Genomic DNA, 115,343 nt, shown 5'->3' on the forward strand with positions numbered 1-115,343 from the left:
CAGGTGAAACTGTTCCAGAACAGTGGTACGGGATGGCAGAGCGCCCTCGATAACGCTCTTGCCAGCCTGATGCCCAGCACCTCCCAGAACAGCGATGGTTTTGGCATCGACGTCGCGCTGGACGGCAATACACTGCTGGTCGGACAGGCTTCGACTGACAACAGCATCACGCAGCGTGCATTTATATTCGAAAACACCTCCAATGACTGGTCCACTGCGGTAGAGACCATTCTGAACCGTGGTCTCGGTGCCAACAATGACCTCTCGTCTGGTCTGTTTGGTGGTTCCGTCGCGCTGGACGGCAATCTCGCAGTGGTAGGTTTTGGTACACAATTCGGCAATGTGCAGCAATCCAGTACAACGGGCGCCTATGTATTCGAAAAACAAGGCAGCTGGGCCGCGTCAAGCCAGCCGGCAGCGCGTCTGCAGGTAAATCATACTGGATTTGGTGCTGCAGTGGCCGTAGACAACGGTCTGATCGGGGTCAGCGCCTTTCCGGGCAACAATAGTGTCGGAGGCGCAGTTTACCTGTTCAAGAAACAGGGCGGCTGGCAGGACGGCAGCAATAATCTGATCGCGTCACTGGCTGCTGCCAGCAGCGGTGGCAGCGACAGATCCAGCATCGGGTACAGCCTGGCAATTTCTGGTGACAAGGTCGTATCTGGCGGCACGCCCGCAACCGCGCCTGGCTCGAATCCCTGGCGGGCCGGTTTCCTGTATCAGGGCCCATTTGACGTCGAAAGCCGATTTGCTTTCGGCAACCAGCCAGGTGACACACTCAGCCTGAAGGCCAGCTCGCTCGCTGGTGCGCTGTCCCTGGGCACCGATATCACCTTGCAGGCCAACAACGACATCAACGTCATTGATGCAATCACCGTGAACAACCCTGATGGCAACGGCGGCAAGCTGACCCTGGAGGCTGGGCGTTCGATTCTGGTGAATGCGTCGATCACCACGGACAGCGGGGACCTGCACCTGTTGGCTGGCTCTCCCAATGCCAATGCTACTTATCGTGACAGCGGCGAAGCGCGCGTGTTGGTCGGCACCGATTCAAATAACAATTCTGCCACGCTCAATCTGGGCTCCGGCAATTTGCTGATCAACGCGCCGGATCGCTTCGAGAACCGCGCACTGACCAACAACATCTTCCGATTTGATGCAACCAATCCCGGCGTCTTCCGCGTATTCTCAAAGACACCAGACAACACAGGCGCCATCTCGCCCAGTAATTTGCGAAAGAACCTGGATATTACCGGCCGCGACTTTGTGCACTACAACAAGACGTTCGATTATTCCAACCCGATTCCTGACGATCTCCCTACCGGTAGCGGATTCTTCTATACAATTCGTCCGTCGATACGGGTCTCCGTAGGAGACTCTACAGCAACATTCGGTGATGAAGCCGTTGCCACACTTCAACTGGACTCGGCAACGCTGGATGGCAACGACATTGATGCTGACGCTTTCGGTATCACGGCATCCGGGATACTGACTGTCGTCAAGACAGCCCCGGCCGATCATGTCAGCAAAACAGCGGGCGGCTTTGCCGAGGTTGGCAGCTATACGGACGGCCTGATCGCGACCTTACGCCAGAATGTTACGACCGGCAGCCTGTTCGGGGTTGACGTCACGGCAGGTGAAGCCGGCGATCTGACGGTCACCAAGAAATCGATTCGCGCTATCGTCGACAATGTGACGCGCGAGTACGGCACCGCAAATCCTCAGTTCACATTTACCTTCAAAAACCTGCAGGATGACGGCGCAGGCCTGGTGGCAGGCGATACCGTGTCAGTATTTGACACGCCGCTGACAGTGACAACTGACGCGGCTCTGGATACGGATGTGCGCCCCCAGCCCTTTGACCTGGTTGCAGGTGGCGGCGCAGACAACAACTACGATGTGACGCTGGTCGACGGCCTGCTGACCATTGTGCAACAACAATTACAGGTTACCGGCCTGAGCGCACAGGACCGGGTGTACGACGCGACTGCAAGTGCGACTCTCAGTGGCGCTGCCACGATTGCGCCGCTGGCCGGGGATGACATCTCGCTGGGTGGCACACTTACAGCGACTGCCAGTTTTGCCAGCAAGCACGTCGGCAACGACAAGCCCGTCACCATCAGCGGACTGCAACTGAACGGCGCTGATGCGCCCAACTATGCTCTGGTACTCCCGAACCTGACTGCCAGCATTACGGCGCTGGCCCTGAATCCTACGGGCCTCAGCGCCGCCGACCGTGTGTACGACAACACCACCCAGGTCAGTCTCAGCGGCACCCCCTCAATTGCGCCGATTCAGGGCGACGACGTCAGCCTGGCAGGAACCGTCAGCGGCAGTTTCTCTGACAGGAACGCGGGTATCAACAAACCGGTCCGGCTCACCGGCCTGACGCTTGACGGCGCCGACGCAGGCAACTACACATTAAACCTCTCTGATGCCCTGTTTGCCTCTATCAGTCCCCGCGAACTGCAGGTGACCGGGCTGACCGCGCAGGACAAGGTTTACGATGAGACACTCAGAGCCACAACGACGGGCACTGCCACCGTCACTGCACTGGGCGAGGACCAGGTGCAAGTGGGCGGCACAGCTCTTTTCCAGTTTTCGGATCGCCACGTCGGCACCAACAAAGTTGTTACCGCCAGCGGCTTTACGCTGCACGGCGCACATGCGGGCAATTACACCTTGCTGCAACCGACCGGGCTGACAGCCAGCATCACCCCAAGGGACGTGGTGGTCACTGGCCTCAGCGTTGTCGACCGAATTTATGATGGCACTGCCGCGGCCAGGCTAGTTGGCAATGCCGGTATCAGCACTTTTGGTCAGGACGATGTTACGCTGCAGGGTGACGGCACGGCCCTATTCGCGGACAAACACGTTGGTAGCAATAAAGCTGTTACTGTTAATGGCTTTAGCCTGACCGGTGCTCACGCAGGCAACTACAACCTGCTGCAACCCAGCGGGCTGAGTGCCAGCATTCTGGCAAGACCTCTGAGCGTAAGTGGCATCACAATAAGCAATCGCGCCTATGACGGAACCATCAACGTCAGTTTCACCGGTGATGCGGCAGTCAGCGGCGCGCTTGACGGTGATGATCTCAGCATCGACAGCAGTGGTTTCACGCTAAACTTTCTTGACAAGAATGTCGGTACAGATAAAAAAGTACGCATTGGCGGCGTAGCACTCAGTGGCGCAGATGCCGCAAATTATGATGCAACCGATGCCGGATTGGTCGCATCAATCACTCCGCGTCTGCTCGACCTGCTCGACGTTAATGTTGCCGACAAAATTTACGACAGGACAACCAGTGCTACCGTTACAGGTGGTCGCATTACTGGCATCCTGACTGGTGACAGCCTCAGCCTGCTGGTGTCTGAGAGATTTGGCATCTTTTCGGACAAGAATGTTGGCCAGAACAAGACCGTAACAATCGCTGGCTTCTCCCTGACCGGCAGCAGTGCAGGAAATTACGCGCTTAATCCACTGACTCTGAATGCCAGCATCACGCCTCATACTCTTAACATCACTGGTCTCAATGGCGATAAGACATACGATGGCCAGGCATCTACCACCTTACGTCACAACGGTCTGGACAGCGCTTTTGTTGGAGACGACGTCAGCCTGGATGGATCAGCAGTCAGCGCTGCCTTCGCTGATAAACACGCCGGAGCGAACAAAAACCTTAGCTTGACTGGCAGTTTCACCCTGCAGGGCAATGATGCCAGCAACTATTTACTGAATCAGCCAGGCGCCCTGACTGGCACCATCAGTAAACGCAACATTACAGTTGACGGTCTGACTATCGCGGACAAAGTGTATGACGGCACAACCACAGCAGAAATTTCCGGTACTGGGACGTTTGGCGGTGCGATAGCTGGGGACGACCTGGCAATCAATGTCGGTGAGGTCGATGTACAGTTCGCTGACAAGAATGCAGGAAACAACAAGCCAGTTGCCATGTCGGGTGTCACACTCAGCGGCGCCGACGCTGAAAACTATTCAGCCGCTACTCCGACCGGTCTTACTGCATCTATCACACCGAAGGCGCTGACAGTATCCGGGATTGGCGCCAGCGACAAAGTGTACGATCTGACCACATCAGCGACCTTGACTGGCACTGGCGTGATTGCCGGCCGTATCGATGGCGACCTGGTCACACTTGATGAAAGCGCCCGTTCGGGCAGTTTTGCCGACCGTCATGTCGGGGAGGACAAAGTCGTCACTGTCTCTGGCCTGGCACTCGCTGGCAATGATCGCAACAACTACGTAATTTCGCCGGTCAGCGACGTAACCGCTTCCATCACACCTGCTACTGTATCGCTTACAGGTCTCACGGCGATAAACCGTGTGTATGACGCAACCACGCTGGTGAATCTGGACGGTGTTAGCACGCTTGATTTTGGCACACTTGGCACCCTAAAAAGCATCAAAGACGATCTCTCCCTGCTCGGAACACCAGTCGCCAACATGAACGACAAACATGTAGGTGACAACAAAGCATTGACCGTCAGCGGTGTCACCCTGGGCGGACAGGACGCTGGCAACTACACACTGAACCTGCCGACTACGCTTAGCGCAAATATCACGCCTCTGGAGCTTACCGTTGTCGGCCTGACGGCGGTGGACCGGGAGTACAATGGCGACAATATTGCTGATCTGTCCGGCACCCCCAGTGCCGCCTTTAAAACAGGAGATGCTGTGAGCATCAGCGGATCGCCGCTCGCCACGTTTGATTCCAAAGACGTCGGCGCACGCACAGTGAACGTCACAGGCTTTGAGCTGGATGGAGATGACGCCAGCAACTACCGGCTGAAACAGCCTGAGCCATTGAACGCCTCGATTTCACCCTACCAACTCGTCCTGCAGGGCGTTGTCGCCGACGACAAAATCTACGATGGCACCACAGTGGCGCCTCTTAGCGGCAGCCTGTCTGTCAGTCCCTTGGGTGGGGATTCTGTTACTGTCAGTGGACAGCCTGTTGCGACGTTCGCCAGCAAGAATGTTGGTGACTCCATTGCTGTCACGCTAAGCGGCCTGGGTCTGTCCGGCGGCGGCAGCAATAATTACATCTTTACTATTCCAGAGTTGCAGGCGTCCATCACACCGCGGACACTGACAGTTAGTGGCATTACCGCCATGGATAAAGTCTATGACGGCACGACTGCTGCTTCCTTCAGTGGCACTGCAACACTACCCGATGTGGTTTCCGGCGACGCCGTGGATTTTGACGCGTCTATTCTTAGCGGCAGTTTCCGTGACAAGAATGTCGGTGACGGCAAACTGGTGACCGTGGAAGGCGGCGGACTCAGCGGAACAGATGCCGGCAACTACCTGCTGCAACTGCCAGGAAGCCTCACTGCATCAATTACACCAAAGCCTTTGAGTATCACAGGAATAAGCGCAGCAGACAGGGTCTATGATGGCACAACAACCGTATCGGTATCAGGTGGCAATCTTGAAGGCATGATTGACGGTGATGCAGTGCAACTTTCAGCTGCCGGTGCCACAGGCACGCTGTCCGACCCTGATGCGGGTGACAACAAACCGGTCACAGTGGCGGGCTTCTCAGTCACTGGCGCAGATTTTACAAACTACTCTTTAGCAGAACCCGAAGGGGTTACTGTCAATATTCTCCAGCGTCTGTTGGAGATAAGCGGCGTCCAGGTAGCTGACAAATTCTTTGACGGCAATACCTCAGCAACCGTCAGCGGCGGAAACCTGCAGGGCGTGATCAGCGGCGATGATGTTGGCCTGGTCGGTGCCAATATCAGTGGTGAGTTTGCCGACCCTGAGGTTGGCGACAACAAACCCGTTATTCTGTCAGGCTTTGATCTGACGGGCAGCGATGCAGGAAACTATTCACTGGGTGACGCACCAAGCACCACCGGCAACATTAAGCGTGAGCTACAGCTGATCACCGATGTCGTACCACCGGAAGTCTTGCGTGCCCAGGCCGACACGAATCTGGAAGCACAACGGGAAACGCTGACCGCAATGGTCAACGCACAGGCGGACGCGGTAACTGTGGTCGAATATGAAGCGGCGACCGCCAGCGTATTTCAGCGCGTGGCAGCTGCACCTGTCAACAATTCGATTCTGGCAACACCACCCGAGCAACAGGACACTTTCACTCAGACCTATGTGGCGGCAGCGCAGACATTGCAACAACGTCAGCAGGAGTACGCGGCCCTGGAAACCGGCTATCGCAGCGAAGCTCGATACCTGAAGTCACTGACACAGACATTCAATCAGGTGCAACGGGATCTTCAAGTGGCGTCTGCATTGATTCCCGCGATTGAATCCTCCATCGCCGGAGCCACCGCTGCGCTGGCTGATCTTGATACGAATCTGGCCGAAATTCAGGAAGCACGCGAGCGACTGGCGGAATACACACAACTGGAACAGGAAGCTCTGGCCACAGGTCGCGGCGCGGAGGCTGCGCAGTACCGCGAGATGCAAGCCGGTTTACAGGAACTGATCGATCAGGAAGACGAATTGCTGCAGCAACGCGCAGAAACAGAACAGCTGATTGCAGAGCAGCAGCAGGAAATCGAGAGCACGCGCCAGAGCATCGCTGAGCTGGAAGAGCAAAGCCAGGTGCTAAGCGCCGAAATGAGTGACACCGAAATCGAAGTGCAACTGGCCGCAGAGCGCGCCAGCGCGTTGCGAGAAGGAATCGCTGAGGCCAGCGAGGAAATGGAGACCGCACGCGCGGAAGGTGCGGCAGCTTACGAACAGCGGGCCAGCAACCTTGCCCAGGCCCGCCAGGAAGCCGAGGCCAAGGTAAATAATCTGCAAGCGGTCGTTTCATCAGACCTGGCGCAGCGCACTGCCGCCAGCCTGGTGGATACCGACCCAGCGGTTGTTGCAACGCTGGCGGGACGTGAGCAGGCCACCGCCGCGAAAAATGCGGTAGGCCAGACAATTTCGCAGACCCTGGGTGCCGGAGCACTCAATTACGCGGAACAACTGGCACAGCAGGCGACCTCTGGTCAGGGCCTGGGCGTCAACCCGCAGCAACTGCGAGACGGCCTGGTCAACAGCGTACCTGAACTCAACCAGCTGCAGACCCAGTACCAGTCAGCCATGACTGCCCAGCAGTCCGCAATGACAAGCATTGAGGACATATTCTTTGCTGGCCCCCGAAATGCGGCGCGCACTCTGTTGGGCGTCACTGGTGCCCAGGCTGACAATCTGCCAATGGTTGCTGCTGCGCGCGAGCGGATGAATAGTCGCATTGCACAACTTGCAGGTGTTGACCTCAGCACCATTCCAGCCGTGGACGCCAGTGGCAACCCATTGCCCATGGTGGAGCGTATTGCGCTGGGGATGCTGGCCCGCCAGGGTGCCACCGACCTGGCGGCAGCCGCCAACCCCGGCACGCTGGGTTCGGCGGCCAGTGGTTACCAGGCACGCATTGATGCGGCGGTCGGACGTGAATTTGGCATCACACCCACTCAGGCCTTGAATGACCCCAATGCTGCCTTGAATGCAGCAGCAGATCTGGTACCAACCGATCGGGACAGTGCCATTGATGTGGCCGAGCAAATGTTAGTGGCCCGCGTCCGGCTTGATGGCGCCCTTCAGGACGCCGCCATGCAGGAAGCAGCCGCCCAGGATCCAACGGGCACGCTGGCCGAAGTCAACAATATCGAAGCCGCCGCTGAGCAGGCGTTTGCCGATACCTATGGTCAGACACCCGAAGAAATGCTCATCAGTTATATCAATGGTCAGGCAGATGCCGCACGTGCTGCCGACACGCCCGAGGAAATGCTGGAGCTCTACCTGCAGAACAACATGCCTCAGGCAGCGCTGGCAAGAGACGTTATCGAAGGCATGCGCAATGGCGCGCCACCCGATCAGTTGCTGGCAATGGTGGCCAGTTCCTCAACGGGCGGCCGCAACAATCCACTTTCCATCAACAACACGGGCGATGCAGCGAATGCCGGTCGCACTGGGCTGGCCATGCAGGACGCGGCAATCACGCAGGCCGAGGTCGCTGATCGCACAGGTACGCTGAGAGCGGTTAACGATGTGCGCGGCGCGGTTGATGCCGAGTTCGCCGCCGTGTTTGGCGGTAGCCCGGAAGAGTTGGCTCTCAATGCGCTGGAAGATCCGGAAGCTGCGGCCGGCCAATTGCTTGAACTGGGTGAAGATCTGTTCTCTAACCCGGAAGGTGCCACACTGGAGGCTGTCAATATCGTCGGCAGCGGTGCTGTCAGTGCGGCCAGCAGCGCGCTGAACACAGCACGCAATCAGCTGGAAGTCCTGGCGGGTCCGCTCGGTGGCGTCGGCGAGGCCATGACCACCATTGCTGACTGGGGCGGAGACATTGTCGGCGGCGCCATCGACTTTGCCGGTGACCTGTTCGGCTTTGGCGGTGGTGGTCCGTCCGATGCAGAAATCGCCGCGGCCCAGGCTTTTGTAGCACAGCAGGCTCGTGTGGCTGAACTGGAGCAGCAACAGGCTGAAGATCAGGCGATTATGGCCTACCTCGAGCAGGCCCGTGCAGTCGCTGAATCCAAATACCGTCTGGCGGTCGGCGTTGAAAAAGCCAAAGACCAGGTGAGCCAGTATGTGCTGAACGCCAAGGTAGAGTCACGCCGCGAGCAGGAATACCAGGTCACCCGCCAGGCCAGCACCGAGGTGATCCGTGAGTATGTCCAGAACAACCTGGAACAGGAGGCCGGTGCTGCCCAGCGCCAGCTGCAGGCCGTATCCGGCACGCCGGAAGAACTCGCCGCACGCGCAAACGCCTGGAGGGCAGGATCATGAACAACACTAAACCATGGTCTATCTGCTTAAGCCTGGGCCTGCTGGCAGCTTTGCCGGCCACGGCCCAGCAGTCAGAGTCCGGCGTTCAGGTGATTGGTCCACAATCCACGGTGGAACGTTATGATGCGCCGGTACTCCCGATCGGGTCCGCAGAAGGCATGATCGACTTTCCATCGTTGATCAGTGCGCCTGGCGCCGATGATGGCATTGAAATCATGCCCAGCTTTGACGCCGTCACGATAGAGATACTGGGCACCGGGCAGAGTCGCCAGGAGGGCGAATTTGTCGACATTCTGGGTCAGAGTCGCGCTGACGACACTAACCGCGATGCCTTGTATGGGGCGCTTCGTGAAACCCTGTCCGTGCATCAGGGACTGCCACTGACGCTGGGCGATGTGCGCTTCATTCAGCAGGACATTACTGATGCCTATCGTAGCAACGGTTACCCATTGCTGTCTGTCATCGTTCCTCCGCAGGAGATCGCCAATAATCATCTGCGTGTGCAGGTCAACGAGTTCCGGCTGGCAGAGGTGCGGCTCAGCTATGGTCGTGGTGATGGCAACTATAGCGACGGCGACCCTCGCTGGAGTGATCCTGAAAAAATTCAGGCGCGCTTCGAGCCCGTTCTTGAGGCGCCTATCCTCAACCAGCAATCGCTGGACGATGCCGTCGAACAGCTTAACCGCAGCCCGTTCCGCAGTGCCCGAGTGGTGTTTGAGCCAGGCACGGAACTGGGTCAGAGTATTGCCAATGTGCAGATTGACGAACAGCGCCCCTGGAGTATTCAGGGCGGCTATAACAATCATGCCACGGAAAGCTCCGGCACTAACCGATACTCCCTCAGCGCCACCCTGGGCAACATCCTCGGGGAAAACAACCAACTCTCGCTAAACGCCACCTTCGGCGACAGTATTGAGGAGTTCAGTAATTATTCAGCAGTGTTCACCGTTCCGAACCGCTGGGGACATACATTTACATTAAATACCAACTATTCTGATACGGCATCCAGCACCATTCCCGGCATCGATTCAGCCAGCACATCCCTTCAAATGACTGCCGACTACCGTGTACCTTTGCGACGCGGTGACAGCTGGGAATTGTCTGGCAACGCGGCCTTTTCCTTAAAACAATTTGAACGCGCCAGCCTGTTTGGTGGCACTGAAGTGGGTGGCGCCGAGTATGACGGCGCACAACTGTCCGCTGGGCTGACGCTGAACCTGCAGCGAGAATTCAGCTCCAACCAGATCTCGGCGACTGTGTTTAACAGTCTCGCCGGTATAACCGACCTGAACAACGCGGAAAACTATCGCCGCTTCTACAACAGCGCCGATGGTGATCCTGAAAGCACGCATATCAGCCTGAGTATTGCCCACATGCAGCAACTCGGCGTGCTTGGTGATCGTTGGAGCAACTGGCGTACCGAGACTCAGATCTCCGCACAATATGCCATCACCCAGCTGGCAGGCAGTGATAATTTTGCACTGGGAGGGCCCGGCATCCTGCGCGCCTATCAATCCAGTGAAGGCGCCGGAGACCGTGGTGCGTTCATCAACCAGACGCTGCATTTCCCACCGTTGAGCCGCCCAGTCCTGTATGGTCTGATCCAGAACGTGCAGTGGTCCGCTTTCGTAGAATCAGGCACGGCGGAATTCGAGAACGGCGGCAGCATCACACTATGGGATGCAGGGCTGGGAATGTCCCTGCAGTTTCGTGGCAACACGCGCTGCAACTTCACGCTTGCGGTTGCCGGCGAGGATTCAGGGCAGACGCAATCGGGAGATAGTCGGTTTTTCGCGGGGTGTAATTTCTCTTATTGACGCACAAGAATTGAATTCTAAACTTATCCACAGGGTGCCGATAACCAGATAGTAACATCTACAAAATCTCTATCGTCGGTAAAAAAGGCTTACCCTCATGTCCGTTAAACAGAAACTCATCGGCATGGCTGCCCTCGCAGTTCTGCTACTTTTGATTGTTGGAGGCTTCGGTTTCACGGGCATTGCACAATTAAACCAATCGACCAGTCATTTACAGCTTCAGTCCAACATTCTTGGCAACCACCTGACCGCAGACATGATGCACGATGCGCTTAGTTCTGACGTGCTCGCCGCGGTGGTGGCGAGCAGCAGTGGTGATCGCGAGGCAATTGAGACAGCGCGCGCTGATCAGCGCGAGCACGCCCAGACCTTCCGCGACATGCTGGCGGCCAATGAGTCGCTTATCACGGACCCGGAAACAGCCACCGCTCTACAGACTGTGTTGCCTGTATTAACCGACTACATCAACTCGGCCGACCGTATCGTTTCGCTCGCTGAATCCAATCTGTCTCGGGCGCTAAGTTCGTCTCCAGCCTTGACTGCCAGTGTTCTGACGGTCGATGAACCTCAGGAACAAAACAATGCCGCAGCAACCGTTGTCGAGCCTGTGACAGAAGCCCGGCCAACGCAGGCCCTCGCCGAGCTGGACGACTTTCGGGCAGCATATGCCCGTCTGGCGGATGAGATGGAGAGCCTGACCAGACTCATCGAGCAAAATGCGGCATCCGTAGAGGCTGAAGCCGATGAGACAGCTATAGCATCGAACATGTTGATGAGCCTTGGTCTGGGTGTTGGTGTGCTATTGATGGTTGCACTCGCCTGGCTGATCAGTCGCAGCATTGTTGGACCATTAAACGAGTTGCTCGCCAACGCTGAAATAGCCGCCACCGGGAATCTGGGTACATCTCTTACGATTAATGGCAGTCAGGAAATCGCCAACTCAGCCAGAGCTCTGGAAACGATGCGCTTAAATCTGTCTACCATGGTAGCTGCCATTGGAGACTCGGCCAAACAACTGTCGTCTGCTTCAGATGACATGACGTCAACCACCTCCAAGAGCCGAGGCAGTGTTGATCAACAGCAGGCGGCGATCTCCCAGGTTGCCGCTGCCATGCACGAAATGACCGCCACATCGCAGGAAGTTGCCGACAATATCAAACGCATTGCGGATGCCGCCGTTGCTGCTAACCAGGAAAGCACCGCTGGTACTGAGGTGGTCCGCGGCACAATCAGTGACGTGCGCGATCTGGCGGCACAAATAGAACAGTCTGCCGCTGTCATCAATCAACTCAATGAGGACAGCGAAGACATCTCCGGAGTACTCAGCACCATTACCGGTATTGCCGAACAAACCAACCTGCTGGCACTAAACGCCGCCATTGAAGCGGCTCGTGCAGGAGAACAAGGCCGTGGCTTCGCTGTGGTCGCCGACGAAGTTCGCACGCTTGCCAGCCGCACACAGCAGTCCATCGGACAGATTCAGGCGACCATCGAGAAGCTGCAGGGCGGCTCCCAGTCAGCGGTCAAGGCAATGGAGAGCAGCCGCAATAAATCCGGCAAAGTGATGGAGCAGGCGCGCCGTGCGGGGGCCTCGCTGGAGGCGATCGTGCGCGGGGTATCTGAAATAAAAGACATGAGCGTGCAGATCGCCGACGCGGCTGCGCAGCAGAGCACGGTGTCTGAAGATATCAGCAGATCTCTGGAGCAGATAGACGGGCAGTCACACATCACCACCGAAGGCCTGGGGCGCACCAGCCAGAGCGCGGTTGCCGTGGCGGATATTGCCTCTGAACTGACAAAGGCGGTCTCAAAATTCCGGTTGTAGGCCTGTGGCTTGTCGACGTCGGCGGGAGAGCGCAGAGAGTCAACTACATCAGCGACAGCTCCAAGCGAAGACCAAATACCAGAGCATCGTCTGAGTCGCGTTCGGCACCCGGATTGACCACGTATTGCAAATTGGTCTGAATTGAAACTACGTCCCCCAATGGTGCACGATAACTTAGTTCGAAATTGGTTTCGTGGGCAGCCGTATCAACTCCTTCAAGACGATTCAGCGATTTAAAGTCTGCGCCCGTCACACCCGTGGCCACCGCCAAACCCACGGCATCATCAGGCCGGGCCGCCAAAAATTCGCTTAACACCAAGCCTGCGCCGGTGTACCCGCTCAGCTGATTTATCTGACTGTCGGCAATACCGACTCGAACAAAACCATTTAACTGCCCGGGTAGCCAGTCAACCGGAGCAAACGCATGATCGATAAATCCGTACAGCCCTTTATTGTGGCGCGTTGACGGATCTCGCTGCACCGGATCGGCCAGTGTCTCAGTTTCCGTCGTGTAGAACCAGGCGCCCAGTCCCAGGCGGCTTTGCGAAAACTGTCGGTCAGCTTCCGCCGCCAGCAGTAACCCCTCATCACTGCTCCAGTAAATGCCACTGTGGTTGTCGTTTTCCGGATTTCCCGGCACGGCGTCCAGAATGGCAATACGGTATGACATGCTTTCCGACACGCTGCCCTGCCAGCGCAGAGCCAGCGATGTCAGGGGAAATAAAGACGGACCGCGCTCACCACTTTGAGCATAGTCCGTACCGATCCCATGAGCGGGATTGAGGAAAAAACCCGCTGTGTCGATCGCATCGAACTCAGAGTTCAGATCATACAGACCAAAACGGAGAGAGTGCGCAGATGGCCAGGTTTTGTCGATCCACAGTTCCAAAATACCAAGCATGGAGGTCGTATCGATATTGCTGATGCCATGCACGGAGCTGACTAGCCTGTCAGACAGCGTGTCATTGTTATTGTACAAACCATAGGCAAACACCGTTACACCGTCCCAGCCCCAGGCCCTTTCCGCGTCCAGTGTCAACGTCAAGTCGAGATTATCCAGATAAACCTCGTCCTGAGAGATTCCGCCGCTCTGATTGGACCACAGCTCGCCAGTGTAGATCAGCTCTGTACTGAGTGGTTCTGCGTGCAGCTGGGAACAAAACAATAGCGGCGCTGACGCTGCCAGGACAAGATTTTCAAATGCACGTGAAGAAGGGCTGGTATTGTCTCGCATGAATCAGATCGCTATAACATCGTGACTGGGTATACGAGTAATAGCGGCAGATAGCCGGCAAAGTTGATCACTCCTTTCCTGATTGATCACACGGACAGGCGTGTCCGTCGGGTCACATCGCGATCACTGGAGCCCTGGAGTGTCAGTCAGCGGCACGCTTCGCCTTTTTGTTCGCATACATCGCCGCATCCGCCTCGTGCAGCATATCCTCAATTGACGCATGTTTGAGTGGTTCATAAGCAACCAAACCATAGGAAAACCCAAACTCGTAAGGTAGCGCCAGCTTTTCACACTGCGCCTGCAGTCGCTCACGAAACTGTTCTATCAGATTCCTAATGGTACCTGGATCAACATTGGTCATCAGGACGACAAACTCATCGCCGCCAAGTCGGGCGAACACATCCGAGGTTCTGAATGAGGAGCGCATCTGGTCCGCAAAAAGCTGAAGTACCCGATCACCCTCCGCATGCCCATGGACATCATTCACTTGCTTGAATTTATCCAGATCAAAATAGACCAGCGTCGCCGGAAACATCTGCCGTCTGCACAATTCCAGACTGTATTTGCTGAGCGTCAGAAAGCCCCGTCGGTTCGAAATTCGTGTCAGTTCATCCGACACCGCCAACTGCACAGCCATTAGCTCGCGCTCTACCATCCCTGCGAGGTCAGCCAGCATCTCTATATCGTCCTTCTCCAACGTTCGTGGTTCACGGTCGATGATGCACAGCGTTCCCATGGGCTGTCCACTGACGGTTCGCAACGGATATCCGGCGTAGAATCGAATATGTGGTTCCCCGGTGACCAGTGGGTTATCCGCAAAGCGCTCGTCAGCCAAGGCGTTTTCGATAACAAACGCGCCTGAGTTCAGGATGGCGTGTCCACAGAAGGAGATCTGCCGATCGGTCTCGCTGGCTTCCAGTCCAAGGCAGGATTTAAACCACTGGCGATTTTCATCGATCAGACTGACCAGGGCAATGGGCACTCCAAACACCCGCCGCGCCATGCGCGTGACACGATCGAAGCGCTCCTCAGGGGGCGTATCCAGAATATTTAGCGACTTTAGCTGTGAAAGACGCTCAATTTCGTCGGCGGGCAGTGGGGCAGCAATCATGGTTAACTCCTTGGCAGGATTTCGAAATTTTTCAGGAGGCAACCCGTACCAGCATTAACAATCGCAAGGTAGGTGTTATCGCGCCGTTAATGCAAATGTTGCTTTAGATACAAAAACAACGCAAGTCAAATTGGCGTGAATCCGGATCAGATCAGACCAAACCACTTAAAGGTTCGAGTCGTAGGCCACTATGGAGCTTATTGTTGCGCGTGATGCGTGACATCGACTTTCATCGAAGTTTACAGGAGAAAGACTATGTCCAGCCCCGAGCACAAACAGAAGATCTGGAACCTTATCAAAGACATCAAGAACGCCATGCTGACAACACGTCATGGTGAGGAGCTGCGCTCGCGGCCAATGGTGCTGGTACAGGATGAATACGACGGAACATTGTGGTTCTTCACCGACCTGGATTCAGAGAAAGTATTTGAACTTGAGGATGACAACGATGTCTGCGTGTCTTTCTCTGATCCTCACAACCATGTCTACGTCTCGCTGACCGGCACTGGCCGTGCCACGCGCGATAAAACACTCATCGATCGATACTGGAATTCAGTCATTGGCGCCTGGTTTCCGGAAGGGAAGGAGTCGCCCAATGTTGGCATGCTGGAAATCAAGGTTCACAAAGGCGAGCACTGGAACAGTGACAGCAGCAAAATGGTAAAAAGCATCAAAACCACGGCTGCAAAGGCCAAAGGTGAGCAGCCTGATCTGGGAGAGCACGAAAAATTCGGCACTAAATAAGGCCTGCGCTATCATGCAGACGACCATATTGGCACAGAGAGAGTTCACATTAAGACGGCGTGATTATCGTTCTGAAAGTCAGATTGACCCTTGGTCCGCGAGGGCGCGTTTCTTTCGGGATACCATGCTTCCAGTTTTTCTGTGTCTCTCCCGCCATCAATAAAAGGCTGCTGGAAGGGAGCAGCAATACCACATTTTCGATGTCTTTGCGGTGCCTGTGTTTCAACACAAAGCGCCGCTCCTCACCAAATGAGACAGATGCGATGACCGGTTGCGCCCCCAGCTCCGGTTCATCGTCGGCATGGAACCCCATACTATCCCGATGGTCGCGATAATAGTTGACAAGTACACTGTTGAACGAGGCGCCGCTCAGTGCTTCAACTTTCGATTTGATATCCAGCAAAAGATCAGACCATTGCTCGGGCGCAAGTGTTATGCCGGAGTACGAGTATTCCGCTCCCGCATCCCCGTGCCAGGCAAGCAAGCGGGGCTGAAGGTATGACTTCCCCCAGAGGGTGATGCGATCCTGCCGCCAGTTGGTCTCCCGTATCAGCCGCTCCAGCAATTGTTTGTCTTCGCCGAAATCAACATGGCGCCAAAGCAAAATCTCCGCGTCATCAATCGCCAGTGATTCACTGTGTCCTTCATCAAAAAGATCCATCAACACACAACCTGGATAACTGACTATCCGGCTTAGACATGTTGATCAATCAGAATGGGATTACCGTCCGGATCAAATACCGTAAAGCTCGCCGGTCCTTTATCACCCGAAATGGACGGCTCAACTATTTCAATTCCTTTGGACTCCAGTTGACGGCAAAGCTCACGTGCGTCTTCAAAGCTTTCCAGATTCTCAGCATTCTGATTCCATCCAGGATTGAATGTCAGTATGTTTTTGTCGAACATCCCCTGAAACAATCCGATGTTGGTCTCGCCATTTTTCATGATCAGAAAATTGTGTGACTCTGCGCCAGCGTAGACTTCAAAACCCAGTTTTTCATAAAAAGCTTTGGACTTTTGCAGATCTTTGACTGTCAGACTGATGGAAAAGCAACCCAGTTTCATAGTTCTCTCCGCCTCTTCAACGTGGTTCAGCTGTTGCCAGTATGCAGCTTGCCAACTGCGATTTCCAGGCGCTTGATTTCACGTATCACGGAGTTTCGATTCATCTCCATCCAGCTCCACAGCTTTAACATCCCCTGAGCATTGACTGTCATGACGAACCACACCCCCCAGAAGACCCGCTGGTCGACACTCTCTGCCATAAAAAAGCGATACCCGCACCAGATCAGGACCACGGTCAGCACGGCTATCGCCACGTAGGCAACCACCATCCAATGCCGCAGCCCACCTTTAAACGGACTGGCAGCAAACTGAATCAGCCCCTCCTTTTCTGCCATCGCCTTATCAATCTCTGCCGCATCACTTTCAAGTTCATTTTTAATACGATTGTCCAGATTCATTCTCTGCTCTCCTGAATCAATGGCTTATACGTCAAACCGCTCTTTCAGCAATCTTCGGGCCCGATTCAACCGCGACTTGACTGTGCCCTCTGATATCCTGAGCACCTGCGCCACCTGCCTGACGGACATTTCCTCCAGGTAGAACAAGTGGATCATCTGCTTCTCCAGCGAAGGCAGTCGATTGATCGCGGCATTGAGCGATTCTTGTTGTTCACTGTTATCATCACTGAGCTCGGGCTCAACATCCGACACGTCAAGTTGCTGATCCGAGCCTCTGGTTTTTTTGAGCAGATCGATACAACTCCAGTGCACCAGCTGATACATCCAACTCTTGAACGCTTTGGGGTCATCTAATTGACGAATGTTTCTGGCCAGTCTGAACCAGGCTTCCTGGGCTGCATCCTGTGCTATCTGACGATCACCGCTTACTTTGTAACCATAACGCAGTAGAGCGTTCTGGTAGCGCTGAAAAAGCTGTTGGAAAGCCCTGTTGTCGCCATCCTGAGCTTCCAGCACCAAAAGCTCTTCTTCAGCCTGTTGCATTCGTCACTCCGATTCACTCATCTCTTAAGACGATGCGAATGGCTGGCGGGTTCATTTAAATTTTCTTGTTTCAGTCAGGCAACGATTTCCGCATCCGTGCATTCGGAACAACAACACCGCGAACTTCCGGCAAGCGTTGCTCGACGATGCAAAAACCGTATTTTGCAAAAAAAGGTTGTGCCGTGCGGCTCACGTCCGCTGTCATTTCTTTGAGCCCCAGTGCCGCCGCTTCGCCAAGCAGCGCTGACATTAGAAGTTTGCCGATGCCTTTGGATTGATGATGCCCTGAGACAAAAAAATGGTCCACATATCCATCGGGCTGTATATCTGCGTAACCCACCAGCTGTCCGTTTAACTCAGCCACGAAGGGTTTTATCCCTCGAATCTTCTGCACCCATAGCTCAGGATCCAGATCATCGGGCGCCCAGGCCTGTATTTGCTGTGGAGTGTAATCTCGACTGGCAATCAGGTGGACGGCTGAGTGAAAGACATCAAAGAGCCTGTGTTCTTCGCCTGGCCGGTAGCGACGGATATTCATGCCTTTCTTCCCTGACTCTGCTGCCATGGGCTCGGTTTCTTGTCCGTCCGGTGGACACAGCCCGGCCAACAGCACGGCCGCCGCTTTCCTTCGAGCAGCTCATCCACAGCGCGATCAATTCGCCTTAGTCGTGTTTTTTCCTGCTTGGCATCCTCAATCCAGCATATGAACTCATTGCGGGCAATCGGCGTCAAGCTTTCCCAGAGTTCAACGGTTTTGTCACTTCTCTTCAGCGCAGCGAGGAAGTCTGTCGGCATGTCATGCACAAGTCCGCCAGATAGACTGGACATACGATCACCTTTTGGTCAAATTCGACAAGCAAAGTCAGTCTACTTTTCTGATAGTGTCTCCCGACTTTACGACGCCTGCAACCGTAACCCGCGCATTGATCCCTCGAAGGTTGAGCGCTTTTCCCTCATCAGAGTTTACAAATAAAACCGCGTCTTTGCCGAAACGTTCCTTGAACTTCTTGCATCCCAGGTGCGGCTCGCTGGTGACTTCCAACCTGGCAGTCCCTATCTCGAGGACCGTGCCGGCGGGCAAATTTTCAGCACTCAGATCCAGATCCACATAAAACTGATCGCCCGCAAGCGGCCAACGGTCCCTGGTTTGTGCAATCACTGAGATACTGCGTGAGTTCATCAGGTTAATCTGCATATCCGGATTGGCAGTTGCTCTTCTGCCCTTGCCATCACTTCTGGTCAGCCAGTTGTCACCTACCAGCCCGTGAGTTGAATCCAGCTCGGCGTGCGCCAGAACTTCACGCTCACCGGTTTCCGGCCTACGGACGATCAACTCCACCGTACCAACTTCTTTGGGTGAGCTCTTGATGTCACTCAAGCCCTTTTCCAGCTCGTCCATACTTGTAAACATGTCAGTTCCCTTTAATCTTTGTTCCAGTTTCTCTGCATCTCGAGGAATGTGTATGACGCTGACCATGTGATCAGCACGAATCCCACTAGTGATTGTGTGCCATAAAGAAAGCGTATTGGCCCCATGGGAATCATGTCACCATATCCCAACGTGGTGTAGGTCACCGCTGACATGAAGATATAGTCCAGAAATGACATCACCTCATAACCACTGACAACACCCACGTCATTTTTTTCTACCAGCCACCAGGCACTGATGCCGAATATCCAGATAGCGGCGACGTGAATAATAAGTATGCCAAACAATAGCAGCAGGATACGTTGTCGATGCGAAAGTGAGGACCTGGCAATAAAACGACTAAACACAATGAAGGCTTCGTAGTGAAGCATCACAGCCGCTACAGAAGTAACGACTGTCGTAAAAAACGCGAACACATGATACTGATCCAACACTCAGTCCCTTTCTACGTCAGCAGACCCTCACCTAAAGTTCATATTTCAGTGACACAGTCAACGCTGAACTCTTGTTGTTGAGATTAGGCCAATCTGAAAATTCCAGGTCAAATGCATTGTATTCCAGGTCAATCTCCAGGGTCTGCGAGAGCTCGTAGCTGAGGCCCAGGCCGTAAACGATATCGGATTCATCAATCTCCAATATAGTTAACTGATTCTCCCCGCCATTCCGACTGAAAAAGAAGAAGGAGGAATCAGCGCTCCACCAGAAATTGCCCACCTTGCCATAGACTGCAAGTCGTTCGGACAAGGGAAACTGGGCAATGATAGAAGCTGTTGCACCGGTGACATCAAAATCGCTGTATAACGAGTTCGGCGCAGGATATTCACCCAAATCCTTGTACCCAAGCTCCAGGGCAAGATAAGGATTGAATTGCCAGCCGGCTGCGACTTTTAAAACAGTGGTGTTCTCTTCAGGAAGGCCGGATTGTATCCAGTTCTGCCCAACACCAGCGCTCACATACAAGCCCGTGTCAGTAAGCTGATCGGCCTGCACCACACTCATTGGACATACCAGGCAAATAACCAATCCAGCCTTTTGTAGTCTATTCATCATGTATATACCCGTCCCTGTTGATTTACTTATATAGGCTTATGCCGACGTCATTCGCGCCCCACTGTCGCCAGTGCGGCGCCCGCACCAAGATACGAACCGCCACTAAAGAGGCCTGTGGCACGACTGTCCGGCAGAGACTTAAGTTTGCTCGCGATTTTGCTGCTCAGCAACGCGTAAAGTGAGTCCAGTGTGACTGCCATCACCCAGAATAACGATGACAGGACAGCAACCTGAGCCAGGTAGGATTGGCCGGGGGAGACAAACTGGGGAAGGAACGCGCCGAAGAAAAGGATGGTCTTGGGGTTCGTCAGGGACACCCAGAACCCTCTGTTAAATGAGCCCAGGGCAGTGGGTGGCGTGGCCGCCACGCGTTGCAAAGACGCCTTAAGATGCCTGAATCCAAGATACAACAGGTAAGCCACGCCCAGCCATTTCAGCCACCTCAGCCCTTCGCTTATCGCCGTGACGAACCAGGCTGTTCCCAGCGCGGCGACCATTAACTGGATAATCATCGCTGCGCTGGTTCCCGCGACTGTCTGCATGCCTCTTGACCTGCCATGCACCACGCTGGTGGTGATGATCACGATCACATTGGGACCCGGAACTATGATCAGGCCCAATGAGACGAGGACAAATAGCGCCAGCTCCATGATTACAACGCTCTGTTTTGAGTTTCCTGTCCAGGCGTAATGAAGAGCACGCGTGAGAACTCCGGTGTTTTTGCAGTATGCCAGATGCCTTTTGGCACTATCACATACTGCCCGGGCTCCGACAGCTCAATCGTCTTATCACCGTCCTCAGCTTGCAGATGAAACGTTGTCGAGCCAGCCAGCAGTACGACAATTTCGTCTCCATGCGGATGCATCTCCCAGCTTGGCCAGTCAACATCAAACTCATGACAGGAGATCAGGTCGTGCCCCTCGAAGCTGCCGTAAGTTTTATCGAGCCGTTCGTAAAGCCCCGGATCAAAGCGCTCTACCGTAGCAGCCTTGTTTGGGCTCATGACAACAAAGTCTTTCAACAGATTCAGCGGCAGCTTCATTTATATATCCTTGTTATAGAAGTCTGATTATTGCCTGATCAAACCAGTATTGGCTACCGTCATGCCTGATCATATGCTCTCTCAAGCGCGGCAACATCAATCTTGACCATTTGCATCATGGCGCCCATCACAGCCTGAACCTTGTTGGCGTTCCCGTCGTTGATCAGTTCCATGAAACGCCTTGGAACAATCTGCCATGTCAGTCCGAACTGGTCTGTAATCCAGCCGCACTGCATCGGTGTTGCACCCGCATCGATGAACTTGTTCCAGTAACCATCGAGTTCCACCTGATCTTCACAGTCCACATAAAGTGAGAAACCCTGGGAGAAGCTGAAGTAAGAACCTCCGGCCTGATAACCCATGAAGGACTGACCACCGATGTCGAACTCTGCAGACGTAATCGGGCCGTCTTCCCCATTGCGTGCCATTTTCCGGACTCGGGAATCCGGAAAGGTTTCAGTATAGAACCTGATCGCCTCTTCCAGGCGATCATTAAACATTAAAAACGGCGTCACTTTTGACATTGATACAGCTCCTTTGTGTTGATCCTTCTGTAGTCGTCCATGACAGGCTTATTTCGACACGCGCCTGGCTGTTATTTATCCGGATAAATCGATTCTGCGCCTGAGTAGCGCACACCCGACAGCAACGCCATATCCCGGTTCCAGGTCGCCAGATCATCCGGATTGAACTTACCCAGCGAATCATGCCCACAGGCGCGCGCCATCACCTGCATCAGTTCTACCGAGGCTCGCAGAAAGTTGTTGAGCCGCTCTGCCGACGCGTCGACGTCCAGGCGTTTGCGCAGGTCCTCTCGCTGCGTCGCGATTCCTGCCGGGCAATTGTTGGTGTTGCACATTCTTGCGCCGACACAGCCGATCGCCTGAATGGCACTGTTTGCCAGTGCAACACCATCGGCACCCAGGGCCATCGCCTTCACAAAATCAATCGGCACACGCAAGCCACCTGTGATAATCAGCGTCACGCGGCCGCTGGCTTTTTGAGCATCCAGATAGCGGCGCGCACGCGCCAGGGCCGGAATGGTTGGTACACTGATGTGGTCGCGGAACATTTCCGGCGCAGCCCCCGTGGCACCGCCACGACCATCCAGAATAATGTAGTCGGCGCCCGCGTCCAGCGCAAACTGAATATCACGTTCGATATGATTGGCGCTCAGTTTGAAGCCAACCGGTATGCCACCGGTAATCTCACGCACGCGGCCAGCAAAGCGCGCAAAATCCTTGACCGTGGACAGATCCTTGAACGTGGGTGGCGACACAGCCGCTTCGCCTTCCGGAATCCCGCGTACCTCAGAGATCTTTCCCTTGTTTTTGATACCTGGCAAGTGCCCACCAGTCCCGGTCTTCGCCCCCTGGCCACCTTTAAAATGGAAGCTTTGAACCTTCTCTAACAGTTCTTCCTTATAGCCAAACTGGGCACTGGCAAGCTCATAGAAATAACGGGAGTTCGCCGCCTGTTCCTCGGGCAACATGCCGCCCTCACCTGAGCAGATGCCGGTTCCTGCGAGCTCCGCACCCTTGGCCAGTGCAATCTTGGCTTCTTCTGACAGAGCGCCGAAACTCATGTCGGAGACAAACAGGGGGATTTTTAATACCAGTGGCTTTCTGGCTTCCGGGCCGATGACCAGTTCGGTCGTGACCGCGGCATCTTCCATCAGTGGTTTAGTAGCCATCTGCGCGACCATTAACTGCAGGTCATCCCAATGGGGTAAAGTGTGCCGCGGCACACCCATCGCGGTCATCGGGCCATGGTGGCCCATTTTGGACAAACCCTCGCGCGCCAACTGATGAATAAATTCGACTGTGGGTTCTTCTTTGGTTGCTTTGGGAGCCGGGGCCTCGGAATCGGAATCCGACGCGCCGGGCCCCTCCTTGCCGACCTGTTCTGACGTGAACTGTTTATGCGTGCCATCGCAGTAAGGCGCATTGGCGGTATGCTTGCATCGGCACAAATAGGCGTCGCCGCTTTCTTCTGCTTTAAAGGCTTTGGGTTTGAAATCCGTTCCTTTGTGCGACCCATCACAGAAAGGCTGATCCTTGGAACGCCCGCACATGCAAAAGTAATATTCGGAACCCTCTTTGAGTTCGACTTTGATCGGCTTGTTGTCAGCGATGATCGGGTTGCTCATTCGGAAGCTCCCTGTGTTGCAAATGGGTTGCTCAAACAGGCGACTCAGAATACCGCCCTGTCAGCCGGTTTGAGGTCTTGTCTCTTAATTTCTTACGCACGCCGGCAAGAAAAAGATGTCAGCTGCCAGTATCCTCGCGGCTTAACACCCAGAGTTCATCAACTTCGCGGAAGCCCAGGTGTTGAGCCAGCTTTACGGAGGCCGGGTTGCTTTGTAGCGCCCCCCACACTGCCGTTTTACCGCGCTTCTCCATAATGCCCATGAGCGCGGTCACCGCAGAAGCAGCAAAGCCTCGGCGTCGATGGCTTGCCAGAGTATCAATAGAGATGTCCCACAGGGCTTCAGTTTCGGACGCAACGTAAGCGAATGCAACGGGCAAAGCACCATCAAATGCAGCCACCACCTGAACTTTATCACCCAATACATCACAGATTTCTTCCTTTAGGCCCTCAGGAAGGTGCTCCAGCAGGGCCGCATCTGCGTGCCCCATCAAGCGGCAATTGTGCTGGATGGTCCGGGGTAGCTCACCTGGCGAGATGAATATGGTGGCGATCTCAGCTCGAAAGTCCTTCAGCACCTGGTTTGCCTGTGCAACGTTGTCAGAAAAAGCCAGTAACTCAGACACATCCTCAGCCGCACGTAACAGCTGCGCGGGATCTACCCGACCAACCACAGAGCCTATATCGTCTTCGGTGCTCCAGACGATGAACCCATCCTGGGTCGGATTCTCCAGGGCCAGTGACCGATCTGAAGCCAAAAGATCGCGCGTTTCCACCCACCGAGGCTCGTCTGTCAGACGCTCAAGGTATTTTTGCTTCACGTCATGCATGCCATGACACTCCCTGATTCAGGCCCGGTCCAGCGACAGAAAACGCTCCAGACTGATCTGCTCATCCTGCAGCGCTGATTTAAAGCCCGCTTCTTTGGGGGCGCGCCCACTGACATACCCAGGCTCCAACACCAAAGCCCCGTCATGGATCGTGGCATTGGCCCAGCCGATCACCTGGCCACGCCACAGCATCGGCATTGCGTAATAGCCACGCACTCGTTGTCTCGCCGGTGTGTAGGCCTCGAAGCGGTAGGCCCAACCCCAGAACCGCTCAAAGCGATCTCGATCCCAGACTATCGGATCAAAAGGCGCCAGGAGGCGCAATTTTTCATCCAGACTTTCATCATGGGCGAAACGGCGAGCACCCGGATTATCGCCAACTGGCCAGAACCAGCTGCTACCGTCCACTGTTGCCTGCGGCAGACGAGCCCTGGCCCGCGCGAGAGCCTCACCCCGTCGCTCACGCCACTGAGGGACTGCCGAAGAACACACGCTGCTTATCAGACGGCCCAGCGTAGCCGCAGGCAGTGGGGCATATTTGGCCACTACGACGTCAATTAATACATCAAGCACAGTATCTGCCGCAACGGGCTCTTGAGCCTCAGACAAAGACGGCGCATACAGGCGCACGCCAGCCTCACGACGCGCCACACGCAGCAGGCCACGATAGTGCATACCATCAAGCAGTTGCGTACTGGCGCGGCTGTTACCACCAAACCAGTTTTTTGTGGTGCCATGCTGAAAAGCCGCGTCCACTTCGCGCGGATGCACAACACCGCCGCTCTTTACGAATTCCAGCACTGCCTGAGCCTGCTCCCAACGTGCAGATGACCACTCCTTGCGCGCCGTGCGCGGATGCATCAGCTGCTGCGTGTTGCGCGGCAGGATGCCGTAGTTAACAAAGAAGTCTTCTTCAACAGCCAAGCGCGGATACCGGGCCTCCAGATCGCCGGCATGGTAGTCGTCAACGCGATGGCGCAGTGTCAGATCCTGGGCTCGCGCAGGCGCGCGTATCGGGTCAAGCTGGACAAAACCCAGCCTGGCAATCGCACGAGAGAGGGTGGTCGGTTTAAAGAGGCTGCGCGAGATGGCGTAGCGGCGCAGGTGATCTATGGTGAGGGGAGTTGCCATGCCGGTTAAATCTGTTGCAATAGTGCTGATGGCAGCCAACCATGTCTGCCTTCGTCGTTCAGGCACCACGCCCAGCCATCAAGCTGTTTGATTAATTCTAAGCTCTCACCGGCTTCCGCGCTAAGCTCTTGGGCCGAATATTGCGATCTTGCAATGGCATCATTCGGCCCTGAGCTGACGAGATACTTCAAAGGCGCCCAACCAGTATTGCCATTTGCTGTCGTTACCCTTATCCAGCCCGGATACTCGTCATCCATCTCACCTAGACTGACGGCCTCACCGACCTCAAATGAGATCGGGTCGGGGTAGGCTGATTTGTATGATTTTATGACTCTGACTTTCATAGAGGCCATGAGTGGCGCTTCAACCTTCAGTCATGCGTTAAAGAGTATTGTTGACAGCTATGCAACGCCAAGGTCACTAATCATGACGTAGTACCCATCAGGATCTCGCAACGCGAATTCCTGCGTGCCAGTGGCAGGATTTGTGTTGGGCTCCTCCTCAAGACTGGGAACCAGCGTCCGGGCCCGCGCTAGCGCTTCGTCAAAGTCGTCAACTCTGAAAAACAACAAAAGTCCATTGCCAGGCGTGGCGCTGGCCGGGCTGGTGAGCGTGGGATGATCATGATCGCCCCATCTATGCAGACAAAGGAGCACGGTTCCATCGTCATCCAGAATCTGCCCGAAGTAGTCGTGGGCAGGCTCTCCCAGAGACTGCCCAAACAACTGTTGATACCAGCGATAACTTCTGGCGACGTCAGCAACGCCAACAATTGTCCAGGTTCTTTTCATCAAATGTCCTGAGTTACCTTACGTCAGATTCATGACTCGCTGCATTACCTGCCGACGCTCGCGGATCGGGTCTTCGACGACCCGGCTCTCGTTGTTCAACACCATGACCTGACGCGATTCGCCAGTGTATACAGGCCAGTCAGGCAGCTTGCCAGTATCGGGGTTGCCGCTACGCGCAAAGGCAATCCAGCTGTCGCTGATCTTGTCCGCCATCGCGCGCTCTTCGGCGGTGCCGGTTGTGAATCCATACACCGTACGCTCAGCATGAGTGTTGTCAAAGACAAATGGAATGTCCAGTGCATGGGGTGTCATCAGCCGACCATCAAGCGTCTGGGTTTCCCAGGTCAGATAGTAGGAACGGACTGGCGCAGCATTCAATGCAGCACGACGTTCAGCAATAACCGTGCAAGGCACTACGTAAGCGCGATCGCTGACAATCAGGAAGAACAGTTCGCTGGGCGAGGCATCCGGCTCGGCGCTGCGATAGACATCAACGACTTCACGTGTCATGTCTCCCAGTATTGACTCTAGCCGCTGCATCATCGTGGCTTCATCAAGGTTAAATGCTTCAGTGTCGCCTCGCATTTGCAGGGTCAGCTCAGTGCGATTGGCGCCCACGATCAGGGGCACATCCGGATTCACAGCGGAGGCGGTCGGGTGAAACGGTGAGGCAGGCAGGGCATCGCCATCCACAACCGGCGCAAAACTGCTGGTTCGTGAAATGGCCTGATAGGCGGCGATAATACGTTCGACCGGGGCGTTCTGCAGGCCCTGCATATCACCGGTTTGCAGACCCAGCTCCTCAAATAGCGAGGTAGCCTGACGTGTGCCGGCCTCTGCCGAGGCCAGACGAATGGTGGGTCCGCTTTGAATCACTGCACGGTGAAACAGCCCTTTGGCGGCAGGCATGGCCAGCAATGTACCGACCTTGCGACCACCGCCGGACTCACCGAATATCATCACGTTGTCCGGGTCGCCACCAAACTGTTCAATATTGCGTTGCACCCACTGCAGTGCCGCGACCAGATCCAGCATACCCGCTGTCCCGGCATGCGCAAATGACTCGCCACCCAGCTCTGCCAGATGGGTGAAGCCCATGATATTGAGGCGATGATTGACCGTGACGACAACCACGTCACCACGATTGCAAAGATTGGTGCCATCGTAGCTGGGGCTGGAACCGCTGAGGCTGGTAAAACCACCGCCATGACACCAGAACATCACTGGTCGCTTCCGGTTGCTATTGGCTTCCGGCGTCCAGACATTGATCGCCAGACAGTCTTCACTCTGACCCGCTGCCAGCTGACCGTTGCTCCCCAATGTTTGGGGCGCTGTGGGTCCGTACTCGACCGACTCCCGGATACCCGTCCACGCAGTCGCTGGCTGTGGTGGACGAAAGCGGTTCTCTCCCGCGGTGGACGCGCCATAGGGTATGCCTTTGAACACGCTCACCCTTCATTGACATAACCACGCACTCTGCCAGTGTCGATCTCCACGACCGATGAGGGTGAGCTTTGCGCGGCAACACGGCCGGGCAGCCACAGACCACTGGCACCGATAGCACCAACGGCACCCAGCTGTATGGATTGACGCAAGAACCGGCGACGGCTTTGCAGTCTTGGGGATTGTCCGCGTGATGATCCTGTCATGATTAGAGTTCCAGTCAAAAATTACTTGTCTAGCATTCCGAATCCGAGATTACAATAGAAATCCGGCAGCTTACTGGAAGGACGAGATGAGGCCTTTAGGCGGCATTGACTAGGCCTGTAGTTTATCTTCTTGATAATCCGCAGCCTCAATCAGCAGGGCTGCCAGCTCCCGCGCTTCGCCTGCCGGAAACGAAACGGTATACCCTCTCATACTTCCCAATGAGGTCGTTGAAATTTCCAATCCAACAAGTCGCACTGGCCCACCATCAACAGCGTGTACTTTAACCTCGTGGGAAACTATTTTTCTTTTGGAGGAAACGCTATCAAACGTCTTGATTATTTTACCACCCAAGAGGACACCTTTGCCGCGTTTCGTGAACGCTGCAATAAAAACCCAGGCGAATGCTATAATGAAAAATGCTAATGATATTCCTTCGGCCATAGCGCCTCCTCACTCCGAGCATATCGCGTATTCATTTTGGCACCATCGATATCTGTGGCCGGCAGCTCAATGTAATTGATTTTTACTTTTGTCATCTCGGCCTCGTAAGCCTGACCGTCTGTAATCAACGTAAAGTGCTCGACGGTTTGCTACATTGCGTCAACTTACTTCGGCAGACCCTCAAACTCTGGCGCGTCACCAATCGAATCACTCCACGGCGCTCTGCTTGATGTAAAGATACGCGCGGTTGGCAACATAGCTACTTCCGTATCCAGACACCCGGCCGGAACGACTACCAGATCTGTTGTGTCCTCGCTTGGCAGCGCGGAACCACAAAACTTACAGAAACTTTTGTTGTGACGAGTACCCGGAAGCGTAAAGGAGCTCACAGCCGACTCACCGGCAAGCCACTTCAACTCTGCCGACTGTGAGAATAGATTCGCCGCATGGGCAGAACCCGTATCCTTTTGACAGTGCCTGCAATGACAAAGGTAAAAGCTGTCGAAGTCTCCAAGGACTTCAAATTTCACAGTGCCGCAAAGGCAAGACCCTTCATGCCTGGTCATAGAATTCCTTTCTGTTTTTTTCAGATGACACACATATGGCGCCCTTCATGTTAGCTGATGAGCCCTGCCATCTCACGGCTGTGTGCTCTATCCCCGGCCTCGAGTCCTGCTTTAACACCAGCACGATTTCTTTCTGGCTGATTCTGACTCGCTTTTAGTTTGCCAGTCAAAGTCTCAATGGTGATTTCAACACCAACGATTGCCGTTATCAGCCGATCTGTATATTCCGATGGCGCGTCATCGACAGACCAGGGATCACTCATACCAGACTCATGCTGATCTGTCAGCTGATGAAGATGCTGTTGCAGCCAGGTACTGTCCTCGATAATTCGGGCGCTGCCCTCCGCGTGGACAGCAAGATAGTTCCAGGTTGGGACCACCCGGCCTGTTTCTGCCTTCGTCTCATACCACGACGGTGAAATGTAGGCATGTGGCCCCTGGAAGACCACAAGTACGCGTCCCCCTTCTTGTAGTCGCTTCCAGGCGGGGTTGTTGCGAGCCAGATGACAGTGAAGCTTGCCAGGAGAACCTTCTGGATCAGCAACTAACTGGAAGGGAACATGATTCGCCTCAATGCCAGCATCATCCGCAATCACCAACAGACCAAACCCATAGTCACGAATATACTGCTGAAGCTTTCCGATGTCGTCTTCCCTGAAATGAGCTGGCACATACATGCTTTATTACTCCCTGCAATCTCTTGTTAGAAACCTTTTTTCAAAATTTTTCGGATCCGTGCCTTTACGGACAGTGCCTCATCACGCATACCCATCTCAAAGTATTGCCTGGTCTCGTTTAGATATTCTGAATGCTGCTTACTTAATTTATAGAAGCCGTTATAAGACCAGGCGCGCTGTTCCATGATCTTTCGAGTGGTGACGTTCAGCCATATAGATCATTTCAATAAACGAACGATCGAAGAAATGCCTGCGCAAATTCCGAGCGCTGAACTTCGGCCCGGTCAAGTGGATTGTCCCACCAGACACCCTCACTGTTGGCCAAGAGAATGAAACTAAGACCCTGGGCAGGCACCTTAAGATACAGCGCTGAATAGGCATCCTCCCACCATCCCGAATGCCAGACGAGTTTGTGCCCCTGATACCCCTGCACATACCAGCCAATGCCATACGGGAAGAGCTCACCGTTGCGCGACGTGGTGGCCGCCATCATTTCTGCCTTCGACTCTGCTGAGATTAACACCCCCTGATCAAGCGCGATGTCGAACCTGGCAAGATCGAGAACGGTGGTGATGACTCCTCCGGCAGCGCCGTCACCCTGAGGTGGAGGTGCAGGCGCGCGCTGCGGCGCTCCAGAACTGTCAATTCGATAAGGAGGGGCTAACTGCTGAGCCAGATCGTCACGTAGCGGCAGGTTCCTGTGCCTGCGCGCCGACTGCTCCATTTCAGCCACATCGAAAATATGCTGCTGGATAAGAGTCGAGAAAGACTCGTCAGCGGCTGCCATGATGGGACGCGATGCCCATGAATAGAGAATGGGGTTGTACGAGAAACGGGTATTGGGGACTCCCGTCGCCGTGTGAGACAACAGGTGTCGAAGCGTGTGGTCGGAAGGCTGGCAGTGAAGCTCCTGTGCAAAGATGGACGGTTGTTGGCTGAACTCTGCGCAAAAGTTTGACCAATCACTGTAGGTACTGATTGGCGTATCAAGATCAAGTAGACCCTTCTCCACGAGCCGGAGAGCCAGGACGGCAGAGAGTGGTTTCGAGACAGATGCGACGTCATAAACGGTAGCGGCAGTAGCTGGAATGCCATTTTCGACATCAGCATAACCAAGCCCTGACGCAAGGACGACTGCGTGATTTTTCACGACAGCCACAGACATTCCGGGAATATTGGCCGCTTCTCGCAGTTTGTCGAGCTGTTGGGCAAAAGCTTCGAGGTCTAATGACTCCCCGCCTGCTGAGGTTTGACTCTGCGCGGATGACAGACTTGGGAGCGATGCCAGCAGGAGCGCGAGAATGATGATTTTTGAGATTACTGCACTAGAACCAAGCACATCTCCGCCCTCGCTCAACTCATCTTAGCTCTTTCCAGCTTCTCTTTTGCTTCACTGATACTTGTCAAACACTCTGCCCGTAACGACGGAAACTCTTTGTCGATCACAGACATTTCGGAATCGTTTAAAAGCTGTTCGAGTTGAGATTCTTCAGCAAGTCTTTGGTCAATAATTTCGACTGTCTGATCGGCAGAAAATGCCGCCTCCAGTCGCTGCAATAAATGCTGGCCCGTTTGTCGGTCCGGATCGGGGACCGAGGGCAGGTCGTCACTGGCCCGGATGGCCACTGCTACTGATTTCTCCAGAACCTGTCGGCTTTCTGCAAGCTGCATAAACAGTTCCTTGACCGCACTGTCACTCACAAACTCAGCAGCGTCACGATAGTCTTCGTCACTGCTTATAAGCGCAACATGTAAGTTGTTCAGTGCAACCTGTAGGTCATTGCGCAATAAGCTCATACTCATTTCCCTTAATGTGGTTTTTCCCGCCGACGATAAATCAGCAACCTCTATTCAACCAAAGATATCGGTTTGGGTGCTAGAATTTCGAGTGCATCTGGTAATACTTTAAAATGTGCCGGTGTGCTAGTCACCGGTTCGCCATCGGCGTGAATAGCCATCACTTTCCGCCCTGTTGTCAGGGTGATGCTTTCGGCCTGCAGATTGAACACCCGTGCGTTGTATCTTTGCCGACCATCACGCAGTAAAGGCGCCAACGTTAACAGCTCCCAAACCCCCTGCGGGCGTAGACTGTACAATGATAACTTTCCATCATCGATGCGTTTGTTTTCATCAATCACATTGCCACCACCATAGTAGCGTCCATTGCCAACCGCAATCTGTATAGAGCGCTGGCGGTGAGGAACGTCATCGGCAGTAATGGTGACCTTAAATTGCTTTATTCGCAGCAGCGCCGAAAAGAATGCCTTCAGGTAGCTAAAAACGCCCCAGTGCTTTTTCACTTCATCGCTTAACTCTTCGGTAACCTGCACTCCCAACCCGAGATGCGCGACATTAAAAAAGTAGTGGTCGTTTACCATACCCAGGTCAATCGACTGACGCACACCCGACACAATGACATCAAACGCTTCGTCCAGTTCGCCGGTAAGCCCTAGCGAACGAGCCAGATCGTTGGCCGTACCCAGGGGCAATATGGCCAGCACCAGGCCACTCTCATGCATTGTGCCAGCCATGGAACTGATTGTGCCATCGCCCCCGCCGACGATCACCAGATCCAGTCTTTCTTTACGATCCAGCACCGCGCGGCGGCTTTCCTCAGGGTTCTTGGACACCAATCGCTCAACGGCCATGCCAGCCCGCTCCAGCTTTGCAATGCCTTCGTCCAATTGTGCGCCGGCGCACTGTCGGGCTTTGGGATTAGTGATAAGCAACGCCTGGCGTATATCTGTTCGATTCATTCGATTTCGCTTTCCCTGTTTGCTCACTGTCTCAGGGTCACAGTAAACGAGTTTACATTCAAGACCCTTTAGCTGCCTGGCTCAACAGCGATATCTCAAAATTAATCGTTCATCCCTACATCCAAATGCCGGAATCAGAGCATTGTCAGGGTAAGAGTGGCTGAAAAGCCTGATTTTAACCCATGCACTGAGGATACATACGATGGGCGGAGATACACTTATTGCCATGACCTTGTTTATCAGTTTGTTCGGCAGCCCGATTGCGATGCTTTATATTTACCTGAAGTACCGTAGCAAAAAGCTGAAAATCATCGAAAAGATGCTGGACGCTAATCGGGAGGTCACACCCGAAATGCTGGCTGTGCTCAATCAACCCAATTCCAGCACGCCAGGCAGCGACATCCGCATGGCTGTGTTCTACCTGACGATTGGTGGCGCTATCTTTTTAATGCTGATGTTTGAAGTGTTTGGCAACCCAGCCCGACTGAGCCTGTTAAGTTTACTGCCCCTGAGCATTGGCATAAGCTATCTCATCGCATCGCGCCTTAAAGAAAACTGATCTGTTTACCAACCCAGGCGGCAACGGTTTGCCAGACAACAAAGCTCGTCACATGTCCAAGCTGAACGATTTATCTGATATGAATCTGGTAAACCGCGTTCAGCTTCTGGGCGATCAGGCTGCCTTTAAAGCCCTGGTGCTGCGACATAACGCCAGGGTGCGTGGCTTTCTGAGACGGCTATGCCAGGACAAAGATCAGGCCGACGACCTGGCACAGGAGTGTTTTCTGCTGGCGTTCCGCCATATCGGCAAGTACCAGCCGAGCGGGCAGTTTTCAGGCTGGCTGTTGAAAATTGCCCAGCGTTGCTACTTTCAAGAGAAACGATTGCACTCCAGGCGCGCTGAAAAGTGGCAGCAATTCCAGGCTCTGGAAACTGATAGCAGTCACATTGACGACCCGGTTGATATGCGCCTGGACCTGGAGAAGGCCTTCGAAACGCTTTCGGAGAATGAGACCATCTGCCTGACACTGTGCTACACGATGGGATATTCGCACTCAGAAGTTGCCGACATCAGTGGATTTCCTTTGGGTTCTGTGAAAACCTACATCAAAACAGGAAAAGATAAACTGCGGGATCTACTGGAGCCTCAATTGACGGAGAACCACAATGTCTGACCATGAATCAATTGATGCCCGGCTTGAGCAAGCGCTTTCAGCTGAGTTTTCAAACATCGATTCAGATCTCTTTTCTGAAAAAGTGGCCACTCGGATCTCACGCAAGGTTTTTTTGCGATACCTGGTGCTTTCCATTGGCTGGCTGACAGGTCTGACAGTATTTTTTTCGATCCTTCCTGTTCTCAACTCCTCACTCATGTCCATCAATAGTTTCTTGCCTGCATGGACCCACCAGGAACTCTTGTTCCGCCTGTCTCAGTGGTTAATCCCAGCCAGCATCATGCTTGCGATAGCGATCATGCCCGCTCTGCTGTCCAGGCTCCATTCAAGGGTCAATTAATGGCGATGTGTGGTTTGGCAGTAAGACTACGAGATCAATACTCATCTACGGCGTATTATTTAGAATGAGCGCTGGATTATCTCAACAATTTCCCGGGTGTTTTCTATGACTCTGAATATCTCACCCTCTACATTAATTGTAACGTGACCATCCTCTCTTAGAATGATTCGTCCTCGGTCATAGATATGTTGATCGACAATCTCGCCTACCACAAGTTTCCTTTGCCAGCCCGGAGGCAGTTCCCTACCCCTCTCTACCTGTTTTTGCAAACCTGGGGGTAACTCCTTCTTTTTCTCTTGACTGGAAAGTGCGCCATCACTTAAACCGAAAGTCAAGATTACGGCTGCAACAATTACATGAAAATGTTTCATAGTATTCCTCAAACTTTAGCGAATTAGGCGCCCAAGCTATTTTGCCATGCGTGTACCTTATCAAACGATCTCACGACGTTAAATATTCCATTCTTGCTGACTATTAGATGCGATTCACACCTCGAAGCCTCTTAACCCCGCACTGATTAAACGCGTATACATCGACCGTGGCAGTTGGCTTTTAGTCTGGCTATATGCACTAGTTATCTGCTTTCATTGAACTCAATATTCATCAAATCCGGATATTTAAACGTGTAGCCCAGAACACGCTTCACTTTCTGATTACTGATTATCTTGAAAGACCTGGTATCTTGACTCTCAAACTCAGGTGCAGGGCGACCAATAGACTCAGCGGCAAGCGTATAGAACTCTCTTTTTGTCGGGTGGGTGTCAGCACAACAATTAAAAACGTCGCCCCAAACTTCCTGTTCGATAATTCCATTAATGATGCCGATGCAGTCGTCATGATGTATCAGATTTACATTTGAATCTGCGTTACGAACAGACTTACCTTTGCGAAAAAACATGCCGGGCTTGCGACTGTAGCCAATCAGCCCACCAAACCTGACAATTGTCGTTTTAAACTTGCCGCTACTTCTGAACAGGTTTTCGATGTTCAGCAAGGGACTTTGGACGGATTCGACACCATCTGACTCTGTTATGGTCGTATTTGTCTCTTGATAGACTGAAGTAGAGCTAACAAATAATACGTTCTCAATGTCGGATTTTTCTATCTCATGTAGCAATTGACTAAAACCATCAATGTTCTTTGATGGTATGTTGATTATCAGGATATTCGCCTTGAGGAAATTTTCTATGCTTTGGGCGAACGAATCTATGTCGACTATAAATGGATTGGCACCGATAGATTCTATGTCAGCGACTCGGCTGTCTGATGTCGTAGACGCATTGACTGTGTAACCCGCTTGTAAGAAATGCTGTGCCAGAGGTAAGCCAAGCCAACCACTACCTAGAATGCTGATGGTATTCAATATGTTTCCTTATCGGCTACCGATATGGGTGGCAGCCGCTAGTTATGCGGATTGCTGTCTATGGTTGCTTTTCATCCAGAGTACAGCGCAACGCTCATGCTTCTTAACAAATGCATCCTTGCCGTTTACATATGCCTGCATGTCGTTCGGATTCTCTTTTGCAAGACGTGCTTTCAGCTCACCATACTCGACAGCGATATCTGGGTGAGCTCTCATGTAGTCCCGAAATGCAATGTGGCGAATCACTTGTTGAGTTTCGGCTTCAAAGGCATGGACCTGGTGCGTTCTTCGCCCCGTTTCATCGTCCAGGCGAAAATAGCGACGGCCGGGAATCCCGAACTCCCCTTTGACCTCATAGCCAAGTGCCGCCATTGAATAGCTTCGTTCATCCAAGGATTGCAACGAGGCCACCTCCAGCAGCATATCAATAACCGGCTTCGCCTTAGTGCTAGAGACCGACGTGCTTCCGATGTGATGGATACGTAACACTAGATCGCCCAATGCCAGACCTATCCTGTCGCTTTCTTGCTCAAAATTTCTAGCCCAATCAGGGCTGTGATCTACTACCAGTATCACCGTGTCGTACCGCCACTATTTCTGTAACGTTCGTGCTAAACGGGTCCGTGCCTTTGCGAAGATTCAGGCTCCACTTCCCGACACCTCATACTCGAAGAGTTGGTTAAATCTGCCTTCGTCGTCTTCCCTCAGCAGGCCTCGTCGCATACCCGCCTTCAGCCAATGCTGCGAATACGGTCCCAGCGATGCCGGGCATCTGACGACCGCTCGGAGCATAGTTATTTTGATAGGTATGAGTATCATAGCTCGACTCCTGCGACATCAATAAACTCTACCCATTTCCTGGCGACCCGTTTCCCGTTCTCACCGGATAGAGATGACCAGCCGTGGATTCGGTTCTCCGCTTTCACAATGTGAGCTATTGCGTCACTGGTTTTGTGCATATGTAGAAGCGCATATATTTCAGCAGACGCAGCCAAATGCCTGGTGATAACAGGCCGCTCATTTGATTCATTTGTGCGCTCCAGAGCATCTCTTAAGGCAAGCGTGTAGCCTGTTAGCTTATTTAAAATATCGTCCATACCTGGTTACACATTACTCTCAACTTATCGGCGCGAACGAAGTAGGCGTCCGGCTTGCGTTATTGGCGGCCCAACTCCCGCCGCGTGTTATGGCCTGAACTCACGGATCTGTATGTGATTACCCTCTGGGTCGGAGATATTGCAGACCTTGAAAATCGGGTTGCCCCATTCTCCTTCCATCACTGAACCACCATAGTCAGCGACAGTAGCACGGGCCAGGTTCATGCCGAAGAAATCGACATAAAACTAGATAAGCTCTAAATATCTCGGTCGTACATGATAACACCGTATCGGGCAGGTCCGTTCATATTGAGTCGCTCATCCAGGCCCAATAGCCATAACGCCGCCCCAAAGGGCCAGTTGGAGCGCAGCGAAAGGTGGTCCTGGCTGAAGGGCAGCTGTTGACGGCTTTGTTATGCACTTCTCTCTACCCTCCATGGTGGATTTAGACGATTGTCACCAGCCCAATATAGTTTGATTTTATTACCTGATGGGTCGTGTAATATTGCCTCTCTCCACAGATACGGCATATCCATCGGTTCTTGATCAAGTTTAAACCCTTGTTCTTTTAGATCAGTTACCAGTTTATCTAATTCTTTATTCTCAAAATAAATGACACCACCATTTAGAAATTTTCCATCTTCGAGGGAAAGAGAAAATGTGGACGTCCCCTCAGGGCATTCAAATCTAGCATAATGAGGGGTATCTACTATTTGCAGGAATCCCATTCGTCTATAAAAATCTGTTGCTTCGTCCATGTTTGAAACGGGCAACGTCACCTGATTCATATTCATTATTCGATCCTTCCAATTGCTTAACTCCCGTAGTAATAGGCACAGTTTGTGGAGCGCGGCTTGTGACAGTATGGCGAAGCCATTCACAAGACGTGCGGAGCAGGCTGTGTCCTTTATTGACTTGTTTGTTAGCTGCCGGCAATCTGTTTATAGTGGTGTTCAACAAATCGATTCCAACCTTTTTTGGTTTTTGACTCCACTACCCAATTAAATCCTTCATCGGGATCTGGCCAATAGACCTGTCTCGCAACTCCGCCTGGCATTTGGGCTTCAAAAGCCAGAGAATCCCCATGTACATCTTTGGCGTCGGTAAGCACTCCTTCCGAATGCTTTCCATCAGAAGTGAATGACCAGAATCTGAAGGATTTATCCCGGTCAATTCCGAATAGTGCTAGTTCCTCATAGGACGACTTCACAAATTTCCATTCGACTCGTAGTTCGATGTATTTCCCACCAAGTAATTTTGAGAAACTTCGATGGACAACTACAGGACCCATATCTGAACTAGATTCGGCAAGCCAGGAACCAATTAGCGGATCAAAGATGCCTAATTTTCCGCGACCTTTTTTCCAATTCATTCATTTAACTCCCAGTCATCGTGTGCAGCTAACGCCCGCAGCACGCGCGGCATTGTAGTGTAGGCGAAGCCGCAACGGATATGCCGTCGCTGTGACTGCGATTGTTAGGTGCGATGGACATAGACTTTAATCGCCATATTCTGAACGACGTCATACTTGGTAAAAGCAATTCTTGACTTTGTGACTTTGACTTCATGTTTATATGAACGCAGATGCGTCGCAAAATCGCTTATTTTTAGCTCGGATCTCGGCCCCAAAATAATCTCTTTCAGTTCCATGTTGCCGTCAAAATCGGTAAGGAATAAGCCTGTTGTGTCTTTCTGTTTTAGAGGAACAATAACCCTGACTTCATCTTCATATTTCCATCCAACATACTTTGCGCATAATAGACTTTCTATAAGCTCTTCCGTAATGCCGCCAAATTCTTTCTCCATATCTATTTCAGCGATCATTCTTTTCGGAAAATATTTAACTTCCTTGATGTGAGCATCATCTATGTCGAAGCCTAAGCAAATACCTCGATGCTTGTCTCCGTAGTGTGCCCACAACAATGGGTTCTTCCAGCCTCTTGAAAAGCTGATAATCCCAAAGTCTTTTGCTGCTGCATCTCTACCTGCTTCGAATGCCTTTCTGAACTTCTTGTCTGAAAGATTTACCCCTAGGAACTCGAATGGATCGTTGAGTTCATCTAGCATAGATATTTTTATGCGCTCATTGATTATATTTGAGAGCGCATATTTCTCGGCGGTGTAGTAGTAAACTCGCATGCCTTTCGCCTAACGCTCGTCATAATAAAGCAGTTTTATGGAACGAAAGCTTGTGAAAAACTGGCCGTAGTCCATTCATAAGCTGGAGTGTAGCAAACTGTTTCCTTTTTGATTTTATTGTTAGGTGTCATCTCTCTTACAGGTTTCTGTATTTCTCAGGCAGGATGCTTAGACGTATCTCATCCAGATCTCTAAATGTAATGATATTTTTAGAAAGACCTGGGTTGAGCCGTGCATAGCACTCCGCGACTTCTGCAATCAATGATACGTTAGCCTTCAATGCCGACAAACAATCATCCACTGAATCTACACCAAAATAATGCTCAACGGTTGGGATTGTGAAGGAATATTCCACCGCTCCTTCGTTTACGATGGCGCTGAATGTAATGCGTTCGTCCTGAACTCTGAAATTATCGTTGATCTCAAAATTCATCACTGATACACCTAACGCCTATGTTCTGGCGCCAAAGCAAGTTGGCGTGGCCTTTGCGCTTTTTGCAAAAGGCATGACGACTTGCTTTTGTCGCTCAGGAACTGTTTGTTATGTGTCATTTGCACTTAGCTACCGGATCTTTTAGCGAAGAGTGAACTTGCATATCCGATTAATAATCCGAATACTAATAAACCCAATAGTGCCTCGCCAGCCGCGATTAGCTGAAAGTCGTCTGCTGGAGTTAAATCACCGTAACCTAAAGTACTGAAAGTGACTATTGAGAAGTACAGTGCTTCTTTTCCTGTTATAGCTTCCGAATCAATTACTGGACATAGCATAAACAGTGCTGCAAACGCAGTAACTGTTCCTAGAATCAACGTCATTGCGTCAAACAGATAAATCGCTGCCCCGGCGATAACCATTCCCTCGTGGTCCAAAGTGACCGCCTCCGCGCGTCTAGTTCTAACAATCAACCAAGCGATCTCCCCTAAGAGAATCAATGTAATTACAAAATATCCGATTACAGCCTGAGTCAATGTGCCAGTCGGAGTGCGTGCCTCGGTTCCCAAGAATGCAAAAATTACAAAGAAGCCGAAGAGCTGCGCTCCAACGACAAATCTTGCAATCCATAAAGCTCTCTTAAAGTAGTGCACGATAGTTAATCACTGTACATATAACGCTCATTCATAAGCGGCGCCTGCACAGCAGGTGTCAGGCGACCGAAGGGAGCGTACTTGATGTGATTGTTATGTGACGCTGTCGATTTATTCACTGTGAAATTCCAACACAATAGTCCAATGGTTGCTGGAGCCTACTTAGATCAGCCTCATCTGTGACGATCTCTGAAATAGGCAAGCAAGTTTCTCCACTCGATAGAAATTCAATGACTCTCCCCTGCAGATCAGTAATAGAGCTATACCGATATACATCATCTGAGTATACCATCTGCCCGTTCAATCGAATCAGAGGCTCATCGGAAATGCCGGAAATCGCCTCACCAATACCAGAGCCAGTTCGGTAAAGTGATCTATCTCCAAGATTGAACACCACAGTCGCTGTCGACGCTGGGGTAGTCAGCGCAAGCAACAAATGTGAATCATTTATAAATTGAATGATTTCCATGGAATCATACGGCTCCGGGGTATGAACCCACCATGCCTCATCAGCGCCCTCGATTCTTAAATAGATCTCCGATGGTTCAAACAGATTATCATCTTCATACTCCGGGCCAGCCATAATTGAAGCAGTTACGGGGCCTGCCAATGTCTCTCTTACTGTAAGCACTGTATCAGGCTCGGAGTCATCATATGAGAGAAAATCACCGGGTGATGCTTCTAGTGGAATGACCAACAGTATCGGAAAAGGCCAAAGTTTCATTGTTGAGTTATCCGTTGGCTCTAGTCACATAACGCCCGTGGATAACCGGCACGAGCGCAGTTCGTGCCCGGCGCCGAAGGTGCGTAGTTGATCTAATTGTTATGTCCAGACAACGTTCCATCTTGAATAAACTCTATACGGTTTCCAAAAGGGTCATGGGAAAAAGCTCTAACCACGCCGGGAATGCCAGTGTCTTCTAGAACCTCATACCCATTCGCAGCAAGGGTTGTCTTTAGTTCGCCTAAGTCTGTCACTACTATTGCTGGATGTGCCTTTCTTGCAGCTCTAAATTCATCTTCTACTCCCAAATGAATTTTCACCACACCTCGCTCGAACCAAACACCACCTCGTCCAGCTAATGAAGCTGGCTTTGGCACCTCCGGCATTCCAAGAATATCGCTATAGAATGCTCTCGCCTGAGATTCTTTTCCCCTCGGCATTGCAAGCTGAACATGATCAAGCCCAACTATCTGCATTTACTATCTCCAGGTGGAGCCACAATTCTTGAAGAGGGACATAACGCCCTTCATCAGTGGCGCAACCGGAGGTTGCGTCCAGCGCTGAAGGCGCGCACTGTATGTAATGGTTAGAGCGTATCATTGTTATGAATTATCGCCGTCCTGTCTCTATGCTATCGAGTACACCTTAAAGTCTTTAGGCTCTCCTCCTACTTAACGAAAAGAGCTTCGGATGCCTTCAGGCACGAAACCACATTTTTGGAGCACAATCTCTGAAGCAATATTGGACGGCAGTATACAAGCCTGAATCCGGGTGAATTTCCGATACTTAAAACCCCACTCAACAACCAAGTGGCAAGCTTGTGTTGCTATTCCTCGCCCCCAAAATTCAGGATGAACGTCATACGCTATCTCTGCTGAACGGCTTGCTTCACAAACCGAATGAAATCCAATAGTCCCTATTAAATCGCCGCTTGATTTATATATGATCGCAAATCGAATCTGTGACTCTGGATCCTCCAGATTGTAGAGCTTTGCCTCACTTACCAAGTCTTGCTTCGACCTTAGATTCCAACTCGTGTGCTCTACAACCTCGGGGACTGACAGGTATGAATACCAACTATCCACGTCTGACAGCTGTAATTCCCGTAAATATATCTCAGGCGTTTCCATACTTGGTTTGCAGCTCATCTGATGCGCTCTAACGCTTAGCTCACCTGCACATACTGCGTAGAGCGTTTTTGTGTAAAATGTAGCGTAGCGACTGACACAAAAATGAACGTAGCAGTATGTGTCAGCGTGCAGCTACTTGTTAAATGCCCAGGATTGGACAAACTCCATAAGCTTTTCCGGGTCGACTTCTCCGTTAGTATTAGTGGCCAATTCACATAAAGCTGCGAACGACATACATGCAATCATTGTTGAAAACTCGATTGCTTCATTTATGTGGTCTTTTTCATAACAATGCTGTATTGAGCTGCCGCTAAAATTCCTTTGAAGCTGGATAGCACCCGAGTGTGTAATACTATTTAAACCGCTCCATGTATGGTTTTTAATTTCAGAAAAATATACAGGAAGTTCGTGAGCAGCTTCTACCTCAAGCACCATATCACCAAAGTTAAGATTGCCATTAGCTTTTGAAACCAACTTGTCTTCATTAATATATTTTTCTAGCTGCTCACTATTAGCGCACTTTTCTAACCACATTGCACGAATATAGGTTTCAAACAGCACCCGCAACAAGGCAAAAGCGGAAGGATAAGCACTGTTGCTTAGGCAAAACTTCACTCCCTGTGCATGATCAATAGCTACCGCAAACAAAGTAGCCGCCGACTTTACTGAGACCTCATTTGTCTCAATCTTCATTCTGACAATATGGCCTTCAATAATGTCGAGCGTTTCTATATATTTTGGTAAAAGGTTCATATGCATTTAACGCCCTTGTTCAAGCGCCAGCGTAGCTGGGCGCTTGGAATTCATTGTTATGTGAACAAACTTCGTCACACCCAAAATTTAGTGTGGTCGCCAACATCTATGTCATGTACACCGAGCTCATTAGCATGACAGGCACCCACGCAGAACAGGCTAGCAATACTGAGCAAGCGAGAACCATTACGATGCTACTAACCGTAGCGTGCCCAAAGAAAATAGTTGGTTTGAACATATACAGTTCGGAAACTAGACGAGCGGTGTGGGTAATGTTTTTGGAAAGCTCTTCGATACGCAGTTTCAATGAGTTAAATATCGATTTTCCATAAGCAAAGAGAAATACGATCAATGCCTCAAGTCCCACTAAGTCAGCTACTATGATGAACTCCAGCGTAAAGGGAACTAGAAAAGGCGCCACCGCGATAAGTACTAGAATTAACCCTAACTTGATTAGGGTGCTCTTTCTAAACTCAAATTTCATGTTTGATCTCCCTGTTCACATAACGCCCTTTGTTAATTGGCAAGTGGCATAGCCACTTGTCCTGAGCCCGCTTTAGCGGGTGATTGAACTAATTGTTATGTGTCGATAGCTCAAGCATGGACCTTTACGCACTTAGCTCCGGCACCAGATACGACCTCACGAAGAACACGAACTTCAACCTCGCTAAGCCCACCCTCGATCATTTCCATTGGGTAAATATCCAGCATGGGCTTACTCAGTTTAAAGAAGCCTAGAACTCCGACTTCCCGTAGCCCTCGCTTCAAACAGTCCACTGCTGGAAAGAAATTGCCAATTAGCAATCTATTCGTGCTGAAGCTGGATTTAGGGGAAAAGCTCTTCGCACTCCCGTTGTGCGATATCACCATCCTGTCCCTGAAAATCTCTACTTTTACGTTCACTCTTCCACTCACTTCAAATTAGACACATAACGCTTCAATAACCGGCGCAGCTTTGCTGCGCCCGGCGCCGTAGGCGGGAAGTTAATAGCCTTGTTAGGCGCATATACTCTAAACACCTTTATGCACTTCATAGCGTAGCTCAGCCATACCTACGCCCAACTGGCGAACTGAAACGAGCTGGAGTGTTGGGCTTAAAACACAACGCGGAAAAAGGGGTTTGCCTTTACCGAGAGTGGCAGAGCCAATTTGAACAATAATTTCATCCAGTAACCCTGCATCATAGAACTGACCAGCTAAATCGCCACCCCCCACAATCCAAATATTTTTGTCTTTGGCCGCACTCCGCATTTCTCTATGAATGTGGTGTACATCTCCATTTGCGAAATGGATATCTGCTCCATCAATCGTGGGCAGCTTACGACTTGAAAATACCCATGCTGGCTGGCTATAGGGCCATGGTGAGCCCGTCTCTTTAGCTACCTGCTCAGCATGGCGCACGATCCATTCGTAGGTTGCTGACCCCATAGCTAAGGCGCCTACTTCAGATATGAATTCTGGATAACTAGAATTGTTAAGTTCCCCAAGAGGGAAAAGCCAGTCAAGAGAATCATCTTCAGTCGCGAGAAACCCATCAAGACTTGTGGCAGTGTAAAATTGCGTTTTCATTGTTTATATACCTGCTAATTTTATTCGCCTAACGACCGCAAGTGCAGCACGGCTTGCCGCGTCCGGCGCCGGGAGGCGCGAACTCATTGCGCTTGTTAGGCCGCACTCTTGGGCACCTCGTACTCGAAGAGTTGCGTAAAGCCCCCGTCGTCGTCTGCTCGTAGTTCGCCTCGGCCCATACCAGCCTTTATCAGCACCGCGTGAGAGGCAGCGTTCTCTTGCGCAGTGGTTGCGATCATTCGCGATAAACCATGTGTGCCTACACCATAACCGATGAGACCTCGCAAAACCTCCGTGGCTATGCCTTGCCCCCAGTAGCGCCGCAAGTAGGCGTACTTGACCTCTGCATCTTCTTGCCCGCCAGGATGAACAATGCCACAGAAGCCAATTACCCCAGGCGTAAACCTGAGCTCGACCGCAAACATGCCATAACCACGCTTTTCGTAGTTGCTGCGCGTAACCATAAGCCATTCACGGCACTCTTCTTCAGTGAGGGGCTGGCCATCGCCAACCCATTTCATGGCGTCGGCGTCGCCATAGACAGCCATGAGGTCCAGCAAATCCGAATCGCGCAAGCGCCGAACCACTAATCGCTCCGTTTCAAATATTATATCGATCACTCGCTGCACTCCCCCTGTGCGGTCTAACGCACTTGTTAATAGGCTTGGCGGCAGCCAAGTCCTTTATTGAATTTTTCGTTAGTTGTCGACTACGTCCACGAGTCCGATTTCTCTCAATAACATTCTCCCTAAATGAGTTATATCAGTGGAAGATTTCTTAGGTTTACCTGTGCGAGAGTCAAACTCCGGAATTTTCGTAGTGCGATCAACTCTAATATTCGGTCGTACCAAGCCAAGTCTTTCTAAATGGTCCTTATAGCTCTCTTGTAACGCGTACTTGTCCAGCTCTTTCTCTGAAGCGTCCATCGAAGCACTTGCTGGCGCGAGAATTACTTTATGTTTTTCACGAAATTCGTGATCTCCACTTATCTCTGGATGTAGATACATCCTTAGCCATATGATCTCTTCGTCATTGATTTCAGAGAGTAGATTAAGCAAGTACTTCTGCCGATGTGCCTCAATCTCAGCATCAGAAAGACCGTTCGCGACTATGGATGCAATGTAGGATGTTCGTTCTTTAGATATTGCTCTGGAAGCATGTATAAATCCATCTTCTGCAAGAGAAATATTTTCTTCGGATTTTAGAGTCTCCCTAACTATTTCCTCAGAAATGTGTGAAAGCTTCGACTCCAGTTCAGAAATGTACCTGGCAAGTCGATCAATTCTCTGGTCAGGGATAAGGTAGTCAATCAGCTCAGATAGTAGAGGGCCGGCAACTGGAATTGCACCTGCGATGGACTTTCCTGCAGCTGCAATCAAATCGGTTCTATTCTTATCGATTATTTTTTTTGACCCTTGCACATACTCACCTTTGGCAACTAACGCCCAGTTCAGCCACGACGGGTACGGAGCGGCTGTTGTGTTAATGTTTGAGCGGCAGTGAATAACACAAAAGTTGTGTAGTGCCCGTTGTCGGTCTGCAACTGATTGTTATGCGTCTCCACTTGGTCTCCCCTAAAGATGCTTCTGTAGCCAATCAAGCATCGCCGCATGAGTTTCGCTCATCAACTGATCGGAAAACACTTCATGACCAGCGTCTAGAGCCAGGAGCTTGGACTCGACACCTGCTTCCTTCAACATTGCAGCTAACTTAACGCTGTTGGCTTCAAAGTTGACTGCCTGATCCCTGGTGCCGTGTACGATTAGAATTGGCGGGTCATCTGGTGTTACATGATTCACCGGGGAAAGTACCGGGATCACCTCAGGATCAAAATCCAAGAGGCGAGCCCCAAATAACTCTGCCTCGGGTGGGATAGTGCCGAGGTCGGTAATGGGCATAATGGCAATCGCAGCTTTGAAATCACTATCCGTCCGCTTTACTGGCTCAATCTCCATGCTGAGTTGAAGCGCTAGATGTCCACCAGAGCTGATCCCCAAAATTCCCAGTCGCTCGGGATCAACTCCGAACGACTCGCTATTGTCTTTAATATGCTGAATGCCTATTCTCAGTGCCTCAACAGCATCAGGAATGCGGAAGGTTGGCATACCAGGATGATATATCTGGAACAATGTATAGCCATGCTCTAACAACACCTCCCAGAACGGTCTGGCGATGTTGAGATTGTCCGCGCCGGATAGAAAACCACCACTTACAACAAAGACAACCCCAAGCCCATTAGGTGACGACGGAACTTCTACATCGTAATACATAGCCATGCCGTCTTTATGACCATAGACATTATGTCTATCGATCTCGCTAGCTTGAGCGCTTACCTGACCTACACAAGACAATACTAAAAAAATGGTGAGGCAATATATTTTTCGCACATTTTCCAAATTTTGCACTCCTTGTTGATAATTAATAAACGTCGCCCAAACTAAGTACGATGCCCGGCCTGACACATAACGCCTTGCTAAGGGGCAAAATGCGCAGCAGTTTGTCCCGTGGAGGCCACTTGTGGCCGGAACGTACTTGAGCAACTCGTTAGGTGTTGAGTGCAATAAATACCCACCTAGCAAACACCCAAAGTAGGAAAAGCCATATAGTAATGATAATGACAGCAGCAGAATAACTGACAGGCTTTTCGGCTGCCTCTTGTGCTTGAAGCCGAGCGGACTCCATTACTGAAGGTGGCGTTAAACGCATGATAAGAGCCAAGCCAGCAGGAATGATTATGATGTCATCTAGGAGGCCGATGATCGGAATGAAATCAGGGATTAAATCTATTGGGCTTAATGCATAAGCGGCTACGAGGATCGCTAAAACCCGAACCAAGAAAGGCATGCGTGGATCTCTAGCTGCATAGTAGATTGCTAGAGTTTGTGTCCTGATATTTCTAGCTTGCTCTTTTATGACCTGGAGCTTCATAGACACCTAACGCCCGTATTCACGCTCCAGCGCAGCTGGCTGCGTGTAATTTTTGGTTAGGAGGCTTTTAGCCATCCTTGCTCCACCGCATACTCAACTTTTGAAACAACCCATTCATGGATCTCGGGCTGCTCGTGCTCAATAAATTGATGCATCTTCAGCACTTGATTTTTATGGATCCCGTTGTCCCGCCATGCTCGTCCCCCACTCGTCATGTTATGAAGAAATGGCAGTAGCCTGTCTATAACCTTGAGCAACTTAGCTTCTTTGCTCGCACCTGCTTCTTGCTCATCCCAAAGCTGCGTTAGATCTGGGATTGAGTTTCCTGGATGCGACGCTATTCTTTCCACGCATTTTCGTTCGTCTACATGGGCATTTGATCTGTCAGAGCTATAAAGATAAGTATCTCCCGCATCGATCTCGCCAAGATCATGTACTAGCGCCAACTTGATGAGTTTTAAAACATCGAAGTCGTCGTAAAGTAATTCTGAAAATGCCCAACACGCCATCGCCAAATGCCAAGAATGTTCTGCGGAGTTCTCGACCCGCTCGCCGCCATTAATATACGTCCGACGGTTTACCAACTTCAGTCCATCCAGACTAATGAGGAATTCTGATATTTGTGAAAGGCTATCGGCCACATTGACTCCTAACGCCCTCTAATAACCGGCGCGGCCGCTGGCCGTGTCCGGCGCCGTAGGTGCGAAGTTCATTTATTTGTTAGGTGACGTTCTGCATAGTCAATGATGTCCCTAACAACCGAAGGCTTCCAGACTCTGCCCAAATCTGAATCTTTGTGAATTCGCCCACTATAGATGCCTAGGAAATGTGTCATGTGTGCTTGAGCCTGATAGAGTTTTCCGTCCTTCTCTACAGTATCGCCAGGTTTAAACTGAGCTATTACTTGTGATCCTGACTGACCAGGCCTAGTTCGACAATCAATTAGAAATACTGGTAATCCCCCATAGTCTACATCAGGTTCTGACGCAATATAGCCTGTCGCCCAAATCGCAAAACCATCAGCAGATAATGAGAATGGAAAACCTATAACATGTACTTGGCTTCCAACATCCCATCTATTCCAATCTTTGAAAGGAACCACATAGTGGGGGAATTTGCCCTTAAATTTTTCCACTATAAGCCCTACGACATCGACCTTTTCTCCCAAGTCAGGATGTTCAGCCCAAACAGGCTCAGTCATTTCCTCGTCTTCGTATAAATCAACCTGTTGAACGATAGGACCTCTTGGAGACAAGCAAGTAAATCGAAGTTTATTTGGAGTACCGCAAGTATCCGATAGTGGTTGCCCTGTGAAACTATCCCTTCCTGTAACGTTATGCCGATTGGTAAACAAGATCGACCCTACATTGGACTCGCAAAAGAAGCCTGTACCTGTAGCCAGCTTTTTATCATTGAAGTACATTTCAATGTAAATTGATCTAGCTGAATTTGCATTAAAATATGGCACTAAGTCACCTAACGCTAAGCGTAACCGGCTGCAAAAGTGGTGTGGCTGGAGCTTAGCGGAAGCCGCGTCACTTTTGACAGTCCGAGTTTACGCTTTTGTTAGGCAATAATTTGGAATGCTTCATTGTGTAAAACAAACGTAGACCCTCAAATAACCGCGATTACCAATCCGGCCTGTCGGATCAGAGCGTCAATTAATTTCAATAGTTTAGAAACATCGTAGTTACCGTTTAGCAGCGTATCGTCTGGCTGCTCATAGAAGTGTTTGGAATAGGACTCTTTGAAATCCAAAACTCCATGCCATGCGTCGATGTCCTTTTTAAAGTTACTCCATGTGACCTGAGCGGCGGGATATTGATCCAAACGTAGGTCGAGATAGCACTCAATCGCGGCGGCTCGCCCATTGATATCAGAAACGCTCACGCCTTCCGGGCCGTGAGTTGAGAACTCCCTAAATTCCTCAAGATCAGGTAAGAGCATCGCGCGCATGTTGGCAGGTAACTTCAGCTGTTCAAGCTTGCGAAAAGCGTCAACACCCTCCGCGTCGTTATCGAAAACGAATAAGACCTGATTGAGAACCTCAATTCGCAATAGCCCCTCTGCGAATTTCACAAGATTGCCAGTTCCCCAGAAATGATGGCGTTCATTGACATCCACAAAATTAAAAAAATCTGCAACATCCGGGCGTAAGACATCGAGTAACCGTCTAATAATGCGCGCGTCCGATGCACCCTCGGTTGCGATCAAAACTTTCTGCCTTTGCCGCGCAGCTGGCTGGAATGCTTCACGTTGAACCCAACCGGCATGGACTATAGGGCCAAACTCCCATGTGACCTCAACTTCAACATTAGCCGCATTCAGGGCAAAGATCTGGAGCATCGATTCCGCACTCAGGATGCAAACTCTCGCGGAAAGGAAACTAGCTTCGGACCAATAGGTATTAGATTTGTCAGTCCATGGAATTCGTTCAAATACGTCGATATCAGCTGCAAATCTTCCCTGCGAAATTATGTCTCTGTCCGGCGTTTCGTACTCGACATAACCACTTGTCAAATCTTTCAGAGGATAGCGGCACGCCAAATTGCAGAATTCTTCGAAAGTGAGATATTCTTTTTTTAACCCCTCTAACTCGCTATAGCTCGATATCTCTACCGCTTCCGCGATTACCGCCTGATATTCGGCGCGTGCAGCTTCAAGAGTAAATCCGAGTAACTCAAGGCGAGGCAAAACTCTAGATAGCTTCCTTGCAAAAAGTTCTTCAGCTTCGGCAAGCTCCACCTTTTCTTCAGGATGCTCTTCGTAATAATCGTAATTTATTGCGTCCGTCTTGCGGCGTAAGAGATCACCTTCTTGAAACAGGTACCCGTAATCTTCTCCCATGAAGTTTTTGGAATACGAGAGGGATACGTTACCAACGCAGAGTTCTATGGAAGTTCCCATTTAATACACCTTTCTTCCAATAATTGACCCTTGCAGTTCATGTTTTCTATTTTTCTTGTTGCCTAACTCCGCGCTCAGGGGGAAATCGGATCCGAGCTAATTTGTGGTAGAGTGAACGCAGCGAACCACAAATTAGTGGAGCGTAGTTATTTCCCTTGCAGCGCCTTGTTAGGCTTTACATTGATTTTTTTAGAAAGGAATTCTCGATATTCCTTTAAAATTATTATCGCTGGAAGAAACAGATATCACCGCTCCGTCTTTTTGCTTAATGAATACTTTATCTGGCTGAACATCGGCAAGCTGGCCGGCAGATTTACCTCTTATGTATAGGGTGTCACCTATAGCTACAGTTTCACCATTAATTGAAAATTGGTCATCACCTATTTTTTCAATTCTTGGTTTCCGGCGTAGAATTAAATTAGCATTTTTCGAAGTGAGACTTAAATTGTCCTGTTGTTCCAGAGCACCGATACGACCAGATAAATCCTTAATAGCTGAAAGTAAAACGCTGGCTTCATTTGAAAGCTCAACATTTTGTGGGATCGTTGCAGGCTTTACCCCTAACAATTGAATCAATGAATTTACGTCTTTTCCTTTAGATTCTGCTGTATCTACCATGGATTTTGCAATAACTTCAATTTGCTTTTCTACCGAATCAATTCTAAGCGCCTGGTTGTATTCAATATATCGCAAGCCTTGAATGTCAAATATTTTATTTGTTTTGATATCCTTTATTAACACAGTTGGCAAATTGAAAGCTTGCCGCACACCAAGTTCGTATAAAACGTTCGGATTTCGGCCACTCAAGTCGCATAAAACCATTTCGCTTTCGACTATCTTTGAAAGTATATCAATGACTATGTAATTACTTGATACAACATCATCTGCGCGGATTGGATTAAAGCCAGCTTTAATACAAGCAGGTTTTATTAAGTGAGTGTAAACCCGATTGAAATGACCAGCTTCATAATCTTCCATGTCAGCGATAGGCATAATTATAAAGCACGTTCTTTCGCTTTCTTCTTTTTCTTTTTTCGTCATATCAAGATTCCCTTGAATTATTTAATAGATTTTCTGCGCTCCGGCCTAACGCCGCCAGAGCGCGCACGAGGCAAGAGGGTGGCTGTTGCTGGCCTTGTTAGCTTTCATAGCCAAGCCCACCCATGTACGCAGGGATCATCCCGAGGTTCTTTACCTTCTCTTTTTCTTTTTCTGTTAGATCGCGACAAACGTATGGGAAAACACTTAGCATGAAGCCCTTTAGGTTATCGAAAGCTTCATTTGAATATGTTACCCCGCCACGATGCTCATTCATTGTGCTCATTACCCACTTTATAAAAATGGTAGGCATCATGACATCTGATATATCTTCCCAGCCATCTATGAGATCACTTCTCTTGCCTCGAATGGCTTGTGTCAATACATCGTCACATCTACCGCGACAGGTCCAATATACGTATTCGAAGTGCTGCTTTTCATTTTCTTGCTTTGTACTCATTTTGTACCAAAGTTGAATAACTCCATGATCGTCTTGATCAAATAATTCTTTGCTACAAACCTTACATATTAAGCTTGGCGCTTCCGCAAATATTCTGGCAGGAGATGGATTGTTTGTTTTCCACGCGTCAATAGAAATCGGGAAGTATCTTTCGCAAATCTCCAACCCTCTGGACGAATGAACTAGTTGACTCTCAATTTTTTTGTGATCGAATACTTGATATTCGAGCTTGCCTTTTAGGCCTTCAAGATTAGCAGAAAGGCCTGTACTAGGAAGGGTCGAGTAAAATCCGATAAAACCGTCGCAACCATGAGCTTCAACTCTATCTCTAATGTTTGTCTCATCAGTAGGAGAAACAGATTTTCCGCTGTGAGACTTGTGCTTGCAGCTCACTAGCCATCTAATGACTGTCTCACCACCAACACCAGTCCGTTTTTCTTGGACTATAAGGTCGGCGCCTCCATCTGCGCCTCGATCTGGATCTGTCACTATCTTGTATCCGATAAAAGATAGAAAATCTCTTGCAAACAACTCAAAGGTATCTTGTAGTCCTGATGCGATATGTGCTTCTGGTATTTCTTTGAAATCTAATACTGTCAATTTACACCTATGTTTAATTATTTCGAGAAGCTAACGCCTTCCAACAAAGGCGCGAACGCAGTAAGCGTCCATTTGTTTGGAATTGTTAAGCAGCATTAGTTTCTGTTGTTCCTTTGTTCAAGTAGCTGCAGTGACTCTGAAACTGTTGGCACAGACCATGCGGTTCGTTGTTCGTCGGAGATTACGTCGGGCTCCATTTTATACAGAGTGAGGCTTCCATCGCCATCTCTGACAAACTGAGTGCCGAACCACTGCGGTTGATCGAAGTTTAAAAGCAACCTATCCCAGGTTGCTGCTTTGAGCCAATTAACATTAGCCAGGCTTGAGTCCAACGTTGCCGCGATTGTTGCGAATGAATGAGCGAGTCGAATATCCTCAGGGGAATTGCCATGCTGAAAGATCATAGCTGCATGGAAATAGTCTCTAGCACTTTGAATGTCGCCATTCCGCAATATTGATAGAACTTGCTCCCGTCTTACTGCATCCTCTTCACGCAACTCTTCCCAATTGATAGGTTGGGCTTGGCGAGCCGATTGGTCAGATAAATACAACTGCTCAAGTTCAGTATTGTCTTGGCCGAAAGTGGAACCACTCAGAACACTGAATGTGATAAGGAGTAAAAGAAGTGCTCGCATCTGTCAGTCCTCTTACGTATATACTTAGGATTGGCACAACCTCTGAGTGCTGCTTAACGCCCGCGTTACGGGCTGGTTTGTAGCGAGCAGCGGAAAACCAGTCCCGGTACACGCGATTGTTAGATAGCTTAGTCCTGCAAAATGATCTCTATCACTTCCCGGTGCCAGCCTTCGGAATTCAGACAAGCTTCTATCCGCGCTACAGCCTGCTGCTTGGAGATAGAGCCAGAAGTATCGTTTTCGACTTTATATCGGCACGCTGCCGCCGCGTCTTTCAAGGAACCACTTCCTGTACCTGTATATCGCCACTCATACGTAAGATATGACTGGTCAACATCCATTAGTTCCTTGGATGCCCTGTCGATGCTACTTTGACTCGAACACCCGAACATTAAAGTAGCTATTAAGAATGCTAACGCTCGATGCATGGTGCTATTTAACGGCCCGGTTCAGCGGCGAGCAGCGCCGTCCGCTGCAACGGATGGTTATGCGGTAGTTGGAGGACGGCACGCCAGGAATCCATACAAGCCTTTTGGAAACGGCTCCGCACTGTATCCACTAATCCGCTCCACTTCAAAACCAATGGAACGAAGTTCAGACTCGACTTCATCGGGCGCGATCAATTGAAGCTGATGGACTTCGGAGTCACGACGGTATGCCGGGCCAGATTGTTTGAAGGTCACGATCCGGCGTGTCAGCAGGCCGGCCTCTGCAGCGGTTTCTACAAGCACTGTCCAGTCCCGCCCCTCTATGAATGTCCGCGTCGGGGCCTTAGGCGCCCGATCGGGTCCGGCCACGTCGAAAAGAAACACGCCGCCTGCAGCAAGTGCACGGAATGTGCGCTCAAAGAACGCCTTCCGACTTGTGTAGTTGCTGCGGTTATCGAATGTATAGTTCAGCACTTCGCCAATGGCACAAACCGCGATACACGGAGGCACCTCCATGTCGACGAAGGAGCCGATATGAAAGGTCCCCTCCGGCACCCGCTTTCGCGCCATATTGATGAGCGATTCGGACAAATCGATTCCGGTAACCGTATAGCCTCTGTCAGTTAGCGTGCGTGCCGTGATGCCGCTACCACATCCGAGTTCGAGGACGGTTCCCCGTTGTAACCCGTTGCGGTCAAGGGCATCAATCAACACTTTGGCGCTAGCCAAAGCTAAGTGACCAAAACCATCATCGTGGATGAAAGCAAGATCTGGTTGGTAGTAGCTCATACGACTGACTCAGGGTGTACCGCATAACGCCTAAGCACAGCGGCGGCCTTTAGGCCGCCCGGCGCCGTAGGAGCGAACTGGTGCTTATTTTTATGAATTAGTGACGTAACCAAAATACTGGACCCGCCTCCAATGTTTGAGGGTTAACATAGATACCGCCTTCTCCGTGGTGGATTACAGTGCCTGGTTCCACCGCCTTTGGGGCTATAAAAGACCAACAGCCCTCGCTATCCCTATTCAAATTTCCGGTTTCTCGGAAGTAAGTGCCGACCTCATAGAGCACCTCTCTATTCGAATACTCCTGCAGGGCAAGATTCATATTTGCAATTGCTTCTTCCCGATGCTCCACTGGAATCTCGCACTGGTTGGTGCCAGTTTGTGTCGAACAGCTAGCAAAAACCAGCGAAAGGCACAGGAGTGGCAGAAATTTATTCATAACGCCCTTTGTTAATAGGCAAGTGGCATAGCCACTTGTCCTGAGCCCGCTTTAGCGGGTGATTGAACTAATTGTTATGTGTCGATAGCTCAAGCATGGATCTTTACGCCCTTAGCTCCGGCACCTGATGCGACCTCACGAAGAACACGAATTTCAACCTCGCTAAGTCCACCCTCGGTCATTTCCATTGGATGAATATCCAACATGGGCTTACTCAGTTTAAAGAAGCCTAGAACTCCGACTTCCCGCAGCCCTTGCTTCAAACAGTCGACAGCTGGAAAGAAATTGCCAATTAGCAATCTATTCGTGCTGAAGCTGGATTTAGGGGAAAAGCTCTTCGCACTCCCGCTGTGCGATATCACCATCCTGTCCCTGAAAATCTCTACTTTTACGTTCACTTTTCCACTCACTTCAAATTAGACACATAACGCCGCTAGCACGCGCAGCTTTGTAGTGGAGGCAAAGCCGCAACGGAAAAGCTGTCGCTGTGGCTGGCCTTGTTAAACGCCACGTGGCGAATATCGGCTGAGTGCCGCTCCCAGACTACTAATGATGGCTGGCATATCCGATTGGTCGAGGTCAAGCCGAAAACGTAACGTGTTTCCAGTTCCTGCTTCATCAGTAGCCTCTCCGCGGAGGAGAACATGTCCCAAGCGATCACATGTCAGCTCCAGTTCCAGTTGAGATTCGTAAGACGTGAAGCATGCAGAGCCAGAAACGGTACGATACAACTTATCCAACTGCGCCTGAAAATCTGAAAAAGCCCATGAGTTGAAATCTGCCGGATAGCTACCGGCGAACCCGCCAACTGAAAGCCTCACGTCAGCGGAGAACCAGCCGTCGCCATTGTCGCGAAGGTTCTCCACGCGAATGTATTCCGCATCCTCTCCGCCGATGTGAAAGGCAAGCACTGTGCTCTCCGTCCGTTTAACGCCCAAAACAGCGGCGCTTCTAAGCGTCCGTCTGTTTTTTCTCGTTAGTAACCTGTTTTTGATTAATATCATTTATCTGTCTATCACATTCTTCTTCAAAGCTGGGGTCAATCTTCTTTAATTTTTCCCATAGATCACGGGATTCAAGATCGCGACCTAATTTTCTTAGTGCTTTTGCTTGAAAAAAAATCGCATCGACTCTGTTTGGGTATCTGCTATGAAGATGCCTTGATTTGCGTATAAGATCGTCAAGTAGGTCCTTGTCCCATAATGCTGACAAGCCAAACTCATCATCACGCACGCTCTTAGCCCGCTTTCTATCATGATAAGCAATCAAATTGCAGATCAGCGCGCGAACACACAGAAAAGCCAGCAAAAAAATTATGACTCGATTTTGGAGAATAATAAGATTTAATTCATCTTGCATGACAGACCCTGGTGGTTACTAGCGCCCCAATAAGCGGGCCGAGCGCCAGCGAGGTCCGGCGACCGCAGGGAGCACACTTGATTGGTTTGTTAAAAGTTTCTTGTTCACAACCTAAATGCTTTAGTGCCAATACGTTTAAGGGGAGCTAAGTAACCTATAGATGAAGAAAGCCCCCAACCAATAGCAATAGTTAAAACCACCCACCAGTAATTACCGCTAATTGCGGTAACGAACAAAACATAAAACAGCACAGAGCCTGCCAGCGATGCAATCAATGTCGAAAGAAACCTAGCCGACACACGTAGATGCGAGCCACACCCTTCACAGCTAAGATTTCCTCCGACGGCAGCCACCTTAAATTTCTCTAGCATGCTAGATACACAATTTCCGCAGTCGGGACAAACTCGATTCTTCATGTACTTTTAACGCCCTTAATAATAGGATCAGCGCTCAGCGCTGAGTCCTATTTGATTCAATTGTTAGAGAGCCCTGGCATTGCAAGCAGCCTAGCTTTATTTGATGGATCCTGCTCGTCTAGAAAGCGCCCAAAAAATGCCCTTACATCTGAATTCGCGTTGAAATTGGAGCTAAAAGACCACTCAATACAATGACGACAAGCCTCTTCTACTCTTAGATAAGTATTTAGTAGATTTCGTAGTACTAACTCATCACCAGTAGCTGCATACCAAGCCCAATGAGCATCAAGTTTCACGCTTGAGTCAACGGGATAGGTAATAAAATCAATATACGGTTCAAGCGCTTCATCAACTGTCAGATTTGGTTCCTCGCAGATGAATGGGCCTAACATCGCTTCAGGAAGCTCTTTGTATTCATTCCCAAGCTTCTCGATAAAACGGCTGCAATTGAAAGCCTCCGGGTTTGAAGCGGGAAGTACAGACAAAATGATAGATCCAACAATTTTTTGGTTATCGTTCTGCAAGGCTTCGATCTCCACCAGCTGAATGAGAACATCCATAGCATCATCAGTCGGTAATTTGTAAACACTTCCAATATCAGACAATGACGCATTTTGTGACCAACTAATGCATGGCAGTAGCAAAAGAAACATCAATCTGGCACTTTTCATGATTTGCTCTCTAACTCCTTTAGAACCGGCCTGCGCTATGCCGGTCCGCCTGCCTAATTTTGTTAGGAATTGCATGACTTGAAGCCCATACGATGCCTGTAGATAAAAGCAACTAGCCCGCCGTTAATTACAACCAACGCCAAACTGCGCCACGGACCTGCAGGGACTAATTGAGACAAGTATGGTATTGCTGAAATGCCATGGATAAATGCCAGGACCGGAAATACCATTAACAAATAGGGAGCCCACTGTTTTTGCAGGAACGTCCCAATTGCAGCTAAAAGCGGAGCAATTAGAAACAGTGCTCCTTCTACCGTAAGTGCAATCGTCCAAACATCCAGTGATTCTGACCTCCTAGCGAAGTGCCAACCATATAAGTAAACACCAGGCCACGGCAACGCTGCTACCAGCTCCACTAGTGCGACAACCTTAATCCAATTCTCAGATTTCACTATCTTGGATGCCTAAAACCTGTCTTCACTTGCCGGAGCGATCGCAGTTCGCGGAGGTCCAGTGCAAGAAATTGTTAGAAGAATTTTTAGTTTGTCCAAATTGTAATGAAAGGAACCAACACAGCTAACAGACCCGTACCACCAACCACAATAAACGATAGAATAAATCGTTTGTTACCTAGACTGCCGATGTCAGCAGGAATGAATTCAGCCACATTTGTTTTTTCATATATTTTCATTAATGATTCGTGAAGCTTGACACAAATATTTCGGCTATTTGCAAGTGTGAGTAGGCATGCTGATGAGACAACTAAGGTGCCTAGTAAAAACAAAGCAAATATAAACGGAGCATCCTGGTCATTGTTTTGGTAGTCGCTCGTTATTCTGCTTGCCTGGATCCAGTTAACGAAAAGAATTAGTAAATTAAAGCAAACACCAGCCAGTACGAAAACAGTATCAGTCCTACCTGCTCTATCTAGCTCTGAGAGTAGGTGCTTGTGGATTCCCTCTATCATTTGGTTCTCCGATGAAAGGTAGTTTATTTCTTCTAACGCCTCAAACACCGGCGCAATTTCGCTGGCCCGTTTGTTTTGAATTGCAAGGCCTTTACTCGATTTTAAAGTCGTATCCGCTATGAGTCCTTGCTGTCTCAGACAGTAGCTGACGATTCTCCCCGATGGCGACTACATCAAAGGAGTAGTAGTAACCAGGCTTAATATCTTGTGTGTAGGCTTTGAGATCTATACTTGTTCCGCTGACTTGCGGGCGACTCGTCCAGGCAAACAGTGTGTTATTACGCTGATACTCATGGGGGTTGGACTTCTCGTAAACCTGTAGACTGTAGCTAACCGCGCCCGGGTAAGACTCCCAGGATATTGTCACCGGTTCATTTAGATTATAACTGGCCTGCTGTGTTGTTTTTATAACTGGATCCACAAATCGAAAATCAATGCCAACACCACCAGCCTCCGGGGAAACTGTGAATAGCCCGCTGAAGTGTGGGTTCATGGGGCTGGTAATCAAGCCTCGTAACACATCATTCGCCGTGCTTTGGTCAATCTCGTAGCCGTCTATCTTGTATTCCCCATAAGGAACTGAAATAGCGTATTCGCCAAGGTCATTTGTAGTGGCCCACTGACTCATAACTTGACCGTTTAGAGCAAGCCGCAGTCTCAGCCCTTGAGTAGGCTGTCCATTGCTCGAAACCATGCCTTTTATCTCGCCAGCACCGGAGGATAGAATTCCAGCACTGCTGATTTCAAAATCACCTGTATACGTAGCAGGAGAACCTAAGAATCCGCTTCTCAGATTGGAAACTCCCGGGGCTTCTGACATGGTCGTCTGGTTTCGGCCAACAGCCGACGTCGCCATACTTTCAAAGAAGAAATTGAAATAAATGTTCAATACAATAATCAGGGCTATTGCGAAACCAGTCCCAAATACTAAACCACCGATAAACTTCCTTAACATGAATAGTCCTTTATATGCCTGACCTAAGTCTCAACTGTGTCGAAGAGGGAATATTTTAGTCTTAACATCCGAGCAAAACGGGTGACACTATAACGCGCTTTTTGTGCGCCTGCCTGCACTCATGATCTATCCTTAATTTACGTTCTGCCTACTTTTTTTAGCCGGAGCGCTCAAACTGAAGCCTGAAAGTATATAGGCATCGTGAATATGAAAACGGTAGCAACCACCAGAAGCAGCTTGGATAAAATCGCTAACCTTGTGAGACGGCTACTTTCGAGTTGCCGGTACCGGAGTCCAAATAGGAAGCCGAAAAATTTAAGCTGATCCGGTGCCGAGTACCAAATTCGTTTACCGCCGAGACCTTCGTAAATCTCAGGGTGCTCGGACTTTAATAGTGAAACCAATCTTGAAAGAACAAAAAAAAATGCCGCAATAACGAAAAGCGTCAAAAAACTAAAGGAATAGACCACATCATTCTCCCGACGTTTGTATTAACTAAAAACTCCAACCACACTGGGGTTAGCACCCTCCCCAAATCAACTCACACCAAACTTCTCAAACACCTCTTTCTGCGTCAGCTTCGGCGTGTCATTGGCGAAGTCATAGTAGGCGGGTTTCTTATCGATGAAGATCTGCTCTTTCATGCTGAAACCGCCGGTGTCTTTGAACAGGCCGGCCGGGATAGCGTAGTTGTTGTGTTCCTTCATGCGGTAGTAGAGATGGGTGCCGCAGGAATTGCAAAAAGCGCGCTCGGCCCACTCGGAGGAGCTGTAAGCACTGACATTGTCGGCACCGCTGACCTCTGGTTTGCCGGTTGGCATCAGCGCCAACAGCGGGCCGCCGCCCCATTGCCGGCACATGCCGCAGTGACAGGCTTCAATGTGCCCTTCAGTAGGCACGGTCAGGGTGACTGCACCGCACAGGCAGCTTCCGGAAACGGTTTTTGAGGTCATAGTTGATACTCCGCACAGGGTATTAATTAAGAGGTTTCTGCGAATCCAGGCACGCTACCGCCCTGCGGGTGTACCGCATACTTGGGCCCGTGCGTGATGACGGACAATATCAGCTCGGCATCTACGCGGCGTAACTACGCCCGATTTCAGCAATCTGAACGGAATAGGAGCTGTACCAGCGTTCACGGCCCAGCTGCTGGGCGGTGCGATGTTCGGGGTGGGCCTTCCAGGCCAGAATATGCTCTTCGGAAGGCCAGTAGGAGAGTGCGATTTCAGTATCGCCTTCGTTGACCGCGGTGAATTCCAGACACCCAAATTCGGTCAGGGCAAGTTCGCGCAGACGTGCTGCCGTGGCTGAGTACAGCTCGTCGGCCTGTTTGACCGTGGCGCGAAATATGACAACAAACACAACCCATTCTCCCTGTTTTCGCCCGGTCGTGAAGCCGGGCGTGATTGTGTTTCCTGTTTAATAGAATCCCTGTGACTTTGCAATAACCCAAAGGGCTGATACGTGACGAATGAGCGCCATTTCACGTTTATTGCCGGGTTGATCAAAATGTCGGAGACCACACACCTTGGTGTGGCCTCCAAACTGGGGCTGATTTGCGTTTACAGCTCGCTCGCCGCCTGCAGCACGTAGTCAAAGTCTGGTCGGTCGCGGTAGTCCGCCTCCGCGAACTTGGCCAGCACGGTGCCGTCCGGGCTAAGCACAAAAATGCCAGGATATGGGATACCGTAAGCACGACTGCCGGGCTCGTATTCGGTATTCAGGATGCCGAGTGCGCTGACGTGGGTGGCATCTTCATCGCGCAGCAGCGGGAAGTCGGTTTCGTAGTCGATTTCGGCGCCCTGCAGCGTCTCAAGTGAATCGTAGGTCATTGTCGCCACATTGAATCCCAGAGCTTCAAACTCGTCGGCCACATCCACCAGCTGCTGCAGCTGGGCGATACAGTAGGGGCACCAGTCGAAGGAACGGCTGAGTACCAGCACCAGGCCTTTTTCGCCACTCAGCTCAGCCAGCGTCTGAACGTCGCCATTCTGATCTGGCGCACTGATCGACGGGATCTCGCTGCCCACCGGAAAGTCCGGCGCCCAGACAAAGTCCTGTGCCATGGCGGATATCGAGAAAAGTGCAAGTAGGGCAAGGGTCAGTGAGTGATACAGCCGTTTCATGTCGCCTCCAGAGGGCAGAGTTATTGTTTAGTGTTATGTCTGGACGGCCATCGGCTGGCCAGCCTGTAAACTAAGACCTGATTGAGCTCGATTTATTGCTTGCGATCCGAAGGATGATTGACACCATCCATGGTCGGCACCTCACCCAGATCTTTGGGATTCACACCCTCCAGGCAGCCGACATTGAATCCATACTCATTGGGGTCGGAGCGGCGCTGGTGATGTGTATAAATGCCGCACCGGGAGCAGAAGTAGTGGCGCGCAACCTGGGTGTTGAACTGATACTGGCTCAGCGCGTCTTCACCTTTGACGATGCGGATGGCCGGCAGGCTGGTGGTGCCCATGATCGCACCGCGGCGGCGACAGAATGAACAGTCGCAGCGGCGCGGAGAAACGACGCCGTCGGGCAGGTGCAGCTCAATCTGCACGGCGCCACAATGGCAATTAAGCGTGTGATATTCCTGAATCGGGGTCGGCCCAATCTGCTTGATACTCATCGGTATCGGCTCCTTCCTTAAGGGCCTCCGCCTGGCTGTCGTAGCTGCGGATGACCTGTTCTGCGGCATCGATGTCATCGTCCTGCACATAGACCTCGGCAAAACCCTGAACGGCCAGGTCGCCCACAGCACCCTGCAGGTAGTGACCACCCACATGGGGTTCAATACCGTGCGAACGCAGCAGGCCGGCAACTATGTGGGCTTCCATGATGTCAGCGGCGTGGTAGATGATCTTCATGGCCCTAGTATCGCAGAATGACCAGCCCGGCTGCCACCACCAATAACAGCGCAGCCAGCCGGTTCAGCCACACGGACCAGAAGGCAAATCGTGGATCGCCTGCCAGCACTTGCCCTGCCCTGGCCACCAGCGCTGCATAGACCAGTTTGACGCCACCAACACAGACAATGGTAATCAACATGATGAGCAGCACATCCCAGAACGTGATGGCGGCAACATCCACAAAGGCGGGGAAAAAACCAAGGTAGAACAGCACGGCTTTCTGGTCGCCCAACGTCAGCAGCAGGCCACTGACAAAGCTGCCACGCAGTGACCCTGACAGAACCGCTGATTCAGGAGGTAGTGAAGAATCAGGGGACGGGGTGGTGCCCAGACCTGAAGCTGCAGCGCTGCGCCACAGTCCCAGGGCCATCCATAGCAGATAGGCGGCTGCCAGAAATTTAAGCCAGCTGGCCCAGCCATTGGCAGCATTGAGCAACAGGGTGACACCAAACAGGGCAATCAGGATGAACAGCAGATCGCCGGCAACCACGCCAGCACTTACGGCAGCGCCGTGACGAAAGCCACCGGCCAGCGCTCTGGAGGTTACGGCGAGCACGCTGATGCTTGGCAGGGCTGCCAGCACCAGCATCGCGCTTATCAGGGCCAGCGCCCCGGCAAGGTCCAGCGTTAACACATCAGGCCCCGGAAAAATGCTCAGGAGCCCAGTCTAGCAGACTGTTGCGTGTTATTTACTGCCACGCACGGGCGAGCGTCGCTTGCCCTTGTCTTTGTCGACACGCTTTTTGGGCGCGCCGCGTTTTTTCTCTTTGGGCTTGTCAGCATTGAACTTGTCGCCGCCAAACTTGCTGCCCCTGCTCTCGGACTTGAACTTGTCGCCTTTAAAACCGCCGGTTTTGAAGCGATCGCCACGTGGCTTGTCCGACTCCGGCTTGTCTGCCGAGCGGTCGAAGCGTGGACGATCACCGCCTGGCTTGCTATCGGCAAAACGATCCTGGCGCGCCGCACGTGGCGGACGCGTGGGTTCTATAAATGCTTCACGACGTGGACCAGCCGAACGTGGCTTGCGGGCACCCTCAGGACGCGAGCGACGACCACGATCAGGCGCCGGGCCAGATGCCACACGCTCCAGATTCAGAGCCTGGTTGCACACGCGGGTGCGCTGCAGGGTCTGGAATACTTCATCAGGCATGCCAGTCGGCAGATCGATGGTGGTGTGATCATCAAATATCTGGATGCGTCCGATATAACGACCTTCGATGCCGCCTTCGTTAGCGATGGCACCAACAATCTCGCGCGGCGTGACACCATGGTCGTGCCCCACTGCCAGACGGAAGTGTTCCATAGGCACATCATCACCATCACTGAAGTCACGCTGCTCACGGCGCTTGCGTGGCGCACGTTCACCAGCGTCGTCGCCTTCCAGCAGGCTGCCAATATACTCATCACCTGTCGGGACTTTGCTGCGTGGCTTGCGGGCAGGCCGCTCGCCAGCGAAATCGTCACCAGCAGATTGTGTGCTTCTTGACGCTTTTTCTTTGAAACCCTTGCTCGTGCCGTAGCCGGTTTCTTTCACTTCTTTAAAAGATGGCTCCAGCGGTCGGTCTTTCTGCAGCAGGAAGGCCATCGCGGCTGCGGCATCTTCCAGCGAACACTCATGTTCCTGACAAAGATCGGCGATCAGACTGCGGAAGAAATCCAGGTTGTCCTGTGCCAGTGCATCAGCAATGGTCTGCTTGAACTGCTGGCTGCGCTTCAGGATCAGATCGCCTCTTGTCGGCAGCTCCATCCGCGTGATCTTTTTACGCGTGGTGCGCTCGATCGACTGCAGCATACGCTGTTCGCGTGGTGCTACAAACAGAACCGCCTTGCCGCTGCGGCCGGCGCGACCGGTACGACCAATACGGTGGACGTAGGCTTCGTTGTCGTAGGGAATATCGTAGTTCATCACGTGGCTGATGCGTTCCACATCCAGGCCGCGTGCTGCCACGTCGGTGGCTACCACGATATCCAACTGGCCGTTCTTTAACTGCTCAACGGTGCGCGTGCGCAGCTGCTGGTTCATGTCGCCGTTCAGGGCCGCGGCAGAGAAGCCACGTGCGTTGAGTTTCTCGGCCAGCTCCACGGTGCTGTTTTTGGTACGTACGAATACGATCATGCCGTCGAAGTCTTCGACTTCCAGCATACGGGTCAATGCGTCCAGCTTGTTGGTGCCCTGCACCAGCCAGTAGTACTGATCGATATCAGAGTTGGTGCTGGTTGCGCTTTTGATGCGCACTTCCTGCGGGTCGTGCAGGTATTTTTCGGCCACGTTACGGATGGGCGGCGGCATGGTCGCGGAGAACAGCGCTACCTGGCGTGTGGACGGTGTCTGCTGAAGTATGGTCTCGACATCGTCGATGAACCCCATACGCAACATTTCGTCGGCTTCATCAAGTACCAGCGTGTTGATTTTTTTCAGATCCAGCGAGCGTCGGTTCAGGTGATCGAGCAGACGGCCGGGGGTTGCTACCACCACGTGCACACCACGACGCAGAGCCTGCAATTGTCGGCTCATGTCCTGGCCACCATAAACTGGCAGCACATGAAAGCCTTTCAGGCCTTCGGCGTAAGTCTGGAACGCTTCGGCCACCTGGATGGCCAGCTCACGCGTTGGACACAGCACCAGTGCCTGGGTTGACGGATTAGTTACGTCAATCTTGGCCAGAATCGGCAGTGCAAATGCGGCTGTTTTGCCGGTGCCGGTCTGGGCCATGCCCACAATATCCTTTCCTTCGAGCAAGGCAGGAATTGTAGCCTGTTGAATAGGCGAGGGTTTTTCATACCCGACGCGCTCCAGTGTTTTTAACAGGAATGCGGGCAGATTGAGCTCGGCAAAGCCGAGATCGGGCGCGGTGGTGCTGGACATAATAGGTGCCTGCTGGCGTGACGTGCGGTAAACGAGGATATTCTACAAAAAGGGCGCGCAGTGTACAGCAATAAGTAAGCAGGCGAAAGCGATTTCCTAAAAGGAGGCGGAGGGATTTAGGTCGCTAAATCCCTCCGTCCCCTTTAACGGGCCTTATCTCTCGTTCAGATAGTCCACCGCTTTGTCCGGAAAATCGGTGAACAGCCCGTCAACATTGGCCTCGAACAGGAATATCTCCAGCAGGTGTTCAAAATTGTCGGCGTAACCGGGCACCTGACCGTCATCAGCCCGGAAGGTATAGGGGTGTACTTTGAGCCCAGCCTGATGGGCATCACGCACCAGCGAGCTGATCTGAAGATTGTTGGGCGTCGACTCATAGCTGATGATCATGCCTTTTTCCGGGCCGATGCCATCAGCGTACTGCGCCAGCTCACGCATGCCGCCGGGTGCCAGCATCCAGGCATAGGCCTCATCATCGCCCATCAGCTGCACCAGCTTCAGTTCGATATCCAATGCCGGCAGCACTTCTTCTTTAACACGCTTGAGTTCGTCAAACTCGAAGGTCTGCACGTATACATTACTGTCCTTGCTGGTGTAACCAAAGCGCTTCAGCTCGCTGAGCACGGCCATGCCAATATCCTTGCCGTGTTCATGGTGAAAGGCAGGTGACTTCAGCTCGGGGTAGATACCGACATCGCGGCCAGTTGAGCGGTTCAGCCCCTGAATCATCTGCAGCTGTTCGGCAAAGGTGTGGATGGTGAAGGTGGACTGCCACAGCGGGAAGCGCTGCGGGTAGATCATCTCTTCTTCGCCGGCATCATTCAGGCGGTAACCCTCGGTGACACGCAGCTGACGCAGCTCTTCCAGTGTGAAATCAATAACGTAGTGACGTCCATCGTCGCGCGCGCGGCCCGGAAACTGATGCCGCACATCGGTGTTACGGTCCAGCGTCAGGTCGTGCCAGACGATCAATTGATCGTCGCGCGTCATGACCACATCCTGTTCCTGGAAGTCGGCGCCCATGGCGTAGGCCATGGCAGCCGCCGGCAGGGTATGCTCGGGCAGGTAGCCACTGGCCCCGCGGTGCGCCACAACGACCTTGTCGGCAGCATCGCTTTGCGCCATGGCCGGTGCTAACGGCAGCACATTGCCAGTAATGACAGACATGAGCACAACCCCTTGCAACAATCGTGACATCGACCGAGTGACCATCAGTGTATCCTTTTTTCTATCTGAAAGTGGACTTTACGGAGCTGGCAGTCTACGACATTTTGTTGATGATTGGGTGACAGCGGCCGGCAGATGACCTGCCGCTGTCAGCCTCAGATGAGGCGGGCCTCTAGATCATCAACCATTACCCAGGCGATAACGCAGCTTCACCACCCAGGTGTCGGTAATGCGCTCGCTCCAGGAGTCGAACAGCAGGTCCTGGAATTCGGAACCCAGATCGCTAGGCAGGTTGCTGCCGCGCGTGTACACAATAAACAGGTCCGATAGCGGTGCAATCTCCCAACGATAACGCGCCTGGAAACTCATGCGGCTGACCGTAAAGTCATCGGGAGTCGCATCCGGCTTGGGCGTGCGGATCAGGTGCCGGACATCGGTCTGATCGATGCGATAGAACTTGTCTTCCTTGGCCTTGATACCGGTCCACTGCACCGCCAGGCGAAACTGCTGCTTGGAGTTGATGAAGTAGTTGGCGTTCCACTGTGGCGCCCACTCGGTGGCCCGGAAAGCCGTCAGCCGCGGACCACCCTGATGCACAAGCCAGGACTCACGATCGCGGTACTCCAGTTCCAGCTCGGTATTAAAGCGGTCATTGGGCTGCCATTGCACACCCACTTCGTAGCTCAGGTTACTGCGCTGCAGGTCTTCCTGAGCATTGCCAAATCGTGCGCTGTAGCTTAACGGACGTGAGCGGTCGCTGCTCCACTCAAGATCGTAGGCCAGCCGGTGCGGGATCTTGAAGGTGCCGTTGCCACGGCTCAGACGATCGTCCACACGTGGCGGGAAATAGCGGAAGTTCATGTTCAGACTGGTATTGTCCAGAAAGGTCATGTTCTGGCCGAAGAACAGTCCAAGCCGCACTGGCCGGTCGTCGGTGTTCCACTGGTTTACGATCATCATGTAACGCGAGCGCGAACGAAGATTCTCAAGGCCCGACTCCGTGATGTTAAAACGGTAATCGAGCATCACATGGTCATTACGCTGAAGATAACCCACATCATTGATGTTGAGCGTGTCATCAAAGTAATTGCCAGTGAACGAGTGCTGAATACCCCGCGAGGGGCGGTAGTTAAGATCGAACAGCGCACCTGAACCTGTGGTGCCATTCACATCACTGTGCAGCACCTGACCATCAAACACCCAGCGCGTGTCGGCGGAGAACCAGGAGACGTCGACGCCGTTTACAGTGGCGTCATGGTCCGGATGGCTCAATCGCGTGCCAATCCAGCCAAAGCCGCGACGACCACCGCCGCTGGTGTCCTCGTAGAGCAGACGACCGACAGCAAAATCGCGTCCGATAGACTCCAGGTTGACCTGATTGCCAGCGGTATCGCGGCCTCGCAGCGTCATGTCGTCCTCGGCCGCCAGCAGCGTACCGTAGCGCCAGTTACCCTGCGAGCCGGTAACTTTGGCAGCGCCCAGCAGCTCGGTTGGTGCATTGCGCTCGGTCGGACTCACTGAAACACCGGCTGGTGTATCGATCCAGGGCGCCGCACCAATACGACGGGTATTCAGGACTGTGATAGGGCCAAAGGGGCCACCACTGGCGCGCGGGCCTGCACGAAAAATATCCTGACCCTCGAGGAAAAATGTCCGCTTCTCCGAGAAAAATGTCTCGAATGCGCTCAAATTCACAACAATATCGTCTGACTCAACGGTACCGAAGTCTGGATTCAGCGTTGCCGATACCTGGGTGTTGGAGGTCGGCCGCCAGTAAATATCGGCGCCCACACGCGTCTCGGACTCGTCGGTAATATTGTTGTAGGTCGCGGAAGCATAGGGGTAAAAGGTGAACTGCGTGCTGGGATCAATACCGGCCACCGAGAACTTCTGGAATGCCGACAGGTATTCCGGATTGGTCTGCGGCAGCGCCGGCCAGGACCAGGTTTCGTTCAGGTGGGTCACCATGCGCTCGGTGTAGATGCCAATCTCGCGCACCTCACCGGTCTGCGGCAACTGCATCATGCCCCAGGGAATGAATATCTCGGTGGACCAGCCATTCTCCAGCTCTTGAGTCACAGCGTTCCAGGGACCATCCCAGTCACGGCTGATCTGCTTCTCGGGCAAAATCGTGCCATCAGAGAAAGTGCCACCCAGGTTTATGCGCAGGAAATAGCCGTACAGGCCCTGACCTGAGGTGTCGATGGAAATCACATAACCATCACGCTGCACGCCTTCGTCCCGCGAACTCATGCGCGCTACCAGGGTGTCTGGATCCTGATAGTTCATGGCGCCGACGTAAATACCGCGGTCGTTGTAGAAGATCCGTGTTTCGGTGCGCATCGACGCGGGCGCCAGCGTATCCGGGTTGATCACGCGCATGCCATCGTAGGCAGGGAGCGTATTCCAGACAGCTTCATCCAGGGCGCCATCCAGCTCGATATTGGCGGTATTGCTGTCGACCTGGGTCAATGGCAATACACCTTCTGCAGTCGGATTCTGGGCGTAGGAGTGGGTGGAATAAGCCGCTGCGCAGATCGTCAGCACGGTGATGCTGGCAAATGTGGCAGGCAGGCGCAAAGAAGTGATGGATATGGGTGATATCACTGCGGGTTCCCCGATTATTTTCATTATGGTTTTTGAAAGCAGGGCGAGTATATCAGCAAGTTTTGACGAGGCTGACCGCCTGATTATCAATTAATGCCCGCGGTTTCACTTTGTTACAGATGCGCCCCGGATTGCCACAAAGTCCAGCAAATTATGCCGGGCATTTGTTGTCACAATTGTTGAACCCGCTAAAACCCAAGGTAGTAGAGGTCCTGAAATGCGATTATTTAAACGTCAGATCAATCCGATTTTTGTGGAGGAAGAAGATTACAACTGGGGCAACAAACGCGGGGGCGCCGGCAAGTGGCTGTTATTGTTGCTGACTGTGGGTATCGCGGTGGGCGTGCTATACGTGCAGGTAGGACAGATTTGACAACAGCCAGCCACTGACACCGACCGAAGTCGATATCAGTGGCTGATTAGCTGTTTTATCAGATCAGGAGTCGGATTTCGGCGCGGCAGCGTTAACTGCCAGAGATGCGTCGAATGCCGGCTTGGCTGGCTCCGAGCCCGCAGACTCGGATACTGGTCGGAACACTTCGCTGTAGAGGAAGAAATCGGTCAATACGGCGCGCAGATGGATTGACGCGTTCAGATTATCGATCAGCTCTGAACTCATCTTTGGCTGCGCCAGCACAAAGCTCAGAGCCGCGCTTGCCTTGCGGATATCATCCGCAATCACCTGCTCGTACTCATGCTGTGAACTGCCGTCGTTGATTGCCGCCGCAACATTCTGCATGGCCTTCAACATGTCTTTCAATGTTGGCCGTGCGTGGGGCGGCGGATAACTGTCTTCATCATGTGGCGGTCTTCCCTGCGCGGCGTAGGCCAGCAGGAACTCGTAGCCGCTCTCAACGACTTCTATTTCTTTCTCAAGATCTTTCACGTCTATCACTCAGCCTCTGGCTTCCACTTGCTTGCGTCATGGTTCTGCTTCATTTCGTCCTCAGAGATCCAGCCCTTCACCATGGAGCGGGTGTAGAAGATCTTCTCAGGACGCAGTGCGAAGTAGATATGGATGGCGGTAAAGGCAACCAGGGCCAGCGTCGCCAGGCCGTGCAGCAGGAACATCAGACCCAGCTGGGCTTCATCCTGCACCGAGGGACGTGCCCAGAACGGTGAGTTGATGTTGGTGAACAGAATCACGCCTGTCACGATGACCAGCAGTACCAGCACTGTCATGGCCCAGTGCATACCCTTCTGCTCGAAGGAGTACTTGCCCGGCTTGCGGCTTTCATCAAATGGCTCGGCAAAATCGGACGGCGTCAGCAGCATGGACTTGAAGTCCTGCCAGAAGGTGGCGCGGATAATGTGGAAGATGACCACAAATGTCAGTATCAGGCCGGCAATCCAGTGAATGTTCAGCCAGGCAAAGCGCACGCCGAGAATCGGCATGACACCGGTGGCGATCAGAACCAGCACTGATGCGGCCATAATCCAGTGAAAGGCGCGATCGATGGCATCGTGACGGCGTACTTTGGGGCCTTCGGCTGAGGGCTTGGCTTTACGCTTGGCCAGTGCCGCCATAACGATGGCGTGACCAGCCAACAGCAGCAGGGCCGCGACTGCGACAACCCACAACAGATCCCAGGCTACACCCAGAATGACCTCGTCACCCCAAACGTCCCGCTTGTTTCTTATAATTTCCACGTGATATCCCCTCAGCTGTTAACTTGTGCTTATTGTTGATGTGGGCAGATTCTCTTTATTTCCTGTCACGTTGATTGTCGGAAAACAGAGGCGCTATATAGAAGGCGAAGAGTAATCCAGCTGCCCCGTTTTATCAAGACAAAACCTGCGACACTACGTCACCCTGACACCCACAAACCCAAGCACGGTGCGGCCCGCTAACTTGACATATTCTGTTTGAGTGGTATTGTGTCCAGCCCCCGTAAAACAGCGTAACGTGTTTTAGGACCGTCTGGAACTTGCCGGACACGCAGTCCGGGGTGCAGGCAATACACCGTGCCGTGCAAATCAATAATGTCTAATTCACGCATCTCCCTGTCAGCAGTGCTACATGATGCAGCGTATGTGGGGGAGGGTTCAACGGTGGCCGGAAGAGAAACACTAAAAACGAATTAAAGAGACGTAGCGAACACTATGACTGATCAAGCCCAATACCCCCACATGTTTGGCTTTCCGGAGAAGACCGGACTGTATGACCCGGCCAACGAGAAAGATTCCTGCGGCGTAGGCTTTGTTGCAGACATCAAAGGTCGCCCAAGTCACCAGATCATGCTGGACGCCTACCACCTCAACTCCCGCATGGATCACCGAGGTGGTTGCGGCTTTGAAGCCAACACCGGCGACGGCGCCGGCATCCTGATGGCACTGCCACACACATTCTTTGCCGAAGTTGCTCAGAACGAGCTTAACGTTACTCTGCCAGAAGCAGGCAAGTACGCCACCGGCAATATTTTCCTGCCCCAGAACGAGAAAGAGCGTGAGTTCTGCCGGGAGACGATCAACAAGATCATCGCCGAAGAAGGCCAGAATCTGCTCGGCTGGCGTGAAGTGCCGACTGATGCCGAAGGCGCTGATGTTGGTCCGGCCGCCCGTATGGCGCAGCCCTACATCGCCCAGCTGTTTATTGGCGCTGCAGATGGTCTCGATAAAGAGGCGTTTGAGCGCAAGCTGTACATCATCCGCAAGCGCTTTACGCACAAGCTGCGCGGCGACGCGTCGCTGAGCCAGGCAAAAATGCTGTATGCCTGCAGCCTGTCGACCAAAGTTATTGTATATAAAGGTATGTTGACGCCCGGTCAGCTGTTCCCGTTCTACAAGGATCTGACCAACCCCGGCTTTGAAACACACCTGGCCATGGTGCATTCACGTTTCAGTACCAACACCTTCCCGTCCTGGGACCGTGCCCAGCCGAATCGCTTCATGAGCCACAACGGTGAAATCAACACCCTGCGCGGCAACGTCAATCAGATGGTGGCACGTGAAGGCACGCTGCACACTGACTTGTTTGGCGACAAGCTGAAAGATCTGTTCCCCATCATCGACTCTGATGTCTCTGACTCCGGCTCCTTTGACTCGGTACTTGAGTTCATGCTGCTGTCCGGCCGTTCGCTGCAGGAAGCGGTGATGATGATGATTCCGGAAGCCTGGCAGTCAGACGTCAACATGCCGCAGGACAAGAAGGACTTCTACGAATTCCACAGCGCGCTGATGGAGCCCTGGGATGGTCCGGCCTCCATTGTATTCTCTGATGGCCACTACATTGGTGCCGTGCTCGACCGTAACGGTCTGCGGCCCAGCCGCTACTATGTAACTCACGACGACAAGGTCATTATGGCCTCGGAAGTGGGTGTGGTTCAGGTTGATCCGGCCAACGTCAAAGAAAAAGGCCGTCTGCAGCCAGGCCGGATGTTCCTGCTGGACTTTGAACAGGGTCGCCTGATCCCTGACGAAGAGCTCAAGCACAGCATTGCCGCCAAGCGTCCCTACGGCGAGTGGCTGGCCAACCAGAAAATCACACTGGAAATGCTGGCTGACGGTAATGAAGCCCACTCGCTGGATTCAGACAACGTTCTGCCGCGCATGCAGGCCTTCGGTTACACCACCGAGACCATGCAGTTCATGCTGCTGCCAATGATCACTGAAGCCCGTGACCCGCTGGGCTCCATGGGCAATGACTCGGCGCTGGCCTGTCTGTCTGACAAGCCGCGTATGATCTACGACTACTTCAAGCAGCTGTTTGCCCAGGTGACCAACCCGGCAATCGACTCTATCCGTGAAGAAGTGGTGATGTCGCTGGAATGCTTTATTGGTCCGGAAGGCAACCTGCTGGAAACCACCGAACAGCACGCCCACCGACTGAGCCTGAAGCACCCGATTCTGTCGAACAAGCAGCTGCAGACCATTCGCCGCATGGACCACAACGGTCTGCGCAGCAAAGTGGTTGATATCACTTACGACATCAATGCCGAAAATGGTTATCAGGCCGGTCTGGACCGCGTTTGCCAGGAAGCCAGCCAGGCCATCGCTGATGGTTTTGCTTTTGTTATACTGTCTGACCGCAAGATCGGCAAGAATCGCGCTGCAATAAGCGCTCTGGTAGCCACCGGTGCCGTGCATCACCACCTGATTCGTACTCACGAGCGCACCAAGATCGGCCTGATCGTCGAGACTGGCGAGGCGCGCGAAGTACACCACCACTGTCTGCTGGTAGGTTATGGCGCCGACGCCATCAACCCCTACATGGCCTTTGAGGCCATCTGGCAGGCACAGCTGGACGGTCTGCTGGGCAAAGATTACCCGAACGAAAGCGACGTCGTTTACGCCTACAAAAAAGCGGTTGCCAAGGGCATGCTGAAGGTGATGGCCAAGATGGGCATCTCCACACTGCAGTCATACCGTGGCGCACAGATCTTCGAAGCCGTAGGTCTGGCCAAAGATGTAGTTGATCGCTGCTTTGTTGGCACCGCCAGCCGTGTCCAGGGTGTCAACTTCGAAACACTGGTTGAAGAGACTGAACGTCGTCACCGCCTTGGCTTCCCGGAAAAAGACGAGAACCGCATTCCGGTACTCAACAACCCGGGCGACTTCCACTGGCGCAGCGGTGGCGAAAGCCACATGTGGGATCCGAGCGCGATCTTCAACCTGCAGAACGCGGCCCGCACCAACAGCCCGGACGCTTACAAGGTTTTTGCCAAGTACACCAATGAGCAGACCACACGCGCCTGTACGCTGCGTGGCCTGCTGAAGTTCCGCACCGACCAGAAAGCAATTTCGCTGGATGAAGTGGAACCAGCCAAGGAAATCGTCAAACGCTTTGCAACAGGCGCCATGAGCTTTGGCTCCATCTCTCAGGAGAGCCACGAGTCACTGGCCGTTGCCATGAACCGACTGGGCGGCAAGTCCAATACCGGTGAAGGCGGTGAAGATCCGATCCGTTTCAGCCCGATGGCCAACGGTGACTCCAAGCGCTCGGCGATCAAGCAGGTCGCATCCGGCCGCTTTGGCGTGACCATCTGGTATCTGAGCAACTCCGACGAGATTCAGATCAAGATTTCCCAGGGCGCCAAGCCCGGTGAGGGCGGCGAGCTGCCCGGCGGCAAAGTGGATGAACAGATCGCCCGTATTCGTCACTCGACGCCGGGTGTAGGGCTGATTTCTCCGCCCCCGCATCACGACATTTACTCCATTGAGGACATGGCTCAGCTGATCCATGACCTTAAAAACGCTAACCGCCAGGCCCGTATCAGCGTCAAGCTGGTATCGGAAATCGGCGTCGGCACCATTGCTGCTGGTGTTACCAAGGCCAAGACTGACCACCTGGTCATCGCCGGCCATGATGGCGGCACCGGTGCCTCACCGCTGACCTCCATCAAGCATGCGGGTCTGCCCTGGGAGCTCGGTCTGGCAGAAACACACCAGACACTGGTTATGAACAATCTGCGTTCACGCGTTGCGCTGCAGACCGACGGCCAGCTGAAGACCGGCCGTGACGTCGCCATTGCTGCGCTGCTGGGTGCCGAAGAGTACGGTTTTGCAACCGCGCCGCTGGTCACGCTGGGCTGTATCATGATGCGTAAGTGTCACCTGAACACCTGCCCGGTGGGCATCGCGACTCAGGATCCTGAGCTGCGCAAGAAGTTCAAAGGCAAGCCTGAGCATGTAGTTAACTACCTGTTCATGGTGGCTGAAGAAATGCGCGAGATCATGGCCAGCCTGGGTATTCGCACCGTCAACGAAATGATCGGTCGCGTCGACCTGCTGGAAAGCGATGTGGCTGTAGACCACTGGAAAGCTCGCGGCCTGGATCTGAGCAACATCCTGACGCCCGCCAAGGCAGTGTTCCCGAATACTGGTACTTTCTGTTCCATGGAGCAGGATCACGGCCTGGACAAGGCACTGGATAACCAGCTGATCGAACTGGCCGCACCTGCGCTGGAGAAAGGCGAGAAGGTCAACATTGAGCTGCCGGTCATCAACATCAACCGCGTTGTCGGCACCATGCTGTCCAACGAGGTCGCCAAGCGATTCGGCGAAGACCTGCTGCCGGAAGACACCATCAACATCAAGTTGCATGGCTCCGCCGGTCAGAGTCTGGGTGCATGGCTGGCCAAAGGCATCACCATCACTGTTGAAGGTGACGCCAACGACTTCGTCGGCAAGGGTCTGTCTGGTGGCAAGATCGTGATCTACCCACCGAAAGAGAGCACCTTCAAGCCGGAAGACAACATCATTGCCGGTAACGTCAATCTGTATGGCGCCACCGGTGGTGAAGCCTACTTCCGCGGTATCGTTGCTGAGCGATTCGCCGTGCGTAACTCCGGCGCCAGCGCTGTAGTGGAAGGCATCGGTGACCACGGCTGTGAATACATGACCGGTGGTCGTGTGGTCATTCTTGGCAAAACCGGCCGTAACTTTGGCGCCGGCATGAGTGGCGGTATCGCCTATGTCTGGGATCAGGACAAAGACTTTGAGCGTCAGTGCAACATGGAGTCGTTTGAACTGGAACCAGTCCAGGACGCCACCGACATTGAAGAATTAAAAACACTGATCAGCAATCACCTGCGTTACACCGGCTCGACGGTGGCGCAGCAGATTCTGGATAACTGGGACGCATCGCTGCAGCACTTTGTGAAAGTGATGCCGACCGACTATAAGCGTGTGCTGGCGGAAATGGCTGCCAAGTCACAGACCCAGGCAGTGGCTGTCTGATACGTACAAAATTGCAAAGATAAGGTTTTAACATGGGTAAACCAACCGGTTTTAAAGAGTTCGAGCGCAGCACGGTTCCCTACCGTGCGCCGGCAGAGCGACTGCTGGACTACAAGGAAATTTACACCGACCCGGCGGAAGAGCACCTGCAAACGCAGGGCGCACGCTGCATGGACTGCGGTGTTCCATTCTGTCAGTCCGACAACGGCTGCCCGGTATACAACCTGATCCCCGAGTGGAACGATCTGGTCTACAAGGGTCAGTGGCGCGATGCGCTGGATCGGCTGCACAAGACCAACAACTTCCCGGAGTTCACTGGACGAGTATGTCCAGCGCCGTGCGAAGGTTCCTGTGTACTGGGTATCAACAACCCGCCGGTCACCATCAAGAACATTGAAAACGCCATCATCGACAAAGGCTTTGAAAACGGCTGGGTACGGGCGAATCCACCTAAGTTCCGCACCGGCAAAAAAGTCGCCGTGGTCGGCAGTGGCCCCGCCGGACTGGCTGCTGCAGCGCAGCTGAACCAGCACGGTCATGAAGTGACTGTCTATGAGCGTGAAGACCGCATCGGCGGCCTGCTCATGTACGGCATCCCCAACATGAAGCTGGAAAAAGATGTTGTTGATCGTCGCGTCAACCTGCTGAAGGAAGAAGGCATCAAGTTTGTCACCGGCGTAAATGTTGGCGGCAAGGGCGTTAATGGTCTGGACGTCAGTGAACTGCTGGATAAAGTCGACGCCCTGTTGCTGGCTACTGGCGCAACTACTGCACGTGACCTGAAGATTCCGGGCCGTGAAGGTGATGGCGTGCATTTTGCGATGGAGTTCCTGACTGCCAACACGCGCAGCCTGCTCGACTCTGAGCTGAAAGACGGCAACTACATCAGCGCCAAGGGTAAGAACGTGATCGTCATCGGTGGCGGTGACACCGGTACCGACTGTATCGCAACATCTTTGCGTCACGGCTGCAAGTCGCTGGTCAATTTCGAGATCATGCCCAAGCCGCCGCGTGAGCGTCCGTCGGATAACCCCTGGCCGCTGTGGCCGAAGATCTATCGCGTTGACTACGGTCATGAAGAGGCCGCCGAGCGCGATGGCAACGACCCACGTGTTTACTCCATCAGCGGCAAAGAGTTTGTCCGTGATGAAAACGGCAAGCTGCTGGGCATCAACACTGTCGAAGTGGACTCCAGCTTCAAGGAAGTGCCGGGCACAACCAAGTTCTGGGAAGCCGATCTGATTCTGCTGTCCATGGGTTTCCTGGGGCCAGAGCACTACATCAGCGAGCCGCTGGGACTGGAACTGGATCAGCGCTCCAACTACAAGGCTGAATACAAGAGCTTCCGCACCAGCCACCCCAAGGTGTTTGCTGCTGGTGATTGCCGCCGTGGCCAGTCCCTGGTGGTGCGCGCCATCGACGAAGGTCGTCTGGTAGCTGAAGTCATCGATCAGCAGCTCACAGCCAGCCAGCAGGAAGCCAAAGCCAGCTGAGTTGTCTGACTGAAGACGCCATATCCGGCAGCTGCGGCTGCCTCAGCAAAGGCTGTCATCCTCGCGGATGATGGCCTTTTTTGTGAGTGACATTTTTGCCACAAGCGTGTGCTAAACTCGACGAATGAGCACACCGGTTCTGACGCTTGAAAACGTCACTAAACGCTATGGCGACTTTACCGCAGTCGACCAGATAAACCTGAGCATACCGCAGGGCTCTGTCTATGGTTTTCTGGGACCCAATGGGGCCGGCAAAACCACCACTATCCGCATGATTCTCGACATCATCCGTCCGGATACTGGCCATATCGATGTGCTGGGCCACCGTTCGGCCATGGATGTGCGTCACCGCATCGGTTACCTGCCCGAAGAAAAGGGCCTGTACAAAAAAATGAAGGTCTGGGCCATCATCAGCTACTTTGCCACGCTGAAGGGTATGTCGCGCAGTGCTGCCCGCCACAAGGCATTTGAGTTGCTGGAGCGCTACGGTCTGAAGGACTTTGCCGAATCCAGCATCGAGTCATTGTCCAAGGGTATGGGCCAGAAGGTGCAGGTATTGGCCTCCATTGCCCACGAACCCGAGCTGGTCATTCTGGATGAGCCATTCTCCGGACTGGACCCGGTCAATCAGGAAGTGCTGGAGCAGCTGATCAAGGACCTGTCGGCTAATGGTCAGACCGTGATTTTCTCCACGCACATCATGCAGCATGCCGAACGTCTGTGTCAGCGCCTGCTGCTGATTACTCAGGGCCGCAAGGTGTTTGATGGCACCGTCAGTGAGGCACACGCCATCATTCCGCGCCGCGTTGTACTGGAAACGCGAGGTGATATCCATTCGGTACGCGCGCTGGACGGCGTATTGTCGGTTCAGGAGCAGCCTCCAGAGGACGGCAGCGCCAGAGCCAACGGGATTCGGCAATGGGAGCTGTACGTAAAAGAACAGGCCGACCCGCAACAGATACTGCAGCACTGCTTTGAGAACGGAGTCTCACTCAGTCGCTTCGATTTCACTCAGGCCAGTCTGCATGATGTATTTGTGCATCTGGTTGGCAAGGAAGCCCGGGAGCATAATTTTAGATGAGAGTGACGCTGCTGATCGCCTGGCGCGAGTTCATGGAAAACGTCAAAACCAAGGGCTTCTGGATTGGCGTCCTTCTGGTCCCAATTGTCTTTTTTCTGATCTTCCATATCTCAAGCCGCCTGGCCACCGCCACACCGACGCGCTATTTCATGCTGATTGACCAGTCTGGTGAGTACGGCGGCGCGGTCGCCACGGCCATCAGCCGCGAACACCAGCGCCAGGTCATGCAGGAGTTCATGCGCTATCTGCAGGCAAACCGCGTTGATATGGGCGGCGCACCGCCGCCACAGGCGCCAGCAAACCAGCTCGATCAGCTGCTGGATGATTTTGGCAATGACGAAGTGTCTGCGCTTGATGACTGGCTGAGCAACGGCGGCCTGGACATGGCGCTGCAGATGGCCCGGCCCTACCTGCGCGAAGATGCACCGCCCTTCACGCCGCCACGACGACAGTTCATTGCCATTGATCCCCCAGCCGATCTGGACACCAGTGCGCCACCGCAGACCATTGTGGAATACATGCGCCCCTATCTGAATGGCGAGCGACGCCTGCAGCACGACGGGACCGCCGTACCCCTGTTTGCCCTGATTCTGGTACCTGCCAATGTGGCCGGTGATGTGGTGCGACCTGACTCGCTGGAGCGCCTGATGTTGTCTGACGGTACGCCCAGTGGCGTTCAGTACTGGGCTGCCAACCTGACTGATACCCGCTTGCCGAATGCCATTCAGGCCAGTCTCAACAACACCATCCGCCAGCAGGAGTTTACCGCACAGGGCATAGACATTCAGGCCGTGCGCGACATTCAGAGGACCCGGCTGCCATTGAGCCGTCTGGATCCTGGCAAACAGCTGGGTGAGGCCGAGGTCAGCATGGCTGACACTTTCCGGCAGTGGGCGCCGATGGGTTTTGTGTATCTGATATTCATCTCCCTGATGCAGAGCGTGCAGTACCTGCTCAGCAATACCATTGAAGAAAAATCCAATCGCATTATCGAAGTGCTGCTGGCCTCGGTGACACCTGGCGAGTTGATGATGGGCAAACTGCTCGGCATTGGCGCCACTGGCATTACGACCATCCTGGCCTGGATTACTTCGTTTTTTGTGTTTTTGCAGCTGTACCAGACGGTTGAAACGGCCGCCATTGTGCAGATTCTTGACGTGCTGCTCAGCTCTGACCTGATCCCCTACTTTGTGTTCTATTATCTGTGTTGTTACGCGCTGTATGCGGGCATCTTCCTCGCCATAGGCAGTCTCTGTAATACGCTGAAGGAGGCCCAGAGCCTGATCATGCCGCTGATCATGATTCTGATCGTGCCGGTGCTGACGATGAGCTTTGTCGCTCAGGACCCCAACGGCACCATGGCCCGCGTCATGTCCTGGATTCCGCTGTTCACGCCATTTACGATGATGAACCGTGCCGCCGCGCAGCCACCCATGGTGGATGTGGTGGGAACAACCATTGTGCTGGTACTGACCACGATTGCTGTGTTGTGGCTGTCCGGGCGTATCTTCCGGCAGGGCATTCTGCGCACTGGACAACCGCCGCGTATCGTTGAAGTGTGGCGCATGTTGCGACGACGCCGTGTATAAAAGGCCTACAGGCCAAGTGAGGACTCACCATTATGCGTGAAACCATGGAGAACCGCGGTTTTCTGGTGGTGCTGGCGGGCATCTCAGCGGCGTTTCTGTTGATCTTGCTGCCGTTCTGGAGCGCCATCTTCTGGGCCTGTGTCATGAGCCTGCTGTTTAATCCGCTGCAGCGTCGCATGGTCCGCATCTTTAAGGGACGGGAGTCACTGGCAGCCCTGTTTACGCTGCTGCTGGGCATGGTGCTGGTCGTCATCCCGGTAATCGCCATTGTGTTTGCCTTCATCAATGAGGGCGCCCAGCTATATGAGTCTATCGAGAGCCGGGAAATCAATCCTTCGGAATTCATTAACCAGATCGGCACCGCCGTGCCCATCCTGCCCGAACTATTACAACGCCTGGGCATCGACACCTCCAACCTGCGCAGCTATCTGTCCGAATCGGCCGTGGGTCTGAGTCGCATCATTTCGCAGGAAGCGCTGGTGGTGGGTCGCAACACAGTTGCCTTCACACTCAATCTTGCCCTGATGCTGTATCTCACCTTCTTCCTGCTTCGCGATGGCGAGACCATCGTCAACTGGATGCGCAAAGCCCTGCCTCTTAACGAAGATCGACGGCAGGTCTTGTTCAGCAAGTTTGCGGAAGTTTCCCGCGCCACCGTTAAGGGCAACCTGGTGGTCGCCATCGTGCAGGGTGGCCTGGGCGGTTTTATATTCTGGATGCTGGACCTGCAGGCGCCGGTGCTGTGGGCGGTGGTCATGGCCTTCCTGTCACTGGTGCCCGCAGTGGGTGCCTCGCTGGTGTGGATACCGGTGGCGATATACATGTACGCCACCGGCGACTGGATGAAGGCCTCGATACTGGTTGCCTACGGCGCCGTTGTCATCGGGCTGGCAGACAATGTGCTGCGCCCCATACTGGTTGGTCGCGATACCAAGTTGCCCGACTATATGGTGCTGTTTTCCACACTGGGTGGCATCGCACTGCTGGGCATTAACGGCTTTGTCATCGGCCCGCTGATTGCGGCGCTGTTTCTGAGCTTCTGGAGCATTTTCAGCAAGGAATTTAACGGCTGAATGCACTTGCCGCCCTGCTGCGCTAGAATAGCCGCTTGATTGTCTTACAACCCCGGGGAACAGCCGCTTTGAACCAACGCCAGATCAGTTTTATTGGCGCCGGCAACATGGCAAACAGCCTGATTCGAGGTCTGCTTGCCAAAGACGTGCCCGCGCAGAATATCGCCGCTACCGACATTGACAGTGACAAGCTGGCCCAACTCGCCAGCGAGTGCGGCATTCGCACCGGTGATACCTCCTCTGTCGCCTCCGAAGCCGATGTCATTGTGCTGGCCGTCAAACCACAGGTGATGGCCAGTGTCTGCGAAGCGCTGCGTCCGCTGATTGGTAAAAAAGACTGCCTGATTATTTCCATTGCTGCCGGCATTCCGGTCAGCTCGCTCGCCAGTTGGCTGGGTGACGACAGGGCCATTGTCCGCTGCATGCCCAATACACCTTCGCTGGTGGGCGAGGGCGCCACAGGCCTGTTTGCCAACGCCCGATGCAGCGAACAGCACCAGCAACTGGCTGGCGACATCATGGCGGCCGTTGGTATTGCCTGCTGGCTGGATCAGGAACAGGACATCGACGCTGTCACGGCGCTGTCCGGCAGCGGCCCGGCCTACTTCTTTCTGATGATGGAAGCCATGGAAAAAGCCGGTACGGCCATGGGCCTGACTGCCGAAACGGCACGGCAGCTCGCCATTCAGACCGCCCTGGGTGCTGGTAAACTGGCTGCAAACAGCGATGTCCCTCCGGATGAACTGCGCCGGCGCGTGACCTCGCCAGGTGGAACAACCGAACAGGCTGTGCTGTCATTCCAGCGCGACGGCTTTGAATCCATCGTTGAAACCGCCATGAAAGCCGCGCAGCAACGCGCTGCCGAACTGGCCAAATAAGTTCAAATTCAACAGACACGAAATAGCGGGACAGGATAAACATGAACACTATCGGCGACATCGGAACCTTGCTTGTCAGTACGCTGGGCTCACTTTATCTGATGGCTATCCTGCTGCGATTCCTGCTGCAATTGTCGCGCGCTGACTTTTATAACCCGATTACACAAATGATCGTGCGCTTCACCGATCCGGGCGTGCAGATTTTCCGCCGTATCATCCCGGGTATCCGCGGCATTGATCTGTCATCGCTGGTGCTGGCCATCGTGTTTCAGTGCGCAGCCATGTACGCACTGATCTTTCTGGCCGGGCTGCAGTTCCCGAATTTTGGCCTGATTCTGACCTGGGGTCTGGCGGGAATACTCAGCTTCATTCTGAATATCTATTTCTGGGGCATGCTGATATCCATCATCGCCAGCTTCATCGCGCCCTTCAGCGGACACCCGGCACTGGTGCTGGTCCGACAGCTGACTGAACCGGTCATGGCACCGTTCCGGCGCCTGCTGCCGTCCATGGGCGGCCTGGATCTGTCACCCATCTTTGTGTTCCTGGCCATCCAGATCATCCGCATTGTGCTGATCATTCCGGTCCAGGCCAATCCACGCTTCGTGCTCGGACTCTAAACACAATGCCCGACGTGTTACCCGAAAACTCTGTGGGTCTGGTGACGCCACAGCTTTATCATTTTGATGAACCGTTGCCGCTGCGCAGCGGCAAAGAGTTGAAGGCCTACGACCTGATGGTCGAAACCTATGGCGAACTCAATGCCGAGCGCAGCAATGCCATTCTGATCTGCCATGCCCTGAGCGGCGACCATCATGCGGCCGGTTATCACAGTATGGATGACCGCAAACCAGGCTGGTGGGATGTAGCGATCGGACCTGGCAAACCCATCGACACCAATCACTTTTTTGTGGTGTGCCTGAACAATCTCGGTGGCTGCGCCGGCAGCACGGGGCCGGCCTCCATGAATCCGGATACCGGCACCTGGTACGGCCCCGATTTCCCGGTGGTCACTGTGCGCGACTGGGTAAACAGTCAGGCACGCCTGGCCGACCGTCTGGGCATCGACAAATGGGCTGCAGTCATTGGAGGCAGCCTGGGTGGCATGCAGGTAATGCGCTGGTCCATCAGTTATCCCGAACGCGTCCGTCACGCCATCATGATGGCTGTGGCACCAAAACTGTCGGCACAGAACATTGCGTTTAATGAAGTCGCTCGGCAGTCGATCACCGCCGACCCTGATTTCCATGCCGGGCGCTATCGTGAACACAACACGCTGCCCAAGCGTGGTGTGATGCTGGCACGCATGGTCGGTCACATTACCTATCTGTCGGACAGTGCCATGCGGGAAAAATTCGGTAAGGCGTCCGAGCAGCTGAAACAGGCGTCGCTGAACCTGGGCCGTGATCTGCGTGCGGGCAAGCTGAGCTTTGGCTTTGATGTCGATTTCCAGGTGGAAAGTTACCTGCACTACCAGGGCGAACGCTTTTCTGAGACATTTGACGCTAATACCTATCTGCTGATGACCAAGGCACTCGACTATTTTGACCCCAGCGTCGACTACGACGGCGATCTGAGCAAGGCATTCGCCAACAGCGATTGCCGCTTTATGCTGGTGTCGTTCAGCACTGACTGGCGTTTTCCACCGGAACGTACCCGGGAGATTGTCACCGCATTGCTGAAGGCCGGCAAACAGGTCAGCTACCTGGATATCGAAGCCGATCAGGGTCATGACGCATTTTTATTGCCAGTGCCACGCTACATGCAGGCACTGACCACCTATCTTGATCGCGTCAAGCTGGAGATCAGTTCTCATGCGGCCTGATCTCGACATTATTCAAAAGTGGATTGAACCTGGCAGCCGGGTGCTGGACCTGGGTTGCGGCGACGGCGCCCTGCTGGCCTACCTGCGTGATAGAAAGCAGATCCACGGCATCGGCCTGGAGATCGACAACCAGAAGATCAACGGCTGTCTGGACAAGGGAATCAGCGTCATTCAGCAGGACCTGAACAAGGGACTGCAGAATTTTGAGTCGCAAAGCTTTGATACTGTGCTACTGACCCAGACACTGCAGGCCGTGCATTTCCCCGACAAACTGGTCGACGAGATGCTGCGCATTGGCAAGAACTGCATTGTCACCTTCCCCAATTTTGGCAACTGGAAGAGCCGTGCCTACCTGGCGTTCAAGGGGCGCATGCCGGTTTCTGACTTCATGCCTTATGAGTGGTTCGACACACCCAACATCCATTTTTGTACGGTAAAGGATTTTGACGAATTCTGCCGCAGCCGCGACATCGATGTGATCACCCGAACAGTGGTGGACATCAAACATCGTGACAGCTGGATTATTCGCGCCTTTCCCAACCTGCTCAGCGAAATTGCCATCTATCATTTCAGTCGCAAACCTGCCAAGTCCGAGGCTGCCTGACAATGAGCACCACAACATCCACAGCAACGTTTCTTAACAACCAGAAGATCGTGCTGGCCAGCAGCAACGCCGGCAAACTGGCCGAGCTTCAGGCACTGCTGAGTCCGCTGGGTGCCACCCTGATCAGCCAGGGCGACATGTCTGTGGATGATGCAGAAGAAACAGGTCTCACTTTTATAGAGAACGCCATTCTAAAAGCACGTCATGCCAGCGCCAAAACCGGCCTGCCAGCACTGGCAGACGACTCCGGTCTGGCCGTGGACGCACTGGGCGGTGCGCCTGGTATTTACTCCGCACGTTATGCTGCCGGTGATGTCGGGCCCAGCTGGGGCACCATGGAACGTTCGGCACGCGATGCCGCCAACAACTACAAGCTGTTGACCGAATTGCGGGATGTGGCTGAGGCCGAACGTACCGCCGCATTTCACTGCGTACTGGTTTTTGTGCGCCATGCTGAAGATCCTGTACCGGTGGTCTGCCACGGCCAGTGGCACGGTCGCATTCTTCATGAGCAGGCAGGCGAGGGTGGTTTTGGTTACGACCCGCTGTTTTACGTCCCCGCCACTGACTGCAGTTCCGCAGAGTTGCCCGCAGGTCGCAAAAACCAGATCAGCCACCGCGCCCTTGCCATGCAGCTGCTGTTGCAGCAATTGACCGGGACACCGCCCGCCGCGTTAGCCTGATGCTGACCCTGCCGCCTCTCAGCCTTTACATTCACGTACCCTGGTGTGTGCGTAAGTGCCCCTACTGTGACTTCAATTCACACGAGAATGAGTCAGACGAGCTGCCGGAAGACGACTACATCACGGCACTGCTGGATGACCTTAAGCACGATCTGAAGTATGTTCAGCGCCGAGAGATTCAGAGCATTTTTATTGGCGGCGGTACGCCCAGTCTGCTGTCGGCCAAAGCCTACGAAAGGCTGTTCGAGGGATTGCAGCAGCATCTGACCTTTGCCAGCGACATTGAAATCACGCTGGAGGCCAATCCTGGGACAGCAGAACGCGAGAAATTTGCAGATTATTTCCTGGCTGGCATCAATCGTCTGTCGCTTGGGGTTCAGAGTTTTTCGCCCGAGCAGCTGCAGAATCTCGGCCGAATCCACGACAGCCACGATGCCGAACGTGCCATCGAGTATGCGCGCAATGCCGGATTCAAACGGCTGAATATCGACATAATGTACGGCCTTCAGCAACAGGCTCCGGAACAGGCACTGGCCGATCTGGAGCGGGCGATTGGCTTTGATCCGGAACACATTTCCTGGTACCAGCTGACCATCGAGCCGAATACCGCATTCTACAAGCAGCCACCGCCGCTGCCGGCAGAGGACACGCTGATCGACATGCAGGATGCCGGCCTGGCGCTATTGGAAGGCGCTGGCTACCAGCGCTATGAAATATCTGCCTTTGCAAAGCAGGGCGAACAGGCACGTCACAATATCAATTACTGGCAGTTCGGCGACTACCTGGGTATTGGCGCTGGCGCTCACGCCAAGCTGAGCCAGCCGCACCGGCAGCGCGTATTGCGGCTGCGCAAACGCAAGCAGCCGGGGCATTACCTGGCAGCGGCCAAACACAGCCTGGCGCAGGAAAGTACGAACCTGGCCAACCGATATCCCTACCTGGCCGATGCCTCGCCGATTGAAGCGGACGAGTTGCCTCTGGAGTATTTGCTGAATGCCCTGAGGCTGCGCGAGGGGTTCACAACAACCCAGTTTGAGCAGCGCACCGGGCTGCCCTACACAGTAATAGCCGATAAGGTATCAGTGCTGCAAAAGCAGGGCTTGATGGACACCACAGACGAGCAGGTCACGACCACGATCAGAGGCTACCACTTCCTTAACAGTGTGCTGGGTTATTTTGTTTGATGCCTTTCGACCGTCGACCCGTAGCACGGGCTCTGAAGCCAGCGTCTGAGCTGCTCGCGCTGGCGAACACAAGCTTCTGCCCCTATTTATCCCTCACTGAACGGACGGATTGTCTGTAGAATTATCGAGGCTATTGGCGATGCGTCTCTACAGTTTCCCGGCTAAACCATCTGTCACTCTCTTTTAATATAATTATCAATAGTTTATATTTTCTCAAATGACCAGAAAAAGGCTGCTCCCTATCATCCACTGCAACTGGTTAAAATCAGCTAAACCATTCTATTTATTGGTTTTTATTCTGCTATTGGCGTCCCCGGCGCAATCACAGGAATCGCCTGCGTCAATTGTCTTCTATTACGGACCGGTAGACTCTGTGCGTGAGCTGCTGAGTTTTGACCGGGTCGTGGTCACACCAACACAAATCTCTGACCGGCAGATTGCCCAGTTGCACAAGGCCAATATCAAGGTTTATGGCTACCTAAGCGTTGGCGAGTGGGACAACAGTCTTGGTCAGGTTCCGGGCGGCAGCAACGTAATGACACAGAATACAGCCTGGAACGCTTCGGTCATGGATTTGCGGGACAATGGCTGGCGCGACTACCTGCTGTCGGAGGCCGAGGCCCTGGGCAACCGCGGTTTTGACGGCCTCTTCCTGGACACACTTGACAGCTACATGCTTGCTCCCTTGTCCGCCGATGAACTGGATGCGCAGCAAGTTGCACTGATTGATATGCTGGACGAACTTTCTCGAAATGCCAGCGATGACTCGGAGGTCGAGCTGATCCTCAACCGGGGCTTTGAACTGATCAGCCGGTTGTCATTTCAGCCAGCAGCAGTGGTTGCCGAAAGCATGATCAATGGCTACGACGCAGCCTTTGACTCCTATTCTGTAAGAACTGCCGCTGATACACAGTGGGTCACCGACCGCCTGCGGGAAGTGCAGCAGGCTGGTATCGAAGCGATTGTAATCGACTACCTGCCATCTGATCGTCAGCAGGAAAGGATTGCCGCTGCACGTCGGCTGGTCGAACTGGGTTTCACGCCCTACCTGTCCAACGGGCTTCTCACCGATGTCGGTGTCTCGACCGTGTATCCAGTACCACGGCGAATACTGGCTTTTTACAACGGCAATCAGTTCTTGAAAAAGCTGTCGCCATGCCACCGCTTTCTCTCCGTGCTGATCGAATATGCGGGTTATGTACCGGAGTGCTTCGACGTCAATGCCATCGACAGCCTGCATTTTGATCCTGCCAAGTACGCCGGGGTCGTGTATTGGCTGGCACAAAGCAATTACACAAGCAGCGCCCTGGCCAGATTCATTGAGCAGGTGCTGCAAAACCAGAGTGTACAATCGCTATTTATTGGTGAATTGCCGGAAAGCAGAACGCTGCTGGAAAGCTTGCATCTGCAGGCCGCAGGAAACTTCCAGGGCAATCTGTCAACCAACGTCAATCAGTTACGTTACCGGATGCCGACATCAACACTCAATGTCACGCCTCGTTATATTCTTGCTCCCGGCGTGGACAGTACTGATGTATCGGTAAAGGTCGAGATTACCGATGCCCAGGGTGCCAAAGGCATTGGTCTGATGGAAACCTCATGGGGTGGTATTGTCACGCAGTCACTGACTGTGCAGGAAATGATGGGTGATCGTATACGTTGGAGCCTTGATCCCTTTGAAAACATACTCTCATTGTTGCGGCTGCCTTCCATTCCGGTGCCTGACGTTACAACGGAATCAGGGCAGCGGATCCTGACCGCGCATATTGACGGTGATGGCTTCCCTTCAATTACCTATACGGGCAACCGGGGATTCGCCGCAGAAGAAATTCGTCGGCAAATACTGGAAAGGTACCCTTTACCCCATACGGTCTCGGTCATCGAGGCAGAGGTTGCCCCGCACGGGATCTACCCTCAATTCTCCGCAGAGCTGGAGAACATTGCCCGGGGTATATTCAGCCTGGATCATGTTGAAATTGCTTCTCACACCTTCAGCCATCCATTCTTTTGGGACGAGAGAATAGCCAGCGGTGAGCGTGTCTACGGTGATTCGCTGGAGATCCCTGGTTATGAACTGGATTATGACCGCGAGGTATTTGGCAGCGTTGAATATATAGAACGTGAACTGATCCCTGCCGGCAGCGACAAAAAAGTTGAAGTGTTTTTGTGGTCAGGCAGCGCCAATCCGACACCGGATGTCATACAAAAAACTCACGAGCTGGGCATCTATAACGTCAATGGTGGCAACACCTATGTCGTCAACAGCAACTTTTCCATTGCACAGATTTACCCGCACCTGAACTGGTATCCAAACGCAGTGCAGGTATACGCCCCCCTGATGAATGAAAATCTGTACACCGATCTATGGACGGACAATTACAACGGTTATTCTCGCGCTGTGGAGAGCTTTCAGCTGCTGGGCGAGCCCCGCAGGCTTAAACCCATCAGCATCTACTACCACATGTACTCAGGTATTTATCCTGCATCAATTCGCGCGCTTCAACAGGTCTATGACTGGGCTATCAGCCAGCCCGTGACGCCAATGTATCTGAGCGAATTTGCCGCGAGAGCCAGTTCGCTGTACGAGACAGGGTTGGCAAGAAGCATTCTCAACGATTCGGACGCACCCGTCTGGCTGGTAGCCAGCACCGGCGTTCGCAGCCTGCGGATCGACGCTGGAGCTGTGCCTGATGCCGATAGTGTTGGACTGACCGGATTGAACAAGGGGCCAGATGGCACCTATATTTCACTGGCACAGCCCAGAGCGACACTGAGCCTTGCGGGTGACGAGCGACTTTCGCCTTTCGGTGGTGATCCTTACTTACAGACTGCCAACGGACAGATTGAGCAGTGGCAATGGCAAGGCCAGGAGCTTCTCATTGAAGTGGAAAGCCACGTACCGCTTGAGATGACCATTGCACAGGCAACGAACTGTCAGCTTAAGCAATCTGACACTCAGATCGACTCACAACAATCAGGCGCAACCCTGAACCTGGCGAGCTCTTCTCCTGGTCGATTCAGGCTTAGCCTGCTGTGCATATGATCAGGATCTGGCGATGAGCACGAATCGCAAAAAACCTCAGCTCAAGCACCGGTCACTAAGTGGCCGCGAGGTTTTTCTTAATCGACGTGCGATCATTGCCCTGACAGCGTCAACAGTGACACTGTTGACTTTGCTTCAGCCCAACCGTGAACTCCTGTTAAACATGCTGGATGACGCCAACGACCCGACCGTTGCACTGGCGTTTCTCAATGTATTGCGCGAGGATGATGAACCGACCGCGCAACTTCAGTATCTGATTGCCAAACAGCGCGTTCAACTAAACGAGTTTGAAGAGGCGATAGCGCTGATAGAGCCTGCTGAACGCTTTGGGCAAACGCCGTTCCAGGAAGAAATTTATGACCTGTTTACTCGTAGCCTCTGGCAGCTGGCAACGCTGAGGCAGGACGAAACCGCCGCCGCAGCAACTGCCCGGCTGCATGAGTTTCTGTCTGAAAACATGGGAAGCTTCAGTGAGGATCAACTAAACCAGTTCTCCCTCTATGCCATTCAGACTGGCTCTCCCGCGTTGTCATACGAACTGCAGACACTGAGACCAGACGCAAGCCAAAGTGAATTGTTGACGCTCGCGCAACAGGCCGGACTCACCGACCAGGCCTACCAGCATGCACTTCAACTCTATAGGGACGACCCGATATTCGCGAACTTACAGCGTGTCCTCGGGTTCGTTCAACAACTGGCAGACTGGCAGACCGGTATCGAACTGGCACAGCAGCACGCCACCGGGACTTGCGACAACAACTGCCTGCAGGCGCTGATGACTTTCCTGTTGTCCGCCAACAGCGCCAACAGTGCTGTGGGGCTGGCCTATGCCAAGGCGGAACAAAGCAGCTCTCCAGACGACTGGTTACAGGCCACTCAGCTGGCGCTGGCCGTTGGTGATCTTGAAACTGCCGCTGCCTGGCTGGAGCGCGTGGTGGCGGAGAATGCGGCACTTCGCAGTGCGCATCAACGACAACTGGTTGACCTATATGTTGGTCTGCAGCGGTTTGACGAGGCCCTGGCTTTGATGCAGGAGTTCATCAACCCAGATGATTCTCCAGAGCTGATCCGGTACGTCATCCGTGTGGCTTATGCAGCGATCAATATCGAAGTGCTTGAGTCCTACCTTTACGGTCTCGCAGCACAGGGCGCCGCGTCGCTGGTTGAGATCCGGGAATGGATTGCCGTCGCTGACAGAATAGACGGCGCAGATTACGTGGCTGAAGCGCTGAATTCCATACTCACTGGTGAAACAGCCAGCGGCCAGTTGACCGAGGCTGAGCTTCGCTTGATCGAAGTGGAACTCGGTCGCTTCTACAATTTTGTGGGAGACCAGGAAGGCACCGTTGCTCTGTGGCGGTCTCGACACCCGGGTAATATCCCCAATGTCGAGGAACCCTATGCTTACGAAAACCTGAATCAGTTTATTCAGGCATTTGTGGATCTTAATGAGCCAGAAGAGGCTTTGGCAACTGCCGTCAACTTTCTTGATCTCACCGAACTGAACCTTGATCAGCTGGACAATATCAGAAGCCTGGCTTATTTCGTTGGCGAGCGCGATATATTGCGCAATATTCAGGAGATAATGCTGGCGCAGGAAGCCAATACCATCGACCCGTTCCTGCTGATCGCCACACACGAAGTGTCAGACGACTCAGAGCGTCAGCGGCTGTGGGAATACTACCGACTATTCAGACAGAATCAGTCTGGAACCGCCAACCAGCTGCCTGATTCCGCCCGCATCATACTCGACTCGATGCTGCAGGGTGCGATACTGGATCAGAACAGCGCCGATGTAGCGCGAATAAAAGAACAACTGAACAATTATCGCGATCACCAGTCTGTCGAGATGCAGGAACTCAGGCTGCGAATTGCGACCTACGAAGCAGACAACGAAACGGCCAGACAGTTGCTGCAACAGCTGATTGCATTGCGCCCTTCCGTTCAGCGCTACAAGGAAGAGTCTGTCTGGATTGCGATAGCTCTTGACGATACGCGCTGGCTGGAGGAACTTTACCGACAATTATTCGCCAGTGCGCTCAACAATGCTGAGCTGATCCAGTTGATGGCTTACGCGGCCCAGAATCTGGACAACACCCTGCATGCACAGTTCTGGTATCAACAACTTTATGAGCAGGATCTGGCTGCCCCCTCTGACATACTTGCTTACGCCATCCTGTTGCAGGAGCACGGTAATGACGCCCTGGCACAGGCACTGCGCTGGCAGGTGATCAGCACAATGGCAGATGAATTGCGAGAAGAGCTGAATGGCGAAATCAGTTATCGCTCGCTGTTATCCATTTTTGTAGGACCTGCACATTCGAACGCGCAGCTGACGCAGGCTCTGGCGGAAGGCGTAGAAGCTGAAGAGATCAACAGCATTCTGTTTACACAGTCACAGAACGGACTGCAACGTATTGCCTATTGGCAGGCCATCGGCATGCTGGAGGAAGAACAGCTGAGTGAAACGGTGCAACTGGCACTTGCTCTGGCACGGCGGGACGAGAATGCCATCCGCAATCTTGCCATTCAGGGTCAGAACCTGACGGGCCTGGAACGGGCCTCCTCGCTGGCACAGATCGATGAGCGAAGGCTGGCCTGGCAGTACGGCGAAGAAGCGCTTAATCCAAGCCTGACCAACAACGAACTGTCACCCATGCAAAGACTGCTGGCAAACGAACACTGGCATCGCAGTCACGGCTGGTCTTACGCCTTCGCCGGGACGCCCAGCTATGGTCTGGGTGGTTCAGAGCTGGAGTATTACCGGCCGGTTCGCAACGGCCAGATGCATGTGACCCTGGCAGACGCACAAGCTGATCAGCCGTCGTTTTATAACGAAGACTACTCCTCGCAGTCATTGAATATTGGCTGGCAGACACCTGAAGAACATTATCAGTTGGGCGTCCAGCATCGTTATGGCCAAAGCCACGCAAACCTGCAGATTGATACCCAGTGGCAGCTAGGTCCGTGGTTAACACCTTCGGCCTCTCTGTTCTGGAATACTCCGGCGACTCAGAGTGAAAATCTTGCACTGGCCGGTCGACAATCCGGGGTTCAGCTTGGCACGGCCTGGCAGCTCACCAGTCGAACAAGCATCAGCGCCAATATCCAGGCTCGTGAGTTTGAAACTGACTTCTCTGAACATATTGGCGACAGCAGACAGATTTCCTTGCGTGTCAGTGACATCTGGCAGCGAGTCCCGGTATGGCAGATATACATGCAGTACGACCTGCAGGAGAACGATATAGCTGACGGCGAACTGACACGCCTGATGTCGCGTACCAATACATCAACAACGGTGACTCCGGGCGCGTTTCTGTCAGATAAGTACCACCGATTTGCGATTGGGCAAAGCGTCTCTCACGGCAACATTGGGCGGCAGGGGCCTGACGTGAAAGGCGCCAGATACCTTTTTGATACCAGTCTGGGCTACAACTTCGAGTTGGAAGAGGTCGACTTCAACATCAGTTTTGGCCTGGGAGTAAGAGTATTCGGTGGCGATGAGTTGTCTGTCACCGGCAGCTGGCAGAATACCGACATCAATGGTCAAACCAGTACACAAATTAACGTTAAATACTTTATGGACTTTTAAACAGGCTGGCTTGGCCAGGCCAGAAAACGCTGTGGAGAGCAATTATGACAAGCAAACTGAATGCAATGATAATACCCAGGACAGTTCTTCGTCTTATGTCGGGACTTTTAATGGTCGGACTTGCCGCGTGTGGCACAACGGTCAGCGAGGACTCCCCTGAGCTTGACCCGTCGAGAACGCTGTATGTCATGCCGTTCTCAAATCAGTCCAATATGCCGATGGCACAGTCACAGGTCGAGGAACTGGTGGCGTCCGTACTGTCGTCACAGGGGCTGACTGTGCGCGTGTATCCCAAGTCCCGCATCAGCGATGTACGGGCCAGTCTGGAACCAGAACTTCGCCAGGAAGAAGCCAGGGCCTGGCTGGCACAGCAGTCATCGGGCTACATTGTGCAGGGGGCCGTTCATGAGTGGCAGTACAAGTTCGGCATTGACGGGGAGCCAGCCGTCGGACTGACACTGGTGATTAGTGAACTGAACCAGAATGAACTATGGCGCGGGTCGGCTTCACGCAGTGGCTGGGGACGTGAATCGATCACACGGATCGGCATTAAAGCCATCGAGGATATCACGGAAGAAATAAACTGGCGGTAACGCCAGCCCCATTACTCTGGACCAGGCTTCAAATGATGCCCATATGAAACTTAAGACAATTGTTACAAAAATCGTTATCGGTACGCGAAACGAGGTGATTCGCTGGGTTGAGCTCGTTGTCATCTCAGCAATTTCGGTGCTGATCTGGCGATATCAGAACACCATAAGCTACGACGCGGCGACAGACTACTTTTTCTGGCCAGCCTTGGGGCCGGTGCTGGTTTCTCTGCGCTACGGTTTCGGCAAGGGATTGATCAGCCTGCTTCTGACGGTTGCTCTGGTTGAAGGGCTCAATACGATGACTGGTGAGTCAATACCGCTGAGCATTTCAGTTATCCTGGGCACGGCGCTATTAACCATGATTACCGGGGAGTTCCGTGACAGCTGGCACCTTGTTAATCAGCGCCTGACCTTGAACCAGGAGTTTTCCAATAGCCGACTGGAGATGTTCACTCAGGGTTATCACCTGTTGAAAGTGTCACACGACCAGCTTGAGCAACGGCTTGCCGGACAACAGATGAGTCTGCGAACAGCTGTTCAGGAGATTAAGCAGTTTACCTCTGCTGATGGCAAGTTGACGCCTGCTGTAGCGGACCGGACCCTGGATGTACTGGACAAGGTCATCTCCATCTACGAGGCGGGCTTCTATGAAGTCATTGATGGCGAGATTTCCACTCGCCCTCTGGCCCAGCTCGGCACAGTTGAAGAACTGGTGATGGATGACCTCATGGTGCGTGATGCAATGGAGCAACGTATAACGGTTGGCGCACGTGACCTGTCGGAATCAGGGGACCAAACCAATCTCAGAGGTGTCAGCAAACTGCAGTATCAGCTCGTGGTGCCTCTGGTCGACGTGATGGGCAACATCAAAGCGATCATTGTCGCCTCGCAGGTTCGCTTTATTCAATTGACCCAGGGCAACATCGCTCTGGTTCACCTGCTGGCAAGCTTTATTGCCAACCTGGTCTCCACGGATGTGCATACACCGAAGCTACAACCTGAGCAGCGTAAACTTTTTCTACATTATCTTTCCAACCAGGATAACTACTATACCCACTATCAGGTGGACAGTTCGCTCGTCGTTTTTACTGACCAGAGCAAAGACCAGAGCGTTGATATCGAGCAAATTACTGACTTTCGTCGGGGCGCAGATATCTACTGGGTAACGCGCGACAAAAACAGGAATCAGGCTGTATTTGTGTTGATGCCAATTACGAACCTGATTGAAGCTGAACGTTATGTGACCCGTATCAGAAAAATCCTAATGAGCCGACCAGGCGTTACAGAAAACAATTTCGAAATTATTGGCCCGTTGTACGTAAATAGACAGGCGGAGCAGGTTCAGGACCTGCTCATCAGATTTGGAGCGTTCAGTGACGATCTTGCTGATTCTGATTACACTGATCACTGAGACCCTCAGTATTTATGGTCAGGCGACGGGTCTCTGGACCAGCTGGGTCTGGTTCTGGCTGTTTCACGGTGTTGCTGCAGCCGCGTATACACTCGCCTGTTTCAGACTGCTACCGGAGGAGTACAAGCGACCGACATTGCAGTCTGTTCTGTTTATTTCCGTGATCTCGCTGGCAATGCCGGTCGCCGGCATGATTGGCCTGACAATGCTTTACGTTGTGCTCGCCAACTGGCCGAGAAAACCGACGAACATCCTGTGGCGCCGGGCGGATCACATCGAGTTGCCATCCGAGGCGCAGACAATCACAACCTCCATGTTTGGTGTGGCAGGCCTGAAAGACATTCTGCTTTATCACCCCGACCCGGAGCGCCGGCTGGCAGCCGTCAAGGCCTGTCGATACATTCCAAACCGTGATGCCCTTCCGCTATTCCGGCTGGCAGTTACCGACAAGGAGGACGACATTCGATTGCTGGCGTTTTCCTTTATCGACAGAATGGAGAACACCCTTACCAAAAAAATTAATACCCTGAAAGTAAAACTGGAAAAGTCGGAGACGGCGTCGACACTGGTACAACTCGGCGAATTGTACTGGGAGTTTTACTATCTCGGGCTGAGCGATGGAGCAATCACCAGAAACTACCTTGAATCTGCCCATATTTATTTTGACAAAGCCGCCGCTCTGGACCCGCGAGGTCAGATATACATCAAACTGGGACGCGTTCACCTGGCACTGGGGAATCTGGATGAGGCGGAAATGTGTTTTGAGAATGCGATAGCCGCGGGCTCGGATCGCGATTCGATTGCCCTGTACCGTGCCGAAATCGCCTTCAAGCGACGCGAGTACGGCAAGATAGACGATCTGTTATGCAAGTGCAGCGGCGGCCCCGATGGTGAGCACAGCGAAGAACTACAGGAGTACTGGTGTGTCTCAGCAAAGTGATGTCTGCCTGATGCTGGAGGGCACCTATCCTTACGTGCGCGGCGGTGTGTCGAGCTGGGTGCACCAGCTTATTCAGGGCATGCCGCACCTCAGCTTCTATCTGGTATTTATTGGCGGTACGCGGGAGTCATTTGGCGAGGCGCACTACGAGCTTCCTGCCAATGTCGTCGGTATTGAAACCCATTACATCATGGAGCCGGAGGCCTCTGTTGAGCCGCGCGCACGCAAGGTCAGCGAGAACTTCATGCTGCAGTGGTACAGTGTGCTGGGACATTTTTTTGATTCCGGCGAAGCATTGTCACGGGACGATCTGGATTTTATGCTGGGCCAGCTAGCCAAAGATAAGGGGTTCAGCCGCAAGGATTTTCTCTTTAGTGAACAATCCTGGCAGGTGCTGCTTCTGCTTTACGATGAGTACGCCACCAACCAGTCTTTCATTGATTTCTTCTGGACTTTTCGAAACATATACAGCCCTCTGTTCAGGCTTGTCGAGATTGCCCGGGAGATTCCGCCAACACGGGTGATACACAGTATCTCAACGGGCTTCGCCGGTTTTCTGGGCTCTCTGACAAAACACCATCAAAAGATTCCCTATCTGTTAAGCGAGCATGGCATCTACACAAAAGAGCGAAAAATCGATCTGAGCCAGGCGGAATGGATCAAGGAACGACACAATGTGCTGGATAACAGCATGCATCGCTCCAATGAACAGACCCGTCTGATGTGGATCAAGTTCTTTGAGCAGCTTGGGCGAACCAGTTACGCATTTGCCGACAAGATCACCGCGCTTTACGAAGGCAACAGGCTCAGGCAGGTTGCGGACGGTGCGCCAGCGGAACGGACGCAGGTGATAGTAAACGGCATTAAGCTCAGCCGCTTTGAAAAGGCCTATCAGGCAAGACCTGCGATGCCTCCGAAAATCGCTGCGCTGGTGGGACGCGTGGTACCAATTAAGGACATCAAGACCTTCATTCGTGCCATTGCTGTGACATGCAGCTCGGATCCAGACATTCAGGGCTGGATTGCCGGACCCACGGAAGAAGACGAAGACTATTTCCACGAATGCGAGATGCTGGTGACCAGTCTCAATATGGAGAGCAACATCCACTTCCTCGGTATGAAGAATGTGGCAGAGTTATTTCCTCAGATTGGGGTTTGTGTACTGTCGTCAATCAGTGAGGCTCAACCATTGGTCCTGCTTGAAGCCATGGCCTGCGGTATTCCGTGCATTGCAACCAATGTTGGCGCCAGTGCAGAGATCATTCACGGCATGACCGAAGAAGACCGCCAGATCGGCTCATGCGGTTGGATTACCAATATTGCATCACCTGACCGGATCGCCGATGCCATCAAACAATGTTTTCACCCCAATACAAAATGGGCGGAACTGGGTGACAATGGACGCAACCGGGTCATCAAGTATTATCAGGAAGAGATGATGTTTGATCGCTTCAGACAGCGCTATGAGGAGTTGATCTGATGGCAGGGATAGGATTTGAGTTACGGAAAATTCTGAAGAAGAACACGCTGTTTTCCTATCTGGAAGCCTACGGCCTGGCGGCCATTATCGGCTCCGGGCCATGGGCATTGTCCATCCTTGCCCTGCTGTTGATTGGCATCATCAGTATCGGACGCATTTTCCCTACGGATCTGATTATTCAGTTTCTTGTCATGGTGACCTATCTGATGTCGGCCTCGCTGATTCTCAGCGGGTTCTTCCAGTTGATGCTGACACGTTTTATTTCCGACCTTATCTTCCAGCAGGCGTCTGAGGACATCGTCCCGAATCTTGTTGGCTGTATGCTGGTGATCTCCTCCATCTCTTATGCATTCGGGCTGGGCGTCAGTTATGTGACCGATCTGCCGAACAGTATTGAGATCACTATGATAAGTGGCCTCGTCATTCTGAATAATCTGTGGATCATTATTGTTTTTCTCAGCGGCATGAAGGCCTACTACAAAATCCTCCTGACGCTGGCTGCCGGCTACGCCATCATGGTGGGCGCATCTTTGTTAATGCCGACGAATGGTCTTCTGGGACTGCTGCAGATATTTGTGGGATCGCAGGCGCTGATCACCTTTCTGTTGTTGATATTCGTGTTCCGGGAGTTCAGGTTCCGACGCCTGGTCAGGTTCGACTTTTTGGATCACAAGAGAGCTTTCTATTCGCTGGCGTTTTGTGGACTCTTTTATAACCTGGGTGTGTGGGTCGACAAGTTTGTGTTCTGGTTTCACCCAGACGTTTCGTTTAATGTGATTTCCATATTCCGAGCCTCCTACATTTACGACCTGCCAATTTTTATCGCCTATCTGGCCATCATTCCAGGCATGGCGGTGTTTCTGCTGCATATGGAAACGGATTTTGCCGAGTCGAACGGCAAGTTCTACGATGCCGTCCGGACGGGTGCATCGCTGGACGAGATTTTTATGTACAAAGACAAAATGGTGATGGATGCCAGGAACAGTCTTTATCAGATTTTCAAGGTACAGGGCATCACGCTCGCTCTGCTGCTGCTTTGGAGCGATCAGATACTTGCCTTCCTGGGTATCGACCAGGCCTATCTGCATCTGCTATACGTGGATCTGGTGGGGGTCTCGCTGCAGGTTTTGCTGATGGCACTGCTCAATGTGTTGTTCTATCTCGACAAGCGCTACATTTCATTGTTTCTGATTTCGCTAATGATGGTTTTGAACTTTGGTCTCAGCTGGTTATCAATACAATTGGGGCCGCAGTTCTATGGCTACGGGTTTGCCATCGCAATGCTGGTCTCGACGCTGGTTGGCATTGCCTTCCTGAATCGAAAGTTCGCGAAACTGGAATACGAAACATTCATGCTACAGCGCTCATAACGGAGGCACTATGATTTTGGTTACAGGCGGCGCCGGCTACATTGGATCACACACCGTTGTTGAGCTGCTGAACGCGGGCGAATCACTGCTTGTGTATGACAATCTTTCGAACAGTTCTGAAGAAAGTCTGAAGCGCGTGGCAAAAATCACCGGCAAGGAAGTGCCGTTTGTAAAAGGCGACATTCTAGATGAGGCAGCGCTTTCTGCTGTCTTTGATAAGTATGACATTACCGCTGTTATTCACTTCGCTGGGCTGAAGGCGGTCGCTGAAAGTGTCAGTTATCCGCTTCGCTACTATGAGAACAACGTATACGGTTCGCAGGTTCTGGTAAGGGTAATGGCTGCTCATGATGTCAAAAAGCTGATCTTCTCATCTTCCGCAACCGTTTATGGCGATCCTGCCGAAACCCCGATTCGCGAGGACTTCCCTACTGGCGCAACAACCAATGCCTACGGCACCAGCAAATACATGGTTGAGCGCATTCTGTCAGATGTCTGTCGGGCTGATCCATCATGGTCCATCACCTCGCTGCGGTACTTTAACCCGGTAGGCGCGCATGCCTCTGGCCTGATCGGAGAAAACCCGACCACGGTGCCTGCCAATCTGCTGCCCTACATCACGCAGGTTGCGGTCGGCCGTCTCAAAGAATTGAAAGTTTTTGGCGATGACTATCCGACACACGATGGCACTGGGGTCCGCGACTACATTCATGTGGTAGACCTGGCTCTTGGGCACCTTGCCGCACTAAAGAAGATGGAGAGCGCATCTGGTTATCAAGTTTTTAACCTGGGTACCGGTGAAAAGTATTCTGTGCTGGACATGATCAAGGCATTCGAAAAAGCCTCAGGCATAAGCATTCCCTATCGGATCGAGGCAAGAAGACCGGGTGACATTGCAGAATGTTATGCGGACCCATCCTTTGCCGCTGAAGGCCTGGGATGGCGGGCCAAACTTGGTATCGAAGACATGATGAGGGATGCGTGGCGCTGGCAAAGTACCAACCCACAGGGTTTTTGATCAGTCTGGCACAATCGCCGGGCTTATTTGGCAGCAACCGATAGTCGGCAGGCCAGGCGGCTGAGACAACAACAAAATAGAGCTGCCGCCCGGCTCAAGGCGACAGCTCTTTTTTCAGGGCCAGGCTTTCTTACTGCTCAACCGGGTCAATCGGCGCAACGATATCAGAATCAGACCCTTCTACCGTTTCCGCTTCTTCGTTCTCTTCCTCTTCGCGCGAAGCTTCCAGTTCTTCGGTACGACGCAGGAACTCGGCCTGGTCGCCGTAGTAGTTGTCGATGGCGTGCTCGGAAGCAATCGGACTCAGGTAATGAGGACTGGTCAAGCCTTCTTCACGCAGAGCCAGACCAGTCAGACAGGCTTTCACAACATGGGCGCTGTTCATGGTTGTGGCATACGTTGGGTCAAGTGCCGGGTGCAATTCGACCAGATCAAAACTGATGACATTGGACTCTGCACACAGGCGACGAACCATTGTGATCGCTTCGCGCATGTTGATACCACCCGATACTGGTGTACCGGTTGCAACAGCAAATGCCGGGTCAATGATGTCGATATCAAAAGAGATATGGATCTTGCGACCTTCTTCACTGGCTTCAGCAACGACACGATCAATCACGTTATCCCAGCCGCGCTGCTCGACTTCCGCCATGGTGTGGAAACGCATGCCGATCTCGCGCATCCATTTGAACGCTTCCTCATCGGGGCCGCTGGAACGCAGACCTACCTGGATGTAGTCAGCACCACGTACATGACCTTCATTGAGCAGGCGGTAGACAGGCGCACCGTGGCTGATCAGGTGAGTGCTGCCCCACCAGGCGTCGTAGTGTGAATCGAAGTGAATCACTGACACCCGCTCTTTACCGTGTACATCGGCCAGCGCAGCCACGTTTGGATATTCCAGTGAGTGGTCACCACCTATAATGATAGGCACCGCGCCAGTCTCAGCGATTTCCCGCACAATCTCCCGGACATGTTGCATGGACCGTTCTGTGCTGTTGTTGTCCATGGCAACATCGCCGTAGTCAACAATATTCAGCACGCTGCCTGGGTTGATCTGTGTGTACTGGTCCATTCCCCCCAAGGCACGTCCGAGGACACGCATATCCGTTGTTGCCTGAGCGCCAGAGTCCCGCCATCCGGAACCCATGTTCAATGGTGCACCCACAATGGCGACGTCCACTTCGCCGGCTTCCAGATCTTCCTGCGTCAAAGCCAGCGGGAATCCACCGAACGTGGGCGGACCGCCGCGGCCATTGTAGCGGCCAAGATCAATCGGGCCGGGCTCACGCTCTGGATCCATGGAGCGTGGGCGCTGAATGCGCCAGGCGTTAAATTCAGGTGATGCCGTGTTGAGCGGAATATTAGGCAGGTCACGGCCTTCTTCATATCGTGTGCTGGACACCACAGTCTGCATGGCGCTGACCCACTCGACGATTTCTTCCGGGGTGTGTTCGTCGAAGTATTCGGTCATCTTTTCTTCGTCACCACGGAACCGCCGCGCATCGGGGCCGCGGAGAAACTCGAGCTGTTCCTCGCTCAGCAACGCCAGCTTGTCGTCATAGCCTTCCGGCAAATCGATCAGTTCGGGTTCCTCTTCCTCTTCGTCACGGAAATCCCGTGTTTCAAAGGGATAGGGATTGGTGCCGGTTACATGCTCCGGCGTCGCCGGTTGCGCATGAGCGCTCGGGGATACCGCTGCAGCCAGGAGCAGCACGGACGCTGCCAGCGACAGCGATGGAATTCGGTACAGGTTCTTCATTGTCAAACTTCCGGAATTTTTGGCGAATGGTCGTGTTTGCATGTCGTCGTCCTCCCGTTTAGCCCTGACCGTGATCAAGCGCCAGTGGATGAACTTCGTCTGGTTCGAAACCAGCTTCACGCGCGGCCATACCGACCAGACATGCATTCAGCACTGCATTGGCATTGAGTGCTGACAGACGCGAGAAATCCAGCACAGGTGCCAGGTCAGTAATTTCAAAACCGACGATCTCCCGCGCTGCACACAGATGGCGAATGGTAGAGGTCACTTCCTGCATGGCCAGGCCATTGGTGGCCACTCGACCCGCGGCGACCATGTCATTCGGCTCAATAACGCTGACGTCGATGGATACAAACAGCTGGTCTGGCAGCTCGTCGATCTCATCAATGACGCGATCCATGACTTCGCTGTAACCATTGCGATTGATGGAGGCCATGGTGTGATAACGGACATTCTGATCACGCAGCCACTGTAGGGTATCTGCATTCACTGATTCGCCCCGCAGCCCGACGGTGATGACATCGTCACCGTTAACGATGCCTTCATTGATCAGCAGAAACACCGCCTGATCGTCTGACACCGTATGCACACCGTTGCGATTGGCATCCGGGTGGGCACTGAAGTGCACCAGGCCAAAGCTGCCGTTGCCGTGGACCTGCGCAACACCTTTCACCCCGGGGTAAAGCATTGATGTATCGCCACCCACCATCATCGGTACTGTGCCGGTGGCGGCTGTCTCGGTCACCATGGCCGTGACGTGGGCGACGGTCCGCTCCACGCTCAGGTTGTCTACTGAAAAGTCACCGTAGTCGACGACTGAAAGCACATCCAGCGGATTGATCAGCGTCTGTACGTCCGGCACACCAATGGTGTTCAGCGCGCGCATGACACGTGGGCCGTTTCCGGCATCGCGGCGGCCACTGCTCATATCACTGGGAATTCCAACAATCGCCACGTCGACGTTACCCGCCTCCAGGTCTTCGGGAAAAATCGCAACCGGGGCCCCCGCAAATGTAGGCACACCTGATTCAGGAAACAGGTAGCGATGCACACTGAAGGGGCCCGGGCTGCGTGTGTCATCCCGCAGAATAGGCGGCGGGATGATACCCATGTTGAAGCCGTTGGCAGTCAGGTTCAGGGGTATGGCTCCCATGTCCCGCTGGGGGTCATACCCCATCTCCGCTGCCACAGCCATCAAATCTGCCACCAGGGCCTGCATGTCTGCCGTATCCCGGTTGGCCAGTTCCAGCTCCATCTGCCGCGCAGGCATGTAGGTCAGGAAGTCACCACTGCTGATAAACGACTGTTGACTCGGACTCATTCCCTCCAGTTTGTCAGTGAGTTCGTCAGGCAGCTGCCAATCCTGGGCGGACAAACTACTACAGACCAGTAATCCGGCCGCCAATGTGGCCAGTCTGGGGAATCTTGCGGACGTCATACAGCATCACTCCGGGTCGAAAATGTTTGCGAATCAAATTTTTACGACCATCTTTATACCGCAGGGGTACAACCCTTGCACTGCGTTAAATAACGGTGTTTTCGCGCAGAGTCATGAATGGCGCGGCCTGCAGGACGACGGTATCTGCGGCTGTGCAAATCAGTTAGAATCGGGACAATTGACCGGGAGGCAGTGCTAATGACCATCAAATCGTCCCAAACGCGACCGCTGCTGGCACACTTTTCCAGCTTGATGAGTCTGCCCAGCATCAGCTCGACCAATGCGTCGCTGGACATGAGCAATATGCCGGTTATCAACTACCTGGCGGAGCAGTTCACAGCGCTTGGGTTCCAGTGCGAGATCATGCCCTGTGAGAGCAGCAGCGGCGAGGCCAAAGCAAATCTGATTGCCACGCTCGGAAGCGGCCCGGGTGGGCTGGTACTGGCCGGACACACCGATACTGTACCCATGGACCCGGAACTGTGGTCGGTTGACCCACTGAAAATGACCGAACAGGACAACCGGCTTTACGGTCTTGGCAGCACCGACATGAAAGGCTTTTTTGCGCTGATTCTGGAAGCTGTGCGCGATATCGCCGACAAGCCCCTGCAACAGCCTTTGATTGTGCTGGCTACTTCGGATGAAGAAACGTCCATGTTTGGGGCCCGCAAAATTGCCGAACTTGGGCGTCCCAAGGCACGCTACGCCATCATTGGTGAACCTACCGGCATGAAACCCATCCATGCCCATAAGGGTGTCATGATGGAATCGATTCGGCTGCAGGGTCGCAGCGGCCACTCCTCGGATCCGAGCCTGGGCATCAATGCAATGGAAGCCATGCATGATGTCATCGGTGATCTGCTTAAATTCCGGGCCGAGTTGCAGGAGAAGTATCACAACCCGCTGTTTGCCATCGATAAACCGACGATGAACCTCGGCTGTATTCATGGTGGCGACAACCCAAATCGCATCTGTGGCCACTGCGAACTGGAGTTTGATATTCGTCTGATGCCGGGCATGGAAGTGGAGAACATGCGCGAGCTGATCCGTAAGCGTCTCCAGCCGCTGGCACAGCGCTGGCAGGTCGGTTTTGAGCTGACTCCGCTGTTCCCGGGCGCACCGGCCTTTCACTGCCCGGTAGAAAGCGATCTGGTAAAAACCGCCGAAAGGCTGACTGGACACACAGCGGGAACAGTGGCCTTCGGTACCGAAGCACCCTGGCTGCAGCAGATTGGCATCGATACCATCGTGCTGGGCCCGGGTGACATCGACCAGGCGCACCAGCCGGATGAGTATCTGTCACTGGATCGCGTCAAACCCTGCGTCGATCTGCTGCAGCAGTTTATTACGCATTACTGCCTGGAAAAGCACTAGGACAAAGAAAAAGAACACAGGAACACGACATGGAAAATCTGTCTCAATACATTGACTGGTTTCGACACTCGTCCAGCTACATCAATGCCCATCGCAAAAAGGTATTCGTGGTACTTCTGACTGGCGAAGCCATTGCGCATGACAATTTCAGCAATATTGTTCATGACATTACGCTGCTGCACAGCCTGGGCGTCAAATTGGTGCTGGTGCATGGCGCGCGACCGCAGATCAGCTCCTCACTGCAACAGGCCGGCCACGAACTGCGATATCACAAGGGTTTGCGCATTACTGATGTCGACAGCCTGCAGATCATCAAACAGACCGTAGGCGCCATGTCGATCGATCTGGAAGCGCAGTTTTCCATGGGGCTGGCAAATTCGCCAATGCACGGCGCTGACATCAAGGTCAGTCGCGGCAACTTCATCACCGGACGACCACTGGGCGTGATCGACGGTTTTGACTACGCGCTGACAGGCGTGGTGCGCAAAGTGAATGCCACGGCCATCATGCAGCACCTGGACAAGAACAATATCGTGCTGGTGTCCAACCTGGGGTACTCTCCTACGGGCGAAGTGTTCAATCTGTCTGCCGAAGAAGTGGCCACCGAGATTGCCATAGCCATGGCGGCGGAAAAACTGATTCTGTTTGTGCCACAGCGCGGCATCATGGACGCCGCCGACAATCTGGTCAGCACCCTGAGCCCAGTCGCTGCAGAACAGTTGCTGCTCAATATCAGTGACGACCACCCGCAGGCAAGGAATGGTGTGCGCGAATCACTTGCCGCCGCCGCCAAGGCCAGCAGCAAGACCGTGCATCGCTGTCATCTGATCAACTTTGAGGACAATGGTGCGCTGATCGAAGAGCTGTTCACACGTGACGGTAACGGCACCCTGGTTTCGCGAGATAATTTTGAGCTGCTGCGTCAGGCCGTGATTGACGACGTCGGTGGTATTCTGGAATTGATCGCACCTCTGGAGGCCGCCGGCATACTGGTGCATCGCTCGCGCGAACTGCTGGAAGCCGAGATCGAGTATTTCAAGGTCATCGAAATGGAAGGCATGATTATCGCCTGCGCCGCGATCTACCCGCTGGACGAAAATACCGGAGAGATCGCCTGCATCGCCATTCACAAGGAATATCAGGAAAGCGGTCGCGGTGATCACCTGCTGCGCGCTCTGGAAAAAGAAGCAAGGCGGATGGGGCTGAGCAATGCCATCGTGCTGACCACACAAACTGCACACTGGTTTCTGGAGCGGGGATTTAAACCTATCGCTGTTTCAGACCTTCCGATTAAAAAGCAGGAGCTCTACAACTACCAGCGAAACTCCAAGGCGTTTCGCAAAGCATTGACGTGACAATCAGCGCTCCAGAATCACAAAGCTGTAATCGTAGGGATTCGGGTCGGCGGCCGCATGGTCTTCCCGGCCCAGCTCGTGCCACTCGCTGAGTTCAAATTCTGGGAACCAGGCATCACCGTCGACATGGGCATGGACCTGCGTCATGTATAGACGGTCAGCGTAGGGCAGCGCCATTTCATAGATCTGCGCACCACCCATGATGATGACTTCATCGCCGCCATTGATCAGACACACCTTCTCGGCCAGTGCCAGCGCGTCCTCAAAAGTCGGAACTACCTTGACGCCTTCTGCCTGAAATTCAGGATTACGTGAGATGACGATGTTAGTGCGGCCGGGCAGCGGCCGACCGATGGATTCCCATGTCTTGCGACCCATCACGATGGGCTTGCCCATGGTGACACGCTTGAAGTATTTCAGATCTTCCGGGAGATACCACGGCAGTGCATTGTTGCGGCCTATCACACGATTCTGCGACTGCGCCCAGATCAGTGCCACTTTCATTTCGGGTAATTCGTCTGTCTCGTCCATCGTCAAACGGCCACCGGTGCGGAGATGTGCGGGTGCGACTGGTAATTCTGTATTTCGAAATCATCAAACTGATAATCGAAGATACTGCCCGGGCGCCGCTTGATATGCAGCGTCGGCAGCGGCAAAGGCTCGCGTGTTAACTGCAGTCGAGCCTGCTCCAGATGATTGCTGTACAAATGCGTATCGCCACCGGTCCAGATAAATTCACCAACCTCAAGATCACACTGCTGAGCCATCATGTGGGTGAGCAGTGCATACGAGGCAATATTGAACGGCACACCCAGAAATGTGTCTGCCGAACGCTGATACAACTGGCAGGACAATTTGCCATTGGCGACGTAGAACTGAAACAGTGAATGACAGGGCGGGAGCGCCATCTCATCGACATAGGCGGGGTTGTAGGCAACCACCATGTGGCGACGGGAATCGGGGTTGTTGCGGATCTGTTCGACCACCTTGCTGATCTGATCGACGCTCTGACCGTCCTTGCCAGGCCAGCTGCGCCACTGGAACCCGTAGACCGGGCCAAGGTCGCCGTTTTCATCGGCCCATTCGTCCCAGATGGAGACGCCGTTTTCTTTCAGATAACGGATATTGGTGTCACCGCTGAGAAACCACAGCAATTCATGAATGATCGAGCGCAGATGCAGCTTTTTGGTGGTGACCAGCGGAAAGCCACGCTGCAGATCAAAGCGCATCTGGTGGCCGAACACTGACAGTGTCCCGGTGCCGGTGCGATCCGATTTCTCGGCGCCTTCATCCAGTATTCGCTGCAGTAAGTCCTGATATTGTTTCACGCCGGCTGTTTCCTGTAGGCAATGACAAGTAGTGCGATTCCCGCAAAGATCATGGGCAGGGACAGTACCTGCCCCATTGTCATCCAGTCAAGCGCCACGAAACCGATCCATGAGTCGGGCTCGCGATAAAATTCCACAACAAAGCGCTGCAGGCCGTAGCCCAGCCCGAACAGTCCGGATACGGCGTAACGTGGCCGGGGCTTAGAGGAGAACCACCAGACCACCGCAAACAGCACGACGCCCTCAAGAAATGCCTGGTAGAGCTGCGAGGCGTGGCGGGGTAACTCGTCCACGTGCGGAAATACCATGCCCCACGATACCGTCGTCGGCCGCCCCCACAGCTCACCGCCGATAAAATTGCCAATGCGGCCAATGCCCAGCGCCAGCGGCGCGAACGGTGCGATGAAATCCAGCACCTCAAACCAGCGCTTGTTGATGCGGCGACCATACCAGTAGAACGCCAGCATCACGCCAATGAATCCGCCATGGAAGGACATGCCGCCTTCCCAGACGCGCAGCAGCCAGAGCGGATCAGCCACGAAGCGATCAAAGTTGTAGAACAGCACTGATCCCAGACGGCCACCCAGCACGGCACCCAGGGCGCCGTAGAAAACCAGGTCGGAAATATGATCGTCGGTAAACTCGCCTTTCCAAGGGCCGGTGCGGATACGGTATCGCGCCAGCAGCCAGCAGGCTGTAAACGCAACGATATACATGATGCCGTACCAGTGCACGGTCAGTGGGCCTATCGAGAAAGCAACCGGGTCAATATCGGGGTAGGTCAGCATCGGGTCTTTTCAAATTCCTGAAGGTCGTAAATATCTATTCCGTGTTAATTGCTGCGTGACGAGCGCAATAGTCGATCCACGCCGGCGTTGTAAAGCGCCAGGTCAACACAGCTTCGGATACTCTGCGCGTCGGTCAGTTTCATGACATCCTGCAGCAGCTCTTTGGCAGTGCTGAGCGTGACGGCACGAATCACTGCCTTTACCTTGAGCAGCGTCGAGGCGTTCATCGACAGCACATCAAATCCCATCGCCATCAGCAACAGCGCTGCACCGGGGTCACCAGCCATCTCACCACAGATGCTGACCGGTTTGTTTTCGGCATGGGCTTCATTGACGACATGCTGCAGCGCGTTAAGCACCGCAGGGTGGAAGGCTGAGTACAGGTCAGCCACCCGGGGGTTGTTTCGGTCAACAGCCAGCAGATACTGCGTCAGGTCATTGCTGCCGACTGACACAAAATCCACCATTTGGCACAGTGCGCGTGTCAGGTAAACGGCCGCCGGCAATTCGATCATGACACCAATCGGTGGCATGCGAACATCCAGCCCTTCTTCCTGCAGCTCGCGCAGAGCACGCTTGATAATCTGGGTAGCGCCGGTGACCTCCTGCAGATTGGAAACCATTGGCAACATGATCTGCAGATTATTCAGGCCCTCACTGGCGCGGATCATTGCCCGTGCCTGCGCGATAAAAATCTCGGGGTGGTCAAGTGTCACCCTAATGCCGCGCCAGCCAAGAAAGGGGTTCGCCTCTTCAATCGGGAAGTAGGGCAGGGCCTTGTCGCCGCCGACGTCCAGTGTCCGCATGGTGACCAGCTTGGGAGCAAAAGCCTCAAGCTGCTGCCGGTAGATGGCCGCCTGTTCCTGTTCACTGGGGAAACGCTCACTCAACAGGAAAGGCACTTCTGTGCGGAACAGACCAATGCCTTCGGCACCGTGATCCAGCGAACGCACAACGTCTGTCATCAGACCGGTATTGACCCACAGACTGACACGATGATCGTCGGGTGTGACACAAGGCAGATTGATCAGCCCTTCCAGACCACGGACCAGTTGTTCTTCTTCCTTGATGACTTCCTGGTAACGCGCCAGCAGTTGATCCGACGGACTGGTATAGACGGTACCATTGTAGCCATCGACAATGACCTGGCGGCCGTCGAGGCGTCTATAGGGCAGATCCAGGGCGCCCATGACGGTCGGGATGCCCATCGTCCGCGCAAGAATCGCTACGTGTGAGTTACCTGAGCCTTTAACTGAGATCATACCAACCAGCTTTTCGCGCGGCACTTCCATCAGCATCGAAGGCGCCAGCTCCTCTCCAACAAGGATGGTGTTATCCGGGTATTCCTTGGGTTTGTCGCGCTCGGTTTCCTGCAGGTAAAACAGCACACGACTGCAAAGATCCTTGATATCCGCCGCGCGCTCGCGCAGGTAAGGATCTTTCATCTGTTCAAATGCCTTTACGTGGTCGGTGGCTACCTCGGCCAGAGCACCCTGCGACCACTGACCACCCGAGATCAGGTCATTAACCTCGCGACCCAGGGCATCGTCGTCCAGCATACGCAGATAAACATCAAACAGGTCGCGCTCTTCAGGTCGCAGCTGCTGACCCACTGAGTCACTGAGCGCCTTGATGTCAGTACGTACACGATTCAGGGCGTCTGCAAAGGCTGCCAGTTCGGCATCGATGTCCTCAGCAACCCGGCTGGGAATCAGGCTCAGATCTGCATGCGGGAACACCACCACTGCCTGGCCTATCGCTACACCGGATGCGCCAGAGATACCCGCAAAACTGGTGTCGGCGCGGCGCTGACCGGAGGGGCTCATACCCTGAATGGCGCCGCTGGCTTCGGCCGCAGCGATCACCCCTGCCAGTTGCGCAGACAGCGTGATCAGAAAGGCTTCTTCACCGTTGTCAAAAGACCGTTTGTCCCGGTGCTGTACTACCAGCACGCCCAGCACATTTCGGTGGTGGATAATAGGCACGCCAAGAAAGGAGCGGAACTCTTCCTCGCCGGTTTCCGACAGGTAGTGATAGTTGGGATGAGCGCGAGCGTCTTCCAGATTAACCGGCTCAGCGTTGCGCGCCACCAGGCCAACAAGACCCTCATCCAGTTGCAGGCTTACGTGGCCAACAGACTCTTTGCGAAGACCCTCGGAGGCCATCAGGACATGGCAATTGATGTCGCTGTCCAGCAGGTAAACCGAGCAGACCTGCGTGTTCATAGCATCCCGTACGCGCGACACAATAATGTCGAGCGCAGTCTGCAGGTCCCTGGCGGTGTTCACCTCCTGGACTATTTCACGCAATCTATCGAGCATAGGATGGTTCGCCTGGCTGGCGACTCGTTTACGAATTCACGTATCGGTTGAGAGGCTTGACCAATTGTCGCAACGCCTGACGGTATACCTCGCGTTTAAAGTCGATAACCTGGCTGAGCGGATACCAGAAACTCACCCACTGCCAGTCATCAAACTCCGGCGCATCGTCCTGATTGGACAGACAGATACGTGACTCTTCTCCGCGCAGACTCAACAAAAACCATTTCTGTTTCTGCCCGATACAGACCGGGTTGGAGTTCTGCCGGATATAATGACGCGGCAGCTGGTAGTACAACCAGTCCCGCGTACTTGAGAGTATTTCCACGTCCCTGGCCTCAAGCCCGACTTCTTCTTTTAATTCCCTGTACATTGCCTGCTGCAGCCGCTCACCCTTGCGGATGCCACCCTGGGGAAATTGCCAGGCATCCTGACCAATACGCTTGGCCCACAGCACCTGCCCTCGAGGGTTGCAGATGATGATACCGACATTCGGTCTGAAGCCTTCAGCATCAATCATTTACGTTTGCATTCCGATCAAATTCCGATCCGTTCCAGATCGATTAACACTCTATAGGGGCGTTGCTGTCACAGACATGCCAGCACCGCATTGTTTCACAAAAACGTCCCACAAAAAAGCGCCAGCCTCGGGTTATAATCCGCGCCGTGGCAATTACCCCTCAACCCAAGCAACAGGAACCATTGCATGAAAACCCTGGCTATTTTCGACCTGGATAACACTTTGCTGGCCGGCGACAGCGACCATGCCTGGGGCGAGTTCCTGATCAGTGAAGGCCTGGCCGATGCCGAGTCACACCGTCAGCAGAACGATGCTTTTTATGCTCAGTACCAGCAGGGCACGCTGGATATGACCGAGTATCTGGAGTTTGCGGTGTCACCGGTGGTGGGTTATACGCAAACCCGGCTGGCGGAGCTGCACATCAAATTCATGCAGCAGTTCATTGACCCGATTATGCTGCCAAGTGCCCAGGCGCTGGTCGACTCTCACAAGAACAAGGGCGATATCTGCCTTATTGTGACCGCTACCAACCGTTTTGTGACTGAGCCTATCGCCAAGCGACTGGGGGTCCACGACCTGATTGCTACAGATCTGGAGTATCTGGAAGGGGTGCTGACTGGCAAGATTAGCGGGGCGCCTTGCTTTCAGGCTGGCAAAATCACCAAGCTGAAGTCATGGCTGGAAACCAACAGCAAGCAGCCTGAGTACCAGGGCCTGACGCTGGAGAACAGCGTGTTCTACAGCGACTCGTTTAATGATATCCCATTGCTGGAAGCTGCTGGCAAAGCGGTGGCTGTTGACCCTGATGATAAACTGCGGGCCCACGCGAGCAAAATGGGCTGGCCGGTTATCAGTCTTCGGCAGGCGTGATATCGACGATCAAATCGTCGGCGAGCTTTTCGATTTCGGCTCTCAGAGAATCTATATCCATCCCTGCTGGCACGTGCAGCAGGGCATTGGCCTTGAACAGCATGTCGGAGGCCATCGGAGCCGGGCTGCATTCTGTCTCCAGATCGTCGACATTGACCTGATTGCGCGCCAGGGCGCCAGAAATATCCCGGATAATACCTGGACGGTCATTACCCACCAGCGACAGCCTGACGGCCTGACGAGGTGCACTGGACTCATTGCCATCTTCGCCAGGGGCAGGGCGCTGGACTACCAGTCTGAGTTTGGGTGAAAGCGCATCCAGCGCCGTGACCAGCTCGTCTGCCTTGTCCTGATCAACACTGACTCGCAGGATGCCGGCGAATTGCCCGGCCAGGCGCGACATATTGCTTTCCAGCCAGTTGCCGTGATGCTGGGCAACAATCTGCGCCAGCGACTCCACCAGCCCCGGCTGGTCTTTGCCAATCAGTGTCAGCACCAGATAACTTTTCATATGACTCTCACCCAGCTTATGATCCGTGTCCTTGCCGCCGCATCCGCCAGTCTGGCGTCAGCGGCACTTGCAAGGCCGCTACTTCAGGCCTCAATCATGACGCGACGCGGGAACTGACCAAACTCTTCCCAGTAACTGACCCGCTCCGGCAGCTGATCGGCTGGCGACTGGACCTGTCCATTGACATCGGTCACGCGTGAGACAAGGGTATGTTCTCCCGGGCTGGCACCCTGCCAGTCCAGATAAAACGGCTTCCAGCTATACTGGCTCGCCTGCGGATCGATAGTCGCCTGCTGCCAGGGGCCGTCGTCGATTTTGACTTCAATGCTGCGCAGCGGGGTGCCATCATTCAAAGCAAACCCACTGATGCGATGGCTGCCGCCACGGTCGGTAACGCGGACAATGACTGACTTGAGATTCATTCGCGCTACAGAATTTTCAACCCAGCGCTCTTCACCGCCAACCATTTCTCGTTTCAGCGTGACGTAGTCACGGCCCATGAAACGACCCATATAGCGGGTATCCTGCACATGAATCTGGGTCAGCCATTTAACATTGGCGACCCCATAGAAGCCTGGCACTAACAGGCGGACCGGACGCCCATGATGAACCGGCAGTGGCTCGCCATTCATTTCGTAGACGATCAGGTTGTCGTCCCGCATGGCGTCTTCCAGCGACAGACTGCGCGCGAAAGCCTTCTCGACTTCGCGACCGCGGATTTCCTCGCGGCCCATATCACCACCAAAAAACACCACCTCTCGACCTGCTGACTGCACACCGGCACGCTCCAGCAGATCCTTAAGACTCACACCACGCCAGCGCGCATTGCCAACCAGTCCGTGAAACATACGGCCGCCATTGCCACCGCACTCGAAGCCACAGTCTATTTCGCGGCTGGGCAGCGCACGCAAATCATCCAGTGTAAAGCGCAAGGGTTGATCAACCAGACCCGTAAGCGACAACTCATACTGAGCGACATCGAGTTCGGGCTGGCCGTAGTGTTGAACCACATAAAAATCGTGACTATAGAAATCCGTCAGTTGTCGGGTGTCAATAATATGCGTGGCACCAGGCTGACGCGGCCCGGGGCCCCAGCCCTCAGGCACATCCAGGAAACGCATGACTCGCTCGCCCTGTGCCAGCGCAAACCATGGAACACCTGCTGTGGCGGCGACCAGTCCTGCCCCTACACCCGCCTTCAATAACTGTCTGCGGCTTTCATTTTCTATTGTCATCTTGTGCCTCTGCCTGGTGGCTTATTGTTATGGTTTTTTTGTCACTGACTGAGTCAGCACTGGGCGATGTCCGCCTTCATGCGAAGACGGGAGCCAAGCCCGGATTAATGGCGGTGACCGCCCGGTCCGTGCACATGACGGTGTGCAATTTCTTCCGGAGCTGCCGCGCGCACCCCCAGCACTTCGATCTGATAGTGCAGTGTGCGACCGGCATACGGGTGATTTGAATCGACATCCACATTGAATTTGCCAACTTTGACAACCAACGCATTGCGAACACCCTGGTTTGTTTTCACCCCAACAATGACACCTGGCACCAGATTCTTGCCAGTGGGTGGATTATGCAACTGCTTGATGGGAAGACGGATCAGCTCATTGGACTTTCTCGGGCCGTAGGCCTGATCTGGTGTCAGGGTAATATTGAGCACGTCGCCCGCTCGCTTGCCGGCCATTGCCTGCTCCAGCCCCGGCACCACATTACCGTGTCCGTGAAGGTACAACAGCGGCTGACGTCCGAATGAGCTTTCAATCCAGGCTGAGTAACTTCCGTCCTGGCGGACTTCGCACAAGCGATAGTGAAACGCCACAACGCGATTCGGCTCGACTCGCATAGTCAAATGAGCAGGCGGCTCCTGCACCGAGCTGAAGCTGACCGATGCACCCTTGACGCTCTCTTTAACAGGCTCTGCCGGAGCTGCTGTGATATCTGGCACCGGGCTGGCGGCTGCTTTGGACTTACTGGCTGCTTTTGGTTTGGACGCCGCTTTGGGTTTAGCCGCCGCTTTGGGCCTGGCCTCAGCTTTAGGCTTGGTCGCGGCCCTGGATTTTGCTGCTGTCTCAGGTTTTGCCTCTGTCTTCGGCTTGCTGGCTGCCTTGGGACTGGCGGCAGCTTTGGGCTTGGCTGCGGCCTTGGCTTTTGCTGCAGTTCCAGACTTGGCAGCAGCCTTGGGCTTGGCTGCTGTTGCAGATTTTGCTTTGGAATCGGCTTTGGGCTTGGCAGCTGTCGCAGCCTTGGCTTTTGTAGTCGCCTTGGCAGCGGTCGTCCTGGTCGTTGACGCAGGGGCTTTCTTGGTCGCCGGAGCTTTCTTGGTTGCAGACGCTGCCTTGGCTGAGGGCGCCTTCTTGGCTACCGGCGCTTTTTTAGCGGCTGGCGCTTTTTTGGCTACAGGCTCTTTTTTAGCCACGCCTGCTTTCTTGGCGGCGGTCGCAGACTTGGCTGCAGGCGCTTTTTTCACCGCAGCCTTTTTGGTATCCGCCTTGGGCGACGTGGCAGTCGACTTGGCGGAACTGGTCTTGGTGGTCGCCGCAGACTTGGCTTTCGACGTGGTTTTGGATGTTGTTTTTTTCGCTGCAGTTTTATCGGTCATACTGATCTCTCTCCAACAGATTGACCGATTCTAGCAGATTGCCGGCGGTATAAAAGGCTGCAGGCACAAATTGACGAGCTGACAGGAAAGGGGGGATTGGTGTATACTGATCGACTTTTTACGGTAGATATCAAGGTTTAGTGTCATGTCCAGCAAATCCAAGAAAGACCTGCCTGTTTGTGATCGCGAAGATCTGGCCCGCCAGGTGGCAGCGTTTCTCAAATCCGGCGGCAAGGTCCAGCAGATTCCAACGGGCACCAGCGGTCAAACCAACACCCGCGGCCCTCGCCAGATCATCCTGAGTCACAAAACTGCCAACTGATCCAAGTCTTTAATACCGGGCACGGCACAGCAGGCATCACGGCTGTGCCATCACCTGAGTCACCTCGTAACCACGACTCTCCAGCATTGCCAACAGCCCATCTTCTCCTACCATATGCGCGACGCCAGCCAGAACGAACTCTGTACCCTCCTGTTCGAACATGGCCTCGATAAGCGGTAGCCAGTCCTGATTGCGGTCAACAAGCAGGCCCTGATAAAGCTCGTCGGAGAATTCGCCCATTGAACCGACGAATTGCTCTTCCAGCACACTCAGGTCACCTGCGCGCCAGCTGCTCACCATGGTTTCAAGCTGCGACTCCATGTCCTTGAAATCTTCCAGCGAATACATCACGTAATCGCTTTCATAGCCCTCGCCCAGACTGGCAAGCAGCGCGAGCTGCTGATCAAGCGTCTCCAGCTGTCCACGATCCTTGCCATCTCCCATGGCCCGGGTATGGAAAAACATATCAACTCCCTGGGGTGAAAACCCGAGCTTTTGCAGCTCCAGCACGCTGAGGGTGCTGATAAGCAGACCCGGCTTGAAAGTCTGCATCATGGCCAGCGGGATGGGCAGGCCGGCCGATGCCACATAATCTGACAGCGCCTGATACGCTTCCTCATTCAGCACTGTTCGCAGGGTGCGACCGTCCTGGTAGGTCATCTGGGCCATCATGCGCTGTTGAAGCGAAGGGTCATTCATGGCCCCGATATCAGTCTCGAAAAACAGGCGGTCTGACTCCTGATATGCCAGCTCATACTCAGGTGGCAGTGGATAATCACTGGCGCGCAACAGGTGAATGGTGCCGCCCAGGTAAATGTGATTGCCGTCATCTTTGCTGACCTGCCAGACCGCTGTCTGCGCGCTCGCCAGCGTTGCTATGCTCGCGAGAACCAGCGCAACGATCGCCTGTGCAGCCGTGAAACCTGCCTTCTCCAACATAATGCTCTCCCTCTTCTTCCCTTTGTTGCGGTTGGCTATGTTTTCCTGCGGCCGATGCCAGTAACATGACCACTCCAGTCCATTCTCTATTACAACTATGTCACGCCTGATATTCAAACTGCGCCATGTACCTGACGATGAAGCCGAAGACGTGCGCCAGCTGTTGCACGACCATGATATAGACTTCTATGAGACCAGTGCTGGCAACTGGGGCATTTCAATGCCTGGCATCTGGTTGCGCAACGATGACGACTACGGCCTGGCCTCCAGTCTGCTGGCCGAGTACCAGTCACAGCGCCAGCGAGAGTCCCGTGCACAGTACGAAGCGGACAAGGCCGCCGGGCGAGCCGAAACGCAGTTGGACAGACTGCGTCAGGAACCTGTCAAAGTAATCCTGTATTTTTGTCTCTGTGCCGCGCTGATCTACGTTCTGGTGACTGCCTTCTATTGACTGTAGACGCCGACAGCGAGCGACATCATTTATTATTTCTATCGTTTGTTAATATATATTTCATTTTACCTAAGCTGAAAATAGGGCTATTCTTGTGGCTGTTAAGTGAACCGCCGATCAAACTGGATTCGGCACAGGGAAATTAAGGAGTCTTTACGTGTCTTTGATCAATACCGAAGTTAAACCCTTTAAAGCGACCGCATTCCACAATGGCGAGTTCGTCGAAGTGACCGAAGCTGATCTGACCGGCAAGTGGTCAGTTGTGTTCTTCTACCCAGCCGATTTCACCTTTGTTTGCCCCACTGAGCTGGGCGACCTGGCTGACAACTACGAAGAATTCAAGGCACGCGGCGTTGAAATCTACAGCGTTTCTACTGATACGCACTTCACGCACAAAGCCTGGCATGACAGCTCAGATACCATTCGCAAGATCACCTACCCGATGATCGGCGATCCCACTGGCACCATCAGCCGCAACTTCGAAGTCATGATCGAAGAAGCCGGTCTGGCTGAGCGCGGAACCTTTGTGATCGATCCTGATGGCAAGATCCAGGTAGTCGAAATTACTGCTGGCGGTATCGGCCGCGATGCCTCAGAGCTGCTGCGCAAAGTCAAAGCTGCTCAGTACGTCGCTGCGCACCCCGGCGAAGTTTGCCCGGCGAAGTGGCAGGAAGGCGAAGAAACACTGGCGCCGTCACTGGA

Annotated in this window: 114 protein-coding genes (2 of these 114 only partly in view); 34 read left to right on the plus strand and 80 right to left on the minus strand. The window is 53.1% G+C overall.

Features of this window, described 5'->3' with window-relative positions; translation table 11 throughout:
• The 3 genes from LVD14_RS01800 to LVD14_RS01810 all read left to right on the plus strand — a co-directional run.
• Nucleotides 1-8,772, plus strand: the 3' portion of a protein-coding gene (locus LVD14_RS01800; RefSeq protein WP_237132312.1) for a YDG domain-containing protein. It extends 3,195 nt beyond the left edge of the window; only the last 8,772 of its 11,967 coding nucleotides appear in the window; its start codon lies off the left edge, out of view; its stop codon occupies nt 8,770-8,772.
• Entirely contained in the window at nt 8,769-10,589 is a 1,821-nt protein-coding gene (locus LVD14_RS01805) for a ShlB/FhaC/HecB family hemolysin secretion/activation protein (protein ID WP_237132313.1), read from the plus strand. The genes LVD14_RS01800 and LVD14_RS01805 overlap by 4 nt, the downstream gene beginning before the upstream one ends.
• A 97-nt stretch (nt 10,590-10,686) precedes the next feature.
• Nucleotides 10,687-12,414 carry a methyl-accepting chemotaxis protein gene (locus LVD14_RS01810; protein ID WP_237132314.1) on the plus strand — a complete coding sequence of 576 codons (1,728 nt, stop codon included), beginning with the start codon at nt 10,687-10,689 and terminating at the stop codon, nt 12,412-12,414.
• 43 nt (nt 12,415-12,457) lie between these two features.
• Here the strand turns inward: LVD14_RS01810 and LVD14_RS01815 are convergent, their stop codons facing one another.
• Together LVD14_RS01815 and LVD14_RS01820 are read right to left on the minus strand one after the other, a co-directional pair.
• Nucleotides 12,458-13,648, minus strand: a complete 1,191-nt coding sequence (locus tag LVD14_RS01815) for a carbohydrate porin (RefSeq protein ID WP_237132315.1) — start codon at nt 13,646-13,648, stop codon at nt 12,458-12,460.
• Nucleotides 13,649-13,790: 142 nt separating this feature from the next.
• Nucleotides 13,791-14,759, minus strand: coding sequence for a sensor domain-containing diguanylate cyclase (locus LVD14_RS01820; RefSeq protein ID WP_237132316.1), 969 nt, complete (start codon nt 14,757-14,759; stop codon nt 13,791-13,793).
• A 255-nt stretch (nt 14,760-15,014) separates the two neighbouring features.
• Here LVD14_RS01820 and LVD14_RS01825 point away from each other — a divergent pair, with 255 nt between their 5' ends.
• Nucleotides 15,015-15,503: a pyridoxamine 5'-phosphate oxidase family protein gene (locus tag LVD14_RS01825; protein WP_237132317.1), complete on the plus strand. Its 489-nt coding sequence runs from the start codon at nt 15,015-15,017 to the stop codon at nt 15,501-15,503.
• A 49-nt stretch (nt 15,504-15,552) separates the two neighbouring features.
• Here LVD14_RS01825 and LVD14_RS01830 read toward each other — a convergent pair whose 3' ends face one another.
• The 25 genes from LVD14_RS01830 to LVD14_RS01950 all read right to left on the minus strand — a co-directional run bounded on the left by LVD14_RS01830 (nt 15,553) and on the right by LVD14_RS01950 (nt 32,047).
• Entirely contained in the window at nt 15,553-16,164 is a 612-nt protein-coding gene (locus LVD14_RS01830) for an alpha-ketoglutarate-dependent dioxygenase AlkB family protein (RefSeq protein ID WP_237132318.1), read from the minus strand.
• Nucleotides 16,165-16,196: 32 nt separating this feature from the next.
• On the minus strand, nt 16,197-16,568 hold the full coding sequence (locus LVD14_RS01835; protein ID WP_237132319.1) for a VOC family protein: 372 nt from the start codon (nt 16,566-16,568) through the stop codon (nt 16,197-16,199).
• Between the two features lie 26 nt (nt 16,569-16,594).
• Entirely contained in the window at nt 16,595-16,966 is a 372-nt protein-coding gene (locus LVD14_RS01840) for a DUF6768 family protein (protein WP_237132320.1), read from the minus strand.
• Nucleotides 16,967-16,990: 24 nt separating this feature from the next.
• Nucleotides 16,991-17,509, minus strand: coding sequence for an RNA polymerase sigma factor (locus tag LVD14_RS01845; RefSeq protein ID WP_237132321.1), 519 nt, complete (start codon nt 17,507-17,509; stop codon nt 16,991-16,993).
• A 70-nt stretch (nt 17,510-17,579) separates the two neighbouring features.
• Nucleotides 17,580-18,047 (minus strand): GNAT family N-acetyltransferase, encoded by a 468-nt coding sequence (locus tag LVD14_RS01850; RefSeq protein WP_237132322.1) that lies wholly within the window; start codon nt 18,045-18,047, stop codon nt 17,580-17,582.
• Nucleotides 18,044-18,337 (minus strand): YdeI/OmpD-associated family protein, encoded by a 294-nt coding sequence (locus LVD14_RS15615; protein WP_411268240.1) that lies wholly within the window; start codon nt 18,335-18,337, stop codon nt 18,044-18,046. Before LVD14_RS15615 ends, LVD14_RS01850 begins: the two co-directional genes overlap by 4 nt.
• A 34-nt stretch (nt 18,338-18,371) precedes the next feature.
• Complete coding sequence (locus tag LVD14_RS01860; RefSeq protein WP_237132323.1) at nt 18,372-18,920, minus strand: MOSC domain-containing protein; 549 nt, start codon at nt 18,918-18,920, stop codon at nt 18,372-18,374.
• A gap of 11 nt (nt 18,921-18,931) precedes the next feature.
• Nucleotides 18,932-19,372 (minus strand): ion channel, encoded by a 441-nt coding sequence (locus LVD14_RS01865; protein WP_237132324.1) that lies wholly within the window; start codon nt 19,370-19,372, stop codon nt 18,932-18,934.
• 31 nt (nt 19,373-19,403) lie between these two features.
• Nucleotides 19,404-19,937 carry an outer membrane beta-barrel protein gene (locus LVD14_RS01870; protein ID WP_237132325.1) on the minus strand — a complete coding sequence of 178 codons (534 nt, stop codon included), beginning with the start codon at nt 19,935-19,937 and terminating at the stop codon, nt 19,404-19,406.
• A 98-nt stretch (nt 19,938-20,035) separates the two neighbouring features.
• On the minus strand, nt 20,036-20,638 hold the full coding sequence (locus tag LVD14_RS01875) for a LysE family translocator (RefSeq protein WP_237132326.1): 603 nt from the start codon (nt 20,636-20,638) through the stop codon (nt 20,036-20,038).
• 2 nt (nt 20,639-20,640) lie between these two features.
• Entirely contained in the window at nt 20,641-21,030 is a 390-nt protein-coding gene (locus LVD14_RS01880; protein ID WP_237132327.1) for a cupin domain-containing protein, read from the minus strand.
• 59 nt (nt 21,031-21,089) lie between these two features.
• Entirely contained in the window at nt 21,090-21,554 is a 465-nt protein-coding gene (locus LVD14_RS01885) for a VOC family protein (protein ID WP_237132328.1), read from the minus strand.
• 71 nt (nt 21,555-21,625) lie between these two features.
• A complete protein-coding gene (locus tag LVD14_RS01890) occupies nt 21,626-23,179 on the minus strand; it encodes a glutamate synthase-related protein (RefSeq protein WP_237132329.1) in 1,554 nt (517 codons plus the stop codon).
• 118 nt (nt 23,180-23,297) lie between these two features.
• Entirely contained in the window at nt 23,298-24,008 is a 711-nt protein-coding gene (locus LVD14_RS01895) for a GNAT family N-acetyltransferase (protein ID WP_237132330.1), read from the minus strand.
• Nucleotides 24,009-24,026: 18 nt separating this feature from the next.
• On the minus strand, nt 24,027-25,139 hold the full coding sequence (locus LVD14_RS01900) for a DNA glycosylase AlkZ-like family protein (protein WP_237132331.1): 1,113 nt from the start codon (nt 25,137-25,139) through the stop codon (nt 24,027-24,029).
• Nucleotides 25,140-25,144: 5 nt separating this feature from the next.
• The gene (locus LVD14_RS01905) at nt 25,145-25,492 is read right to left on the minus strand and encodes an SH3 domain-containing protein (RefSeq protein ID WP_237132332.1); all 348 of its coding nucleotides are present in this window, start codon (nt 25,490-25,492) and stop codon (nt 25,145-25,147) included.
• 48 nt (nt 25,493-25,540) lie between these two features.
• Nucleotides 25,541-25,930 carry a VOC family protein gene (locus tag LVD14_RS01910; RefSeq protein ID WP_237132333.1) on the minus strand — a complete coding sequence of 130 codons (390 nt, stop codon included), beginning with the start codon at nt 25,928-25,930 and terminating at the stop codon, nt 25,541-25,543.
• Between the two features lie 18 nt (nt 25,931-25,948).
• The gene (locus tag LVD14_RS01915; RefSeq protein WP_237132334.1) at nt 25,949-27,376 is read right to left on the minus strand and encodes a carboxylesterase/lipase family protein; all 1,428 of its coding nucleotides are present in this window, start codon (nt 27,374-27,376) and stop codon (nt 25,949-25,951) included.
• Nucleotides 27,377-27,378: 2 nt separating this feature from the next.
• Entirely contained in the window at nt 27,379-27,579 is a 201-nt protein-coding gene (locus tag LVD14_RS01920; RefSeq protein ID WP_237132335.1) for a twin-arginine translocation signal domain-containing protein, read from the minus strand.
• A 109-nt stretch (nt 27,580-27,688) separates the two neighbouring features.
• On the minus strand, nt 27,689-28,021 hold the full coding sequence (locus tag LVD14_RS01925; RefSeq protein ID WP_237132336.1) for a hypothetical protein: 333 nt from the start codon (nt 28,019-28,021) through the stop codon (nt 27,689-27,691).
• A 164-nt stretch (nt 28,022-28,185) separates the two neighbouring features.
• On the minus strand, nt 28,186-28,587 hold the full coding sequence (locus LVD14_RS01930; protein WP_237132337.1) for a GFA family protein: 402 nt from the start codon (nt 28,585-28,587) through the stop codon (nt 28,186-28,188).
• A gap of 50 nt (nt 28,588-28,637) precedes the next feature.
• Nucleotides 28,638-29,264, minus strand: a complete 627-nt coding sequence (locus LVD14_RS01935) for an FMN-binding negative transcriptional regulator (protein WP_237132338.1) — start codon at nt 29,262-29,264, stop codon at nt 28,638-28,640.
• A 223-nt stretch (nt 29,265-29,487) separates the two neighbouring features.
• Complete coding sequence (locus tag LVD14_RS01940) at nt 29,488-30,621, minus strand: serine hydrolase domain-containing protein (protein WP_237132339.1); 1,134 nt, start codon at nt 30,619-30,621, stop codon at nt 29,488-29,490.
• Entirely contained in the window at nt 30,618-30,935 is a 318-nt protein-coding gene (locus tag LVD14_RS01945; protein ID WP_237132340.1) for a hypothetical protein, read from the minus strand. The genes LVD14_RS01940 and LVD14_RS01945 overlap by 4 nt, the downstream gene beginning before the upstream one ends.
• Nucleotides 30,936-31,111: 176 nt before the next feature.
• Nucleotides 31,112-32,047 (minus strand): lipid kinase, encoded by a 936-nt coding sequence (locus LVD14_RS01950; protein WP_237132341.1) that lies wholly within the window; start codon nt 32,045-32,047, stop codon nt 31,112-31,114.
• Nucleotides 32,048-32,222: 175 nt separating this feature from the next.
• On the opposite strand from LVD14_RS01950, the gene LVD14_RS01955 reads away from it, so the two are divergent.
• Genes LVD14_RS01955 through LVD14_RS01965 form a run of 3 tightly spaced genes read left to right on the plus strand, consistent with a single transcriptional unit; the run spans nt 32,223 to nt 33,535 of the window.
• Entirely contained in the window at nt 32,223-32,579 is a 357-nt protein-coding gene (locus LVD14_RS01955) for a DUF6249 domain-containing protein (protein ID WP_237132342.1), read from the plus strand.
• A gap of 52 nt (nt 32,580-32,631) precedes the next feature.
• Nucleotides 32,632-33,195, plus strand: coding sequence for an RNA polymerase sigma factor (locus LVD14_RS01960; protein ID WP_237132343.1), 564 nt, complete (start codon nt 32,632-32,634; stop codon nt 33,193-33,195).
• The gene (locus LVD14_RS01965) at nt 33,188-33,535 is read left to right on the plus strand and encodes a hypothetical protein (protein WP_237132344.1); all 348 of its coding nucleotides are present in this window, start codon (nt 33,188-33,190) and stop codon (nt 33,533-33,535) included. Before LVD14_RS01960 ends, LVD14_RS01965 begins: the two co-directional genes overlap by 8 nt.
• Nucleotides 33,536-33,594: 59 nt before the next feature.
• Here LVD14_RS01965 and LVD14_RS01970 read toward each other — a convergent pair whose 3' ends face one another.
• From LVD14_RS01970 to LVD14_RS02165, 40 genes are all read right to left on the minus strand, one after another.
• Complete coding sequence (locus LVD14_RS01970) at nt 33,595-33,906, minus strand: hypothetical protein (RefSeq protein ID WP_237132345.1); 312 nt, start codon at nt 33,904-33,906, stop codon at nt 33,595-33,597.
• 203 nt (nt 33,907-34,109) lie between these two features.
• A complete protein-coding gene (locus LVD14_RS01975; RefSeq protein ID WP_237132346.1) occupies nt 34,110-34,898 on the minus strand; it encodes an NAD(P)-binding domain-containing protein in 789 nt (262 codons plus the stop codon).
• Between the two features lie 42 nt (nt 34,899-34,940).
• On the minus strand, nt 34,941-35,474 hold the full coding sequence (locus LVD14_RS01980; protein WP_237132347.1) for a GrpB family protein: 534 nt from the start codon (nt 35,472-35,474) through the stop codon (nt 34,941-34,943).
• Between the two features lie 608 nt (nt 35,475-36,082).
• Entirely contained in the window at nt 36,083-36,220 is a 138-nt protein-coding gene (locus LVD14_RS01985; RefSeq protein WP_237132349.1) for a hypothetical protein, read from the minus strand.
• A gap of 188 nt (nt 36,221-36,408) precedes the next feature.
• Nucleotides 36,409-36,789, minus strand: coding sequence for a VOC family protein (locus tag LVD14_RS01990; RefSeq protein ID WP_237132350.1), 381 nt, complete (start codon nt 36,787-36,789; stop codon nt 36,409-36,411).
• A gap of 128 nt (nt 36,790-36,917) precedes the next feature.
• Nucleotides 36,918-37,367, minus strand: coding sequence for a DUF1579 domain-containing protein (locus LVD14_RS01995; RefSeq protein WP_237132351.1), 450 nt, complete (start codon nt 37,365-37,367; stop codon nt 36,918-36,920).
• A gap of 104 nt (nt 37,368-37,471) precedes the next feature.
• Nucleotides 37,472-38,134 carry a DUF2971 domain-containing protein gene (locus LVD14_RS02000; RefSeq protein WP_237132353.1) on the minus strand — a complete coding sequence of 221 codons (663 nt, stop codon included), beginning with the start codon at nt 38,132-38,134 and terminating at the stop codon, nt 37,472-37,474.
• Between the two features lie 136 nt (nt 38,135-38,270).
• Entirely contained in the window at nt 38,271-38,567 is a 297-nt protein-coding gene (locus LVD14_RS02005) for a hypothetical protein (RefSeq protein ID WP_237132354.1), read from the minus strand.
• 125 nt (nt 38,568-38,692) lie between these two features.
• Nucleotides 38,693-39,220: an ion channel gene (locus LVD14_RS15530; RefSeq protein ID WP_237132355.1), complete on the minus strand. Its 528-nt coding sequence runs from the start codon at nt 39,218-39,220 to the stop codon at nt 38,693-38,695.
• Between the two features lie 115 nt (nt 39,221-39,335).
• Nucleotides 39,336-39,944, minus strand: coding sequence for a hypothetical protein (locus tag LVD14_RS02015; RefSeq protein WP_237132356.1), 609 nt, complete (start codon nt 39,942-39,944; stop codon nt 39,336-39,338).
• Nucleotides 39,945-40,036: 92 nt separating this feature from the next.
• Nucleotides 40,037-40,420, minus strand: coding sequence for a VOC family protein (locus tag LVD14_RS02020; RefSeq protein WP_237132357.1), 384 nt, complete (start codon nt 40,418-40,420; stop codon nt 40,037-40,039).
• Between the two features lie 195 nt (nt 40,421-40,615).
• Entirely contained in the window at nt 40,616-41,092 is a 477-nt protein-coding gene (locus LVD14_RS15620) for a GNAT family N-acetyltransferase (protein WP_411268241.1), read from the minus strand.
• A gap of 114 nt (nt 41,093-41,206) precedes the next feature.
• Nucleotides 41,207-41,827: a DUF6988 family protein gene (locus tag LVD14_RS02030; protein ID WP_237132359.1), complete on the minus strand. Its 621-nt coding sequence runs from the start codon at nt 41,825-41,827 to the stop codon at nt 41,207-41,209.
• A 106-nt stretch (nt 41,828-41,933) separates the two neighbouring features.
• Nucleotides 41,934-42,311, minus strand: a complete 378-nt coding sequence (locus tag LVD14_RS02035) for a hypothetical protein (protein ID WP_237132360.1) — start codon at nt 42,309-42,311, stop codon at nt 41,934-41,936.
• 527 nt (nt 42,312-42,838) lie between these two features.
• Complete coding sequence (locus tag LVD14_RS02040) at nt 42,839-43,396, minus strand: dihydrofolate reductase family protein (RefSeq protein ID WP_237132361.1); 558 nt, start codon at nt 43,394-43,396, stop codon at nt 42,839-42,841.
• A gap of 95 nt (nt 43,397-43,491) precedes the next feature.
• A complete protein-coding gene (locus LVD14_RS02045; RefSeq protein ID WP_237132362.1) occupies nt 43,492-44,016 on the minus strand; it encodes a GNAT family N-acetyltransferase in 525 nt (174 codons plus the stop codon).
• A 78-nt stretch (nt 44,017-44,094) separates the two neighbouring features.
• Complete coding sequence (locus LVD14_RS02050) at nt 44,095-44,817, minus strand: hypothetical protein (protein ID WP_237132363.1); 723 nt, start codon at nt 44,815-44,817, stop codon at nt 44,095-44,097.
• Between the two features lie 153 nt (nt 44,818-44,970).
• Nucleotides 44,971-45,783, minus strand: a complete 813-nt coding sequence (locus LVD14_RS02055) for an alpha/beta hydrolase family protein (RefSeq protein ID WP_237133394.1) — start codon at nt 45,781-45,783, stop codon at nt 44,971-44,973.
• A gap of 157 nt (nt 45,784-45,940) precedes the next feature.
• Nucleotides 45,941-46,324 carry a YkvA family protein gene (locus tag LVD14_RS02060; RefSeq protein ID WP_237132364.1) on the minus strand — a complete coding sequence of 128 codons (384 nt, stop codon included), beginning with the start codon at nt 46,322-46,324 and terminating at the stop codon, nt 45,941-45,943.
• A gap of 56 nt (nt 46,325-46,380) precedes the next feature.
• On the minus strand, nt 46,381-46,965 hold the full coding sequence (locus tag LVD14_RS02065) for an HD domain-containing protein (RefSeq protein WP_237132365.1): 585 nt from the start codon (nt 46,963-46,965) through the stop codon (nt 46,381-46,383).
• Between the two features lie 68 nt (nt 46,966-47,033).
• A complete protein-coding gene (locus LVD14_RS02070) occupies nt 47,034-47,792 on the minus strand; it encodes a trypsin-like peptidase domain-containing protein (protein WP_237132366.1) in 759 nt (252 codons plus the stop codon).
• A gap of 146 nt (nt 47,793-47,938) precedes the next feature.
• Entirely contained in the window at nt 47,939-49,231 is a 1,293-nt protein-coding gene (locus LVD14_RS02075) for a HEPN/Toprim-associated domain-containing protein (protein WP_237132367.1), read from the minus strand.
• Nucleotides 49,232-49,420: 189 nt separating this feature from the next.
• Entirely contained in the window at nt 49,421-50,272 is an 852-nt protein-coding gene (locus LVD14_RS02080; RefSeq protein WP_237132369.1) for a hypothetical protein, read from the minus strand.
• 97 nt (nt 50,273-50,369) lie between these two features.
• Nucleotides 50,370-51,329 carry a restriction endonuclease gene (locus tag LVD14_RS02085; RefSeq protein ID WP_237132370.1) on the minus strand — a complete coding sequence of 320 codons (960 nt, stop codon included), beginning with the start codon at nt 51,327-51,329 and terminating at the stop codon, nt 50,370-50,372.
• Between the two features lie 95 nt (nt 51,330-51,424).
• The gene (locus LVD14_RS02090; RefSeq protein WP_237132371.1) at nt 51,425-51,964 is read right to left on the minus strand and encodes a hypothetical protein; all 540 of its coding nucleotides are present in this window, start codon (nt 51,962-51,964) and stop codon (nt 51,425-51,427) included.
• A gap of 485 nt (nt 51,965-52,449) precedes the next feature.
• Nucleotides 52,450-53,181 carry a class I SAM-dependent methyltransferase gene (locus tag LVD14_RS02095; RefSeq protein ID WP_237132372.1) on the minus strand — a complete coding sequence of 244 codons (732 nt, stop codon included), beginning with the start codon at nt 53,179-53,181 and terminating at the stop codon, nt 52,450-52,452.
• Between the two features lie 936 nt (nt 53,182-54,117).
• Nucleotides 54,118-54,528 (minus strand): hypothetical protein, encoded by a 411-nt coding sequence (locus LVD14_RS02100; RefSeq protein ID WP_237132373.1) that lies wholly within the window; start codon nt 54,526-54,528, stop codon nt 54,118-54,120.
• 40 nt (nt 54,529-54,568) lie between these two features.
• Nucleotides 54,569-54,976 carry a hypothetical protein gene (locus LVD14_RS02105; protein ID WP_237132374.1) on the minus strand — a complete coding sequence of 136 codons (408 nt, stop codon included), beginning with the start codon at nt 54,974-54,976 and terminating at the stop codon, nt 54,569-54,571.
• Nucleotides 54,977-55,448: 472 nt separating this feature from the next.
• The gene (locus tag LVD14_RS02110) at nt 55,449-56,063 is read right to left on the minus strand and encodes a hypothetical protein (RefSeq protein ID WP_237132375.1); all 615 of its coding nucleotides are present in this window, start codon (nt 56,061-56,063) and stop codon (nt 55,449-55,451) included.
• Between the two features lie 538 nt (nt 56,064-56,601).
• Nucleotides 56,602-57,030 (minus strand): hypothetical protein, encoded by a 429-nt coding sequence (locus LVD14_RS02115; RefSeq protein ID WP_237132376.1) that lies wholly within the window; start codon nt 57,028-57,030, stop codon nt 56,602-56,604.
• A 91-nt stretch (nt 57,031-57,121) separates the two neighbouring features.
• Nucleotides 57,122-57,985 carry a hypothetical protein gene (locus tag LVD14_RS02120; RefSeq protein ID WP_237132377.1) on the minus strand — a complete coding sequence of 288 codons (864 nt, stop codon included), beginning with the start codon at nt 57,983-57,985 and terminating at the stop codon, nt 57,122-57,124.
• 536 nt (nt 57,986-58,521) lie between these two features.
• The gene (locus LVD14_RS02125; RefSeq protein WP_237132378.1) at nt 58,522-58,938 is read right to left on the minus strand and encodes a GFA family protein; all 417 of its coding nucleotides are present in this window, start codon (nt 58,936-58,938) and stop codon (nt 58,522-58,524) included.
• 121 nt (nt 58,939-59,059) lie between these two features.
• On the minus strand, nt 59,060-59,347 hold the full coding sequence (locus LVD14_RS02130; RefSeq protein ID WP_237132380.1) for an antibiotic biosynthesis monooxygenase family protein: 288 nt from the start codon (nt 59,345-59,347) through the stop codon (nt 59,060-59,062).
• A gap of 200 nt (nt 59,348-59,547) precedes the next feature.
• Nucleotides 59,548-60,111 (minus strand): peroxiredoxin family protein, encoded by a 564-nt coding sequence (locus LVD14_RS02135; protein ID WP_237132381.1) that lies wholly within the window; start codon nt 60,109-60,111, stop codon nt 59,548-59,550.
• 92 nt (nt 60,112-60,203) lie between these two features.
• Nucleotides 60,204-60,608: a GFA family protein gene (locus tag LVD14_RS02140; protein WP_237132382.1), complete on the minus strand. Its 405-nt coding sequence runs from the start codon at nt 60,606-60,608 to the stop codon at nt 60,204-60,206.
• A complete protein-coding gene (locus LVD14_RS02145; RefSeq protein ID WP_237132383.1) occupies nt 60,556-60,846 on the minus strand; it encodes a DUF2007 domain-containing protein in 291 nt (96 codons plus the stop codon). The genes LVD14_RS02140 and LVD14_RS02145 overlap by 53 nt, the downstream gene beginning before the upstream one ends.
• Nucleotides 60,847-60,850: 4 nt before the next feature.
• Nucleotides 60,851-61,522: a LysE family translocator gene (locus LVD14_RS02150; protein WP_237132384.1), complete on the minus strand. Its 672-nt coding sequence runs from the start codon at nt 61,520-61,522 to the stop codon at nt 60,851-60,853.
• Nucleotides 61,523-61,573: 51 nt separating this feature from the next.
• A complete protein-coding gene (locus tag LVD14_RS02155) occupies nt 61,574-63,754 on the minus strand; it encodes a DEAD/DEAH box helicase (protein WP_237132385.1) in 2,181 nt (726 codons plus the stop codon).
• Nucleotides 63,755-63,907: 153 nt separating this feature from the next.
• Nucleotides 63,908-64,921: a glycerophosphodiester phosphodiesterase gene (gene glpQ, locus LVD14_RS02160; protein ID WP_237132386.1), complete on the minus strand. Its 1,014-nt coding sequence runs from the start codon at nt 64,919-64,921 to the stop codon at nt 63,908-63,910.
• A 180-nt stretch (nt 64,922-65,101) separates the two neighbouring features.
• On the minus strand, nt 65,102-67,528 hold the full coding sequence (locus LVD14_RS02165) for a DUF5916 domain-containing protein (protein ID WP_237132387.1): 2,427 nt from the start codon (nt 67,526-67,528) through the stop codon (nt 65,102-65,104).
• A gap of 217 nt (nt 67,529-67,745) precedes the next feature.
• On the opposite strand from LVD14_RS02165, the gene LVD14_RS02170 reads away from it, so the two are divergent.
• Nucleotides 67,746-67,901, plus strand: a complete 156-nt coding sequence (locus tag LVD14_RS02170) for a hypothetical protein (RefSeq protein WP_237132388.1) — start codon at nt 67,746-67,748, stop codon at nt 67,899-67,901.
• A gap of 63 nt (nt 67,902-67,964) precedes the next feature.
• On the opposite strand, the gene LVD14_RS02175 is transcribed toward LVD14_RS02170, so the two are convergent.
• Together LVD14_RS02175 and LVD14_RS02180 are read right to left on the minus strand one after the other, a co-directional pair.
• Entirely contained in the window at nt 67,965-68,423 is a 459-nt protein-coding gene (locus LVD14_RS02175) for a hypothetical protein (RefSeq protein WP_237132389.1), read from the minus strand.
• Nucleotides 68,420-69,178: a cytochrome b/b6 domain-containing protein gene (locus LVD14_RS02180; RefSeq protein ID WP_237132390.1), complete on the minus strand. Its 759-nt coding sequence runs from the start codon at nt 69,176-69,178 to the stop codon at nt 68,420-68,422. The genes LVD14_RS02175 and LVD14_RS02180 overlap by 4 nt, the downstream gene beginning before the upstream one ends.
• Before the next feature lie 453 nt (nt 69,179-69,631).
• Between LVD14_RS02180 and gltB the strand changes: the two genes are divergently transcribed.
• The 19 genes from gltB to galE all read left to right on the plus strand — a co-directional run bounded on the left by gltB (nt 69,632) and on the right by galE (nt 98,063).
• Nucleotides 69,632-74,206 carry a glutamate synthase large subunit gene (gene gltB, locus LVD14_RS02185; protein WP_237132391.1) on the plus strand — a complete coding sequence of 1,525 codons (4,575 nt, stop codon included), beginning with the start codon at nt 69,632-69,634 and terminating at the stop codon, nt 74,204-74,206.
• A 32-nt stretch (nt 74,207-74,238) separates the two neighbouring features.
• Nucleotides 74,239-75,699, plus strand: coding sequence for a glutamate synthase subunit beta (locus LVD14_RS02190; RefSeq protein WP_237132392.1), 1,461 nt, complete (start codon nt 74,239-74,241; stop codon nt 75,697-75,699).
• Between the two features lie 124 nt (nt 75,700-75,823).
• The gene (locus LVD14_RS02195) at nt 75,824-76,780 is read left to right on the plus strand and encodes an ABC transporter ATP-binding protein (RefSeq protein ID WP_237132393.1); all 957 of its coding nucleotides are present in this window, start codon (nt 75,824-75,826) and stop codon (nt 76,778-76,780) included.
• On the plus strand, nt 76,777-78,369 hold the full coding sequence (locus LVD14_RS02200) for an ABC transporter permease (protein ID WP_237132394.1): 1,593 nt from the start codon (nt 76,777-76,779) through the stop codon (nt 78,367-78,369). The genes LVD14_RS02195 and LVD14_RS02200 overlap by 4 nt, the downstream gene beginning before the upstream one ends.
• 32 nt (nt 78,370-78,401) lie before the next feature.
• Nucleotides 78,402-79,442, plus strand: coding sequence for an AI-2E family transporter (locus LVD14_RS02205; protein WP_237132395.1), 1,041 nt, complete (start codon nt 78,402-78,404; stop codon nt 79,440-79,442).
• Between the two features lie 68 nt (nt 79,443-79,510).
• Nucleotides 79,511-80,320, plus strand: a complete 810-nt coding sequence (gene proC / locus LVD14_RS02210) for a pyrroline-5-carboxylate reductase (RefSeq protein WP_237132396.1) — start codon at nt 79,511-79,513, stop codon at nt 80,318-80,320.
• A 41-nt stretch (nt 80,321-80,361) separates the two neighbouring features.
• Nucleotides 80,362-80,940, plus strand: coding sequence for a YggT family protein (locus tag LVD14_RS02215; RefSeq protein WP_237132397.1), 579 nt, complete (start codon nt 80,362-80,364; stop codon nt 80,938-80,940).
• Nucleotides 80,941-80,945: 5 nt separating this feature from the next.
• Nucleotides 80,946-82,145, plus strand: coding sequence for a homoserine O-succinyltransferase MetX (locus LVD14_RS02220; protein ID WP_237132398.1), 1,200 nt, complete (start codon nt 80,946-80,948; stop codon nt 82,143-82,145).
• Complete coding sequence (metW, locus tag LVD14_RS02225) at nt 82,135-82,749, plus strand: methionine biosynthesis protein MetW (RefSeq protein ID WP_237132399.1); 615 nt, start codon at nt 82,135-82,137, stop codon at nt 82,747-82,749. The genes LVD14_RS02220 and metW overlap by 11 nt, the downstream gene beginning before the upstream one ends.
• A gap of 2 nt (nt 82,750-82,751) precedes the next feature.
• Nucleotides 82,752-83,432 (plus strand): RdgB/HAM1 family non-canonical purine NTP pyrophosphatase, encoded by a 681-nt coding sequence (rdgB, locus tag LVD14_RS02230; RefSeq protein ID WP_237132400.1) that lies wholly within the window; start codon nt 82,752-82,754, stop codon nt 83,430-83,432.
• Complete coding sequence (gene hemW, locus LVD14_RS02235; RefSeq protein WP_237132401.1) at nt 83,432-84,616, plus strand: radical SAM family heme chaperone HemW; 1,185 nt, start codon at nt 83,432-83,434, stop codon at nt 84,614-84,616. The genes rdgB and hemW overlap by 1 nt, the downstream gene beginning before the upstream one ends.
• A gap of 373 nt (nt 84,617-84,989) precedes the next feature.
• The gene (locus LVD14_RS02240) at nt 84,990-87,659 is read left to right on the plus strand and encodes an endo alpha-1,4 polygalactosaminidase (protein ID WP_237132402.1); all 2,670 of its coding nucleotides are present in this window, start codon (nt 84,990-84,992) and stop codon (nt 87,657-87,659) included.
• 13 nt (nt 87,660-87,672) lie between these two features.
• A complete protein-coding gene (locus LVD14_RS02245; protein WP_237132403.1) occupies nt 87,673-91,251 on the plus strand; it encodes a hypothetical protein in 3,579 nt (1,192 codons plus the stop codon).
• Between the two features lie 95 nt (nt 91,252-91,346).
• Nucleotides 91,347-91,844 (plus strand): penicillin-binding protein activator LpoB, encoded by a 498-nt coding sequence (locus LVD14_RS02250; protein ID WP_237132404.1) that lies wholly within the window; start codon nt 91,347-91,349, stop codon nt 91,842-91,844.
• 43 nt (nt 91,845-91,887) lie between these two features.
• The gene (locus tag LVD14_RS02255; RefSeq protein ID WP_237132406.1) at nt 91,888-93,255 is read left to right on the plus strand and encodes a PelD GGDEF domain-containing protein; all 1,368 of its coding nucleotides are present in this window, start codon (nt 91,888-91,890) and stop codon (nt 93,253-93,255) included.
• On the plus strand, nt 93,218-94,195 hold the full coding sequence (locus LVD14_RS02260) for a HEAT repeat domain-containing protein (protein ID WP_237132408.1): 978 nt from the start codon (nt 93,218-93,220) through the stop codon (nt 94,193-94,195). The genes LVD14_RS02255 and LVD14_RS02260 overlap by 38 nt, the downstream gene beginning before the upstream one ends.
• Nucleotides 94,179-95,675: a GT4 family glycosyltransferase PelF gene (gene pelF, locus LVD14_RS02265; RefSeq protein ID WP_237132409.1), complete on the plus strand. Its 1,497-nt coding sequence runs from the start codon at nt 94,179-94,181 to the stop codon at nt 95,673-95,675. Before LVD14_RS02260 ends, pelF begins: the two co-directional genes overlap by 17 nt.
• Nucleotides 95,675-97,045: an exopolysaccharide Pel transporter PelG gene (gene pelG / locus LVD14_RS02270; RefSeq protein WP_237132410.1), complete on the plus strand. Its 1,371-nt coding sequence runs from the start codon at nt 95,675-95,677 to the stop codon at nt 97,043-97,045. The genes pelF and pelG overlap by 1 nt, the downstream gene beginning before the upstream one ends.
• A gap of 10 nt (nt 97,046-97,055) precedes the next feature.
• Nucleotides 97,056-98,063, plus strand: coding sequence for a UDP-glucose 4-epimerase GalE (gene galE, locus LVD14_RS02275; RefSeq protein WP_237132411.1), 1,008 nt, complete (start codon nt 97,056-97,058; stop codon nt 98,061-98,063).
• 130 nt (nt 98,064-98,193) lie between these two features.
• Here the strand turns inward: galE and LVD14_RS02280 are convergent, their stop codons facing one another.
• Nucleotides 98,194-99,825 (minus strand): agmatinase family protein, encoded by a 1,632-nt coding sequence (locus tag LVD14_RS02280; protein WP_237132412.1) that lies wholly within the window; start codon nt 99,823-99,825, stop codon nt 98,194-98,196.
• A 58-nt stretch (nt 99,826-99,883) separates the two neighbouring features.
• Complete coding sequence (locus LVD14_RS02285; RefSeq protein WP_237132413.1) at nt 99,884-101,263, minus strand: arginase family protein; 1,380 nt, start codon at nt 101,261-101,263, stop codon at nt 99,884-99,886.
• 198 nt (nt 101,264-101,461) lie between these two features.
• On the opposite strand from LVD14_RS02285, the gene argE reads away from it, so the two are divergent.
• Both argE and argA read left to right on the plus strand, forming a co-directional pair.
• Complete coding sequence (gene argE / locus LVD14_RS02290) at nt 101,462-102,637, plus strand: acetylornithine deacetylase (RefSeq protein WP_237132414.1); 1,176 nt, start codon at nt 101,462-101,464, stop codon at nt 102,635-102,637.
• Between the two features lie 38 nt (nt 102,638-102,675).
• Nucleotides 102,676-103,992, plus strand: a complete 1,317-nt coding sequence (gene argA, locus LVD14_RS02295) for an amino-acid N-acetyltransferase (protein ID WP_237133395.1) — start codon at nt 102,676-102,678, stop codon at nt 103,990-103,992.
• A gap of 3 nt (nt 103,993-103,995) precedes the next feature.
• Here argA and folA read toward each other — a convergent pair whose 3' ends face one another.
• Genes folA through LVD14_RS02320 form a run of 5 tightly spaced genes read right to left on the minus strand, consistent with a single transcriptional unit; the run spans nt 103,996 to nt 108,946 of the window.
• A complete protein-coding gene (gene folA, locus LVD14_RS02300; protein WP_237133396.1) occupies nt 103,996-104,496 on the minus strand; it encodes a type 3 dihydrofolate reductase in 501 nt (166 codons plus the stop codon).
• A gap of 29 nt (nt 104,497-104,525) precedes the next feature.
• On the minus strand, nt 104,526-105,320 hold the full coding sequence (gene thyA, locus LVD14_RS02305) for a thymidylate synthase (RefSeq protein WP_237132415.1): 795 nt from the start codon (nt 105,318-105,320) through the stop codon (nt 104,526-104,528).
• Nucleotides 105,317-106,108, minus strand: coding sequence for a prolipoprotein diacylglyceryl transferase (gene lgt / locus LVD14_RS02310; RefSeq protein ID WP_237132416.1), 792 nt, complete (start codon nt 106,106-106,108; stop codon nt 105,317-105,319). The genes thyA and lgt overlap by 4 nt, the downstream gene beginning before the upstream one ends.
• Nucleotides 106,109-106,152: 44 nt before the next feature.
• The gene (gene ptsP, locus LVD14_RS02315; RefSeq protein ID WP_237132418.1) at nt 106,153-108,429 is read right to left on the minus strand and encodes a phosphoenolpyruvate--protein phosphotransferase; all 2,277 of its coding nucleotides are present in this window, start codon (nt 108,427-108,429) and stop codon (nt 106,153-106,155) included.
• Nucleotides 108,430-108,457: 28 nt separating this feature from the next.
• Nucleotides 108,458-108,946 carry an RNA pyrophosphohydrolase gene (locus LVD14_RS02320; protein WP_237132419.1) on the minus strand — a complete coding sequence of 163 codons (489 nt, stop codon included), beginning with the start codon at nt 108,944-108,946 and terminating at the stop codon, nt 108,458-108,460.
• A gap of 186 nt (nt 108,947-109,132) precedes the next feature.
• Here LVD14_RS02320 and LVD14_RS02325 point away from each other — a divergent pair, with 186 nt between their 5' ends.
• The gene (locus LVD14_RS02325; RefSeq protein WP_237132421.1) at nt 109,133-109,816 is read left to right on the plus strand and encodes an HAD family hydrolase; all 684 of its coding nucleotides are present in this window, start codon (nt 109,133-109,135) and stop codon (nt 109,814-109,816) included.
• On the opposite strand, the gene LVD14_RS02330 is transcribed toward LVD14_RS02325, so the two are convergent.
• The 3 genes from LVD14_RS02330 to LVD14_RS02340 form a co-directional block, all read right to left on the minus strand.
• The gene (locus LVD14_RS02330) at nt 109,797-110,327 is read right to left on the minus strand and encodes a glycine cleavage system protein R (protein WP_237132422.1); all 531 of its coding nucleotides are present in this window, start codon (nt 110,325-110,327) and stop codon (nt 109,797-109,799) included. The two genes, LVD14_RS02325 and LVD14_RS02330, sit on opposite strands and share 20 nt — an antisense overlap.
• An 83-nt stretch (nt 110,328-110,410) precedes the next feature.
• Nucleotides 110,411-111,562: a molybdopterin-dependent oxidoreductase gene (locus LVD14_RS02335; RefSeq protein ID WP_237132423.1), complete on the minus strand. Its 1,152-nt coding sequence runs from the start codon at nt 111,560-111,562 to the stop codon at nt 110,411-110,413.
• A 104-nt stretch (nt 111,563-111,666) separates the two neighbouring features.
• Complete coding sequence (locus LVD14_RS02340) at nt 111,667-112,275, minus strand: peptidylprolyl isomerase (protein ID WP_317622177.1); 609 nt, start codon at nt 112,273-112,275, stop codon at nt 111,667-111,669.
• Between LVD14_RS02340 and LVD14_RS02345 the strand changes: the two genes are divergently transcribed.
• The gene (locus tag LVD14_RS02345) at nt 112,262-112,963 is read left to right on the plus strand and encodes a hypothetical protein (RefSeq protein WP_237132424.1); all 702 of its coding nucleotides are present in this window, start codon (nt 112,262-112,264) and stop codon (nt 112,961-112,963) included. The two genes, LVD14_RS02340 and LVD14_RS02345, sit on opposite strands and share 14 nt — an antisense overlap.
• A 111-nt stretch (nt 112,964-113,074) precedes the next feature.
• Entirely contained in the window at nt 113,075-113,251 is a 177-nt protein-coding gene (locus LVD14_RS02350) for a hypothetical protein (protein WP_237132425.1), read from the plus strand.
• A gap of 36 nt (nt 113,252-113,287) precedes the next feature.
• On the opposite strand, the gene LVD14_RS02355 is transcribed toward LVD14_RS02350, so the two are convergent.
• On the minus strand, nt 113,288-114,190 hold the full coding sequence (locus LVD14_RS02355; RefSeq protein WP_237132426.1) for a TraB/GumN family protein: 903 nt from the start codon (nt 114,188-114,190) through the stop codon (nt 113,288-113,290).
• 97 nt (nt 114,191-114,287) lie between these two features.
• Between LVD14_RS02355 and LVD14_RS02360 the strand changes: the two genes are divergently transcribed.
• Nucleotides 114,288-114,641, plus strand: a complete 354-nt coding sequence (locus tag LVD14_RS02360; RefSeq protein WP_237132428.1) for a DUF6164 family protein — start codon at nt 114,288-114,290, stop codon at nt 114,639-114,641.
• Between the two features lie 157 nt (nt 114,642-114,798).
• Nucleotides 114,799-115,343 carry the 5' portion of an alkyl hydroperoxide reductase subunit C gene (gene ahpC / locus LVD14_RS02365; RefSeq protein WP_237132429.1) on the plus strand. It continues 19 nt past the right edge of the window, so only the first 545 of its 564 coding nucleotides appear in the window; its start codon is at nt 114,799-114,801; the stop codon falls past the right edge of the window.

It is taken from the genome of Pseudohongiella sp. O18, from assembly GCF_021729085.1.
In the GTDB taxonomy this organism is placed as follows: domain Bacteria; phylum Pseudomonadota; class Gammaproteobacteria; order Pseudomonadales; family Pseudohongiellaceae; genus Pseudohongiella.

Bases quoted from the DNA above. Each gene is read 5' to 3' on its own strand.
- LVD14_RS01805 (WP_237132313.1), top strand. From the start codon at position 8,769: ATGAACAACACTAAACCATGGTCTATCTGCTTAAGCCTGGGCCTGCTG.
- LVD14_RS01810 (WP_237132314.1), top strand. From the start codon at position 10,687: ATGTCCGTTAAACAGAAACTCATCGGCATGGCTGCCCTCGCAGTTCTG.
- LVD14_RS01815 (WP_237132315.1), bottom strand. From the start codon at position 13,648: ATGCGAGACAATACCAGCCCTTCTTCACGTGCATTTGAAAATCTTGTC.
- LVD14_RS01820 (WP_237132316.1), bottom strand. From the start codon at position 14,759: ATGATTGCTGCCCCACTGCCCGCCGACGAAATTGAGCGTCTTTCACAG.
- LVD14_RS01825 (WP_237132317.1), top strand. From the start codon at position 15,015: ATGTCCAGCCCCGAGCACAAACAGAAGATCTGGAACCTTATCAAAGAC.
- LVD14_RS01830 (WP_237132318.1), bottom strand. From the start codon at position 16,164: ATGGATCTTTTTGATGAAGGACACAGTGAATCACTGGCGATTGATGAC.
- LVD14_RS01835 (WP_237132319.1), bottom strand. From the start codon at position 16,568: ATGAAACTGGGTTGCTTTTCCATCAGTCTGACAGTCAAAGATCTGCAA.
- LVD14_RS01840 (WP_237132320.1), bottom strand. From the start codon at position 16,966: ATGAATCTGGACAATCGTATTAAAAATGAACTTGAAAGTGATGCGGCA.
- LVD14_RS01845 (WP_237132321.1), bottom strand. From the start codon at position 17,509: ATGCAACAGGCTGAAGAAGAGCTTTTGGTGCTGGAAGCTCAGGATGGC.
- LVD14_RS01850 (WP_237132322.1), bottom strand. From the start codon at position 18,047: ATGAATATCCGTCGCTACCGGCCAGGCGAAGAACACAGGCTCTTTGAT.
- LVD14_RS15615 (WP_411268240.1), bottom strand. From the start codon at position 18,337: ATGTCCAGTCTATCTGGCGGACTTGTGCATGACATGCCGACAGACTTC.
- LVD14_RS01860 (WP_237132323.1), bottom strand. From the start codon at position 18,920: ATGTTTACAAGTATGGACGAGCTGGAAAAGGGCTTGAGTGACATCAAG.
- LVD14_RS01870 (WP_237132325.1), bottom strand. From the start codon at position 19,937: ATGAGTGTGGTGCAGGCCGATCAGCTTACTGACACGGGCTTGTATGTG.
- LVD14_RS01875 (WP_237132326.1), bottom strand. From the start codon at position 20,638: ATGGAGCTGGCGCTATTTGTCCTCGTCTCATTGGGCCTGATCATAGTT.
- LVD14_RS01880 (WP_237132327.1), bottom strand. From the start codon at position 21,030: ATGAAGCTGCCGCTGAATCTGTTGAAAGACTTTGTTGTCATGAGCCCA.
- LVD14_RS01885 (WP_237132328.1), bottom strand. From the start codon at position 21,554: ATGTCAAAAGTGACGCCGTTTTTAATGTTTAATGATCGCCTGGAAGAG.
- LVD14_RS01890 (WP_237132329.1), bottom strand. From the start codon at position 23,179: ATGAGCAACCCGATCATCGCTGACAACAAGCCGATCAAAGTCGAACTC.
- LVD14_RS01895 (WP_237132330.1), bottom strand. From the start codon at position 24,008: ATGCATGACGTGAAGCAAAAATACCTTGAGCGTCTGACAGACGAGCCT.
- LVD14_RS01900 (WP_237132331.1), bottom strand. From the start codon at position 25,139: ATGGCAACTCCCCTCACCATAGATCACCTGCGCCGCTACGCCATCTCG.
- LVD14_RS01905 (WP_237132332.1), bottom strand. From the start codon at position 25,492: ATGGCCTCTATGAAAGTCAGAGTCATAAAATCATACAAATCAGCCTAC.
- LVD14_RS01910 (WP_237132333.1), bottom strand. From the start codon at position 25,930: ATGAAAAGAACCTGGACAATTGTTGGCGTTGCTGACGTCGCCAGAAGT.
- LVD14_RS01920 (WP_237132335.1), bottom strand. From the start codon at position 27,579: ATGACAGGATCATCACGCGGACAATCCCCAAGACTGCAAAGCCGTCGC.
- LVD14_RS01925 (WP_237132336.1), bottom strand. From the start codon at position 28,021: ATGGCCGAAGGAATATCATTAGCATTTTTCATTATAGCATTCGCCTGG.
- LVD14_RS01930 (WP_237132337.1), bottom strand. From the start codon at position 28,587: ATGACCAGGCATGAAGGGTCTTGCCTTTGCGGCACTGTGAAATTTGAA.
- LVD14_RS01935 (WP_237132338.1), bottom strand. From the start codon at position 29,264: ATGTATGTGCCAGCTCATTTCAGGGAAGACGACATCGGAAAGCTTCAG.
- LVD14_RS01945 (WP_237132340.1), bottom strand. From the start codon at position 30,935: ATGCAGCTTGCAGAAAGCCGACAGGTTCTGGAGAAATCAGTAGCAGTG.
- LVD14_RS01955 (WP_237132342.1), top strand. From the start codon at position 32,223: ATGGGCGGAGATACACTTATTGCCATGACCTTGTTTATCAGTTTGTTC.
- LVD14_RS01960 (WP_237132343.1), top strand. From the start codon at position 32,632: ATGTCCAAGCTGAACGATTTATCTGATATGAATCTGGTAAACCGCGTT.
- LVD14_RS01965 (WP_237132344.1), top strand. From the start codon at position 33,188: ATGTCTGACCATGAATCAATTGATGCCCGGCTTGAGCAAGCGCTTTCA.
- LVD14_RS01970 (WP_237132345.1), bottom strand. From the start codon at position 33,906: ATGAAACATTTTCATGTAATTGTTGCAGCCGTAATCTTGACTTTCGGT.
- LVD14_RS01985 (WP_237132349.1), bottom strand. From the start codon at position 36,220: ATGAACCTGGCCCGTGCTACTGTCGCTGACTATGGTGGTTCAGTGATG.
- LVD14_RS01990 (WP_237132350.1), bottom strand. From the start codon at position 36,789: ATGAATATGAATCAGGTGACGTTGCCCGTTTCAAACATGGACGAAGCA.
- LVD14_RS01995 (WP_237132351.1), bottom strand. From the start codon at position 37,367: ATGAATTGGAAAAAAGGTCGCGGAAAATTAGGCATCTTTGATCCGCTA.
- LVD14_RS02000 (WP_237132353.1), bottom strand. From the start codon at position 38,134: ATGCGAGTTTACTACTACACCGCCGAGAAATATGCGCTCTCAAATATA.
- LVD14_RS02005 (WP_237132354.1), bottom strand. From the start codon at position 38,567: ATGAATTTTGAGATCAACGATAATTTCAGAGTTCAGGACGAACGCATT.
- LVD14_RS02015 (WP_237132356.1), bottom strand. From the start codon at position 39,944: ATGAAACTTTGGCCTTTTCCGATACTGTTGGTCATTCCACTAGAAGCA.
- LVD14_RS02020 (WP_237132357.1), bottom strand. From the start codon at position 40,420: ATGCAGATAGTTGGGCTTGATCATGTTCAGCTTGCAATGCCGAGGGGA.
- LVD14_RS15620 (WP_411268241.1), bottom strand. From the start codon at position 41,092: ATGAGCTGCAAACCAAGTATGGAAACGCCTGAGATATATTTACGGGAA.
- LVD14_RS02030 (WP_237132359.1), bottom strand. From the start codon at position 41,827: ATGAACCTTTTACCAAAATATATAGAAACGCTCGACATTATTGAAGGC.
- LVD14_RS02035 (WP_237132360.1), bottom strand. From the start codon at position 42,311: ATGAAATTTGAGTTTAGAAAGAGCACCCTAATCAAGTTAGGGTTAATT.
- LVD14_RS02040 (WP_237132361.1), bottom strand. From the start codon at position 43,396: ATGAAAACGCAATTTTACACTGCCACAAGTCTTGATGGGTTTCTCGCG.
- LVD14_RS02060 (WP_237132364.1), bottom strand. From the start codon at position 46,324: ATGAAGCTCCAGGTCATAAAAGAGCAAGCTAGAAATATCAGGACACAA.
- LVD14_RS02075 (WP_237132367.1), bottom strand. From the start codon at position 49,231: ATGGGAACTTCCATAGAACTCTGCGTTGGTAACGTATCCCTCTCGTAT.
- LVD14_RS02080 (WP_237132369.1), bottom strand. From the start codon at position 50,272: ATGACGAAAAAAGAAAAAGAAGAAAGCGAAAGAACGTGCTTTATAATT.
- LVD14_RS02090 (WP_237132371.1), bottom strand. From the start codon at position 51,964: ATGCGAGCACTTCTTTTACTCCTTATCACATTCAGTGTTCTGAGTGGT.
- LVD14_RS02095 (WP_237132372.1), bottom strand. From the start codon at position 53,181: ATGAGCTACTACCAACCAGATCTTGCTTTCATCCACGATGATGGTTTT.
- LVD14_RS02105 (WP_237132374.1), bottom strand. From the start codon at position 54,976: ATGCAAGATGAATTAAATCTTATTATTCTCCAAAATCGAGTCATAATT.
- LVD14_RS02110 (WP_237132375.1), bottom strand. From the start codon at position 56,063: ATGAAAAGTGCCAGATTGATGTTTCTTTTGCTACTGCCATGCATTAGT.
- LVD14_RS02115 (WP_237132376.1), bottom strand. From the start codon at position 57,030: ATGATAGAGGGAATCCACAAGCACCTACTCTCAGAGCTAGATAGAGCA.
- LVD14_RS02120 (WP_237132377.1), bottom strand. From the start codon at position 57,985: ATGTTAAGGAAGTTTATCGGTGGTTTAGTATTTGGGACTGGTTTCGCA.
- LVD14_RS02125 (WP_237132378.1), bottom strand. From the start codon at position 58,938: ATGACCTCAAAAACCGTTTCCGGAAGCTGCCTGTGCGGTGCAGTCACC.
- LVD14_RS02135 (WP_237132381.1), bottom strand. From the start codon at position 60,111: ATGAAACGGCTGTATCACTCACTGACCCTTGCCCTACTTGCACTTTTC.
- LVD14_RS02140 (WP_237132382.1), bottom strand. From the start codon at position 60,608: ATGAGTATCAAGCAGATTGGGCCGACCCCGATTCAGGAATATCACACG.
- LVD14_RS02145 (WP_237132383.1), bottom strand. From the start codon at position 60,846: ATGAAGATCATCTACCACGCCGCTGACATCATGGAAGCCCACATAGTT.
- LVD14_RS02155 (WP_237132385.1), bottom strand. From the start codon at position 63,754: ATGTCCAGCACCACCGCGCCCGATCTCGGCTTTGCCGAGCTCAATCTG.
- glpQ (WP_237132386.1), bottom strand. From the start codon at position 64,921: ATGTCTGTCATTACTGGCAATGTGCTGCCGTTAGCACCGGCCATGGCG.
- LVD14_RS02170 (WP_237132388.1), top strand. From the start codon at position 67,746: ATGCGATTATTTAAACGTCAGATCAATCCGATTTTTGTGGAGGAAGAA.
- gltB (WP_237132391.1), top strand. From the start codon at position 69,632: ATGACTGATCAAGCCCAATACCCCCACATGTTTGGCTTTCCGGAGAAG.
- LVD14_RS02190 (WP_237132392.1), top strand. From the start codon at position 74,239: ATGGGTAAACCAACCGGTTTTAAAGAGTTCGAGCGCAGCACGGTTCCC.
- LVD14_RS02195 (WP_237132393.1), top strand. From the start codon at position 75,824: ATGAGCACACCGGTTCTGACGCTTGAAAACGTCACTAAACGCTATGGC.
- LVD14_RS02200 (WP_237132394.1), top strand. From the start codon at position 76,777: ATGAGAGTGACGCTGCTGATCGCCTGGCGCGAGTTCATGGAAAACGTC.
- LVD14_RS02205 (WP_237132395.1), top strand. From the start codon at position 78,402: ATGCGTGAAACCATGGAGAACCGCGGTTTTCTGGTGGTGCTGGCGGGC.
- LVD14_RS02215 (WP_237132397.1), top strand. From the start codon at position 80,362: ATGAACACTATCGGCGACATCGGAACCTTGCTTGTCAGTACGCTGGGC.
- LVD14_RS02220 (WP_237132398.1), top strand. From the start codon at position 80,946: ATGCCCGACGTGTTACCCGAAAACTCTGTGGGTCTGGTGACGCCACAG.
- metW (WP_237132399.1), top strand. From the start codon at position 82,135: ATGCGGCCTGATCTCGACATTATTCAAAAGTGGATTGAACCTGGCAGC.
- rdgB (WP_237132400.1), top strand. From the start codon at position 82,752: ATGAGCACCACAACATCCACAGCAACGTTTCTTAACAACCAGAAGATC.
- hemW (WP_237132401.1), top strand. From the start codon at position 83,432: ATGCTGACCCTGCCGCCTCTCAGCCTTTACATTCACGTACCCTGGTGT.
- LVD14_RS02245 (WP_237132403.1), top strand. From the start codon at position 87,673: ATGAGCACGAATCGCAAAAAACCTCAGCTCAAGCACCGGTCACTAAGT.
- LVD14_RS02250 (WP_237132404.1), top strand. From the start codon at position 91,347: ATGTCGGGACTTTTAATGGTCGGACTTGCCGCGTGTGGCACAACGGTC.
- LVD14_RS02255 (WP_237132406.1), top strand. From the start codon at position 91,888: ATGAAACTTAAGACAATTGTTACAAAAATCGTTATCGGTACGCGAAAC.
- pelG (WP_237132410.1), top strand. From the start codon at position 95,675: ATGGCAGGGATAGGATTTGAGTTACGGAAAATTCTGAAGAAGAACACG.
- galE (WP_237132411.1), top strand. From the start codon at position 97,056: ATGATTTTGGTTACAGGCGGCGCCGGCTACATTGGATCACACACCGTT.
- LVD14_RS02280 (WP_237132412.1), bottom strand. From the start codon at position 99,825: ATGAAGAACCTGTACCGAATTCCATCGCTGTCGCTGGCAGCGTCCGTG.
- LVD14_RS02285 (WP_237132413.1), bottom strand. From the start codon at position 101,263: ATGACGTCCGCAAGATTCCCCAGACTGGCCACATTGGCGGCCGGATTA.
- argE (WP_237132414.1), top strand. From the start codon at position 101,462: ATGACCATCAAATCGTCCCAAACGCGACCGCTGCTGGCACACTTTTCC.
- folA (WP_237133396.1), bottom strand. From the start codon at position 104,496: ATGAAAGTGGCACTGATCTGGGCGCAGTCGCAGAATCGTGTGATAGGC.
- lgt (WP_237132416.1), bottom strand. From the start codon at position 106,108: ATGCTGACCTACCCCGATATTGACCCGGTTGCTTTCTCGATAGGCCCA.
- ptsP (WP_237132418.1), bottom strand. From the start codon at position 108,429: ATGCTCGATAGATTGCGTGAAATAGTCCAGGAGGTGAACACCGCCAGG.
- LVD14_RS02320 (WP_237132419.1), bottom strand. From the start codon at position 108,946: ATGATTGATGCTGAAGGCTTCAGACCGAATGTCGGTATCATCATCTGC.
- LVD14_RS02325 (WP_237132421.1), top strand. From the start codon at position 109,133: ATGAAAACCCTGGCTATTTTCGACCTGGATAACACTTTGCTGGCCGGC.
- LVD14_RS02330 (WP_237132422.1), bottom strand. From the start codon at position 110,327: ATGAAAAGTTATCTGGTGCTGACACTGATTGGCAAAGACCAGCCGGGG.
- LVD14_RS02335 (WP_237132423.1), bottom strand. From the start codon at position 111,562: ATGACAATAGAAAATGAAAGCCGCAGACAGTTATTGAAGGCGGGTGTA.
- LVD14_RS02350 (WP_237132425.1), top strand. From the start codon at position 113,075: ATGTCCAGCAAATCCAAGAAAGACCTGCCTGTTTGTGATCGCGAAGAT.
- LVD14_RS02355 (WP_237132426.1), bottom strand. From the start codon at position 114,190: ATGTTGGAGAAGGCAGGTTTCACGGCTGCACAGGCGATCGTTGCGCTG.
- LVD14_RS02360 (WP_237132428.1), top strand. From the start codon at position 114,288: ATGTCACGCCTGATATTCAAACTGCGCCATGTACCTGACGATGAAGCC.